Source organism: Dietzia aurantiaca (assembly GCF_021033825.1).
GTDB lineage: Bacteria > Actinomycetota > Actinomycetes > Mycobacteriales > Mycobacteriaceae > Dietzia > Dietzia aurantiaca.
In genome coordinates, this window is the sequence record NZ_JAIFXZ010000001.1 from 225,951 (window position 1) to 341,293 (window position 115,343).

At 69.8% G+C, this 115,343-nt stretch carries 108 protein-coding genes, 1 tRNA gene and 2 pseudogenes (2 of these 111 cut by a window edge); 40 read left to right on the forward strand and 71 right to left on the reverse strand.

Going from position 1 to position 115,343, the window contains the following annotated elements; all coding sequences use genetic code 11:
* A protein-coding gene (locus K3888_RS01160) for a flavin-containing monooxygenase (RefSeq protein ID WP_230928389.1) crosses the window boundary here: on the reverse strand, positions 1–1,178 show its 5' portion. It extends 661 nt beyond the left edge of the window; only the first 1,178 of its 1,839 coding nucleotides appear in the window; it begins with the start codon at positions 1,176–1,178; the stop codon falls past the left edge of the window.
* Positions 1,179–1,375: 197 nt separating this feature from the next.
* The gene (locus K3888_RS01165; protein WP_230928390.1) at positions 1,376–3,043 is read right to left on the reverse strand and encodes a class I adenylate-forming enzyme family protein; all 1,668 of its coding nucleotides are present in this window, start codon (positions 3,041–3,043) and stop codon (positions 1,376–1,378) included.
* Positions 3,044–3,145: 102 nt separating this feature from the next.
* On the opposite strand from K3888_RS01165, the gene K3888_RS01170 reads away from it, so the two are divergent.
* The 6 genes from K3888_RS01170 (at position 3,146) to K3888_RS01195 (ending at position 8,940) form a co-directional block, all read left to right on the forward strand.
* The gene (locus tag K3888_RS01170) at positions 3,146–3,997 is read left to right on the forward strand and encodes a TetR family transcriptional regulator (RefSeq protein WP_230928391.1); all 852 of its coding nucleotides are present in this window, start codon (positions 3,146–3,148) and stop codon (positions 3,995–3,997) included.
* A 208-nt stretch (positions 3,998–4,205) separates the two neighbouring features.
* Entirely contained in the window at positions 4,206–5,177 is a 972-nt protein-coding gene (locus K3888_RS01175; RefSeq protein ID WP_230928392.1) for a cyclase family protein, read from the forward strand.
* Entirely contained in the window at positions 5,174–6,826 is a 1,653-nt protein-coding gene (locus K3888_RS01180) for a class I adenylate-forming enzyme family protein (protein ID WP_372459510.1), read from the forward strand. The genes K3888_RS01175 and K3888_RS01180 overlap by 4 nt, the downstream gene beginning before the upstream one ends.
* A 79-nt stretch (positions 6,827–6,905) precedes the next feature.
* Positions 6,906–7,715: an SDR family oxidoreductase gene (locus K3888_RS01185; protein ID WP_230928393.1), complete on the forward strand. Its 810-nt coding sequence runs from the start codon at positions 6,906–6,908 to the stop codon at positions 7,713–7,715.
* Positions 7,716–7,805: 90 nt separating this feature from the next.
* Positions 7,806–8,651, forward strand: a complete 846-nt coding sequence (locus K3888_RS01190; protein WP_230928394.1) for an aspartate dehydrogenase domain-containing protein — start codon at positions 7,806–7,808, stop codon at positions 8,649–8,651.
* 31 nt (positions 8,652–8,682) lie between these two features.
* The gene (locus K3888_RS01195; RefSeq protein WP_230928395.1) at positions 8,683–8,940 is read left to right on the forward strand and encodes a hypothetical protein; all 258 of its coding nucleotides are present in this window, start codon (positions 8,683–8,685) and stop codon (positions 8,938–8,940) included.
* A 68-nt stretch (positions 8,941–9,008) separates the two neighbouring features.
* Here K3888_RS01195 and K3888_RS01200 read toward each other — a convergent pair whose 3' ends face one another.
* Positions 9,009–11,372 (reverse strand): arylsulfatase, encoded by a 2,364-nt coding sequence (locus tag K3888_RS01200; protein WP_372459511.1) that lies wholly within the window; start codon positions 11,370–11,372, stop codon positions 9,009–9,011.
* Positions 11,369–12,268 carry a TauD/TfdA dioxygenase family protein gene (locus K3888_RS01205; protein WP_230928396.1) on the reverse strand — a complete coding sequence of 300 codons (900 nt, stop codon included), beginning with the start codon at positions 12,266–12,268 and terminating at the stop codon, positions 11,369–11,371. The genes K3888_RS01200 and K3888_RS01205 overlap by 4 nt, the downstream gene beginning before the upstream one ends.
* Positions 12,269–12,352: 84 nt before the next feature.
* Here K3888_RS01205 and K3888_RS01210 point away from each other — a divergent pair, with 84 nt between their 5' ends.
* Together K3888_RS01210 and K3888_RS01215 are read left to right on the forward strand one after the other, a co-directional pair.
* On the forward strand, positions 12,353–12,952 hold the full coding sequence (locus K3888_RS01210) for a TetR/AcrR family transcriptional regulator (protein WP_230928397.1): 600 nt from the start codon (positions 12,353–12,355) through the stop codon (positions 12,950–12,952).
* Positions 12,949–13,980, forward strand: a complete 1,032-nt coding sequence (locus K3888_RS01215) for a formylglycine-generating enzyme family protein (RefSeq protein ID WP_230928398.1) — start codon at positions 12,949–12,951, stop codon at positions 13,978–13,980. The genes K3888_RS01210 and K3888_RS01215 overlap by 4 nt, the downstream gene beginning before the upstream one ends.
* On the opposite strand, the gene K3888_RS01220 is transcribed toward K3888_RS01215, so the two are convergent.
* From K3888_RS01220 to K3888_RS17790, 3 genes are read right to left on the reverse strand one after another with little or no spacing between them, the layout of a single operon-like run.
* A complete protein-coding gene (locus K3888_RS01220) occupies positions 13,936–14,673 on the reverse strand; it encodes a TetR/AcrR family transcriptional regulator (RefSeq protein WP_230928399.1) in 738 nt (245 codons plus the stop codon). The two genes, K3888_RS01215 and K3888_RS01220, sit on opposite strands and share 45 nt — an antisense overlap.
* Entirely contained in the window at positions 14,657–15,571 is a 915-nt protein-coding gene (locus K3888_RS01225) for an ABC transporter permease (protein ID WP_230928400.1), read from the reverse strand. The genes K3888_RS01220 and K3888_RS01225 overlap by 17 nt, the downstream gene beginning before the upstream one ends.
* Positions 15,564–16,682: an ABC transporter permease gene (locus tag K3888_RS17790; protein WP_230928401.1), complete on the reverse strand. Its 1,119-nt coding sequence runs from the start codon at positions 16,680–16,682 to the stop codon at positions 15,564–15,566. Before K3888_RS17790 ends, K3888_RS01225 begins: the two co-directional genes overlap by 8 nt.
* Before the next feature lie 196 nt (positions 16,683–16,878).
* On the opposite strand from K3888_RS17790, the gene K3888_RS01235 reads away from it, so the two are divergent.
* The 4 genes from K3888_RS01235 (at position 16,879) to K3888_RS01250 (ending at position 22,261) form a co-directional block, all read left to right on the forward strand.
* Positions 16,879–17,895 carry an ABC transporter ATP-binding protein gene (locus K3888_RS01235; protein ID WP_230928402.1) on the forward strand — a complete coding sequence of 339 codons (1,017 nt, stop codon included), beginning with the start codon at positions 16,879–16,881 and terminating at the stop codon, positions 17,893–17,895.
* Entirely contained in the window at positions 17,892–18,926 is a 1,035-nt protein-coding gene (locus tag K3888_RS01240; RefSeq protein ID WP_230928403.1) for an ABC transporter ATP-binding protein, read from the forward strand. Before K3888_RS01235 ends, K3888_RS01240 begins: the two co-directional genes overlap by 4 nt.
* On the forward strand, positions 18,927–20,531 hold the full coding sequence (locus tag K3888_RS01245; RefSeq protein ID WP_230928404.1) for an ABC transporter substrate-binding protein: 1,605 nt from the start codon (positions 18,927–18,929) through the stop codon (positions 20,529–20,531).
* A 128-nt stretch (positions 20,532–20,659) separates the two neighbouring features.
* A complete protein-coding gene (locus tag K3888_RS01250) occupies positions 20,660–22,261 on the forward strand; it encodes an ABC transporter substrate-binding protein (protein WP_230928405.1) in 1,602 nt (533 codons plus the stop codon).
* Positions 22,262–22,331: 70 nt separating this feature from the next.
* Here K3888_RS01250 and K3888_RS01255 read toward each other — a convergent pair whose 3' ends face one another.
* The 5 genes from K3888_RS01255 to K3888_RS01275 all read right to left on the reverse strand — a co-directional run bounded on the left by K3888_RS01255 (position 22,332) and on the right by K3888_RS01275 (position 27,343).
* Positions 22,332–23,702 carry an aldehyde dehydrogenase family protein gene (locus tag K3888_RS01255; protein ID WP_230928406.1) on the reverse strand — a complete coding sequence of 457 codons (1,371 nt, stop codon included), beginning with the start codon at positions 23,700–23,702 and terminating at the stop codon, positions 22,332–22,334.
* Between the two features lie 83 nt (positions 23,703–23,785).
* Entirely contained in the window at positions 23,786–25,210 is a 1,425-nt protein-coding gene (locus K3888_RS01260; protein WP_230928407.1) for an amidase, read from the reverse strand.
* 61 nt (positions 25,211–25,271) lie between these two features.
* A complete protein-coding gene (locus K3888_RS01265; RefSeq protein ID WP_230928408.1) occupies positions 25,272–26,075 on the reverse strand; it encodes an SDR family NAD(P)-dependent oxidoreductase in 804 nt (267 codons plus the stop codon).
* Positions 26,076–26,098: 23 nt separating this feature from the next.
* A complete protein-coding gene (locus K3888_RS01270) occupies positions 26,099–26,827 on the reverse strand; it encodes a sulfite exporter TauE/SafE family protein (protein ID WP_230928409.1) in 729 nt (242 codons plus the stop codon).
* Positions 26,828–26,866: 39 nt separating this feature from the next.
* Complete coding sequence (locus tag K3888_RS01275; protein WP_230928410.1) at positions 26,867–27,343, reverse strand: nuclear transport factor 2 family protein; 477 nt, start codon at positions 27,341–27,343, stop codon at positions 26,867–26,869.
* Between the two features lie 82 nt (positions 27,344–27,425).
* Between K3888_RS01275 and K3888_RS01280 the strand changes: the two genes are divergently transcribed.
* Together K3888_RS01280 and K3888_RS01285 are read left to right on the forward strand one after the other, a co-directional pair.
* A complete protein-coding gene (locus K3888_RS01280) occupies positions 27,426–28,043 on the forward strand; it encodes a TetR/AcrR family transcriptional regulator (RefSeq protein ID WP_230928411.1) in 618 nt (205 codons plus the stop codon).
* A 108-nt stretch (positions 28,044–28,151) separates the two neighbouring features.
* Entirely contained in the window at positions 28,152–28,940 is a 789-nt protein-coding gene (locus tag K3888_RS01285; protein ID WP_230928412.1) for an SDR family NAD(P)-dependent oxidoreductase, read from the forward strand.
* A 91-nt stretch (positions 28,941–29,031) separates the two neighbouring features.
* Here the strand turns inward: K3888_RS01285 and K3888_RS01290 are convergent, their stop codons facing one another.
* Positions 29,032–29,874 (reverse strand): ABC transporter ATP-binding protein, encoded by an 843-nt coding sequence (locus K3888_RS01290; protein ID WP_230928413.1) that lies wholly within the window; start codon positions 29,872–29,874, stop codon positions 29,032–29,034.
* The gene (locus K3888_RS01295; protein WP_230928414.1) at positions 29,874–30,809 is read right to left on the reverse strand and encodes an ABC transporter substrate-binding protein; all 936 of its coding nucleotides are present in this window, start codon (positions 30,807–30,809) and stop codon (positions 29,874–29,876) included. Before K3888_RS01295 ends, K3888_RS01290 begins: the two co-directional genes overlap by 1 nt.
* Positions 30,810–30,871: 62 nt before the next feature.
* Here K3888_RS01295 and K3888_RS01300 point away from each other — a divergent pair, with 62 nt between their 5' ends.
* The 3 genes from K3888_RS01300 to K3888_RS01310 all read left to right on the forward strand — a co-directional run bounded on the left by K3888_RS01300 (position 30,872) and on the right by K3888_RS01310 (position 33,647).
* Entirely contained in the window at positions 30,872–31,939 is a 1,068-nt protein-coding gene (locus K3888_RS01300) for a FecCD family ABC transporter permease (RefSeq protein WP_230928415.1), read from the forward strand.
* A complete protein-coding gene (locus K3888_RS01305) occupies positions 31,936–32,976 on the forward strand; it encodes a FecCD family ABC transporter permease (RefSeq protein WP_230928416.1) in 1,041 nt (346 codons plus the stop codon). Before K3888_RS01300 ends, K3888_RS01305 begins: the two co-directional genes overlap by 4 nt.
* Before the next feature lie 527 nt (positions 32,977–33,503).
* Entirely contained in the window at positions 33,504–33,647 is a 144-nt protein-coding gene (locus tag K3888_RS01310; RefSeq protein WP_230928417.1) for a hypothetical protein, read from the forward strand.
* 70 nt (positions 33,648–33,717) lie between these two features.
* Here the strand turns inward: K3888_RS01310 and K3888_RS01315 are convergent, their stop codons facing one another.
* Positions 33,718–35,463 (reverse strand): AMP-binding protein, encoded by a 1,746-nt coding sequence (locus K3888_RS01315; protein WP_230928418.1) that lies wholly within the window; start codon positions 35,461–35,463, stop codon positions 33,718–33,720.
* A 202-nt stretch (positions 35,464–35,665) separates the two neighbouring features.
* Between K3888_RS01315 and K3888_RS01320 the strand changes: the two genes are divergently transcribed.
* Entirely contained in the window at positions 35,666–36,298 is a 633-nt protein-coding gene (locus tag K3888_RS01320; protein WP_230928419.1) for a TetR/AcrR family transcriptional regulator, read from the forward strand.
* A 94-nt stretch (positions 36,299–36,392) separates the two neighbouring features.
* The gene (locus tag K3888_RS01325; RefSeq protein WP_230928420.1) at positions 36,393–36,599 is read left to right on the forward strand and encodes a hypothetical protein; all 207 of its coding nucleotides are present in this window, start codon (positions 36,393–36,395) and stop codon (positions 36,597–36,599) included.
* A gap of 236 nt (positions 36,600–36,835) precedes the next feature.
* On the opposite strand, the gene K3888_RS01330 is transcribed toward K3888_RS01325, so the two are convergent.
* The 4 genes from K3888_RS01330 to K3888_RS01345 form a co-directional block, all read right to left on the reverse strand.
* Positions 36,836–38,128 (reverse strand): amidohydrolase, encoded by a 1,293-nt coding sequence (locus K3888_RS01330; RefSeq protein ID WP_230928421.1) that lies wholly within the window; start codon positions 38,126–38,128, stop codon positions 36,836–36,838.
* Entirely contained in the window at positions 38,128–39,156 is a 1,029-nt protein-coding gene (gene ku / locus K3888_RS01335) for a non-homologous end joining protein Ku (protein WP_230928422.1), read from the reverse strand. The genes K3888_RS01330 and ku overlap by 1 nt, the downstream gene beginning before the upstream one ends.
* Positions 39,157–39,219: 63 nt before the next feature.
* The gene (locus K3888_RS01340; RefSeq protein ID WP_230928423.1) at positions 39,220–40,362 is read right to left on the reverse strand and encodes an RNA polymerase sigma factor; all 1,143 of its coding nucleotides are present in this window, start codon (positions 40,360–40,362) and stop codon (positions 39,220–39,222) included.
* Between the two features lie 4 nt (positions 40,363–40,366).
* Positions 40,367–40,777, reverse strand: coding sequence for a YciI family protein (locus K3888_RS01345; RefSeq protein WP_230928424.1), 411 nt, complete (start codon positions 40,775–40,777; stop codon positions 40,367–40,369).
* Between the two features lie 158 nt (positions 40,778–40,935).
* On the opposite strand from K3888_RS01345, the gene K3888_RS01350 reads away from it, so the two are divergent.
* Positions 40,936–41,829 (forward strand): DUF1295 domain-containing protein, encoded by an 894-nt coding sequence (locus tag K3888_RS01350; RefSeq protein WP_230928425.1) that lies wholly within the window; start codon positions 40,936–40,938, stop codon positions 41,827–41,829.
* 47 nt (positions 41,830–41,876) lie between these two features.
* Positions 41,877–44,528 (forward strand): ATP-dependent DNA ligase, encoded by a 2,652-nt coding sequence (locus tag K3888_RS01355; protein WP_230928426.1) that lies wholly within the window; start codon positions 41,877–41,879, stop codon positions 44,526–44,528.
* 79 nt (positions 44,529–44,607) lie between these two features.
* Here K3888_RS01355 and K3888_RS01360 read toward each other — a convergent pair whose 3' ends face one another.
* On the reverse strand, positions 44,608–45,747 hold the full coding sequence (locus K3888_RS01360; RefSeq protein ID WP_308281871.1) for a CaiB/BaiF CoA transferase family protein: 1,140 nt from the start codon (positions 45,745–45,747) through the stop codon (positions 44,608–44,610).
* The gene (locus K3888_RS01365) at positions 45,744–47,612 is read right to left on the reverse strand and encodes a flavin-containing monooxygenase (RefSeq protein WP_372459518.1); all 1,869 of its coding nucleotides are present in this window, start codon (positions 47,610–47,612) and stop codon (positions 45,744–45,746) included. Before K3888_RS01365 ends, K3888_RS01360 begins: the two co-directional genes overlap by 4 nt.
* Before the next feature lie 250 nt (positions 47,613–47,862).
* Between K3888_RS01365 and K3888_RS01370 the strand changes: the two genes are divergently transcribed.
* A complete protein-coding gene (locus K3888_RS01370) occupies positions 47,863–49,482 on the forward strand; it encodes a class I adenylate-forming enzyme family protein (protein WP_230928428.1) in 1,620 nt (539 codons plus the stop codon).
* A 4-nt stretch (positions 49,483–49,486) separates the two neighbouring features.
* The gene (locus K3888_RS01375) at positions 49,487–50,113 is read left to right on the forward strand and encodes a TetR/AcrR family transcriptional regulator (RefSeq protein ID WP_269074692.1); all 627 of its coding nucleotides are present in this window, start codon (positions 49,487–49,489) and stop codon (positions 50,111–50,113) included.
* Positions 50,114–50,216: 103 nt separating this feature from the next.
* On the opposite strand, the gene K3888_RS01380 is transcribed toward K3888_RS01375, so the two are convergent.
* From K3888_RS01380 to K3888_RS01425, 10 genes and pseudogenes are all read right to left on the reverse strand, one after another.
* A complete protein-coding gene (locus K3888_RS01380) occupies positions 50,217–51,386 on the reverse strand; it encodes an iron-containing alcohol dehydrogenase (protein WP_230928429.1) in 1,170 nt (389 codons plus the stop codon).
* A 319-nt stretch (positions 51,387–51,705) separates the two neighbouring features.
* Entirely contained in the window at positions 51,706–53,409 is a 1,704-nt protein-coding gene (locus K3888_RS01385) for a CotH kinase family protein (protein ID WP_230928430.1), read from the reverse strand.
* Positions 53,410–53,518: 109 nt separating this feature from the next.
* The gene (locus K3888_RS01390; RefSeq protein WP_230928431.1) at positions 53,519–54,196 is read right to left on the reverse strand and encodes a DUF4956 domain-containing protein; all 678 of its coding nucleotides are present in this window, start codon (positions 54,194–54,196) and stop codon (positions 53,519–53,521) included.
* Positions 54,193–54,954, reverse strand: a complete 762-nt coding sequence (locus tag K3888_RS01395) for a polyphosphate polymerase domain-containing protein (protein WP_230928432.1) — start codon at positions 54,952–54,954, stop codon at positions 54,193–54,195. Before K3888_RS01395 ends, K3888_RS01390 begins: the two co-directional genes overlap by 4 nt.
* Before the next feature lie 160 nt (positions 54,955–55,114).
* Positions 55,115–55,714 (reverse strand): annotated as a pseudogene (locus K3888_RS01400) (sensor histidine kinase); the annotation flags it as partial.
* Positions 55,715–56,072: 358 nt separating this feature from the next.
* Positions 56,073–56,213, reverse strand: a complete 141-nt coding sequence (locus tag K3888_RS01405; protein WP_230928433.1) for a hypothetical protein — start codon at positions 56,211–56,213, stop codon at positions 56,073–56,075.
* A gap of 35 nt (positions 56,214–56,248) precedes the next feature.
* A pseudogene (locus K3888_RS01410) lies at positions 56,249–56,982 on the reverse strand (response regulator transcription factor).
* Positions 56,983–57,094: 112 nt separating this feature from the next.
* A complete protein-coding gene (locus K3888_RS01415; RefSeq protein WP_230928434.1) occupies positions 57,095–57,529 on the reverse strand; it encodes a hypothetical protein in 435 nt (144 codons plus the stop codon).
* On the reverse strand, positions 57,522–59,054 hold the full coding sequence (locus K3888_RS01420; protein ID WP_230928435.1) for a sodium:solute symporter family transporter: 1,533 nt from the start codon (positions 59,052–59,054) through the stop codon (positions 57,522–57,524). Before K3888_RS01420 ends, K3888_RS01415 begins: the two co-directional genes overlap by 8 nt.
* Positions 59,055–59,117: 63 nt before the next feature.
* A complete protein-coding gene (locus K3888_RS01425; RefSeq protein ID WP_230928436.1) occupies positions 59,118–60,788 on the reverse strand; it encodes an AMP-binding protein in 1,671 nt (556 codons plus the stop codon).
* 67 nt (positions 60,789–60,855) lie between these two features.
* Here K3888_RS01425 and K3888_RS01430 point away from each other — a divergent pair, with 67 nt between their 5' ends.
* Together K3888_RS01430 and K3888_RS01435 are read left to right on the forward strand one after the other, a co-directional pair.
* Positions 60,856–61,635 (forward strand): enoyl-CoA hydratase/isomerase family protein, encoded by a 780-nt coding sequence (locus K3888_RS01430; protein ID WP_230928437.1) that lies wholly within the window; start codon positions 60,856–60,858, stop codon positions 61,633–61,635.
* Between the two features lie 2 nt (positions 61,636–61,637).
* Positions 61,638–63,389, forward strand: coding sequence for a helix-turn-helix domain-containing protein (locus K3888_RS01435; RefSeq protein ID WP_230928438.1), 1,752 nt, complete (start codon positions 61,638–61,640; stop codon positions 63,387–63,389).
* 17 nt (positions 63,390–63,406) lie between these two features.
* On the opposite strand, the gene K3888_RS01440 is transcribed toward K3888_RS01435, so the two are convergent.
* The 3 genes from K3888_RS01440 to K3888_RS01450 all read right to left on the reverse strand — a co-directional run bounded on the left by K3888_RS01440 (position 63,407) and on the right by K3888_RS01450 (position 65,414).
* Complete coding sequence (locus tag K3888_RS01440; RefSeq protein ID WP_230928439.1) at positions 63,407–63,985, reverse strand: dihydrofolate reductase family protein; 579 nt, start codon at positions 63,983–63,985, stop codon at positions 63,407–63,409.
* The gene (locus tag K3888_RS01445; protein WP_230928440.1) at positions 63,982–64,971 is read right to left on the reverse strand and encodes an SRPBCC family protein; all 990 of its coding nucleotides are present in this window, start codon (positions 64,969–64,971) and stop codon (positions 63,982–63,984) included. Before K3888_RS01445 ends, K3888_RS01440 begins: the two co-directional genes overlap by 4 nt.
* A gap of 95 nt (positions 64,972–65,066) precedes the next feature.
* Positions 65,067–65,414: an ArsR/SmtB family transcription factor gene (locus K3888_RS01450; RefSeq protein ID WP_230928441.1), complete on the reverse strand. Its 348-nt coding sequence runs from the start codon at positions 65,412–65,414 to the stop codon at positions 65,067–65,069.
* 240 nt (positions 65,415–65,654) lie between these two features.
* Here K3888_RS01450 and K3888_RS01455 point away from each other — a divergent pair, with 240 nt between their 5' ends.
* A complete protein-coding gene (locus K3888_RS01455) occupies positions 65,655–67,262 on the forward strand; it encodes an HNH endonuclease signature motif containing protein (RefSeq protein ID WP_230928442.1) in 1,608 nt (535 codons plus the stop codon).
* Between the two features lie 16 nt (positions 67,263–67,278).
* Here the strand turns inward: K3888_RS01455 and ccsB are convergent, their stop codons facing one another.
* Positions 67,279–68,283: a c-type cytochrome biogenesis protein CcsB gene (ccsB, locus tag K3888_RS01460; protein ID WP_230928443.1), complete on the reverse strand. Its 1,005-nt coding sequence runs from the start codon at positions 68,281–68,283 to the stop codon at positions 67,279–67,281.
* Positions 68,280–69,959 (reverse strand): cytochrome c biogenesis protein ResB, encoded by a 1,680-nt coding sequence (gene resB / locus K3888_RS01465; RefSeq protein WP_230928444.1) that lies wholly within the window; start codon positions 69,957–69,959, stop codon positions 68,280–68,282. Before resB ends, ccsB begins: the two co-directional genes overlap by 4 nt.
* Before the next feature lie 292 nt (positions 69,960–70,251).
* Here resB and K3888_RS01470 point away from each other — a divergent pair.
* A tRNA-Gly gene (locus K3888_RS01470) sits at positions 70,252–70,324 on the forward strand.
* 83 nt (positions 70,325–70,407) lie between these two features.
* Here K3888_RS01470 and K3888_RS01475 read toward each other — a convergent pair.
* From K3888_RS01475 to K3888_RS01530, 12 genes are all read right to left on the reverse strand, one after another.
* Positions 70,408–71,268: a cytochrome c biogenesis CcdA family protein gene (locus K3888_RS01475; protein WP_308281873.1), complete on the reverse strand. Its 861-nt coding sequence runs from the start codon at positions 71,266–71,268 to the stop codon at positions 70,408–70,410.
* Entirely contained in the window at positions 71,265–71,876 is a 612-nt protein-coding gene (locus K3888_RS01480) for a TlpA family protein disulfide reductase (RefSeq protein WP_230928445.1), read from the reverse strand. The genes K3888_RS01475 and K3888_RS01480 overlap by 4 nt, the downstream gene beginning before the upstream one ends.
* Positions 71,877–71,885: 9 nt before the next feature.
* A complete protein-coding gene (locus K3888_RS01485) occupies positions 71,886–72,794 on the reverse strand; it encodes a histidine phosphatase family protein (RefSeq protein ID WP_443652042.1) in 909 nt (302 codons plus the stop codon).
* Positions 72,791–74,140 (reverse strand): glutamate-1-semialdehyde 2,1-aminomutase, encoded by a 1,350-nt coding sequence (gene hemL / locus K3888_RS01490; RefSeq protein WP_372459513.1) that lies wholly within the window; start codon positions 74,138–74,140, stop codon positions 72,791–72,793. The genes K3888_RS01485 and hemL overlap by 4 nt, the downstream gene beginning before the upstream one ends.
* Before the next feature lie 57 nt (positions 74,141–74,197).
* Positions 74,198–76,048: an alpha/beta fold hydrolase gene (locus K3888_RS01495; RefSeq protein WP_230928446.1), complete on the reverse strand. Its 1,851-nt coding sequence runs from the start codon at positions 76,046–76,048 to the stop codon at positions 74,198–74,200.
* Between the two features lie 250 nt (positions 76,049–76,298).
* Complete coding sequence (locus K3888_RS01500) at positions 76,299–76,517, reverse strand: hypothetical protein (protein ID WP_230928447.1); 219 nt, start codon at positions 76,515–76,517, stop codon at positions 76,299–76,301.
* 20 nt (positions 76,518–76,537) lie between these two features.
* Positions 76,538–77,059 (reverse strand): transport-regulating membrane protein Mce1N, encoded by a 522-nt coding sequence (gene mce1N, locus K3888_RS01505; protein ID WP_230928448.1) that lies wholly within the window; start codon positions 77,057–77,059, stop codon positions 76,538–76,540.
* Positions 77,046–77,666 (reverse strand): hypothetical protein, encoded by a 621-nt coding sequence (locus K3888_RS01510; RefSeq protein WP_230928449.1) that lies wholly within the window; start codon positions 77,664–77,666, stop codon positions 77,046–77,048. Before K3888_RS01510 ends, mce1N begins: the two co-directional genes overlap by 14 nt.
* Positions 77,663–78,694 (reverse strand): porphobilinogen synthase, encoded by a 1,032-nt coding sequence (gene hemB / locus K3888_RS01515; protein WP_308281874.1) that lies wholly within the window; start codon positions 78,692–78,694, stop codon positions 77,663–77,665. Before hemB ends, K3888_RS01510 begins: the two co-directional genes overlap by 4 nt.
* A 124-nt stretch (positions 78,695–78,818) precedes the next feature.
* Positions 78,819–80,462, reverse strand: coding sequence for a bifunctional uroporphyrinogen-III C-methyltransferase/uroporphyrinogen-III synthase (locus K3888_RS01520; RefSeq protein ID WP_230928450.1), 1,644 nt, complete (start codon positions 80,460–80,462; stop codon positions 78,819–78,821).
* Between the two features lie 66 nt (positions 80,463–80,528).
* Entirely contained in the window at positions 80,529–81,590 is a 1,062-nt protein-coding gene (gene hemC, locus K3888_RS01525) for a hydroxymethylbilane synthase (RefSeq protein ID WP_230928451.1), read from the reverse strand.
* Positions 81,587–82,939, reverse strand: a complete 1,353-nt coding sequence (locus K3888_RS01530) for a glutamyl-tRNA reductase (protein ID WP_230928452.1) — start codon at positions 82,937–82,939, stop codon at positions 81,587–81,589. Before K3888_RS01530 ends, hemC begins: the two co-directional genes overlap by 4 nt.
* Positions 82,940–83,350: 411 nt before the next feature.
* Here K3888_RS01530 and K3888_RS01535 point away from each other — a divergent pair, with 411 nt between their 5' ends.
* Positions 83,351–83,764, forward strand: a complete 414-nt coding sequence (locus tag K3888_RS01535) for an HNH endonuclease (RefSeq protein WP_230928453.1) — start codon at positions 83,351–83,353, stop codon at positions 83,762–83,764.
* On the opposite strand, the gene K3888_RS01540 is transcribed toward K3888_RS01535, so the two are convergent.
* Positions 83,761–84,030, reverse strand: coding sequence for a glutaredoxin family protein (locus tag K3888_RS01540; RefSeq protein WP_230928454.1), 270 nt, complete (start codon positions 84,028–84,030; stop codon positions 83,761–83,763). The two genes, K3888_RS01535 and K3888_RS01540, sit on opposite strands and share 4 nt — an antisense overlap.
* Positions 84,031–84,221: 191 nt before the next feature.
* On the opposite strand from K3888_RS01540, the gene K3888_RS01545 reads away from it, so the two are divergent.
* On the forward strand, positions 84,222–85,202 hold the full coding sequence (locus K3888_RS01545; protein ID WP_230928668.1) for an HAD family hydrolase: 981 nt from the start codon (positions 84,222–84,224) through the stop codon (positions 85,200–85,202).
* A gap of 7 nt (positions 85,203–85,209) precedes the next feature.
* On the opposite strand, the gene K3888_RS01550 is transcribed toward K3888_RS01545, so the two are convergent.
* The 7 genes from K3888_RS01550 to K3888_RS01580 form a co-directional block, all read right to left on the reverse strand.
* Positions 85,210–86,343, reverse strand: coding sequence for a lysophospholipid acyltransferase family protein (locus K3888_RS01550; protein ID WP_230928455.1), 1,134 nt, complete (start codon positions 86,341–86,343; stop codon positions 85,210–85,212).
* Positions 86,340–87,488, reverse strand: coding sequence for an NAD-dependent epimerase/dehydratase family protein (locus K3888_RS01555; protein WP_230928456.1), 1,149 nt, complete (start codon positions 87,486–87,488; stop codon positions 86,340–86,342). Before K3888_RS01555 ends, K3888_RS01550 begins: the two co-directional genes overlap by 4 nt.
* A gap of 130 nt (positions 87,489–87,618) precedes the next feature.
* Positions 87,619–87,720 carry a 30S ribosomal protein bS22 gene (locus K3888_RS01560; RefSeq protein WP_003855542.1) on the reverse strand — a complete coding sequence of 34 codons (102 nt, stop codon included), beginning with the start codon at positions 87,718–87,720 and terminating at the stop codon, positions 87,619–87,621.
* A gap of 162 nt (positions 87,721–87,882) precedes the next feature.
* Complete coding sequence (locus K3888_RS01565) at positions 87,883–88,104, reverse strand: helix-turn-helix domain-containing protein (RefSeq protein ID WP_230928457.1); 222 nt, start codon at positions 88,102–88,104, stop codon at positions 87,883–87,885.
* A gap of 313 nt (positions 88,105–88,417) precedes the next feature.
* Positions 88,418–89,254, reverse strand: coding sequence for a pyrroline-5-carboxylate reductase (gene proC, locus K3888_RS01570; RefSeq protein ID WP_230928458.1), 837 nt, complete (start codon positions 89,252–89,254; stop codon positions 88,418–88,420).
* Positions 89,255–89,384: 130 nt separating this feature from the next.
* The gene (locus K3888_RS01575; protein ID WP_230928459.1) at positions 89,385–90,983 is read right to left on the reverse strand and encodes an Rv0497 family membrane protein; all 1,599 of its coding nucleotides are present in this window, start codon (positions 90,981–90,983) and stop codon (positions 89,385–89,387) included.
* A 2-nt stretch (positions 90,984–90,985) separates the two neighbouring features.
* The gene (locus tag K3888_RS01580) at positions 90,986–91,933 is read right to left on the reverse strand and encodes a Ppx/GppA family phosphatase (RefSeq protein ID WP_230928460.1); all 948 of its coding nucleotides are present in this window, start codon (positions 91,931–91,933) and stop codon (positions 90,986–90,988) included.
* Between the two features lie 33 nt (positions 91,934–91,966).
* On the opposite strand from K3888_RS01580, the gene K3888_RS01585 reads away from it, so the two are divergent.
* The gene (locus K3888_RS01585; protein WP_230928461.1) at positions 91,967–92,812 is read left to right on the forward strand and encodes a DUF3109 family protein; all 846 of its coding nucleotides are present in this window, start codon (positions 91,967–91,969) and stop codon (positions 92,810–92,812) included.
* Positions 92,813–92,847: 35 nt separating this feature from the next.
* Here the strand turns inward: K3888_RS01585 and K3888_RS01590 are convergent, their stop codons facing one another.
* The 3 genes from K3888_RS01590 to K3888_RS01600 all read right to left on the reverse strand — a co-directional run bounded on the left by K3888_RS01590 (position 92,848) and on the right by K3888_RS01600 (position 95,653).
* Positions 92,848–93,537: a response regulator gene (locus K3888_RS01590; RefSeq protein WP_230928462.1), complete on the reverse strand. Its 690-nt coding sequence runs from the start codon at positions 93,535–93,537 to the stop codon at positions 92,848–92,850.
* A complete protein-coding gene (locus K3888_RS01595) occupies positions 93,534–94,730 on the reverse strand; it encodes a sensor histidine kinase (RefSeq protein ID WP_230928463.1) in 1,197 nt (398 codons plus the stop codon). Before K3888_RS01595 ends, K3888_RS01590 begins: the two co-directional genes overlap by 4 nt.
* Before the next feature lie 176 nt (positions 94,731–94,906).
* A complete protein-coding gene (locus tag K3888_RS01600) occupies positions 94,907–95,653 on the reverse strand; it encodes a phosphoglyceromutase (protein WP_230928464.1) in 747 nt (248 codons plus the stop codon).
* A 41-nt stretch (positions 95,654–95,694) separates the two neighbouring features.
* Between K3888_RS01600 and K3888_RS01605 the strand changes: the two genes are divergently transcribed.
* Positions 95,695–97,401: a long-chain-fatty-acid--CoA ligase gene (locus K3888_RS01605; RefSeq protein WP_230928465.1), complete on the forward strand. Its 1,707-nt coding sequence runs from the start codon at positions 95,695–95,697 to the stop codon at positions 97,399–97,401.
* Positions 97,402–97,694: 293 nt separating this feature from the next.
* On the opposite strand, the gene K3888_RS01610 is transcribed toward K3888_RS01605, so the two are convergent.
* From K3888_RS01610 to K3888_RS01620, 3 genes are all read right to left on the reverse strand, one after another.
* Positions 97,695–98,333, reverse strand: a complete 639-nt coding sequence (locus K3888_RS01610) for a type III secretion system chaperone family protein (protein ID WP_269074653.1) — start codon at positions 98,331–98,333, stop codon at positions 97,695–97,697.
* Between the two features lie 50 nt (positions 98,334–98,383).
* Complete coding sequence (mshA, locus tag K3888_RS01615) at positions 98,384–99,694, reverse strand: D-inositol-3-phosphate glycosyltransferase (protein WP_230928466.1); 1,311 nt, start codon at positions 99,692–99,694, stop codon at positions 98,384–98,386.
* A gap of 118 nt (positions 99,695–99,812) precedes the next feature.
* Positions 99,813–100,664: an alpha/beta fold hydrolase gene (locus K3888_RS01620; protein ID WP_230928467.1), complete on the reverse strand. Its 852-nt coding sequence runs from the start codon at positions 100,662–100,664 to the stop codon at positions 99,813–99,815.
* 100 nt (positions 100,665–100,764) lie between these two features.
* Here K3888_RS01620 and K3888_RS01625 point away from each other — a divergent pair, with 100 nt between their 5' ends.
* The 3 genes from K3888_RS01625 to K3888_RS01635 all read left to right on the forward strand — a co-directional run bounded on the left by K3888_RS01625 (position 100,765) and on the right by K3888_RS01635 (position 102,809).
* Complete coding sequence (locus K3888_RS01625) at positions 100,765–101,220, forward strand: limonene-1,2-epoxide hydrolase family protein (protein WP_230928468.1); 456 nt, start codon at positions 100,765–100,767, stop codon at positions 101,218–101,220.
* A 79-nt stretch (positions 101,221–101,299) separates the two neighbouring features.
* Complete coding sequence (locus K3888_RS01630; RefSeq protein ID WP_230928469.1) at positions 101,300–102,076, forward strand: SDR family oxidoreductase; 777 nt, start codon at positions 101,300–101,302, stop codon at positions 102,074–102,076.
* Positions 102,077–102,272: 196 nt separating this feature from the next.
* Positions 102,273–102,809 (forward strand): ferritin, encoded by a 537-nt coding sequence (locus K3888_RS01635; protein ID WP_230928470.1) that lies wholly within the window; start codon positions 102,273–102,275, stop codon positions 102,807–102,809.
* A gap of 40 nt (positions 102,810–102,849) precedes the next feature.
* Here K3888_RS01635 and K3888_RS01640 read toward each other — a convergent pair whose 3' ends face one another.
* The 5 genes from K3888_RS01640 to K3888_RS01660 all read right to left on the reverse strand — a co-directional run bounded on the left by K3888_RS01640 (position 102,850) and on the right by K3888_RS01660 (position 108,996).
* Entirely contained in the window at positions 102,850–103,860 is a 1,011-nt protein-coding gene (locus K3888_RS01640; RefSeq protein ID WP_230928471.1) for an alpha/beta hydrolase family protein, read from the reverse strand.
* 65 nt (positions 103,861–103,925) lie between these two features.
* A complete protein-coding gene (locus K3888_RS01645; RefSeq protein ID WP_230928472.1) occupies positions 103,926–104,522 on the reverse strand; it encodes a dihydrofolate reductase family protein in 597 nt (198 codons plus the stop codon).
* Positions 104,523–104,559: 37 nt separating this feature from the next.
* The gene (locus K3888_RS01650) at positions 104,560–106,245 is read right to left on the reverse strand and encodes an ATP-binding cassette domain-containing protein (RefSeq protein WP_230928473.1); all 1,686 of its coding nucleotides are present in this window, start codon (positions 106,243–106,245) and stop codon (positions 104,560–104,562) included.
* A gap of 328 nt (positions 106,246–106,573) precedes the next feature.
* On the reverse strand, positions 106,574–107,758 hold the full coding sequence (yidC, locus tag K3888_RS01655; protein ID WP_230928474.1) for a membrane protein insertase YidC: 1,185 nt from the start codon (positions 107,756–107,758) through the stop codon (positions 106,574–106,576).
* Positions 107,759–107,907: 149 nt separating this feature from the next.
* On the reverse strand, positions 107,908–108,996 hold the full coding sequence (locus tag K3888_RS01660) for a UDP-N-acetylmuramate dehydrogenase (protein WP_230928670.1): 1,089 nt from the start codon (positions 108,994–108,996) through the stop codon (positions 107,908–107,910).
* A gap of 84 nt (positions 108,997–109,080) precedes the next feature.
* Between K3888_RS01660 and K3888_RS01665 the strand changes: the two genes are divergently transcribed.
* From K3888_RS01665 to K3888_RS01685, 5 genes are all read left to right on the forward strand, one after another.
* Positions 109,081–109,581 (forward strand): DUF2505 domain-containing protein, encoded by a 501-nt coding sequence (locus K3888_RS01665; protein WP_230928475.1) that lies wholly within the window; start codon positions 109,081–109,083, stop codon positions 109,579–109,581.
* A 70-nt stretch (positions 109,582–109,651) separates the two neighbouring features.
* Entirely contained in the window at positions 109,652–110,473 is an 822-nt protein-coding gene (locus K3888_RS01670; RefSeq protein ID WP_230928476.1) for an LmeA family phospholipid-binding protein, read from the forward strand.
* Between the two features lie 40 nt (positions 110,474–110,513).
* Positions 110,514–111,020, forward strand: a complete 507-nt coding sequence (locus tag K3888_RS01675; RefSeq protein WP_230928477.1) for a metallophosphoesterase family protein — start codon at positions 110,514–110,516, stop codon at positions 111,018–111,020.
* A 58-nt stretch (positions 111,021–111,078) separates the two neighbouring features.
* Entirely contained in the window at positions 111,079–112,029 is a 951-nt protein-coding gene (locus K3888_RS01680; RefSeq protein ID WP_230928478.1) for an NADP-dependent oxidoreductase, read from the forward strand.
* Positions 112,030–112,185: 156 nt separating this feature from the next.
* Positions 112,186–112,374: a hypothetical protein gene (locus K3888_RS01685; protein WP_230928479.1), complete on the forward strand. Its 189-nt coding sequence runs from the start codon at positions 112,186–112,188 to the stop codon at positions 112,372–112,374.
* Positions 112,375–112,390: 16 nt separating this feature from the next.
* Here the strand turns inward: K3888_RS01685 and deoC are convergent, their stop codons facing one another.
* Complete coding sequence (gene deoC, locus K3888_RS01690) at positions 112,391–113,125, reverse strand: deoxyribose-phosphate aldolase (protein WP_230928480.1); 735 nt, start codon at positions 113,123–113,125, stop codon at positions 112,391–112,393.
* 54 nt (positions 113,126–113,179) lie between these two features.
* On the opposite strand from deoC, the gene purU reads away from it, so the two are divergent.
* Positions 113,180–114,046 (forward strand): formyltetrahydrofolate deformylase, encoded by an 867-nt coding sequence (gene purU, locus K3888_RS01695; protein ID WP_230928481.1) that lies wholly within the window; start codon positions 113,180–113,182, stop codon positions 114,044–114,046.
* A 42-nt stretch (positions 114,047–114,088) separates the two neighbouring features.
* Here purU and K3888_RS01700 read toward each other — a convergent pair whose 3' ends face one another.
* The 3 genes from K3888_RS01700 to K3888_RS01710 all read right to left on the reverse strand — a co-directional run.
* Positions 114,089–114,802 (reverse strand): MerR family transcriptional regulator, encoded by a 714-nt coding sequence (locus K3888_RS01700; RefSeq protein WP_230928482.1) that lies wholly within the window; start codon positions 114,800–114,802, stop codon positions 114,089–114,091.
* Entirely contained in the window at positions 114,799–115,080 is a 282-nt protein-coding gene (locus K3888_RS01705) for a DUF2516 family protein (RefSeq protein ID WP_230928483.1), read from the reverse strand. The genes K3888_RS01700 and K3888_RS01705 overlap by 4 nt, the downstream gene beginning before the upstream one ends.
* Positions 115,081–115,197: 117 nt before the next feature.
* Positions 115,198–115,343 carry the 3' portion of a hypothetical protein gene (locus tag K3888_RS01710; protein ID WP_230928484.1) on the reverse strand. The gene runs 940 nt beyond the window's last position, so the window shows 146 of its 1,086 coding nt (coding positions 941–1,086); the start codon falls outside the window, past its right edge — the gene reads right to left on this strand; it ends in the stop codon at positions 115,198–115,200.

Genomic DNA, 115,343 nt, shown 5'->3' on the forward strand with positions numbered 1-115,343 from the left:
TTACACATGTAGCCGAACCACGGCTTGAGCCCCTCGGCGGTGGCGGGGTCGCTCACGATCTCGTCGACGCGCGCGTGCGCGTCCATGAGTAGTTGCATGTCGGCGACCTCGGCGATCGTCGCCTGGTCGGCCGCCGGAAGGTCACCGACAGGGGTGTCGACCAGGTGCTGCCCGCCGAGCGCCGGAAACAGGTGCGTCCAGCCGTCGTCGACGTGATTCCCCTCGACCTCGTGGCCGGAGATGATGCCGTTGAAGTTGTCGTGCCGCTCGTACTGCCAGCCCGGCCCGAGCGAGGCCTTCCACTCCGGGTCGGTCTTGCGGTTGTTACGCGGTTGCACGACGCTCGGGGTCCGCTGCACCACGACGAGCTCCTCGGCGTCCTGCGCGAGATACGGCACCACCTGGACGCCGGTGGCCCCGGTCCCCACCACGGCGACGCGCTTGTCCCGCAGGTTCTCCAGGTTCCCCGCCTGGGTGCCGCCGGTGTAGTCGTAGTCCCACCGGCTGGTGTGGAAGATCTTCCCCTGGAAGTCGCCGATGCCGGGCACCTTGGGCAGTTGGGGCTTGGTCAGCGCGCCGTTGCAGCGCATGAAGAACTTGGTGCGGAAGCGGTCACCGCGATCGGTGGTGACTTCCCATCGCTGCTGGACCTCATCCCACTCGGCATGAGTCGCGCGGGTCTGGAAGTAGGTACGGCTGTAGAGGTCGTAGTGCCGCCCGATGCGCTGGGCGTGTTCGAAGATCTCGGAGCCGTCGGCGTAGCGCTGGCTGGGGACGTAGCCGGTCTCCTCGAGCAGGGGCATGTAGATGTGTGACTCGATGTCGCACTGCACGCCCGGGTAGCGGTTCCAGTACCAGGTGCCGCCATAGTCGCCGCCGTACTCGACCATCCGGAAGTTCGTGATCCCGTTCTGCATGAGGTAGGCACCGGCGGTCAGCCCGCCGAAACCTCCGCCCAGGACCAGCACGTCGAGCTCCTCGGTGACCGGCTCGCGGGTGATCGGCTCACTGAACGGGTCGCGGTCGTCCACCTCGAGCACGTCGGACAATCCCTGGAACTGGGCCAACTGGTCATTCCGGAGCCGGGCCTGCTTGTCCTCTGCGAAGCGTTGGCGGAGATACTCGGGGTCGAAATCGATGTCGAGGGGGATGTTCGACTCGGGGAGGGTGAAGGCCATTCTCGCGTCCCTTTCCTGGGGTGCCGTCCACGCGTAAGGGGTTTGGACGGTTTGTCGAAAAAACTTGACGCGGCGTCAAGTTGTGACCAGGATTACATGAGTGACGTGACGGACGCAACAATTTCTCGGAAAGTCGGCGCACGGCGACGCCCGTGGTCGGCCGCGATCGGCGCTCCCAGCCGCAAGCTCTGGCGCGTTCAGCTCTCGCGCAGTCTGCGGCGCAGAATCTTCCCCGTGGCGGTCCGCGGCAACGCATCCACGATCTCCACCTCGCGCGGATACTTGTAGGCCGCCATCCGGGCACGGCAGTACTCAATCAACTCCGCGGCGGTGGCCACCTCCCCGTCGCGCAACGCGACATAGGCCCGCGCGGACTGCCCGCGGTACTCATCGGCGATATCCACCACGGCGACTTCTTCCACTGCGGGATGCGCCGAGAGCACCTGTTCAACTTCGTAGGGCCAGATCTTGTAGCCGGCGGCGTTGATCACGTCGCTGGAGCGGTCCACGACGTAGAGCCACCCGTCATCGTCGACAAACCCGATGTCCCCTGTCGCGAACATCCCCCTGCCGAGGGCGTCCGCGGTGGCGTCGGGTCGTCGCCAATATCCGGCCATCACCTGGGGTCCGGACGTCATGATCTCGCCGAACGCCCCCGGGGGCACCGGCAGCCCCGCCTCGTCCACCACCGCCACGGTCGTCCCCGGGACCGGGATCCCCACCGAGAGCACGCCCGTGTCGGGGTCGGTGGGCGCGCGCTGCCCGTAGGGAACGAGGTGCGACGGCGACGCGGTCTCGGTCTGGCCGTACGCGTTGTGGATGTAGCCGCCGAGCCGCTCGTCGAGCTCGTCCACCACGTCCGGGTCGATCGGCAGCCCGCCCGAGAATCTGATCCGCAGCGGCGCCAATCGCCCGGCGGTGATGGTCGGCTCCGCCGCGAGCGCCTTGTACGCGGTGATCGCAGCGATCCCGAACGCCGGACGCCGTTCCTCAATCGCATCCGCGATCACCGTCGGACCGAACCGGTGCGTGAGCACGATCGGCGAGCCGGTGACCATCGCCAGGATGACCGCCCCGACGAGCCCCGTCACATGAAACAGTGGCGACATCGCCAGGACCGGCTCCCCCGCGACGAGCCCCGACCAGTCGCGGTAGACCTCCCCGCTGACCAGCAGATTGCGGTGGGTGAGCATCGCGCCCTTCGGGGCTCCGGTGGTCCCGGACGTCGGCGCGATCACTGCCACGTCGTTCGGAGGGATCCGCACTGCGCCGAGCTGCCGGTCGGCGCGGCTGTCGGCCTCGCGCGCCGTCCGCGCCTGGACCACCCTGGCCAGATCGATCGTGTCGGCGGGATCGCGTCGCCTGCATCCGTCGAACATGCGCAGGTCATCGCGTGTCTGGAAGTCCAGGGGCGACACGGTGACCACGATCGGCACCCGCGCGGATCGCGTGCCGAGGACGTGTCGCGCCACCTCCTCGTAGACGTCATCGAGACAGAGGAGCGCAGTCGGGTCGAGGTCCTCCACGGCGAGCGCGAACTCCGACCTCTTGCTCATGGGACTGACCAGGGCGACCGTCCCCCGCGCTTTCCATGTCGCGAGAAGTCCGATGACGAATGCCGGATTGTTCTGCACGCACAGGGCGAGCCGGTCGCCGGCACTGAACCCGCGCGCGGCGAGGAGCGCGGCGACGGCATCCGAGGCCCTGTCCACGTCCTGCCACGACATGGTGGTGTCGAAGTAGTGGATCGCGGGCAGCTTCGGCCCCGCGGCCACCGCGGCCTGGAAGGCCGCCAGCACGGACTCGTGCGTCGTGCCGACCTGCGCGACCGGCGCCCTGCGGCTGTTCTCGTCCTCGGCGTTCATTCCTGCAGTGTGGCCCACTCCGTCACCCTCCCGGCCGATTCCCGGACAGCCGGTCACGGACAGTGCCTCTGCGGACGGCCACACTCTCGTACTGTGTTCAGCATGCCCGAACAGGCCACCCGTGCCGACACCGGAAGCGCGATCCGTGCCGCCCGCCTCGATGCCGGACTCACCCTGCGCAGACTGGCCACCGCGATCAACGTCAGCACCGGCACGATGAGCGCGATAGAGAACGGCAAGGTCGGCGTGACCGTCGATCGACTGCGCCACATCTCCGACGCTCTCGGTGTGCCCGCGGCCCGACTGGTCCGGCCTCGACGAGCCGCCGTGAACACAGCCACGCCACAACCGCCGGCGGAAGGCTCGGGCTGGCGATCGTTCGACGACATCAATCTGGATTCCGTGCTCGCGTCCGCGGTCGAGGTCTTTCGTGAGACCGGTTACCACGGGGCCACGATGCGGCTGATCGCCACCGGCGCCGACATCAGCGTCGCCGGCATCTATCACCACTATCCGAGCAAGAAGCACATATTGATCGAGTTGATCTCCCGGGCGCACGCCGACCTCGGGTGGCGTTTGAACGCGGCCGCTGCAGATGGCGCGGACGCAGCCGGGGGGTTCTCGAACATGGTGGAGGCGCTGGTGCTGTTCCGCGAAGAGCGCCGCGCACTGGCATTCGTGATGGTGACCGAGTCGTACCGAGCGGGCGTCCCGTTGGCCGGCGGCTCGGACCCGGACAACGGTGATATCCGCGCCACCCTCCTGGCGGCTGCCCTCCAGGCCGTCGAATCCGGGAGTTTCGGCAATACTGAACCCGAACTCGCAGTCGACGCAATTCTCACGATGTGCCTTGCCCCGCCCTCCTGGACGGGCGCCGATCAGGCCAGTGACCCGGCGGAGCTGGCACGCGACTACGCCCATCTCGCCCTGTCCATGATGCATCACCGCCGCTGACCTGGTGGTTCAGTCGAGCTGAACTTCATTTCCGCCGCGCCACCCCCGACCTCGAGGGCCTGCCCGCGCCGCCTATCGCGTTGGATCCGGTACTCCGGAAACACTTGACGGACCGCCTTTGCGGTGAGACGCTCATCACAATGAACTGACCGAGTGAGCGCTCGGACCGTTCAGCAGACATCTCATCCACACGAGAGGATCAGTCGATATGAGCCACGATCACGATGCCCCGGGCATGGGCGAGCTCCTGAAGGATTCACCGAAGAACTGGGGCAAGTGGGGTGACGACGACGAGGTCGGCGCTCTCAACTACCTCGGCTCCGACGAGGTGCTGCGCGGAGTGCAGTACGTGAAGTCCGGTCAGGTGTTCACGCTGCAGATCCCGATGGGCCATCCTCACGGCGACCCGGTGTTCCCGGGCCGGGAGGGCACCAGGCGCGTCAACGTCCTCGACGAGTCCTCGTGGGACGAGGGCAAGGAGGGCGCACCTGATTTCGCAGGCGGCCTGCACTACTCCGACGACAAGGCGGAGATCTTCCTGCAGGGTTCGACGCAGTACGACGCGCTGGGCCACGTCTGGTACGACGGCCAGATCTGGAACGGCTACGACGCGCGGACCACTGTCGGCGGCAACAAGAAGGCCTCGGTCCAGCCGATCGCCGAGCGTGGCGTCGCGGGCCGTGGAGTGCTCATCGACATGGCCCGCCACCGCGGCAAGAAGTGGCTCGACAAGGGCGAGACGTTCAGCCACACCGATCTCCTGGAGGCCGCCGAGGCCCAGGGTGTGACCATCGAGAAGCGCGACATCCTCCTCATCCGCACTGGTTTCATGACGTACTTCTACTCGGTGACGGGCGAGGAGTTCTACGAGAACTTCGTGGAGCCCGGCCTCACCTACTCGCCCGAGCTCGTGGACTGGTTCAACGAGATGGAGATCCCCAATCTCGTGACCGATACGATCGCCAATGAGGTCACCAAGGATCCGGTGTCCGGCGTGATGCTCCCTCTCCACTGCGCACTCATGCGCAACCTGGGCATCGTGCTCACCGAGATCTGTGACATGGACGCCCTCGCCGAGGCCTGCGCCGCGGACGGCCGGTGGGACTTCCTGTACACCGCCGCCCCGCTCAACATCGTCGAGGGCACGGGCGCGCCGGTGAACCCGGTGGTGCTGCGGTGACCAGCGCTTACGACGACAAGATCTGGCTGGACCGATACCCGGACCCGTCACGTCACTCGATCGAGACCGAGTTCGAGACCGCCCTGGAGATGTTCGCGGCCACAGCACAGCGCGTGGGCGACGGACCGCTCATCGAGTATTACGACAATGCCATCTCCGCCCGGGAGCTCGACGAACTGTCGGACGCCTTTGCCGCGGGCATTCTCGACGCCGGCTTCAACGCCGGGGAGCGCGTGGTGATCTACGCCCAGAACATCCCGCAGTTCGTGATCGCCCAGTTGGGGACATGGAAGGCCGGAGGCATCGCCGTCTCGGCCAACCCGATGTACCGGGCGCGCGAACTCACCGAGATCCTCCGGGACTCGGGGGCGACGGTCCTGTTGTCGATGCAGGATCTCTACCGGGATGTGGCAGCGCTGGTCCTGGACGCGACCGACGTCCGGACGGTCATCACCACGTCCGAGCTGGAGTACCAGTCCGCGAACCGGGGGCCACTGGCCGGTGTGACCAGGATCGACTGCCCTGACACCGTCGACATGGCCACGATGCTGGAGAAGTACCGGGGCCAGACCCCGCCCGCCCCCGAGCTGAACGCCGACTCGATCGCGTTCCTCACCTACACCTCGGGGACGACCGGTCCGCCCAAGGGCGCCATGACGACCCACCGGAACGTCGTGTTCAACGCCCAGACCTATCGGGACTGGGTCGGCCTCGACTCGTCCGACGTGGTGTTGGGTGTGGCCCCGCTGTTCCACATCACCGGCCTGGTCGGACACATCGCGGTAGCGCTGCTCACCGGCGCCCCGCTCGTACTCATGGGCCGGATGGATCCCACGGAGACCCTCCGGACCATCGAAGAGCACAAGGCAACGTTCACGGTCGGTTCGATCACCGTGTTCATCGCGCTGATGAACGCCCCGGACGTACGCCCGGAGTCGCTGGCCACGCTCACCAAGATCTACTCAGGCGGCGCACCCATCCCTCCGAGCACCATCCGGGCGTTCGAGGACAAGTTCGGTCACTACATCCACAACATCTACGGACTGACGGAGACCACCTCGCCGTCGCATGGCGTGCCGTTCGGGGTCCGCGCCCCGGTCGACGAGGCCACCGGGGCCACCTCCGTCGGCGTTCCGGTCTACAACACCGTCGTCCGCATCGTCGACGAGTCCGGCCAGGATGTCCCGCCCGGGGAGGTCGGGGAGCTCGTGACCGCCGGGCCGCAGGTGGTCGCGGGGTACTGGAACAAGCCCGAGGCGACGGCCGACGGACTTCCGGGTGGCGTACTCAAGACCGGCGACGTCGGGTACATGGACGCCGACGGCTGGTTCTATATCGTCGACCGCAAGAAGGATCAGATCAATGCCTCGGGCTACAAGGTCTGGCCGCGTGAGGTCGAGGACGTGCTCTACGAGCATCCGGCCGTCCGGGAGGCCGCGGTCGTGGGTGTTCCCGACGAGTATCGCGGCGAGACGGTGAAGGCGTTCGTCAGCGTTCGCCCTGGCACCACGGCCACACCGGAGGAATTGATCGAACACTGCAAGGCAAGGATGGCAGCGTACAAGTACCCGCGGGAGGTCGAGATCATGGACGACATCCCCAAGACCGCGACAGGCAAGTTGCTCCGTCGCGAGCTGCGCCGCAACTAGCCGAGCGAGACGGCCTCACAGGGCCGGGCCCCGACACCGGCGACGACCACAGTTCGCCTTCCCACCACAGGAGTCATTTATGAACAATCCCCCTGCCGGTTCACCCCGGATGGCGGATCCCCTGTGGCTGGAGGGGGCGGGTGTGGTCGTCACCGGCGCCGGCAGTGGCATCGGTCGGGCCCTTGCCCGTCGGCTGGCCGCGGCCGGGGCGCGCGTGGTGGTCAACGACCTCGACGCGGCCGCGTGTAAGGCCACCGCGCAGGAGATCGGCGCACTCGCGCTGCCCGGTGACGCGGCCTCCGCCGACGGCGTGGCCGCCCTGGTTTCCGGGGCCCGCGAGCGCTTGGGCCGCGTCGACGCGTACTTCGCCAACGCCGGTATCGAGACGGGGGCCGACGCAAGCCCGGCCGCGTGGGAGCGCTCGTTCGCGGTCAACGTGATGGCGCACGTTCACGCCGCCGACCAGCTGCTGCCGGACTGGCTCGAACGGGGCGCGGGACGGCTGGTGGTGACCGCCTCGGCCGCAGGCCTGCTCACCATGCTGGGCAGCGCGCCGTATTCGGTTTCCAAGCACGCGGCCGTCGCCTATGCCGAATGGCTGTCGGTGACCTACGGTGACCGCGGGCTGACCGTGCAGAGCCTGTGCCCGCAGGGCGTGCAGACACCGTTGCTCCCCGGGGGCACGGTGGGTGAGGTGGTGTTCGGCGACGACGTGCTCGCCCCGGAACAGGTGGCCGAGGACGTGATCGCCGCCTTGCACGGCGAGGAGTTCTACATCCTCCCCCACCCGGAGGTCGCGACGTTCTACGCCACGCGCGCCACCCAGCCGGAGCGTTGGCTCCGGGGGATGCGCCGTATGCAGGCGGAGCTCGACTCACGCACCGGCTAGGTCCGCCTTCTCGGCCCTCCCTGCCACACCCGGGCAGCCGCCGACGGCTTTCCGGGCCGGGCGACCCGGGACTGGGTACGGTTGCCGGGTATGACCCCTCCGTCGCCTTCCCCCGTCGCATCAGATCGGCCGCTGCACGTGGCCGTGATCGGTTCCGGCGCGATCGGCGGAGCCGTGGTCGAGGCGATCGAGAAGGGGCGGGTCCCCGACGCGCAGCTGGTCAGCGTACTGCGGTCGGACAGTACGGACGTTGAGTTCGACCGGGCGATCGCCGCGGCCGACGTGGTGGTGGAGGCCACCACGGTCGCCGCCGCGGAGGAGTACATCCCACGGGTCACGGCCGCCGGCAAGGACATCATCGTGTGCTCGTGCGGGGTCTTCGCCCGACACGGCAATCCCCGTGACCTGATCGGTGGTTCGGTCCGGCACGGCGCGGCTCGCGCGGGCCGGGTGCTCGTGCCCGCCGGCGCCGTCGGCGGGCTGGATGTACTGGCGGCCGCGGCCCGGGCCGGCACCGCCGATGCCCGCCTGCGCCACTACACCATCAAGAGCCCCGCGGCGCTGAGCGTGGAGGGCGGGCTGACCGAGCACCGCGAGGTGTTCCGCGGAAGCGCCCGCGAGGCGGCCCTGGAGTACCCGCGCACGTCCAACGCGTCCGTCGCTCTCGCGTTGGCGACGCTCGGGCTCGACCGCGTCGAGGTGATCGTGCTGGCGGACCCCCGCGTCGCCCGCACCCGCCACGTCGTGGAGTGGGAGTCCCCGATGGGCAGCTACGAGATGAGTTTCGAGAACTCCCTCGACCCCGACTCCGGCGGCCGCACCTCCGCGATCACCGCGTGGTCGGTCGCGGAACTGCTCATCGGTATCCACGACGGCGTCGGCCCGGGCGCGGTCGTGCTCGGTCGTCCGGTGGAAGGTGTGCCGATGGGCCCCTAGCGTGTGCACCCAGTCGATCGAGAGGTGCGATATGAGCAACGCCCGCCCGTCAGACTCCGGCCCCCACGAGCGCCCGGAGACCGGGAAGCCCGGCCCTGCCGGCGCGCCCGGCGAACCGCAGACCCCGGATCACATCGGCACCGAGCGCGTGTCCGAATCCGAGACGATGGAGCAGAGCCCGACTCCTCAGCCCGGCAAAACGGGTGCGTACGTGTGGATCGTGGTTGTTGTCGTCGTCGTCCTACTACTGGTGATAGGGCTGATCGGCTACGCCTTCGAGGTGTTCTGAACCGACCGCATAGAGGGCGGCCCAGCCACGCTGTCACGCGTGGCGGGGCCGCCCTCTGTTCGGATCCGTCAGTGCGTGGCCAGTTCGATCCGCTCCCTGCGCGCCCGCGGTAACTCGGTGCCGCTCTGCAGGTCCACACGCACGTGGTGCAGCACCGCGCCCCGCACCGGGAACGCACCGTCGTAGGCGTGGCTGACAGCGCTGCCGCGACTGCGACCGACGTCCAGTGTCTCATTCATGCTGAACATCGCCGGTGCGGTCACCGCGATGCGACCGGCACCCACCTGCTCGCCGTCGACGAACAGCATCAGGTCGGCGCCCGCGGCGATCCCGCCGTCGTAGGCGAACTCCAACTCCACCGTGTGCGCGCCCGGCGCCAACGGCGCGGTGCCCTCGGCCTTGCCGCGTGCGCGACCGAAGAAGTTGTACTCGAACACCGGCACGCCCTCGAGCAGGTACAGCGCCATCCCGCCGAAACGGCCGCCCAGACTGAGCAGAACTCCCTCACACGGGTCGCTCCCAGCGCTCTCGGGCACCACGTCCAGTGACGCCGACAGCAGGAAACCCCGGTTGAACAGCTTCGGCGCGGCCTTCTCGTTGAGTCCGTCCATGTGCGGGTACAGCGTGATCGACGAGCGGCCCGCCATGGGGTGCGGCGGCCGGTTCTCGGCGCCGGCCTGGCGACCGACCGTGGAATCATCGAGCGGCAGCACGTCATACCGGGCCGCCTCGGCGATGAACTTGGTCTTGAGCCGCTCGAGGATCTCCGGATGCTCGGCCGCCAGATCGCGGGACTGCGACCAGTCGACGCTCGTGTCGTACAGCTCCCACCTGCTCTCGGACAGCGGGGTCAGGTCGACGCCCCCGGTGGCCATGAGCCACGGCGCGCGTTGCGCGGTGACGGCGGTCCACCCGTGGTCGTAGATCCCGCGGTTGCCGAAGATCTCGAAGTACTGGGTGGTGTGCCGGTCAGGCGCGTCGGGCTCGGTGAAGGTGTACGCCATCCCCACGCCCTCCAGCGGCTTCTGCGCCACCCCGTCCACGGTGTGCGGCATGGGCAGGCCGGCCGCCTCGAGGATGGTGGGCGTGATGTCCACGCAGTGGTGCCACTGGTGGCGCAGGCGCCCGGGCTCGACGATCCGCCCCGGCCAGTGCGCGACCAGCCCGTTGCGGGTGCCACCGTAGTGCGAGGCGACCTGCTTGGCCCACTGGTACGGGGTGTTCAGCGCCAGCGCCCACGACGAGGGGAAGTGCGGATACGACTCCGGCCCGCCGAGCGAGTCCCAGTTCTCCAGGAGTTCCTCGGTCGTCGACGGGATCCCGTTGAGACCGGCCAGATAGTTGAACGCGCCCAGGCGACCGCCCTCGGTGGAGGCGCCGTTGTCCCCCACCATGTACAGGACCAGGGTGTTCTCCAGCGCTCCGGTGGCCTCGAGGTGGTCGATCATGCGCCCCACCTGGTCGTCGGTGTGCTCGAGGAACCCGGCGTACAGCTCCATGAGGCGGGCGGCCACACGGCGCTCATCGTGGTCCAGTTCGTCCCAGTGCGGCAGGCCGGGCGCCCACGGGCCCAGCTCGGTGTCCTCCGGCACCACGCCGAGGTCCTTCTGCCGGGCCAGTGTGCGCTCGCGCAGCGCGTCCCAGCCGTCGTCGAACTCACCGGAGTAGTGGTCCCGGTACGACTCGGGCACGTGCAGCGGTGCGTGGACGGCGCCGAACGGCAGGTAGCAGAACCACGGCTGGTCGGGGGCCACGGATCCCAGCTCGTCGGTCCACCGGATCGCGCGATCCACCAGGTCCTCGGTGAGGTGGTAACCCTCCTCCGGGGTGCGCGGCGGATCGACCTGTCGACGCCCGTCGTAGAGAACGGGCACGAAGTGGTCGGCTTCGGCGCCGAGAAATCCGTAGAAGGTGTCGAACCCCTCCTCGGTGGGCCAGCGGTCGAACGGCCCGGCGGCCGTGGTCTCCCACGGCGGGGTCTGGTGCATCTTGCCGAACGCGCCGGTGGCGTAGCCGTTGCCGCGCAGCACCCGGGCGACGGTGGCGGCCGAGTCAGGCCGGACCCCCGTGTAGCCGGGGGCGCGGGTGGCCATCTCGGAGATCACGCCCATGCCCACGCTGTGGTGGTTCCGGCCGGTGAGGGTGGCCGCGCGGGTCGGCGAGCACAGAGCCGTGGTGTGGAATCGCGTGTAGCCGGCGCCGTCCCGGGCCAGCCGCTCGATCGTGGACGTGCGGCACGGGCCGCCGAAGGCCGAGGAGGTGCCGAAGCCGACGTCATCGAGCATCACCAACAGGATGTTAGGCGCGCCGTCGGGGGCGTGGACCTGCTCCGCGCCGGGGAACGCGTCCTGCTGGTGGCGCCGGTCCATCTCGGCGGGGATCCGGCCGGCGAGGCGGCGGGCCGGGAGGACATGCCGGTCGAGATCGCTCATGCCGGCACGTCCCCTTCGATCGCGACCCGCTCCATGACGCGGCGGTTCGGGAAATAGTCACTACACGCGTAGTGCTGGGTGGCGCGGTTGTCCCAGAACGCCACCGTCCCCGGCCTCCATCTCAGTCGTACCTGGAAGTCGGGCATCTTGACCTGGTCGATCAGGCGCCGCAGCAGTTGCGCGCCCTCGTCGGGGTCGACGCCGTCGATCCGCGTCGTGAACAGACTGTTAACGAACAGCAGCTTGCGACCGGTCTCGGGATGGGTGCGCACCACGGGATGGTGCTGCGGCGGGTAGGTCTCCTGCATCGCGGCCAGCTTCTCGGGCGTCATGCCGAGCCCGAACGACGGCGTGAAGTCGTGGGTGGCGGTGAGACCGTCGATGCGCTCCTTGATGTCGGAGGGCAGGGCCTCGAAGGCGTTGCCCATGTCGGACCACAGGGTGTCGCCGCCGGCCTCGGGGACGTCGATGGCACGCAGGACCGACCCGAGCGGCGGGCGCTGCTGCCACGAGACGTCGACGTGCCAGATGTTCTCCATACCGGGGTTGTCCTGGCCGCGGTCGAACCGGACGACCTCGGGGAGCTCGCCCTGGTCGAGCAGTGGGTGGACCTCGAGCTCGCCCCAGTTCGCGGCGAAGTCGCGGTGCTGGCGGGCGGTCACGTGCTGCTGGTCGCGGAAGAACAGGACCTTGCGCTCGAGCAGCGCGCGCTTGAGCTCATCGATCTGCGCCGATGTGGGGTCGGCCAGGTCCACACCGGAGATCTCGGCCCCGATGTACGGGGTGACCGGCCGGACCCCCACGTGCTGGTAGGGAGCCGGGGCGGCGTCGTCGGCGCTCAGCCGCAGCCGTTTGGGGCCGAACTCGATCTGGTGCTCACCGATGGTGATCTGCAAGACGGTGTGTCCTTTCCGGGACTCGCGCAGGGCGTGGCGAGGGGGTATGACACAGACTGTAGACATTCGTCTACAGTCCTGTCCATGGATAGCCCGAAATCGGACCGACCCACCGGGCGCGCAGCCGTGCGACGCGCCGTACTGGGCACCGCCCGCAGGATCTTCGCCGCCCGGGGCCCCCGCGCACCACTGCGGGAGGTCGCCGACGCCGCCGAGGTCAACCTCGGCCTGATCCACCGACACGTCGGAAACAAGGATGACCTGCTCGCGGCGGTCCTCGACCAGGGGCTCCGGCACGGGTCCGCGCGACTGGACGGTTACGACGACGCCGGGGCGGCCATCCGGTCCATGCTGCTGGGCGCCACCGATAATCCCGACTTCAGCCGCCTGCTGGTGTGGCTCTCCCTCGACCCGGGCGCGGTGGGCCGCCCGGTCCTGGACGCCTCGACCCGCCCGGCGCAGGCGGTGGCGCGCATGACCGATCCCCCGCCGGTCGACACCCTCCACCTGGCACTGGCCCTGACCACCGTCTACGCGTGGCCGGTGCTGCGCGAGCAGATCCTGGACGTGCTGGAGTTCACGGAGGACGCGCGTGAGGACGTGGACGCGCGGATGGCCGACCTGGTGGCGCGCGTCGTGACAGGATCCGGTGCGGAGTCCACGACGGAGGGAGACGAAGTATGACGACGACGAGCTCGTGCTGCGCCCCGTCCGGCCCGCTCGGTCCGGAGAACGCGCAATCGCGACCTGAGAAGGGCCCGGATTCCGGAGCGGCGCCGGGGCCCGGGACCGTGGTTCCGGGGGCTGGTGCCGGGCGACCGCGTCGGCAGAAGGTGATTCCCGCGGGCTCGTTCCTGATGGGCGACCACCACGACGAGGGCTACCCCGACGACGGCGAGTTGCCGTTGCACGAGGTGCGGCTGCGTTCGTTCCGGATGGACGAGACAGCGGTGACCAACGCGCAGTTCGCGACGTTCTGCAAGGACACCGGTTATGTGACCGAGTCCGAGCAGGTCGGTGTGTCGGCGGTGTTCCACCTCGCCGTGGACGCCGCCCCCGCCGACGTACTGCACCAGCTCGACACCACGCCCTGGTGGGTGGCGGTGCGGGGTGCGGACTGGCGGCACCCGGGCGGGCCGCGGAGTTCCATCACCGACCTACAGAACCACCCGGTGGTGCACGTGTCGTGGAACGACGCGTCGGCCTACTGTCAGTGGGCGTGCGCCCGGCTCCCGACCGAGGCCGAGTGGGAGTACGCGGCGAGGGGCGGGCTGCCGGCCGCCCGATTCCCGTGGGGTGACGAGCTCACGCCCCGGGGGCGATGGAACCTCAACGTGTGGCAGGGCCGGTTCCCCGCGCACAACTCCCTGGACGACGGGTATCTCACGACCGCACCGGCCCGGACGTTCCGGCCGAACGCCTACGGCCTGCATCAGATGGTCGGCAACGTCTGGGAGTGGTGCGCGGACAGGTTCGATCCCGGGTGGTACGCCGTGTCCGGGGTCGACAACCCCCGCGGGCCCGGCCCTGAGGAGCTCTCGGAACTGGCCCCCGGCCGCGCTCCGGGCGGCGGGGACTGGCGGGTCATGCGGGGCGGGTCGTACCTCTGCCACGACTCCTACTGCTACCGCTACCGGGTCGCGGCGAGATCGTCCAACACGACCGACTCAGCCACCGCCAACCTCGGGTTCCGGTGTGTCCGCGACCTCTGATCTCGGCTCGCCCATACCGACCCCGGCCCGAAGTGCGGCCTCCACCATGTCGTAGAGATGTGCCAACACGCTGTCGAAATGCGAGTTGACCACCGTGTTGTTCGCGTCCCGACGATCCTCGTACACCGCCAGTGACCCGGTGAACATCTGCGTGGCCAGGTCGATGCGTTCGAAGGCCGTGCGCCGGGGCAGGTGCGACAGTACGTCGATCAACCGCACCACAACGTCGTCGGTCGTGGTGCGCAGATTCACCTCCGGCACGGCCGGACCCATGACGGGTCCGACCCGCTGGAGGAAACGCGCGTAGTGGGTGGCCTCCGGCTGCGCACGCAGCAGGTCGACCATCGGGCCGAACAACACGTGCACGAGCGAGGTCAGATCGGTGCCGAGCCCCTGCTCGTCGACCTCGGCCAGCCGACGCTTGCGCTCGACGTCCAGGGCCACGAGCCGCCGGCGCAATATCTGGGTGATCAATCCGTCCCGGCTGCCGAAGTGGTACTGGACGGCGGAATTGTTCCGGTGCCCCGCCATCGCCGCGACATCGCGCATCGAGACGTTGTCCAGTCCCCGCTCACCGATGAGCTTCTCGGCGACCTCGATCATGGCCGTCTTGGCGTCCTTGTTCTCGCCCTGGACGCCGGGCTCCACCGCATCCGGCATGTCACCGGCGACGACGTCAGATCTTGGCTGCACCGGGACTCCACTTCCGTCCTGCGGCCTCACCCAGCTGGTTGAAGCTCAGTACGGTGAGGAACAGGACGACGGCCGGGACGCCCACGAGGTAGGGGTACCGCTGGAAGTCGGCCTGGCCCGCGCTGATCATGTTGCCCCAGGTCGGCTCCGGCCTGGGGATACTCAGCCCGAGGTAGCTCAGCGACGCCTCGGCCACGATGAGCACCGCCACGAGCATGAAGCTGTAGGAGAAGATCGCCGGGAAGATGTTCGGCGCGACCTCGCGGAGCATGATCCGGATCTCGCCCGCACCGAGGGACCTCGCGGCGGTGACGAAGTCGCGCTTGGAGTAGGTCATGGCGTTGGCCCGCACGAGCCGCGCGAAGGACGGCACCACCATGATCCCGAGCGCGATCGTGACGTTCGGCAACGTGGGGTTGAGCACGGTGACGATCGCGATGAGCAGGATGAGGGAGGGGAACGCCAGCAGTGTGTCGGTGAAGATCGACACCACGCGGTCGGTCCAGCCGCCGCGGTAGCCGGCCACCAGACCGAGGGCTCCGCCGATCAGGGCGCCGATCACCACGCCGCCGATGCCCACCACCAGCGACACGCGGGCGCCGTAGAGCAGTCCGCCCAGGACGTCCAGCCCCTGGGAGTCCGTGCCGAGGGGGTGGCCGGATCCCAGGTCCGGCGGGAGCATCGAGGCGGTCGTCAGCGCCAGGGACGGATCTCGCGCCTCGGCGAGCGGCAGGAAGTCAACGATCAGGGCACCCAAGACGATGATGACGGTCCAACCCAGCGCCAGCCAGGTGCCGAGTCCGGAGACCCGGGGAAGTGTGCGGCGACGCCTGCCGGGTGTCACGGGGGCAACCGGGTCCACGGGCAGATCGGTGCGGGTCGAAGAGATGTCAGCCACGGCGGATCCTCGGGTCGATGAGTGCGTAGGTGATGTCCACGGCGGTGTTGACGAGGACGTAGAAGATGGCGATCACGATCACCCCGCCCAGAACGACCGGGAGATTGTCGTTCTGGACCGCGTCGACGATCATGCTGCCCATCCCGGGCAGGTTGAACAAGCGCTCGACCACCACGGTGCCACCGATGAGCCGACCGAGGCTGATGCCGGCGAGCGTGACGATGGATACCGTCGACGGGCGCAGCGCCTCGGAGACCAGGACGTGCCCGGTGGGCATGCCCTTCGCCCGGGCGGAGAGCACGAAGTCCTGCTGCAGAGTCGAAATCATGTCCGTGCGCAGGACGCGAGTGAAGATCGCGACCTCCATGAGCGCCAGCGTCAGTGCCGGCAGGGCGATGCTGCGGAGATTGTCCCCGAGCCCCTCGGCGATGGGCACGAACCCCTGGCGGGGGAACTCCGGCAGCAGCAGCGCGATCAGCGCGAGCACGCCGCCCACCACGAGCCCACCGATGAGGGCACGCCCCCACATCACGCCGGGCGCGCCACGACCACCACGTTTGCCAATCGGCGACAGCGCCACGGCCAGTCCGATGACCACCGCGGCCCCGAGGATGACCTGCTGCGCCAGCGAGTGGTTGAACACGAACAGGTAGATGAGCAGCAGGCCGGCCACGAAGCTCGGCACGGAGATGAACGCGAACGCGACGATCGAGGCGACCTGGTCGAAGATCCCGCCACGCCGGTAGGCGGACCAGACCGCGACCGGCACGGCGATCGCCAGCGACAGGATGATCGCGGTGAACGCGAGCTGCATCGTGACGGGCAGCGCGTTGCCGATCATCTCGCCCACGGACTGGTTGGGCGGGATGAGCGAGTTACCGAGATCGCCTTGCACGATGTCGCCAGCCCAGTTGCCGAAGCGGGTGGAGACCGGATCGTCGAGACCGAGTTCCTCTCGCGCCAGCTGGTACTGCTCTTCGGTCGCGCCGGGACCGACGGCGGACGCCGCCGAGTCTCCCGGCACCGCCTCCATCAGGAAGAACGCGCCGATCGCGGCGAGTATGACGACGACGGCCGCGTGCAGAGCGCGTTCGCCAATGAACCTGAGCACGTGGGGGGACCCTCCATTTGAGACACCGCATGAGGCGGTCGCTTAATTTTCTTGACGTGGACACACTAAGCCGTGATACTCATCACAGCAAGACGGATTAAGTAGATGACTTAGACCGGACCACGATCCTGAGGAGGCAGTCATCCCCGCAGCTTCATCGCGCCGGTCGGACACCCCGACCGGCGGCGCCGACCTGTTGTTGGAGGTCCGCGACCTACGCACTCACATCGACACCCCCGGGGGACGAATCACCCCGGTCGACGGCGTCGACATCTCACTGCGCCGCGGTGAGACCATCGGCATCGTCGGCGAGTCGGGCTCCGGCAAGTCGATGCTCGTCCGGTCGATCATGGGCATCGCCCCGACCACCGCGCGGATCGATCCCGCCTCGACGGTGCGGTTCGACGGCCGCGACGTCCTGTCCCTCACCCAGCGTGAGTCGCAGAAGTTCTGGGGCCGGGAGATCGCCATGGTCTTCCAGGACCCGCTGACCTCACTCAATCCGATCCGCACGATCGGCCGGCAGATCACCGACCCGCTGCGCCACCATCTGGGGCTGAGCCGGCGGGAGGCGACCGACCGCGCCGTCGAGCTGCTCGAGCGGGTGCGCATCCCCTCCCCTCGTGTACGCATGAACGAGTACCCGCACCAGCTCTCGGGCGGAATGCGTCAGCGCGTCGGTATCGCGATCGCGCTGTCCTGCTCCCCCAAACTTCTCATCGCCGACGAGCCCACGACCGCCCTGGACGTCACCGTGCAGCACGAGATCCTCGACCTGCTGCACGCCCTCCAGTCGGACGGGGACATGGCGATGATCCTGGTCAGCCACGACCTGGCGGTGGTCTCGCAACACACCGACCGGATCGGCGTGATGTACGCCGGCCATTTCCTCGAGGTGGGCGAGACCCGCGCCCTCCTGGACGAGCCCGCACACCCGTACACCGGGGCGCTGCTCAGCTCCATTCCGCGCCCCGACCTGCCGCCGCACACGCGGCTGACGGTGATCGAGGGCCGGCCCCCGAACCTCCGGGACATGCCGACCGGGTGTCGGTACGCCCCGCGGTGCACCCGGGTACAGGACGACTGCCTGCAGGTCGATCCCCCGCTCGAGGACCTGAGGACCCCGGGAGCCCCCGGCTCCGATGTACACCGGGTCGCCTGCTTCCACCCCACCATCCCCGCCCGGGCGAACATGAGTAGCGAGGCATCATGACCGGCATCCCCTCGAGCGTCGCGGACGAGTCGACCCCGGCCGGTGTCGGCCGGGCCGCGGACGTCAAGCTCGTCGTCGACGCCGTGACCGTCGAGTACCACACCCGCAAGGGCACGGTCCACGCCGTCTCGGACGTCTCCCTGGACGTCCCCCGCGGCTCGACACTCGCCCTGGTGGGCGAGTCCGGCTGCGGTAAGTCCAGCCTCGGACGCGCGATGCTCCAACTGCCCCGTCCCACCTCGGGCCGTGTGATGGTGGACGAGACCGACCTGTGCGATCTCTCGGGCGCCGCGCTCAAACACGCCCGGAAGATGATCCAGATGGTGTTCCAGGACCCCATTTCCTCGCTCAACCCGCGGCGCACGGTCCGGGACATCGTGGCCGAGGGACTGGAGATCCAGGGCGTGGGCAGCGGACGCGCCGAGATCCGTCAGCGGGTCGACGCGGCGCTGGAGGCCGTCGGGCTGGACCCCGCCCACGCCGGCGACCGCCGTCCCTCGGAGTTCTCGGGCGGCCAGTGCCAGCGCATCGCCCTGGCCCGCGCCCTAGTGCTCGAGCCCGAAGTGCTTGTGTGCGACGAGCCGGTCTCCGCGCTCGACGTGTCCGTGCAGGCGCAAATCCTGAACCTGCTCGAGGACATGAAGGAGCGTTACCGCCTGACGATGGTGTTCATCTCCCATGACCTGTCGGTGGTGCACAACATCGCCGACCAGGTGGCGGTGATGTATCTCGGCCAGGTGTGCGAGGTCGCCGACACGGAGGCGCTCTACGGCGCCCCTGCGCATCCGTACACGATGCTGCTCATCTCGTCCGCCCCCACGCTCGGTGGCACCCTCGCCGATTCCCTGGGCGAGGCGCCCATCGCGGCCACGAGCTCCGAGCTGCCGTCCCCGCTCAATCCCCCGTCCGGCTGCAGATTCCGGACCCGGTGCCCCCGGGCCACCGAGATCTGCGCGACCGAACGCCCACAACTGATCGACATCGCACCCGGCCACAAGGTCGCGTGTCACCACCCTCTCGAGGAGAACTGAATGAAGCGCACTACCGGCGCCTTCGCCGTGCTGGCCGCGGCGACGCTGACCCTGACCGCCTGCGGAGGGGGGCCTGACGACTCCTCGAGCGCCTCGGGCGGCGGGGGACTCACCCCGGCCGAGTCCGGCCGGTGCACCGAGGACCAGGTCGGCGGCACCATCACCATGGGTGAGTACGTCATGCTGCCCACCTTCATGCCCGGTCAGGGCCAGTACGGGATCCGCGGCGGCGCCGAGTCCGCCGCCATCTACGACCGTCTCATGCGTTGGAACCCGGAGGCCGAGGAGTTCGAGCCCAAGCTCGCCGAATCGCTGGAGTCCAACGACGACAACACGGTCTGGACCCTGAAGCTGCGCGAGGGCGTGAACTTCTCCAACGGCGATCCCGTCACCGCCGAGGACGTCGCGTTCACCATCGGCCTGCACCAGGACCCGGCCACCCGTTCGGTCGTGATGACCGACGCCATGCAGATCGAGGAGGCCGTGGCGGTCGACGAGCAGACTGTCGAGTTCACCCTGGCCGAGCCGTGGGCCGGCTTCCCGGTACTGCTGTCCGGTGCCGCCGGCGAGGTCATCCCCCAGGCGGCTTTCGAGGCGTCTACCCCGGAGGAGTGGGCGCGCAACCCGATCGGCGCCGGCGCGTTCGTCATGGACTCCTACACCCCTGATCAGAACGTCGTCCTGCAGCCCAACCCGGACTACTACGGCGGCCCGGTCTGCCCGACCCTGGAGTTCATCCGCATCCCCGGCTCCCAGGGCACCATCGACGCCTTCCAGACCGGTGAGCTGCAGGTCGGCGTGCTGCGTGGCGCCAAGTTCGTCACCGAGGCCCAGGACTCCGAGTTCCAGGGCTTCGAGGAGATCATCAGCTCCGGTTCCGTGATCAACATGAACTCCGGCAACGCCGGCTACGACGGTGTCCTCACCGACGAGCGTGCGCGCCGGGCCGTGGGTCACGCCATGGACCGCGACCTGTGGGACCAGCGTCTCGCCGGTGGCGCGGGCCAGCCGACCTCCGCACTCGTGGCCGAGTCCTCGCGGCTCTACGACAACCAGGAGGGCCCGAAGTACGACGCGGAGGAGGCAAAGCGTCTGGTGGACGAGGTCAAGGCCGAGAACCCCGACTGGGACGGCTCGCTCGAGCTGCTCATCTCCGACGGCCCGGAGAACGTCGAGGCAGGCGTCGTCGCCAAGGCGATGCTCGACGCCGCCGGATTCGACGTCAGCATCGTCAATGCCCCGGTCTCCCAGGTCACCGCGCGCCAGTTCACCGGTGACTACGAGATCGTGATCGGCGGCCTGGCGCCGTCCGATGCGGACCTGGCCTCGACGTTCGCCGCCGCGATGACTCCCGGCGGGGCGACCAACCTCACCGGGATCGACGATCCGGAGCTGACCGCCGCTCTCACCGAGTTCAAGGCCGCCGCGGACGTGGACTCGCAGAAGGAGGCCCTCAACCGGGTCCAGGAGGTCTACAACCGGGTCCAGCCCTTCGCCGTGATGGCGAACGCGGAGCAGTACGTGATCGTCGACGAGTCGGTCAAGGGCATCGTGCCCACGCTGTCCTCGGTCATGCTCTTCGACGGAGCCTACGTCGAGGAGTGATCCCCGTCGGCCCCTGAGCGGGCCGCGTATCACCAGTACCACCGCAGAACCGGGCCCCGGGTCATCCGCCCACCGGCGGGACGACCCGGGGCCCGCTCATATGCCTTCACCCCACCACAGGAGAATTCATGACCCGCGCAATCCGCGCTCTGTCCGTCCTCGCCACCGCGACGATCGCCCTGACCGCGTGCGGCGGGGGTGGACCGGAGTCCGACAGCTCGGCCTCGGGCGCCACCGCACCCGACCAGTCCGAGCGATGCACCGCCGACCACGTCGGCGGGACCATCACCATGGGTGAGTACGCGATGCTGCCGTCCTTCGCCCCCGGCCAGGGGCAGCATGGCGTGCGCGGCGGTTCCGAATCCGCCGCGGTCTACGACCGACTCATGCGCTGGAACCCGGAGGCCGAGGAGTTCCAGCCCAAGCTCGCCGAGTCGCTGGAGTCCAACGACGACAACACGGTCTGGACCCTCAAGCTGCGCGAGGGCGTGAACTTCTCCAACGGCGATCCCGTCACCGCCGAGGACGTCGCGTTCACCATCGGCCTGCACCAGGACCCGGCCACCCGTTCGACGGTGATGTCCGATGCCCTGCAGGTCGACGAGACCGTGGTGGTGGATCCGCTGACCGTCGAGTTCACCCTCACCGAACCGTGGGCCGGCTTCCCGATCCTGCTCGCCGGAACCGGCGGCGAGGTCATCCCCCAGAAGGCCTTTGAGGCAACAGACCCTCAGGACTGGGCGCGCAACCCCGTCGGCGCGGGGGCATTCACCATCGCCAGCTACACCCCCGACCAGGAAGTGGTGCTGGAGCCGAACCCGGACTACTACGGCGGCGTAGTCTGCCCGACTCTGAAGTTCATCCGCATCCCGGGTTCACAGGGCACATACGAGGCGTTCCAGACCGGCGAGGTCCAGGTCGGGTTCCTGCGGGGGGCCAAGACCGTGACCGATGCCCAGGACGCCGGTGACCGCGGCTTCGAGACCATTACGAGCTCCGGCTCGGTCGTCAACCTGAACACCGGGGCGGCCGGTTATGACGGAGTGCTCACCGACGAGCGGGCGCGCCGGGCCTTCGCCCACGCGCTCGACCGCGACCTGATCGACCAACGCCTCACCGGCGGTCTCGGTCAGCCGACCGACGCACTCATCGCGGAGTCCTCGCGCTTCTACGACGGTCAACAGGGGCCGGCGTACGACCTGGAGGCAGCCAAGGCCCTCGTCGACGAGGTCAAGGCAGAGCGTCCCGACTGGAACGGAGAGGTGACCCTGCTGATCGCCGACAGCCCGGAGAACATGGAGACCGGCGTGGCCCTCAAGGCGCTGCTGGACGCCGCGGGGTTCAACGTGACCCTGGAGAATGCGCCCGTCACCCAGGTCGTGGCGCGCCAGTTCACGAACGATTTCGAGGCAGTGGTGGGCGGGCTCGCGACCTCTGATGCCGATCTCGCCAGCACCTTCTACAGCGCGTTCGCGCCGGGTGGATCGACGAACCTCACCGGAATCGACGATCCGGAGCTGACCGCCGCCGTCACCGCGTTCAAGGCCGCTCCGGATCTGGACACCCAGAAGGAGGCGCTGAACCACCTCCAGGAGGTCTACAACCGGGTGGTGCCGCTCGCGGTGCTCGCCAACTCCGAGGAGTACGTCGTGGTGGGCGACACGGTTCGGGGCGTCTCACCGTCCCTGTACTCGACCATGCTCTTCGACGGCGCGTACGTCCAGGAGTGACCGGCTCCTGAAGCCGACACGGCCCCGGATCCCGCAAGGGTTCCGGGGCCGTGCTGTATCCCGGCGGCTGTCAGTGCACGCGCCGCAGCCTGGTGTTGACGAACTCGCCCATGCCCCACCGGCCGAGCTCCCGGCCGTAGCCGGAGGCCTTGACCCCGCCGAAGGGAAGTCCGGCGCGGGTGGTGCCGTGCTCGTTGACGTAGACCATTCCCGCATCGATCCGGTCGGCCACCCGTGCCGCCTCGTCGGGGTCGGTCCCCCACACGGATCCGGAGAGACCGAACCGGGTGTCGTTGGCGACCCGCAGCGCCTCGTCGAGGTCGGTGTAGCGGTAGATCATGGCGACGGGCCCGAACACCTCGTCGTGGTAGACGTCCATCTCGTCGGTGATGTCGGTGAGCACGGTCGGCTCCATGTAGGCGCCGGGCCGGTCGATCGGGTCGCCGCCGATCCGGAGCTTGGCGCCCTGTTCGACCGCGGTGCGCACCTGCTCGACCACGCCGTCGCGGGCGTCCTCGCTGGACAGCGGCCCCATCTCGGTGGCCTCGTCGTCGGCCTTACCCACGGTGATGCGGCCGTAGAGGTCGGTGAGGCCGGCGACGAACTCCTCGTAGATGCCGTCCGGGACGAACATGCGCTTGGGCGAGTTGCATGCCTGTCCGGAGTTGGACAGCCGAGCGCGGCCGACGGTGTCGACCAGCTCACCGACATCGTCCGTGTCCAGGACGACGAGCGGGTCCGAGCCGCCCAGCTCGAGCACGCTCTTGGTGAGGTTCTTGCCCGCGACCTCGGCCACCGCCGCGCCGGCCCCCTCGCTGCCGGTGAGCGAGACGCCGTGGACTCGCGGGTCGGCGATCATCTCTGCCACCTGATCAGAGGAGGCGTAGACGTTGACGTACGCGTCCGCGGGCAGACCCGCCTCGCGCTGGATGCGCTCGATGAGGGCGGAGCTCTTGGCACAGATCGAGGCGTGCTTGAGGATCACGGTGTTGCCGGCCATGAGGTTGGGGGCGGCGAACCTGGCGACCTGATAGTAGGGGTAGTTCCAGGGCATCACGCCGACCAGTGGCCCCACCGGCTCGACGGTCACGGTGTTCTCGCGGGCTCCGCTCACGTCCAGCGACTCCGGCTCCAGCAGCGCGGGCCCGTGCTCGGCGTACCAGTGGTAGATGGACGCGGCCAGCTTCACCTCACCGGCGGCCTGCGCGGTCGGCTTACCCATCTCCTCGGAGATCGCGGCGGCCAGCTCATCGACCCGGCCCGCGAACGCGTCGCCGATGGCCGCGAGGACCCGCGCCCGCTCGGCCGACGACCTGCGGCGCCACGAGTCGAATCCGTCGGCCACGCGGGAGATCACCGCGTCGATCTCGTGGTCTGCTAGGCCGTCGTATTCCGCAGCGGTCTGGCCGGTCGAGGGGTTGTGGGTCCGGTACGTGCTCATCCTGCGATCACATCCTGACGTGTCGGGGGCGTCTGGCCGCGACCGTACGCCCCCTCGACCCGCTGGCCCACCGATGCGTCAGCTCACCACCCCTGATATCCGGGCGCGATCCGGGTCCACGGCGCGGCAGCCTCGAGCTGCCCGGCCAGCCGCAGCAGCAGGTCCTCGCGCGCGTAGTCGGCGACGAACTGCACGCCCACCGGCATGCCTCGCTCGTCAGCACCTGCCGGCAGCGACAGGGCAGGCTGCCCGGAGATGTTGAAGATGCCGGTGCACACGGAGTACGCCGAGGACCGGGTCCACATCGACTCCGGATCCCTCACGTCGAGGAAGCCCAGCTCCGGGGTGGTTGAGGGCAGCGTGGGCAGCAGCAACACATCCACGCTGTCGGCTCCGAACAGCTCGGCCACGCTCCACCCGGTCCGCTGGGCGAACTGCAGCGCCCGGGCCACGCCGGGGGCGGTGTGGGTCATGGCGTTGTCGAGGATTGTCCGGGTCCACGGCTCGATGTCGTCGTCGTCGAGCTCCCTCCCCAGCTCCGCGAGGCGGTCCTCAATGGTCGCGCGCAGCTGGGCGCCCATGATCGTTCCCACCGCGGTCATCACCTCGATCACATCAACGCCCAGCTCGACCTCCCGCACCTGGTGACCCAGCGCCTCCAGGGTCGCGGCGGTGCGCTCCACGGCGGCGGTGCAGTCCGAATCGGTGGGAAAAGGCCCGGGCGCGACCCGCAGTACGCCCACGCGTAGCCGACCCGGATCGATGCCCACCTCCTCGACGAACGGGCGCGCCGGCGTGGGCGCCCCGTAGGCGTCGCCGGGCACGTGCCCGGCGACGACGTCCAGCAGCGCGGCACTGTCCCGGACGGTGGTGGTGACCGCGTGGTGGTAGGCCACCGGGGCGGCGAGCCCGATGGGATGCGGCCAGGTGGGGACACGGCCGCGGCTGGGCTTGAGTCCGACGAGTCCGCACATCGCGGCGGGGATGCGGATCGAGCCGCCGCCGTCGGTGGCGTGGGCCACGGGCACCATCCCCGAGGCGACCGCCGCCGCCGACCCGCCACTGGACCCGCCGGTGGAGTAACCGGTGTTCCAGGGGTTGCGGCACGGCCCGTGCAGCAAGGATTCGGTGGTGGTGGTCTTCCCCATCTCCGGCACGTTCGTGGTGCCCAGGACCACCATCCCGGCGGCCTTGTAGCGCTGGACGATCGTGCTGTCCACGCTGGCCACGACGTCGGCGAACAAGCGCGAACCGTCGGCGGCGGGCAGCCCGGCGACGTCGGTGCCGAGGGCCTTGATGACGATCGGCACGCCGCACATCGGTCCGTCGGGCAGCCCCGCGGCGACCTCGGCGCGAGCCTCGTCGAAGCGGGTGGCGACCATCGCGTTGAGCTCCGGGTCGTGGGCCTCGATACGGCCGATGGCCTGTTCCAGCACGTCGGCGGGATCGAGGTCGCCGGCGCGGATGTCGGCGGCGAGCGCCACCGCGTCGCGGGGGTCGGTGGTCATGGCGAGGGACTCCTTGGGGTGTGGGGTGTGTACTACGACGACGACAACGGCTGCGACCCGGTCAGCCCCACCGGGACTGGCCGCCGTCGAGCGGGATGGTCGCACCGGACAGATACGAGGCCTCCGCCGAGCAGAGCCAGGCCACGGGCCGGCCGATGTCCTCCAGCGGGTCGCCCACCCGGCCGGCGGGGATGCCGGCGACGAACTCGGCGGCCTCCTCCGGGTTGTTCTCCATCCACCAGTCGAGCCCGGGGCTGTGGGCGTGCGGGGCGATGTTGAGGGCTCGGATGCCGTCGGTGGCCCACTCGTAGGCGGCGGCGCGGGTCAGGGCTCGGACGGCTTCCTTCACCGCGGCGTAGATGCCGTAGTTGGCGGCGTCCCAGCGCACGGCCGCGGAGGTGACGAGATTGATGACGGTGCCGCCGCCGCGCTCGGCCATCACCGGGCGTGCCAGCTTCATCAGGGACAGGCTGACACGGGGTCCGCCCTCGAAGGCCTTGCGGAAGTCGTCGTCCGGGTAGTCCGACAGCGGCAACGGCATAGCCATGTTCGCGTTGTTGACGAGGATGTCGACACCGCCCAGACGCTCCACCGCCGTGGAGATGATGAGGTCGGGCGAGCCCTCCGCCACGATGTCGGCGGCCAGACATTCGGCGGTGCCGCCGGCGGCGCGGATCTCCTCGGCCACGGCCTCGAGCTTCTTCATGCGGCGGCCCACGAGCAGGACCGCGGCGCCGGACTCGGCGAGCCCGAGCGAGATTCCGCGGCCCACACCCTGGCCGCCGCCGGTGACGACCGCGACCTTGCCGGCCAGTCGGTTCGCACGGTCGGCGCGGGCGAGATCGTTGGGGAGTTGAGCTGACATTGTTCCTCCGTGGTGATGGTGGTTCATGAGGTGACGATGGTGACGATCCCGGCGAGTACCACGAGGGCGATCACGGCCGAGCGGAAAATATGGGTGGGCAGGCGCTGTGCGATGGCGATGCCGACCTGGTTGAAGACCAGCCCGGCCACGACGCAGGCGGCGAGCATCGGCAGGATCGCCGGGACGTCGACGTCCGTGCCCGCCCACAGCAGCGACAGGGAGACGATGCTGGTGATGACGAAGTAGCCGGCGAGGTCGGCGATAAAGCTCAGCGGCGGGAGCTTGGCCCGGCCGAGCAGCAACACGACGGGTGGGCCGTTGAGCGAGGTGGTGGTGGAGAAGTAGCCGCCGATGGCGCCGGTGACCGCGGTGAGCCACGCCGCCGGTGGCCTGGCGCCTTTCGAGGTGGGCAGCGCCATGGCCAGGCCACACACGATGGTGATCACACCGGCGGCCGGTTTGAGGTGCTGCTCGGGCAGCATACTCATGGTCTCCACGCCCAACCACGCCCCCGGCAGGCTGGCCCCGCCGAGCAGCGCGACCCGGCGCCAGTCGATGTGCTCGCGCAGCTGGTAGGTCACGCCGACGCGGGTGACCAGGGCCACGACGAGGTTGATCACCACGGTCTCCGTGAGCCCGACCCCGGCCATGAGCATGAACGGGGTGGCCATGAGCGACGTGCCGAAACCCGTCGCCCCGCCGATGACCGAGGCCACGGCCACGCACAGGACCGCGACCACGATCAGTTCCACGCCGATTCGCTCGTCCCGTCTACTCGCCCGCCCTCGCTGCTACTTGTCGTCGGCCGGGGCGAGGTGGTTGTCGTTGAGCTGGAAGCTGGGCACGTCCTTGAGGTTGATCATGGCCTCGTAGGTGCGCTTGTAGCCGGTCTTCGTGATCATCCAGTGACCGTCGATGAACGCGTACGCGTCGTCATAGAAGGCGCCGCCGAAGATGTACGTGTCGAAGGCCGGCACGATCACCCGGTCCTGCAGGTACCAGCGGCCGGTCGCGGTGTCGCCGTCGACCTCGATCTCCGGGTGGTGCGCCTGGTGCTCGGTGATCACGCCGTTTGTCATCTGCCCCTTGAGCCCCTCGACCACTTGGTCACGACCGGTGTAGGACAGGCGCTTGCCATAGGAGGCGGTCACCTCCGGCGCGAGGGTCTGGGCGAGCTCATCCCACAAGCGGAGGTCCACGCAGCGCAGGTAGCGGTACTTGAGCGACTTGATCGCGTCGATGTCGTCGCGGCGGTCACGGGAGGTCATCAGCAGGGGCCTTTCACACAGGAAACTGGCACGTGTTCTACGTACACCACTGCGACTGTAGTCAATTGTGTACAGTTTGGGAATGGAACGCGAGAAACCGACTCCCGAGCAGGCGCCCGCGCCCGAGGCCGCGGCCCGCCCGACCGGCCGGGATGAGATCCGGTCGGCCGTCCTGCGCGAGGCCCGCCGGCTGTTCTCCGAGCGTGGCCCGCAGGTACCGCTGCGCGACATCGCCGACGCCGCCGGAGTGAACCTCGGACTGATCCACCGTCACATCGGCCGGAAAGAAGCCCTGATCGCCGCAGTCATGCAGGATGCGGTCCGGTTCGGCGCAGCGCGCCTGGAGAACACCGACGACGCCGGCGAGGCCGTCCGGGGCATGCTTCTCGGCGCCTCGTCGCATCCCGAGATCAGCCGCCTGTTGGCCTGGCTGGCACTCGACCGCGACGCCGCCTTTCCGCCGATGGTCGACCCCTCCCTGCGCCCGGCCGCGGAGCTACGGCGCATGAACGACCCCCCGCCGGCGGGCGACGTCGAACTGCTGTTGGTGTTCACGGCCGTCTACGGGTGGCCCGTCCTGCGCGGAGCGCTTCTCGACGCGCTCGACATCCCCGAGTCCGAGCGCACCGGCATCGACGAACGCCTGGCCGACCTCCTGGCCCGGGTCGTCACCCGTGGGTCCGACGACGCGAGCGCCTGACATCCCGGGCGAGACGACCACATCTCCACTGATCCCGTGTGCGCCGCCACGTCACCCGGTAGAACTTGTTTCAGAAGCTACTCGTAAAGCATTGACTTAGAGGTGGGTATGGGAACTCTTGACAGCCGTGTGGCAGTGGTGACCGGAGCCGGGATGGGCATCGGTCGTGGGATCGCCGGGGCGCTGGCCCGAGAGGGCGCCTCGGTGATCGTGGCGGAGATCGACGAGACCACGGGCGCCGACACCGCGGCCTGGCTGCGGGACGAGTGGGGGATCGGGGCGGAGTTCGTCCGCACCGATGTGACCGACAAGGAGCAGGTCCTCGCGATGGTCGCCGCGGCATCGGACCGCTTCGGCCGACTGGACGTCCTGGTCAACAACGCGTGGAAGGGCTCCGGCTTCGCGCGGCTGGAGAACATGACCGACGAGAAGCTGCGTGGCGGTTTCGACATGGCCGTGATGGCCGCGTTCTGGGCGATGCAGGCGGCGTTGCCGGAGCTCGAGAAGCACGGCACCGGGCGCGTCATCAACCTGTGCTCGCTCAACGGCGTCAACGCGCACATGTACTCCGTGCAGTACAACGCCGCCAAGGAGGCACTGCGCACCCTGACCCGGACCGCGGCACGCGAGTGGGCGCCGCGGCAGATCTGCTGCAACGTGATCTGCCCCGGCGCCCAGAGCGAGGCGTACCGGCGGGTGGCCGAGGCGAACCCGGAGATGGCGGCGGGCATGGCAGCCGCGAACCCGATGGGTCGAGTCGGTGACCCGCTCGACGACATCGGGCCCGTGGCCGCATTCCTCGCGAGCGACGCGAGCCGTTACATGACGGGAAACACGCTTTTCGTCGACGGCGGCGGTCACATCAACGGCGTCCAGTGGGCGCCGAACGTCGACTGATCCGCGAGGGGCGTCGGGGTCCGTCTAGACAGATAGAGCTCCGGTACAGATCCCCGGCGCGGCCCTCGGTGCCGCGGGCAGGTGGCGACGCTCAGCATCTGCGGCGCCGGTCGAGCGGGACGACCATCGGCGTTCCCGTCACCACGTCGGGAGTGATAACGCAGGAGAGTCCGAACACGGACTCCACGAGCTCCGCGGTGAGCACGTCCACCGGAGCACCGGTGGCCACCACGTATCCGTTCTTCATGACCACCAGGTGTGAGGCGTAACGGGCGGCCTGGTTGAGGTCGTGGAGCACCGCGATCACGGCCCGGCCCGCGTCATGTTGATCACGCAACAGCTCCAGCACATCGTATTGATGCGCGATATCGAGGTAGGTGGTCGGCTCATCGAGCAGGAGGATCGGGGTCTCCTGCGCCAGTAACATCGAGATCCAGACGCGCTGCCGCTGGCCGCCGGAGAGGTGGTCGACCTCACGATCGGCCAACCCGGTCACGCCGGTCGCCGCCATCGCCTCGGCTACCACCACGTCGTCACGGCGGCTCCATTGGCGGAGTGGACCGTGATGCGGGTGCCGACCCCGGGAAACCAGGTCCGCGACCCGGATCCCCTCCGGTGTGACCGCGCCCTGCGGGAGCAGACCGATGCGCAACGCGACCTCCTTGGTGCGCAGCCGGTGAAGATCCCGGCCGTCGAGGAGAACTCGTCCCGCCCCGGGGGTGATCACCCGGGCCAGCGCTTTGAGCAGGGTCGACTTTCCGCATGCGTTCGGACCGACGATCACTGTGAACGCGTCGTCGGGGAGGGCCACGTTGAGATCGCTTGACACCACGCGACGCTCGTACGCGAGCTCCGCCCCCTCGACCACCAGTGCGGGCTGAAGGTCGAGGATGCCGGGGGCCGCGTCAGCGGAGCCGGGCTCGGCGTGCGGCATCAGCCGAGGGTCTCCTCGACGTCGTCGAGGACCATCCCCGCGCCCAGGACACCGATGCCGACCATCCACGTCTCGTCCTCGACCTCGAACACCCGATCCGCACGAACCGCGGGGAGGTCGCCCCACAGGCCGGTGACAGTGGCCATGGTGGTCACGGACGGATCGCCGCCCGGGTTGGTGAAGAAGATGGTCTCTCCCGTGATCTGCTCGTAGAGTTCCGGGGACAGCTCCGCCATGGAGTATTCGTTCCACTCCCGGTCACCCAGGTCGAAGCCCATCTGAGACAGGATCGAGCCGGAGAACGTCTGGGGTCCGTAGAGGCGGAAGTTGTCCGGACGGAAGCGAACGATCGACAGGCTCTTGCCCTCCGCGTCCACGTCCGCCCCCACGTCAGCGATGCGGGCATCGAGGTCGTCGATCAGGCTCGACATCTCCTCCTCCTCACCGACCGCCGCGGCCGTGATCTGCGCCTGCTCCTGCCAATCGGTGCCCGAGTTCTCGGAGAACACCGTGGGGGCGATACCGGAGAGTTCGTCGTAGATCGCCTCGTGACGGACCTTGGCGCCGATGATGAGGTCGGGGGCGAGGTTGGCGATCTTGTCGATGTCCGGCTCGGCGGTCAGACCGACCGTCTCGGCGTCGATATCGCCCAGGTACGGCGGTGACCCGGTACCGGCGGACGACTCGGTCACCCCGACCGGCATGTGCCCGAGCGCGACGAGGGCGTCGAGATGCGGGGAATCGAGCACGACGATCCGCTCGGGCGTGCCCTCGATGACCGTGTCGCCCATAGCGTGGGTGACGGTGTACGACTCGTCACTCAACGAACCCCCTTCGTCGGTGCCGCCCGAGCAGGCGGACAGGGCGAGAATCGAGACGATGGAGGCGGCAAGGAGCGCTGACTTTGCGCGACGTCGTCGCGGGAAGGTGGTCATGGGTCACGATCAAACCACAACGCAAGGTTAGCCTTACCTTTGGCCTGGATTAGAGTTCCACCGTGCACTCCACCCCAGCGAAGGCCGCCGCCGACGACCCCCTCGCGCCCGCGGGCCGACGATCCGGGCGGCAGCGCGCCGGCGCCGCCCTCGGTTTCTCCCTCGCTCTGGCGGCGCTGGCCGCGGCTGTCGTGGCGAGCCTGGCGATAGGCGCCCGCTCGATCCCACCTACCGAGGTGATCGAGGCCCTCCTCGGGCGCGGGTCCCAGGACGTGGTGGGCATCGTCGGAGAGCTTCGCGTCAGCCGCACTGTGATGGGCGTGACGTGCGGGGCCGCGCTCGGCGTCGCAGGTGCGCTCATGCAGGCCGTCACCCGCAACCCGATCGCCGACCCGGGCATCCTCGGCGTCAACGCGGGGGCGGCGCTAGGTGTCGTGCTGGGGGCGTCGGTCACCGGTGGCCTCGGGCTCGCCTCGACCGTCTGGTTCGCGCTGGTGGGCGCCGGTGTCGCCTCGGCGATCATCCTGCTGCTGTCGGCGTCGAGGATGGCCGCCGCGTCACCTGTACGGCTCACTCTCGCGGGCGTGGCCCTCGCCGCGGTCCTGTCCGGGTTCAGCCAGGCGCTGGTCGTGCTCGACGAGTCCGTTCTCGAGTCGTACCGCTTCTGGCAGGTAGGTTCGCTCACCGCTCGGCCGGTCGATCAGGTGACCGGCGTGATCCCGCTCATCATCGCGGGGGCGGCGATCTCGCTTCTCCTCCTCCGCGGGTTGGACGCTCTCGCGCTGGGTGACGACTCGGCCACATCGCTCGGGGTCAAGCCCGGTCGCGTGCGGATCTGGAGTCTCGTGGCCGTGGCGCTCCTCGCGGGAACGGCGACCGCGCTGGCCGGCCCGATCGGGTTCATCGGCCTGATCGTCCCCCACGTCGCCCGTGGGATCGTCGGCCCCGGACTGCGGCGAATCGTGCCACTGTCGATCGTCCTCGCGCCGGCACTTCTTCTGTTCTCCGATGTGCTGGGTCGCGTGATCGGGGGCGGAGCGGAGATCCCCGCCGGGGTCGTCACCGCGTTCATCGGTGCACCCCTGCTCATCGCTCTCCTCGTCACCAGACGACGGGTGGTTGTGGCATGAGCACGTCAGCCCTCCCCCGCGGTGAGCGCGTCCTGCGGGCACGCGACCTCTCGGTCCGGGTGCATGTCCGCACGGCCTGGTTCACCGCCGGCCTGTTCCTGCTGACCCTCGTCGTGATCGCCGCATCGCTGGTGATCGGCGAGTACGCGATCTCCGTCCCCGATGCCGTGGCGACCCTTTTCGGCAGCCCTCCCGACCGGACCACCGACTTCTTCGTCCACGAACGGCGACTCCCCCGCGCGGTCGTCGCGATGGCCGTGGGGGCCAGCCTGGCGGTCTCCGGAACCCTGTTCTGCGTCCTGACGCGCAATCCACTGGCCAGCCCCGACATCATCGGCGTCACGCAGGGCGCCTCGGCCGGCGGCGCCACGGTGATCCTTCTCCTCGGCGGGGGGATCGTCCAGGTATCGCTGGGCGCGTTCGCCGGCGCTGCCCTCACCGCCGGGTTCATGCTCACCCTGACCTGGTGGCGCGGCCTCAGCGGTGCGCGCCTGGTCTTGGTGGGCGTGGCGCTCGGCGCAATGTCGATGGCCTACGTGGCGTACCTGCTGTCCCTGGTGTTCGTCCCCGGCGCGGTCACGGCCCAGGTCTGGCTGACCGGTTCCCTGCAGGGCCGCGGATGGGCCGAACTCATTCCGGTCGTGTCCTGCCTGACCGTCGCAGCGGTCCTCATCTCCGGCCAGACCCGGAACCTGCGCCAGCTCGCCCTGGGGGACGAGGTCGCGACGGCACTGGGCGTGCGTTTGCGCAGCACCCGACTGGTCCTCATCGGCGCGGCCACACTCCTCGCCGGCGCGGCGGTCGCGACCGCCGGGCCGGTCTCGTTCGTCGCCCTCGTCGCCCCACATGTATCACGGCTGCTCACGCGGACCGATCACCTTCTTCCGGCCGCCCTGCTCGGTGGCCTCCTGCTGCTGATCAGTGATCTGGTGGCGCAGCATGCGTTCGCGATGCCGCTGCCGGTCGGCGTGGTGACCGTCGTCGTCGGCGGAGTCTTCTTCCTGCTTCTACTGTGGCGGGAAGGACGACGTGGCTGATCCGATTCGGCACCCCACCTGCGTGAGCCCGGGGTCCACGAACTCTCGGAACGGAGTGTGTGTCGGAGCGAGGACGTACATTGGAGTCACGTCTTGCCAGAAGGGATGACATGCACGAGCCGTACCGCTCACCCGCGCACGAGCCCGGTGCGCACGAACGGGCTTACCCCGCCGGGCAGACCGAGTCGTTCGAGACCCGGGCTTTCGACGTCCCCGCGGCCGAAACACGCCAATTCCCGCCTGCTCAGTCCCCGCTATCGTCGCCCGTGCCCAATCCGGCTCAGGGACGGGCACCGTCGCCGGCACCGCAGCCGTATCCACCCGGGCCGGAGCGCCCGGCGCGGCGCCCACCAACTGGGCACCAACCGCTCGCACACGAGGGCGGTCTGCCATACGGGAACCCGCCGGCTCCCGCGTATCCCCAGCCCCAACAGTTCGTCCCCCAGCACCTGGCGGTTCCGCACCAGTTCGGCGCCGGCCCGTACCCCCAACACGCCGGTCCGTATCCCCAGCACCCGTATCAGTACTTGTACCCGCCGCAGCCCTTCCAGCAGACGGTGGTCGTACACAACGGTCGCCGCGTCAACCATGTATTGCACCTGGTACTGACGCTGCTGAGCGCGGGGTTGTGGCTACCGGTCTGGATCATCCTGGCGATCGCCAACTCCTAGGCGCCCACCCGGCATTCGGCCATGCAGGCCCCGGGACTGCCCGGCCGTCTCGGGCAGTCCCGGGTGTGGATCAGGCCGGTGAGCGGCCGTAGCGGTCGTACTCGGCCAGCAGGGCGGCCTTCTCGTCGTCGTCCATCCGGTGGTACTCGTGGGTCTTGGTGTCACCGAGGTACACGGCGTCTCCCACCGTCCACGACTGGCGCCGCAGTCCCTTCTTGTCGATCTTGCGCGTTGCGGTAACGGGGATGTCCTCCACCACCCGCACGAACCGCGGCGCCCATTTGGTGCCCAGATCCGACTGCTCCGTGAGGAAACGACCGAAGGCTTCCGGGTCGAAAGTCGTACCCGGCGCCATCTCGACGGTGGCCATCACCTGGTCGCCGGTCCGCGGGTCCGGCACCGGGTAGACGGCGACCAGCACGACTCCGGGGAAACGCGCGAGGATCCGCTCAACAGGCGCGGCGGCGAAGTTCTCACTGTCCACGCGCATCCAATCACCCCCGCGGCCCGCGAAGTAGAAGAAGCCCTCGGCGTCCCGGTAACCCAGATCCCCCGTCCGGTAGGCGGAACCATCGATCCGCTCGGCAGTGGCCTGTGGGTTGCGGTAGTACCCTTCGAACATCCCCGCGCCAGTGCGGTTGACGATCTCGCCGGTCGCAGACTCCGGATTGAGCAGGCGGCCGGTGGAGTCGAACTCCGCCCGCGGGCATTCGCGCCCATCGGCATCGAGGATGCAGACATCCATGTAGTCCGCGGGCAGACCGAGCGCATTCCGCGGGGAATCCGGCGTCAGACTGATGACCACGGCACCCTCGGACGAGCCGTAGCTCTCGATCGGCCGGGTTCCGAACCGCCGCTCGAACTCGTCCCGATCATGCGGGGAGGCCTCGGTGCCGAACACCTGACGCAGACGGGTCTGCTGTTCTCGGGGAGACTCCGGAACGGCGAGGATGTACGCCAGTGAGCGGCCCACGTAGTTGAAGAACGTCGCGCCGAACGTGAGTATATCGGGCAGGAAACCAGACGCGGAGAACTTGCGACGCATGCTGAACGTGGCGCCGCTGAACACCGAAGGCCCCCAGCAGGAGAAAATGGCGTTGCCGTGGAAGAGCGGCATCGCGTTGTAGGTCACGTCGTCGGTGGTGAACCCGAGGTAGTTGATCGCCGAGAGCGCGGCCAGTCGCCCGGTGCTGCAGATGACGGCCTTGGGCGCGCCGGTCGATCCAGAGGTGAAAGTGAGGAGCACGGTCGTCGCGGGATCGTTCGCTTCCGGAACGTCCGGCAACTGCTCCCCCGTTGCGCCCTCAACGCGTTCCCGCCACTGCCGACTGTCGGCGAGGAAGACCCTGTCAGCATCCACGCCCGTGTCGAGACCGTCCAGCAGCACCGCCTGTTCGGAATCGGTGACGATGAGGTCACAGTCCACAGCGCGGATGTCCGTCGCGAGTTCGGTTCCCCGACGGGTGGGGTTGATACCGACGATCGTCGCGCCCGCCAGTGCGGCGGCCCCGATCATGAAGAGGTACTCGGGCACATTCTCCAACAGCACTCCGACGTGGAATGCCCGACCCTCGCGCCGAAGCCCGTGAAGCACGATCGCCCGCTTCTCGGCCTCACGTACAACCTCGCCCCAGGTGAAACGCTGATCCTCGAAGAGCAGCCCAGGTCGGGTATCTCCGCGGCGGCGACCGAGGATGTCAGCGAATGTGAGTCGCTGCTCGGCGACCTCGGCCGGAAGCAGCCGCTCGACCTCGACGATGGCCGCCCCTGTCGTTTCGGACGTGGGCGCGAAGTTCGCATGAGTCGTGCTCGCCATTCGTGTTTTCCTCATATCTTTCGCACTGGTCAGCGCCCTGCCGCACTGACATAACAACTGTTGTGTGAAGTCCTACGGAAGACGATGCTAGCTCACATGTGTCGAAAGTCACAAGCGCTCCGCGTGGATTATTGTGAACCGTTGACCGCCCGGCTCACCACACCGTTTCCCAGCCGGAGCAGAAGTGAGGACGACCGTGGACATGCCCCCTTCCAGCGTCGACGCGAACCGTCGCGAGATCGCCTCCGCGGCCTGCGAGCTGGTCGCCGACGGCGGACTGGACAGCGTCTCCATGCGCCGGATCGCCAAGCACCTGGGCGCCACCACGGGCTACATCTCGCACTACTACGCGGACAAAGAAGACCTGCTCGAGGCGGCACTCCGTGCGGCCCTCTCCGAACTCACCGCCGGTTCCGCTCCGCGGTCCACGACCCTGGAGGAGTGGATCGACAACGCGGTTCTGACGCTGCCGCACAACGTCGACACCCAGAGGTTCTGGCGGATACTGACCGCGTTCCAGTCCGCCAGTCTCAACAACGCGCGTCTGGCCCAGATCCTGCGCGACTACGTCGTGGAGCAGATCTCGGCGCTGACCGGCCACCTCGCCGTCATACTGGGCAGCACCCCGCCGGAGAACGAGGTCACCGCGCTGGCCCGCTCGTTGTTCGCGGTGGTCTCGGGGCTCGGCACCACCTCCACCATCACCCCGGACGCGTTCACGCCCGCCCAGCTGCGGACGATCGTGCGCTCCTCGGTGTACGGCCTGCTCGACGAGTTCGCCTCGCGACACCCCGGGATAGGCCCCACACCCGACGGGCCCACGCGCCCGGCCTGAGCCGGCCCCCTCGCACCGGTGCAGGTGGCGACACGGCGCCACCACTGCTAGTCAGGAGGTGTCCCAGTGTGGAACGACGCGAGGAGGCACGCAGATGGGTGTCGAGGACCACGATCCCGAGGAATACACGCCGGATCCCGATCCGGTCACGGCGCGGGAGGAGTATGAGCCCGCGCCTGTCGATGCCGGCTCCGTCGGCGAGGCCGACCCGGCCGACGTGGCAGAGCAGTCCGTCGAGGTGCCGGTGACCGAGCCAGGACCCGAGGAAGCCGACGACTACGACGACGAGGAGGCCGGCTGACACAAGCCGGCCAGTCGCCCGACGCCCGGATGGGCGAAATTAAAGGAATCGCCGGGGCCGCGGAGGGGGGACAACGCGGCTCCGGCGATTCTGACGCACGACGCGGGGTCGCGACCCGGGGGGCGGGTCTGCGGCATCCGCACATCGCTGCAGAGTCGGCGACAGCTGGCGGGGGGATATCAGCTTTCGCCACCGACTAACCCGAGGGTAGCCACACATCTGCGACTTCACAACTGTCAAGTCTGCTCGGAGCCCCCATTCGGGCGTACCGCCACGGCCGGAAGCTCGGCGCCCAGGTAGGCCAGCGCCGCCACCACCTGAGCGCGTGTGGCCGTGAGCAGCGTCGGCACCTCCAGCGGCGCGAAGCGCGGCGAGTGGTTGGCCGGGATCTCGCGACCCACCGCGCCCCGGGAGAGCGCGTCCCGGTAGCGGTCCGGGTCCACCGAGCCCACGGTCCAGTACGTGTACGGCACACCGAACGCGTCCGGGATCAGGGAGAAATCCTCCGACGGCGTGACCCGACCGGCCTCGTACACCGCTCGCGCGCCGAAGTGGTCGACGAAGGCCTCGGTGACCGTGTCCGTGACCGCGGGGTCGTTGCGGGTGAGCGGGTACTGGTCGTAGTAGAGGAAGTCCGGATCGGCCGGGGACCCGGCCGCCACACACTCCGCGCGGACGATTCGCTCGATCGCCGCGATCACCTGCTCGCGCACCGCCATGTCGTAGGTGCGGATGTTGAGCAGCAGCTCGGCCGAGTCCGGGATGATGTTGGCCTTGGCGCCCGCGGAGATCGAACCGACCGTCACGACCGCGAACGTCCCCGGTTCCACCTCACGCGAGACGATGGTCTGCAGGCGCAGGACGATCGACGACGCCACCACCACCGGGTCCACCGCCGTGTGCGGCATCGAACCGTGCGCGCCCCGGCCGTGGATCGTGATCTTCAGCGAATCGCCGGCCGACAGGACCGGGCCCGTCACGGTGCCGATCGTGCCGGCCGCGGTCGGCATGACGTGCTGACCCAGCGCCACATCCGGCCGCGGGACCCGTTCGAGCAGGCCGCCGTCGACCATCGCCCGGGCGCCGGCGGCCGTCTCCTCCCCCGGCTGGAACACCGCGATGTAAGTGCCCGACCACACGTCACGATGCTCGGCCAGGATGCGGGTAGCACCCAGCAACGCCGCCGCGTGCGCGTCGTGGCCGCACGCGTGCATCACGCCGGGAGCCTGGGGGGCGTACTCCAGACTGGTGTCCTCCTCGATCGGCAGTGCGTCGATGTCCGCGCGGGCCAGGACCGTGGGCCCCTCGCCGTTGCCGATGACCGCCACGACACCCGTCCCGGCGATGCGCTGCGGCTCGAGCCCCAGCGCGGTGAGCTCCCGCTCGATCCGGTCCGCCGTCGCATGCTCTGCCATGCTGAGCTCCGGATGCCGGTGGAAGTGGCGATAGAGCTCGCGGAGCCACGGGAGAAGGTCCGCCGCGCGGTCGGCCAGCTCGGCGGCCGGGTCGGGAACGGGCCGGCCGGTCATCAGGCCGACTTCTTTGCCGGGGCCTTCTTGGCGGTCGACTTCGACGCCGTCGATTTCTTGGCCGTGGATTTCTTTGCGGCTGACTTCTTCGCCGCAGGCTTCTTCGCGGCAGGCTTCGTCTCCGCAGACTTCGTGGCCGGGGCCTTCTTGGTGGACGACCTGGCACTCTTCTTGGCCGCTGCCTTTTTAGTGGAGCCGGAACCGTTGTCGTCGTCGGTCTTGTCGTCGTCGGACTCATCCACGTCCCCGCCGCGGTCCTTCACGCTCGCGCGCAGGGCGGCGAGGAGGTCGGCGACCTCGTCGTCTCCGTCGTCGTCGGAGCTCTCCCGCTCCTCCACCGTGAACGCCTCACCACCGGCGGCCTTGGCCTCGATGAGTTCCTTGAGCTGGTTCTGGTAGTCGTCCTCGTACTTCTCCGGCTCGAAATCCGCCGCCATGGTCTCGATGAGCGACGCCGCCATCTTGACCTCCTGCGGCCGCACCTTGGCCTCTTTGTCCAGCCCCTCGAGGATCGCCGGGCGGATCTCGTCCGGCCACAGCAGCGTCTGCAGCATCAATACGTCCTTATACACCCGTAGAGCACACAGGCGGGTCCGGTTGCGCAGCGTGAACGTGCAGATAGCCAGCCGATCAGTCGACTCGAGAGCCTCACGCATGAGGATGTACGCGCGATTCGAGCGCGATGCCGGCTCCAGGAAATAGGCGTTGTCGAAAGCCACCGGGTCCACCTGATCGGCGGGCACGAACTCGGTGACCTCGATCTCGTGGTTCTGCTCGACGGGCAGGCTGGCCAGGTCCTCCTTGGTGAGGATCACCATCTCGCCCTCGTCGGACTCGTACGCCTTGGCGATGTCGCCGTACTCGACCTCGTCGCCGTTGTCGTCACGCACCCGCTTGTAGCGGATCCGCACGCCGTCGTTCTTGTCGACCTGCCGCGCCCGCAGATCGTGGTCCTCCGTCGCCGCGTAGACCTTGACCGGCACGTTCACCAGGCCGAAGGAGACCTCGCCCTTCCAGATGGATCGCATGGGGGCAGTATGCGCCGGATCGGGGCCCGGGGCAGCCGGACGGGCATAGCGCGCTCGCGTCGGTCATGGCGCCCCCGTGCCTTCGCCCGCCTTCCGTGCGAGGTACCGCTGCTCGGGCAACGAGGTCGCCTCCGAGGCCGCTCGGCGGTAGAGCTCGCGCGACCGCGCGCGGTCCCCGGCCATTTCGTACAGATACGCCTGTGCCGCGGTGCGCCTGGGCAGCGTCTCCGGCACCTCGGCCAGAGCGGCCAGCCCGGCGTGCGCGCCGTCGGCGTGCCCCACCGCCACCGACCGGTTCAGCCGCGCGACTGGGGTCTCACGCAGGGCCAGCAGCTCGTCGTACCACTCGACGATCTGCACCCAGTCCGTCTCGGTGGTGGACGGGGCGTCGGCGTGCAATGCGGCGATCGCCGCCTGCGCCTGGTATTCTCCCAGCTGGTCGCGCGCGAGCGCCGCCTGCAGTATCGCGATGCCCTCGGCGATCGCGCCCTCATCCCACCGGCTCCGGTCCTGCTCGGCGAGGGGCACAAGCTCGCCGTGGTCGTCCGTCCGGGCCGCCCGGCGCGCGTGGTGCAGCACCATGAGCGCCAGCAGTCCCCGAACCTCGGGATGGTCGATCGACCTCGACAGCTGGCGCGCGAGTCGCAACGACTCGGCGGCCAGATCCACCTCCCCGGTGTACCCCTCGTTGAACACCAGGTAGAGAATCCGCAGCACGGTCGCCACGTCGCCGGGCCGGTCCAGACGTCGGCCGGCGAGGGTGCGCTTGGCGCGGCTGATGCGCTGCGCCATGGTCGCCTCCGGCACCAGGAACGCACGGGCGATCTGGCGAGTCGTCAGGCCGCCCACCGCGCGCAGTGTCAGCGCGATGGCCGAGGGCACGGGCAACGATGGGTGGGCGCACAGGAAGTACAGCCACAGGGTGTCATCCACCAAGGGCCCCGCCGCCTCACCCGCACGCTCGGCCTCGATCACCTCCTCGCGCCGCCGACGGGCGGCCTCCGACCGGGTCGCGTCGAGAAACCTGCGCCACGCCACCGTGATCAACCAGGCGCGGGGGTTGCGCGGCGGATCGACGGCCCAGGTGCGCAGCGCCTCGACCAGCGCTTCCTGCACGGCGTCCTCGGCCGTCGCGAAGTCCGCCCCGCGCCGGACGAGGACGCCGATCACCTGCGGGGTCAGCGCCCGCAGATCCGGATCATCCACAGGCTCAGCCCTCGACCTCCCCCATACCGGTGAGCAGTGGCCGCAACTCGAGCCACTCGCGGATCGGCTCGCCACCGGGCCCCGGGGCCGCGGACAACTCGCCCGCCAGCTCCACGGCACGCTCGTAGCCGGCCACGTCGATCACCATCCAGCCGGCGATCAGGTCCTTGGTCTCGGCGAAGGGACCGTCCGTCAGCGGCGGGCGCCCCTCGCCGTCGAACCGCACCCACGCCCCCGACTCCGACAGCGCGTTAGCGTCGACGTACTCGCCGGACTCCTCCAACCGGGCAGCGAAGTCGTTCATGTACTGGATGTGCGCGGCCACCTCCTCCGGCGTCCACTCGGCCATGGGTGGATAGGTGGGCTGCTCGGGGGCGGAACCCCGGTAGTGCTTGAGCATCAGGTACTTGGCCATGACGGTCCTCCTCGGGTCGTGTGACCCAGTGTGGTCGCTTCACCAGGGGGACGGAACCGCTATCGGGTTCTCGACACCGCCAGGCGCGGAGCCGCCGTGTCGCACCAGATTCCACCGTTTCGCCGGCCGGGGCGGGCGGCGCTCATTACCCTCCTCCCATGGGCCGAGGGGCGTCACTTCTACGGATCGGGGTCGCCTACGTCATCGCCGTCGCCGCGGGACTCGCCTGGCTGACGTGGGGGCCGGACACCGGCCGGCTGTGGCTGGACGGCTTGATCGCCGACCTGATCGCCACGCTGGTGGTCTTCGCGGCCAGCCGGATCTACGGGAACTCGAGTTTCTACGACGCCTACTGGTCGGTCATTCCGCCGCTGCTGACCTTCTACTGGTGGGTTGCCGCGGACGCAAAGGTGGACGACGCCCGCTGGTGGCTGATGATGGCCGTACTGCTGGCGTGGGCGGTGCGCCTGACCGCGAACTGGATCCGCACCTTCCCCGGCATGCACCACGAGGACTGGCGGTACCCGATGGTCCGGGCGAAGGCCGGCCGCTTCGAGTTCGCCGCCGATCTGCTCGGCATCCACGTCTTCCCGACCCTGCAGGTCTTCGCGGGTCTCATCCCGGTCTATGTGGTCGCCACAAGGGCCGGCGAGCCGCTCGGGTGGCTCGACGTCGTCGCCTTCGTCGTGGGCGTGGCCGCGCTGGCCCTGGAGACGATCGCCGATCTGCAGATGCATCGGTTCCTCGCCACCCGCACGCCGGGCCAGGTGATGGACGCCGGGGTGTGGTCGTGGTCCCGGCATCCCAATTACTTCGGCGAGTGCGGGATCTGGTTCTCGATGGCGTTGTTCGGCTTCGCGGCCCACCCCGGCGCGTGGTGGGTGTTCTCGGGCGTCGCCGCCATGGTGGCGATGTTCCTGGCGGTGAGTATCCCGATGATGGAGCAGCGAAGTCTCGAACGTCGTCCCGAGTACGCCCGGGTCGTGGAGCGGGTGTCTCGGTTCGTTCCGCGCCCGCCCAGGAAGATGCCGGCGGAGAGGACTCCTGTGTAGGACCGATGCCGGTCGCCGGCGTCGGACGCAGATGCGAGAGTGGGGCCATGGCTAGCAACGGGCAGAAGGAATCGGTGGAGGTCGACGGGCAGACCGTGCGCTTCACCCATCCCGACAAGGTGCTCTACGAGACCACCGGCACCACCAAAGCCGAGGTGCTGGAGTACTACTTGGCCATCGCGCCGCTGCTCATGACGTACGCCGGCCGCCGGCCGGTCACCCGCAAGCGCTGGCCCGATGGCACGGAGGACAAGTCGTTCTTCGAGAAGAATCTCCCCCAGCATGCGCCCGACTGGGTACCGCGGGTCGCCATCGAGCATTCCTCGCGCACCGTTCGCTACCCGGTGCTCGACTCCCCCGCGACGCTGGCGTGGTTCGCGCAGCAGGCCGCGCTCGAGCTGCACGTGCCGCAGTGGACCCTCGAGAACGACGAGCCGGGCCGGACGCGCCGGATCGTGATCGACCTCGATCCGGGCGAGGACGTGGATCTGGATACGACGGCGAAGGTGGCCCTGCGTGTCAGGGATCTCCTTTCCGAGGCGGGGCTCGACTCCTTCCCGGTGACGTCAGGGTCCAAGGGCATCCATCTCTACGCTCGCCTCGACAAGGCGGTCACCGCCGCCAGCGCCTCCAAGGTGGCCAAGCAGATCGCGCAATCACTGGCCAAGCAGACTCCCGACCTGGTCACCGCCACCATGAAGCGCTCCATCCGCGACGGCAAGGTGTTCGTCGACTGGAGCCAGAACAGCGGCGCCAAGACCACCGTCTCCCCCTACTCCCTGCGCGGGCGGGCCGAACCGTGGGTGGCGGCGCCCCGCTCGTGGGAGGAACTCGGCGACGGCGGCCTGACGCACCTGCACTGGGACGAGGTCCTGGGGCGGCTGGACTCCGACGGCGACCTCCTCGACGGGCTCGGGCGCTCAGGCTCAGGGGCTGCCAAGAAGAAACCCGCCACAAAGACGACGGCGAAAAAGGCCCCCGCCAAGAAGTCGGCGTCGTCATCCAACTCGGCATCGCGAGCCAAGAAATCGGGAAGCGGCAAGAAGAGCTCATCGTCGTCAGATGATGAGGACCCCGAGCCCGCCGCCACCAGCTCGACCGACGTCGAGGGCTGCGACGCCGGCCCCACCAGCGCCAACGCCGTGGTGACGAGTCTCGAGGAGTACCGCCGCAAGCGGGATCGCCGGAAGACGCCGGAGCCGTTCGAGGGTGAGGTCGAAACCGATCGCTCAGGAGGCGACGGACCGATCTTCGTTATCCAGGAGCACCACGCCCGCCGCCTGCACTTCGACCTGCGGCTCGAGCACCACGGCGTCATGGCCTCGTGGGCCGTGCCCAAGAACCTGCCGACCGAGCCCAAGGACCGGCGGCTCGCGGTGAACACCGAGGACCACCCGCTCGGCTACGAGACATTCGAGGGCACCATCCCCAAGGGCGAGTACGGCGCCGGGCACATGACCATCTGGGACCGCGGCACCTACGAGTGCGAGAAGTGGCGCGAGGACGAGATCATCGTGTGGCTCGACGGCAAGAAAGTCTCCGGCCGGTACGTCCTGGTGCGCACGAGCGCCGAGAAGAACCAATGGATCGTGCAGTACATGAAGGACCAGTCGCCGGACTCCTTCTACGGCGGCCGCGACAACCCCAAATCGCGGTACCCCGAGGGCGACAAGCGGGCACGCGGCTCCGGCAACTCCGATGGTTCCGACGGCAAGGCGCGCTCGCGTTCCACCGACCGATCCGACCGCGCCACGAGCCCCGACGTGCCGCCGCTCCCCATGATCCCCACGGCCGCCGAGGTCACTAGACTTCCCGACGACACGTGGGCGTTCGAGGGAAAGTGGGACGGCTACCGCGTGACCGTGGCGACGAACGGCGAGCAGACCCGCCTGGTCAGCCGCAACGGCAACTCCATGGACTGGCTCGCCGACGGCTTCCCCGGTCTCGCCGAGACTCTCGAGAAACGCGCGGTGATCGACGCGGAGTTGGTCATCCCCGACTCCAACGGCGTGCCCGACTTCGCCTCACTGGCCAAGCAGGCCGCCGCGGAGGGCAAGGACTCGTCACTGCCGCCGGTCGAACTGTTCGTCTTTGACGTGCTCGAGGTCGACGGCGTGGACCTGCAGTCGCAGCCGTGGGAGCGTCGCCGGGAGGTGCTGGACCTGCTCGCGCCGGCCATGCGCTCGGTCGACCGCGTGCACGTGCCCGAGGTGCTCGGAGGCCCCGGCGACCGCGCCCTGGCCGAAGCCGAGGAATACGGCTGGGAGGGCATCGTCGCCAAGCGCCGCGACTCGAAGTACGAGTCGGGTCGGCGGTCAAAGGCATGGCTCAAGCAGAAGCTGCTCACCACCACCGAGGCCGTGGTGGGCGGCTGGCGGCCCGGCAAGGGCGGCCGCGCCGGCTCGTTGGGCTCCCTGCTGTTGGGCCTGCCCGCCGAGACGGGGCTCGCCTACATCGGCCGCGTCGGCACCGGGTTCACCGACAAGCAGGCCCGCGCCCTGCTCGACGAGCTCGAACCGCTGCGGCGCAAAACCAGCCCCTTCGTCGAGCAACTGCCCACCGACGCCCGTCGCGACGCCATCTGGGTCCTGCCCAAGCTCGTCGTGGAGGTCCGCCATCAGGGCTTCACCGACGACGGCCACATGCGCCAACCCTCATGGCGCGACATCCGCCGCGACAAGCTACCCGGCGATCTGTAGTGGCCGCCGCGGGCTCCGGGGCGGGCGCGTAGCGAGCCGGCCGGGTGGCTAGCTGAGCTACGCCAGTGGCTCGTCGCCCTCAGACCCGCGGCACGCCGTCGGCGCTCCAGCGCGACATCACCGTGCGGACATCGGCGTCGACCCGCGGCGGCGCCGCGCCTTCGGACGAGGCGAGGCGCGGTGCCGCGGCGGGCATGGGGAACCCCTGGTCCTCCACGAAGCCCGCGCGCTCGGTGGCCTGCGGGTGCAGGGTCGCCTCGTGGAGCGTGAGCACCGGGGTGACACAGGCGTCGAGGTGCTTGAACAACGCGGCCCACTCGTCTCGGTCCCGACCCGCGAAGATGCCCGAGAAGACCTGGGCCAGGCCGGGCCAGTTCTCGGGGTTCCATCGATCGGCCAGGTCCGCCGGATCGAGACCCAGCCCGCCCAGGAAGCGCTCGTAGAACACGTCCTCCAACGCGCCGACCGCGACGAACCGACCGTCCGCACACTCGTACGCACGGTAGAACGGCGCCGACCCGTCAAGCAGATTGGTCCCCCGACGCGGTGACCACCGGCCGGCGTGCTCCCACGAACGCAGGAGGGAGGTCAGGGAACTCGCGCCGTCGGCCATCGCGGCGTCCACCACCTGGCCCCTGTCGGTGCGCTCGCGCTCATGGAGCGCGGCCAGCACACCCACCAGCAGGAACATCGACCCGCCGCCGAAGTTGCCTACGTAGTTCACCGGGGGAACAGGCGGACCGTTCGCCGGCCCCAGCGGCTCCAACGCACCCGCGAGCGCCAGGTAGTTCACGTCGTGCCCGGCGCGGCGCGCGAGCGGCCCCTCCTGGCCCCAGCCCGTCATCCGGCCGTAGACCAGGCGTGGATTCTCGGCGAGCAGGACATCCGGACCGAGGCCCAGCTTCTCCATGGCCCCCGGCCGGCTGCCCTCCAGCAGCACGTCGGCGTGACGCAGGAGGTCACGGACCGCGTCCAACTGGGCCCGATCGGTGAGATCCGCCTGCAGCTCGGCGCGCCCTCGCAGCATCCCGGCGTTGGGGTCGGTGACCCCGTCATCGTCCGCCCCGCGCGGCGGACGCACGATCCGCACCACGTCCGCGCCCATATCGGCGAGCATCATGCCAGCGTGCAGGAGCGGCCCGATCGCCTCCATCTCCACGACCCGGACGCCCGAGAGCGGGCCGCCGTGCGGGGTGGCGGCGGGGTTGGTGGCGCTCACCTCTGCTGCCCGGCCAGGGCGCGCGCCGGCTCCAGGTGGAAATCGTCAGGATCCACCCGGTAGGTCATCCTCCAGTAGTCGTTGATGCGCCACGGCAACACGGCCACGACTCGCCCGTCCGGATTGCGGTACCAGTTCTCCATGCCGGGATGCGTCCACACCATCTGCCCGTGCTGGCGGTCCACCGCCTCGTTGTAGGCATCGTTGACCTCGGCCCTGCATTCCAGCACCCCGAGGTCCCGGCTGCGCATGAGCTCGATCGCGTCCATGATGTACCGGATCTGGCACTCCAGGATGGTGATGAAGCTGCCGCCGTGGCCGATCGCCGTGTTGGGTCCGGTCATGATGAAGAAGTTCGGCAGGTCCGGGGCGGTGATGCCCAGGTAGGCGCGGGCGTCGTGCTCGCCCCACATCTCGGCCGTCGACTTACCCGACCGGCCGACGATGTCCATCGGATACAACACCCGCACGCTCTGGAACCCCGTGGCCATGACGATGACGTCCAGCTCGTGCTCCTGCCCCTCGGAATCCACCAGGCCGGTGGGGGTCACCGCATCGACGCCCAGCGGGACGAGCTCCACGTGCGGCCGGCGGAGCATCGCGAACCAGCCGTTGTCCAGCAGCATGCGCTTGCCGAACGGGGGGTATTGCGGCAGCGACGCCTCGATGAGATCGTCGCGATCGCCCAACTGCTCCCGCAGGTACCGCTCATAGAACCGGCGGTGACCGTGGTTGACGGCGTTGATCGACACGGTGGGCTCCTCCCACTCCGGGTCGATCTGTAGGGACGGGTACACCTTGTCGTTGAAGATCCACGACAGCCGCGCCCGGTACCACTCCCGGTACCCCGGGACGTGGTCCATCAACCAGTGGACATCCTCCTCGATGGTGGTGAAGTAGTCGTCGTTGGGCGCGATCCACTGGGGCGAGCGTTGGAAGACGGTCAACGAGCCGACCCGGTCCACGATCGCCGGACCGATCTGCATCGCGCTCGCGCCGGCGCCCACGATGCCCACGCGCTTGCCGCGCAGCGCGTCGGGATCGTCGAGCTCGGAAGGCCATTCAGCGGAGTGGAACAGGCGACCCCCGAAGTCGTCCATCCCCGGGATCGACGGCATCTTGGGGCGGTTCAACAGCCCGACTGCGCTGATTACCACCGGCGCGTCGAGAATCTCCGACTCGCCACCCGGCCCGCGTACCGTCACGTGCCAGACCTGACGGTCCTCGTCGAACTGCGCGCGCGTCACCTCGTGGTTGAAGCGCACATGCCGGCGGATGTCGTTCACCGACGCGAAGTCCTCGAGATAGGTCTGGACCTCGTCGCGCTTGCCGAAGTGGGTGGACCAGTTGTGTGGGAAGGAGGTGATCGAATACAGGTGACTCGGGGTGTCCACCCCGGCGCCCGGATAGCGGTTCTCCCACCACGAACCACCGACGTCGTCGTTCTTCTCCAGGATCACGTGCGGGATCCCGGCGTTGGTCAGCTCGACCGAGGCGAGCATCCCGGCGATGCCGGCGCCGATCACGACGGCGTGCAGACGGTCGTCCTGCCGCCCGGCCGGGACCTTCGGCCGCGGCCCGTGGACGATCTCGGCCATCATCGGACCGAAATCCGCAGGCACCTCCTCGCCGCAGGTGAAGTCGAGGATCTCACCGACCTCCGCGGCGGACAAGGTGCGTCGGGCAGGGCTGCCCGTCCCCCACCACTGCTCGACCGCATCGACCAGACCCTGCTGGACCTCCGCACGGATCTCTTCGGGCAGCCCGCCGGTCGCATTGTCGTCCATGCCCCGGCTGCGGGTTGGCTGGAAACGGTCGGCTTTCCACCGCTCGTCGCCGGTGAGTTCCAGCAGGACGGCGAGCATGGTCGGGATGTTGCCGCCACGCACTGCCGATCGAAGTCGGGACCGATACTGTTCGCTGATGCTGTTCATAACGAGCGAGACTAACAGCAGTTAGTCACGACGGCTAGACATCGCCGGAATCGCGATAGCTCCGCGCCAGAGACCCGCTTGACGGAGTTTTCTCCGACTGCCACTATGAGCCAAGTCATACTAACGATCGTCAGCCACTATCGCCGGGGATCGAGCTCTTCAGCAGAAAGGCGCCACCAGCATGAACCCGACGACCGAGGCATCACGGGCCGAGACATCAGGCGGCCGGACCCTGACGGCACACCAGTCGTCGCTCCTGGGCCGCGCCACCCTGGGTGACCAGCTCCGACGCCACGCCCAGAGCCGGGCGGCCAAGCCCGCCATCGTCGCCTACGCGAGCGACGGCCAGCGGACCGTGACCACCTACGGCGACCTCAACGCGGACGCCAACCGGGCAGCCCACATGCTGCTCGACCTGGGTGTCACCCGCGGAGACCGGGTGGCGGTCATGGCCCGCAACCGCGTCGAGTCGGTGACTGCCTACTACGGCGCACTCAAGGTCGGCGCCGCCTACTCCGGGATCAACGTGCTCTTCGGCGAGGCCGAGGTCCGCCAGCAGATCGAACACCTGAAGCCCGCCGCGATGGTCGTGGCTGCGGAATTCCTGCCGGTCCTCACCGCGGCGCTCGAGCCACTCACGTCCCGCCCGGAACTCATCGTGATCGACGGCGCCCCCGGCCACCGGGACTTCCGAGACCTCCTCGACGTCGCATCGGACTCCGAGCCCGACTGCGACGTGCACGAGCATGACCTCGCGATGATCGTCTACACCAGCGGAACGGAGGCCGCCCCCAAGGGCGTGATGCTGCCCCACCGCAACTACCTCATCTCCACCGCACCGGCCTACACCTGGGGCCTGCGCTGCCGGGACGACGACGTCTGGCTTTATGTCATGCCGTTCCACACCATCGCGGGGATCGGCTCCCTGACCTCGCTGCTCCTCCTGGGCGCGACGCTCGTCCTGCCGGCAAGCCTGGACCCCGCCGTTGCCCTGGACATGATCAGGACCGAACAGATCACCGTCCTGGCCCAAACCCCCACCTTCTTCCTCTCGCTCGCGGACCACCCCGACTTCGGCCCCGAGACCGTCGGCACCGTCGAGCGCTGCCTCACCTACGGCGGCCAGGTGCTGCCCCGGACCGTCGACGCGTGGCACCACGCCGCACCCCGGTCCATCTGGGGAACGTACTGGGGCCAGTCCGAACTGACCCAGCTGGGCTCAGTGGGCTGGTTCAAGCAGCTCGAGGACGTCCCCGACCAGGACCCGACCTGGATCGGCAAGCCCGTGGGGCACCTCGAGGTCAAGGTCGTCGACGCCGACGGGGCCGAGGCCGAGAGCGGCGAGCTCCTGTGCCGCACGCCGTCAGTGATGGCCGGGTACTTCAAGGAACCCGAGAAGACCGCCGCAGTTTTGGAGGGCGGGTGGGTCCACACCGGGGACATCGTCCGGCGCGACGCGGAGGGCAACCTGTTCTTCCTCGACCGCAACAAGGACATGATCAAGACCGGCGGATACAACGTCTCCTCCCAAGAGGTCGAGCGCGTGCTTCAGGAGCATCCCGACGTGGTGCGCTCCGCTGTTGTGGGACTGCCCGACGAGCGCTGGTCAGAGGCGGTCACCGGGTTCGTGATCGCCCGCCCGGGCAGCGGGATCACCGGCGGCGAACTTCGGGATCACTGCAAGAGTTCCCTCGCGGGCTATAAGGTCCCCAAGGAGATCACCATTGTGGACGAGCTCCCCGTGGACCCCCAGGGCAAGCTCCTCAAGAGGGAGCTGCGCCGCCAGTACGCGAAGGACTGAGACGCTGAACACCGACCACGCCCCCTCGATCTCGACGAGCCGCGACGGGGACTCCGCACCCGCCCCGGGCAGCCGACGCGACGCCATCCTCACCGCGGCCGCCCGGTACTTCGCCGCCGAGGGCTATCACTCCGCCGGCATGCGGGGCATCGCGGACTCCGTCGGCATCAAGGGGGCGAGTCTCTACAACCACTTCGGGTCCAAGGAGGAGATCCTCTACGCGATCGCGTTGACGATGACCCGCGTCCCGGTGGAGGAACACCTCGTCGTCCTCGACGAGCCCGGGTCGCCCGCGGAGCGGTTGACCAGGCTGATCGGCGTCCACCTGCGCCACCTGGCCGTCCACCGGGTCGAGCACCTGGTGAGCCTCCGGGAGCTCGCCGCACTGACGCCCGAGCATCGCGCCGTCGTGGTGGACTACCGCAAGTACTACCAGCGGCGTGTCCGCGACGTCGTCGCCGCGGGAGTCCGGGCCGGCGAATTCCACGTGGCCGACCCCCTGCGCGCGTCCGTCGCCGCCCTGGACCTGATGAACGGCGTGAGCTGGTGGCTCCGGGACGACCACGACGTCGACGGCCTGGTGGACACCTACATCGACTACATCGTCAGCGGGATCCTGCGCCACGGCTGACCGCTGCGCGGGTACGACGAGACCGGCCCCCGATCACCTGCCTCAGGTGATCGGGGGCCGTTCTCGTCAGTGGGCCGGTCTCGTCAGTGCGCCACTCCCGGCGTCAGAGCGCACGCCGCAACACGGGGACCAGGGCGTCCGCACCGGCGATCGGGTTGGGGTTCGTGCCGCACCAGATGTCCTTGAACGTGTACATCGCCAGATCGGGAAGATCCTCCTCGGACAACCCGACCTCCGTCAGCGTCTGCGGCATTCCGAGCTCGCGGATGAGCTCGGCGGCGAGCTCGTGGGCGGGCCGGTCCGGCTGCCCGAACGCCACGCTGATCAGAGCCTGCCTGTGCTCGTTGACGGGACGGTTGTGCTCCAGCGCGTGCGGGGCCATCACACAGGAGGTGTACCCGTGCGGCACCTTGAACGACCCGCCGAGCGCGTGGCCCACGGCGTGGCTGACGCCCATATCGAGGCCCGCCACGATGGCGACCATCGAGGACCACGCGCCCACCTGGCACATCAGCCGGGCGTCCATGTCCTCCGGGTTCTCCTTGACCCGCTTCAGCCCCTCCGAGAGCAGGCGGATGGCGTTCATCGCCATGCCGTCGTAGTAGCCGTTCGACTTCAGCGAGCCCAGCGTCTCGAAGGCGTGGTCGAGCGCGCGGACACCCGTCGAGAGCCACAGCCACTCCGGGGTGTGGCGCGTGAGGGCGGGATCGAGGATCACGGCCTTCGGGGTCATCGCCGGGTGGACGTAACCCTCCTTGACGTTGGACTTCTCGTCCGTCGACCCGGCCAGCGCGTTGAACTCGCCGCCCGCCAACGTGGTGGGGGCGATGACGACGGGGATGCTCGGCGGCGAGAACTCCGGCGCCGACACCGACGTGTCCTCGTTGACCTGCACATGGAAGGAGTCCATCGCGTCGGTGTCGCGCACGTCGTGCTCGAGCATCACCGCGAGAATCTTGGTGAGGTCCGTCGCCGAACCACCACCCACGCACAGGAGCATGTCGGGCCGAGCCTCGGCCGCCACTTTCGTTGCCGCGATCACGTCCTCCCGCGGAACATGCGGGCGGACGGCGTCGAACAGTCCGACGAACCGCGATCCGAGCGCATCGGTGATGCGCGTGATCTCATCCGTCTTGGAGTTGAGGGTTCCGCTGCACACGATGAAGACGCGCTGCGCACCGAGGAGGTCCGCCTCCTGGACCGCGGCCTCCGCCACCGGCGTCCCCGTGTGGACCCTCTCCATAGACGGCAGCGACACGAGTGATGACTGCATGAGATGACCAACTTTCTCATCGGGACCCAGGGCCCCCGACCCGATTCCGGCGGGCGCGGCCACCGTGGAGGGGGCCGCAGAGGGGCTGAGCCAAGGTATGTCGGCGGACAACCGCTCGACGGGAAACTAACAACGGTTACCCTACAGAACAGATGTGGCATACACCACAATTTTTCGCTGTGGATTCTCGACGCTCGCATCGCAAGCCCAGCGCCCAGCCCGACTCCAGCTCAGCAGCCTGAAACTTGATCAATCTGGCCGGTTCCCTATTGATCGACCACGCCCCTCCCGGGCCTGGGCAGGATGTGACAGCCGAAAACTAACAGTCGTACGTACTCGTACGGGGCGGGCGCGTAGCGAGCGCCCGCCCCGCGTGCGGCATCTTCAAGGCCTGCTTCTCCGCAAGCGCCGCCGTCCGCTGGTCGATCCAGGTGCGGAGCGTCGCCGCGTCTGCGTCGAGCGTGGCGCTGTCGACCTCGTCGCTCAGCGGGAACTGCTGCAGCACGCGGTCGAGCGTCTGTCCCGCCAGGCCGCTGCCGTAGACCTGGTAGTACAGCCGCCAGTAGGTCTGCTCGTATAGTTCGCTGAACGCGTCGGACTCGAGGAACCGCGTCTTGAGCGGGTGATCCATCGACGGGCCGCCGCGGCCGCCGCGCTCGCCGTCCGGGTTCTCGCCTGACTGGTTCTCGCCGGCCTGGCCGCCTGCGTTCCCGCCGCCGCCACCGGGCGGTCCGTCCATCGGCATGCCGGCCGGGGGCTCCATCCCGGCGGGAGGCTCCATTCCGTCCGGCGGTTCCACGCCCTCCGGCAGCTCCATCCCGGCAGGAGGCTCGGCGCCGGAGGGGCCACCCATACCACCGCGCCCGCCCATGGACACGGTGTCGTGCGGGCCGACAGTCGCATCCCCGCTCATCGCCAGGTTGAGATCCCAGGACACGACGGTGAACTTCTCGGCGGTGAGGTCGTACCAGAGGTAATAGTTCTGGCCGGGGCCGGACATGTCGTCGGAGTTCGACAGCAGATTCTGCGTGGCCACGTACTCGGCGAACGACTCCACGTCGATCCACTGGTCGAGTTCGGCGGCGAACTCCTCGTCGCTCGCCGAATCCACCCACCGCAGGAGGTCGATGATCGGCTGCATGGTGCCGTCGCCCTCGGCGTTGACCTGAGTGAACTGGTCGGAGTAGTCCGACTGGTCCTCGCCCACGTACTCGAACCGTGAGTTCGCGTCCGCCTTGTACAGGTAGCCGGGGCCGTCGAAAGCCGAGGACGTGTACCCGTCGTCGGGGTGCTCCAGCACGAGGCGCGTGGTGGTGTCGCCGTCGTTGACCGAGTACTCGCCGTACGCGTACCTCTGCGTAGCCTGCCCGGTGGCCTCGGTGAGTTCCAGCGCCACCGCCTCGTTGAGCACCGGCGTGCCCGGGCGCACCGACAGCTCGGTCATCCCCTGGTAGGCGCGGCCCTCGTAGTTCTTGTCGAAGCTGATGAGCAGGGGCAGCGACGCCGGATCGTCGGCCGAGATGCCCGAGCCCATCCCCTGACGCGCGAACCCAGCCGGCTGCTCGACCCCCGTCTGCGCCTGCTGTTCGCCCCCCTGCTGCTGCTCGAACCCCTCCGGCAGCACGGGTCGCTCGCCGGCCTGACGCGCGCCGTCCCTACCGCCCGGGCCGCGCCCCTCGCCGCCGCCGGGCCCGGTGCCCTCGCCGCGCAGCCCCTGCAGCGTCGAGTTGCCCTTGAGTCGCACGGCCACGTCCTTGACGAACTCGCCGTCGATCGTCAGGTCCGCGGTCACCCAGTCCTTGTCGCCGTTGCGCTCGAACGCGTCGATCATCCGTGCGTACTCCGCGTCGTCGATCTCCAGGTGCAGTTCGTGCGCCACCGTGTCGTCGAACAGGTCCTCCGTGCCCGTGATGTTCTGCGTGACCGCCGACGCGATCACGCTGGTGTCCCCGGTGATGTACGGCCGCACTCGCGTGTCACCGAAGACCACGACGACGACGAGGAACGCAGCCGCCGCACCCACCAGCAGCTTCCAGGTTGCCGCACAGACAGGGCCACGCGGTGCTGCAGCCGACGACGGGACGCGTTGGCGGGGACGCCGGAGTCGACGAGGTCGGTGGGGTCGTCGGCCATCACAGGTCGGTCTGGTCGTACCCGGTCAGGACGGTGACCCGCTGTCCGGAGTTGACCTGGTTGAGCGCGGCGATGAGGTCGGCCGAGCTGCTGCCCTTCTTGAGCTGCGCGGTGAAGCTCATCTCCACGAGCGCCCCGCCGCGGGCGGAGTCGGTGGAGACCAGCTCGAACTCGGAGCAGTGGGCGACCAGGGCGTCCTCGACGAGCGCGTGGTACTCCGGCCCGGGCGGGACCTGCACCTTGACCACCTGACGCTGGACGTCGAGCCTGAACCAGTTGAAGCGGGACATGAGAACGATCACCACGCAGATCGCCACGGCCGCGGCGGCGGCGAGCAGGTAGAAGCGGGTGCCTGCGGCCATGCCGACGGCCATCACCAGGAAGATGAACCCGACGTCGCGGGTCTCCTTGATGGCGTTGCGGAACCGCACCACCGACAACGCTCCCACGAGGGCGAACGCGCGGGCGATGTTGGAGCCCACCACCAGCATGATCAGCGCGATCACCATGCCCACGATCACCAGTGTCTGAACATACGACTGGCTGTAGGAGACGTTGCGGTGGGTGTAGCGGTAGACCCAGCCGATGAGCGAGGACAACACGAAGGACAGGGTCAGGGCCACCGCCACGTCGAAGGCGGTGAAGGTCCCGCTGAGGTCTTGTAGATCGAAGTTCATGATGCTTTCTGTTCGATGAGGTGGGCGCCGCCCAGGACGGACCGCGGAGCCAGCCCGACGGTTTCCACTGAGCGGCAGTACTTGGAGATGCGCGCCACGCTGAGGTCCAGTCGGGCGGCCAGGTCGGTGGCCCAAAACGGGACCCGCTCGTCGGCCTTGAGCTCGACGATCGCCAGCTTGGGCGGGATGATGAACCGGTTCTCGGCCCCGGACGCGAAATGCAGGTCTCGGTCGCGGCCGTGAACGCGGTGGTCGATGGTGACCCGCAGCCCGGCGTCCGCCCCGCGGCCGACTAAGGCCTCCCGCAGGTACCCGGTGGTCGCCACCGGCCGCAGGCCCAGGGCGGCGACGAGACCGGTCACCTCGGCCACGAACCCGCGATGCTCGTCCGGCACATCCGGCCGGTGCAGCTTGTCCAGCCACCTCCGCGCCTCACCGTAGAGCAGGCTGACCCGCCGCTTCTGGGTGACGCGGTTGACGCGCTGCTTGATCTCCACGTGCACGGTCGAGTCATCGGTGCACGCCGCGGGCTCGCCGTAGAGTCGCATCCGCAGCTTGCGCCGGAACCGCAGGCCCTCGATCTTCTCCCAGTAGAACCGCAGGTCGGCGGTGTTGTAGTAGAGCGAGGTCACCGGGTACCCGCCGTGCGGCGAGTGCGGGTCGGTGTCCATTCGGGCGGCCAGCTCCTCGCGGAGGGCTGGCACGTCCTTCTCATCGATCAGGTACTTGATCTCGTACCGGTTGAAGGCATGAGCCATGTTCGGCGACTCCTCTCCCGTCCTCCGCGCCGGCGGTGGATCCCGCCCGGCGCAGACGGACTCTGTCTGACTGTGAAGTCAGTACAGCGGGTGAACTGTCGGGAACGCTCCGGTGAAGCTGGCAGTTGCCTGGCAGCTTGTGTCGGTGGTCGCCGCCGTGTCAGTCCCGGGCGCGCGGCAGCCGCACCCGGAATGTCGCACCCCGCCCCCGGCTGGTGTCGTCCCCCACCGTCCCGTGGTGCGACTCGACGAGAGCCTGCACGATCGCCAGCCCGAGCCCGCTGCCGCCGGTCGTGCTGGTCCTTGAGGCGTCGGCTCGGTAGAACCGCTCGAACGCCCGCGCCGCCTCCTCTGCAGCCATCCCCGGCCCCGAGTCGGCCACCTCGAGCAGCGCGTCGCCCGCCTCGGTGCACACCCGCACGGTCACCCGGATGCCCGCCGGGGTGTGGCGCGGAGCGTTGTCCACGAGGTTTCCCAGCACCTGACACAGCCTCACCTCGTCGCCCAGAACCTCCGGCGTGCCGGGACCGTCGATGACCGCCAGCCCGATCGTCCTGTCGGGGGCCAGCACGCGGGCGTCGTGGACGGCGTCCGCCGCCAGCGACAGCACGCCCACCCGGTCCCGAGCGATCGGGCGTTGCTCATCCATCCGAGCGAGCGTGAGCAGGTCCTCGACCAGCACGCCCATTCGGCGGGCCTCGGACTCGATGCGCCGCATGAGACGGTCGGTGTCGTCGGCCGCGAAGTCGCGTGCCGCCTCCTCGGCTCGGGCCCCCGGATACCCACCTGCAGGCGTACGAGCCGCTGCACCACCGCGTGGTTCTCCGTCAGCGGGGTCGCCGCCGCCACCATCACTCCCTCGGGCCCATCGAACCACGCAGAGCCCGCCACGGTGCCGAACCGTCCTCCTCGAACGGCACGGTGGCCGGCCCCCCCGACTTCGAGTCTGTCGACCACGGGGGCGGAGTCCTCGTCGTTGTCTCCACCACCTCCGCGCCGCCGGCATCGCGGACCTGCACGTAGAAGCGGCTCGGCGGGCTTTGCGGGCCGGGCGTCCGCGCCGGCGGCCGCGGGTTCGCGGGCAGCGTGCCCGAAGGCCGGGCCCAGACGCGCTCGGCCTACTGCAGCGCGGAGTCGGTGCGGTCGAGCATCGATGCGTCGAGCGCCCGGGTCACCGCCACTCCCGACCCCACCAGCGCCAGCGCGGTGAGCGCCACCGCGAGCAGGACCAGGCTCACCCGCAGAGGAAGGCGCCGCACGGCGGGCACCCGCGCTACCGGCTGGTCGGCCTACATCAGCGCGGTTGGCGAAGGACGTACCCCACGCCCCGGATCGTGTTGATCAGTCGCGGCTCCTGGGTGTCGATTTTCTTACGCAGGTAGGAGACGTAGGACTCAACCACCCCGCCGTCGCCGTCGAAATTGTAATCCCACACGTGATCGAGGATCGCGCCTTGGTCAGCACCGTCCCCGCGTCGAGCATGAGGTAGCGCAGCAGTACGAACTCGGTAGGCGAGAGGGCCACCGGGTGGCCGGCCTTGTAGACCTCGTGGGTGTCCTCGTCCAGCTCCAGGTCGGCGTACGTCAGCCGCGCACTGCGCTCGGCCGCCGACAGCGTGCCGGTACGCCGCAGGATCGTGCGCAGCCTGGCCACCACCTCCTCGAGGCTGAACGGCTTGGTCACGTAGTCGTCGGCACCCAGTGTCATACCCGCGACCCGGTCCTCGACCGCGTCCCGGTCCGTGAGGAACAGCACCGGGGCGTCGCAACCGTCCGCCCGCAGTCGCTTCACCGCGTCGAACCAGTCCATGACCGGCATCATCACGTCGAGGATTACCGCATCGGGACGGAAGGTGCGGGCCCTGTCGATCGCTTCCGCACCCGTGCGGGCCGCCGCCACCTCGAACCCCTGGAACTTCAGGGAGACCGAGAGCAGCTCGACGATGTTCTCCTCATCGTCGACCACCAGCACCCGGGCCTCCGGGGCGGCGGCTCCGGCGGCATCTGGACCGGCAGCAGGGCGGGGCATCGGGGCGATGTTCACGGCTCTCAGTATTTCGGCTGTTCCCGCGAGTTCCCGGCGGATTCGCTGGGAGATTCCTGTGTGCCACAGGTCACGGGCGACTGGCGAGCATCACCGGTCAGTCGGTGACGTCGGCCAAGCGCTTCTCGTCGATGGTGCGATCGAACACGAACGCATAGAGCAGTCCGGCCACCACGGCGGTGTAGGGCCAGATGAAGTAGACGATCACGGCCATCGACATCGGGATGCCCCAGAGCGTGGTGTCGCTGTTGTAGGACAGGATCGACCACGCCACGAGTCCGGCCAGGACCGCGCAGTACCCGACGATCCCGATCGTGGACTGCCTCTCCCACGTGCCGTCGGAGCGCAACGAGCCCTTGAGCATCAGGACCACGGCGAACAGCGGCACGGTGAGGAACACCATCTGCCACACATCGACGAGCATGCCGACCAGTGCGAAGGCGCTGACCGCGGCGAAGGCGTGGATCAGCATGTCCGCGCGCTTGTGGTCGGGCTCGGGGGCCAGGGCGGCGTCGAAAACAGGCTCAGACATGGTCGTTCCTTTCGGTGGATGCGGCGGCGGCACGAGCAGCCGCGCCATCGGTCGACGTGGTCGCCCCGCCGTAGAGATGGGCCAGCGTCGCGTCGGGGTGGCGGTTGGAGGTCATGAGCGAGACCGCGTAGAACAGCAGGATCGACACGAGCAGTGAGAGCCCGCCGACCTGCATGTACGCGGGCATCGTGATGACCTCTCGTGCGGCCAGGGAACTGATCACGAGATTGCCGACGATCGCGAAGATCACGGTGACGGTCGCGGCGGTGGCCGTGGCGCGATGCCAGTAGATCGACATCACCACGGGCCCGACGATCGCCGCGGCGAAGGCGGCCCACCCCAACGCGCCGAGCAGAAACACCACCTGGGACAGGAACAGGGTGAGCAGCACGGACAGGACCACCAGGACCAGGCTCGAGATGCGGCTCCACAGCAGTTCTCGGACCACCTTGATGCCGAACGCGGTGGGCAGGTCACGCATCATCGAGGACGCGCCGATGGTGATGAAGCTCGATGCCGAAGACATGATCGCAGCGAGCAGCCCGGTCAGCGCGATGCCACCGACGATCGGATGGGTCACGTTGTCGAGGAACCAGATGGCGGTGTCGTCGATGTTCTCCAGCTCGGGCGCCTCGCCTGTCACCACCATGGAGCGGGTGGCCAGCCCAATGCCGACCGAGAACAGGGTGGTCACCGCGTAGGCGATGCCGGCGACCGCGGCGCCCCACTTGAGCTGGGTCATGTCGCGGAGCATGAGAAACTTGGTGAGCAACTGCGGCTGTCCCACCGCGCCGACGAAGATCAGGAGCCCGAAGGCGAAGATGTAGGTCGGCGACTTGACGCCGTCGATCGACAGGAGTTCGGCGCTGGCCGAGGAGATGGTGTCGAGCATGGGGACCCATCCGCCGGCCACCTGGACGGCGAAGAAGAACAGCCCCACGGACATGACCACCATCAGCACGCCCTGCACGAGGTCCGTCCACACGGCCGCGAGCATGCCACCCGCCATTGTGTACGCGGCCACGACGAGCGAGCCGATCCAGGCGCTCGTGGCCACGGAGGTGCCGAGCAGCAGCGAGATGATCACTCCGATCGAGGTGACCTGTGCCGTCATGTAGGCCACAGCCGCCACGAACACCGCGACGGACATGGTGGCGTGCGAGGTCTTGTCCTGGAAGCGCACGCGGATGAGGTCGGGCACCGAGTAGACGCTGTGCTTCTTACCGATCCAGTTGAGTCGGCTGCCCAGCAGGAACCAGGCCACGGCGAAGCCGAACGGCGCGAAGAGCCCCACGGCGATGAGGGCCTGGAAGCCCCACGCGTAGGTCTGGCCGGTGCCGCCGACCATGCCCCAGCCGGACTGGATGGAGGAGAAACTGGCGATGGCCATCACGAAGAAGCCGAGCGACTGCCCGGCCACCAGGAATTCCTTCGCCGACTTCATCTTGGTGTTGGCCCACGCGCCGATGGCGAACATCAGCACGAAGTAGGCCAGCACCACACTTATGACAACGGGATTGTTCATTGCAGATCCTTTGAGAAGAAGACAGTCTTTGAAAAGGAGTCAGTCTTCGGGAAAGTGGAGAGTTCAGCGCCCGTGATCCGAGCGCAGCTGCGCCCGGCGGATCTTGCCTGTGTTGGTGGTGGGCAGCTCGTCCAGGAAGACGACCTCCCGCGGGTATTGGTAGAAGGCCAGGCGCTCTTTGACGAAGGCCTGGATCTCGGCGGCCAACTCGTCGGAACCGGTGACACCGTCAGCGGCGACGATGTACGCGACGATCGCCTCTCCCCGTAGCTCGTCCGGCACGCCGATCACCGCGACCATCTCGACGGACGGGTGCCGCAGGATCTGGTCCTCGATCTCGCCGGGGCCCACTCGATAGCCGGCGGTCGAGATCAGGTCGTCGTTGCGGCCGGAGAACCAGTAGTTCCCGTGGTCGTCGACCGTCGCCAGGTCACCGGTGTGCAGCACGTCGTCGGCGGTCTTCTCCGCCGTCTTGTCGGGGGCGTTCCAGTAGCGCAGGAAGGCGTTGGGGCTGGGGAGTCGCACGCCGATCTCGCCCACCTCCCCGGGGCCGAGGGGCTGGCCGAACTCGTCGAGCAGCACCAGGTCGAATCCGGGCGTGGGGCGGCCCATGGAGCCGGGCGGGGTGTCGAATTGGGCGTGGCAGGTGCCCACGATGAGGTTGCATTCGGTCTGCCCGTAGATCTCGTTGACCCGCACACCGAGGGACTCGCGTGCCCATTCGGCCACGGCTTCGCCCAGTGCCTCGCCGCCGGAGAACGCGGCCCGTAGTCCGGTGCGGGAGTAGTCCACGTCGGAGGCACGCATCATCTTGAGAATGGTCGGAGGCAGGAACGAGCAGGTCACACCGTGTCGCCGGAGGATGTGCTCGACGGTCTCGGGGCTCGGTCGACGATCGGAGGCCACCACGGGGACGCCGCTGTAGAGGCTGGGCAGCAGCACGTCGAGGAGGCCGCCGGCCCAGGCCCAATCGGCGGGGGTCCAGAACACATCAGCGGTCGCGGCGGGCTGAGGGAAGCCGTCGAGCGCGCGCACCACACCGGGCATGTGACCCAGCACCACGCGATGACCGTGGAGGGCGCCCTTGGGCTGGCCGGTGGTCCCGGAGGTGTAGATGAGCAGCGCGGGGTCGTCGGGGCCGGTGTCGGGGACGACGACGGCGACGTCGGCCGAGTCCGTGACCGACAGCGGGAGCACGGTGAGCGCATCGTCACCCGGCACCGCGGGGAAATCCGGCTCGGCCCCTGTCACGAGGACGGTGCGCAGTTCGGGCAGCCCGGCGAGCTCGTCGGCGAGACGCTCGTAGCAGTCCGCGTCGAACACGGCGGCGACCGCGCCGGAGTCGCCCATGCGGAACAGGGCCGCCTCCGGGCCGAATTTCACCGACAGCGGTACCGCGATGGCGCCCATCAGATATGCGGCCATGTGGGCCACGGCGGTCTCGGCGGACTGTGCGCACATCACCGCGATGCGGTCGCCCTCACCGACCCCGCGGTCGCGAAGGAAGGTGATCAGCCGGCGGGCACGGGCGCCGAGTTCGCCGAAGGTCGTGATCTCCGGCGGGGCGTCGCCGCGGTCCACCACGATCGCGGGGGATTCCGGCGGATGCGCGCCAGTACACGCGGCACCGATGTTGAATCGCTCCGGGATCTCCCAGTGGAAGCCCTCGGGCTCGAGGGGCGGGCGCCAGGGAACCGCCTTACGATCTGTGACCTCACTCACGTCGTTCTGCATGCCCTGACCGTAGGGAGTGGCATGGTTCACATACAATGGAGATTCCCCCTACCTTCGGAGTCTCTCGATGTATGAATCCCTATCCCTGGATGTGACAGACGGTGTCGCCCTGATCACGCTCAACCGTCCGCCGGTCAACGCCCTGTCCCGCGCGATGCAGGAAGAACTTCGTGCGGTCGCGACGGAGGTCTCGGGTCGCGACGACGTCGAGTCTGTGGTCCTCACCGGTAGCGAGCGCGTCTTCGCGGCCGGCGCGGACATCAAGGAGATGCGCGACATGCCGTATGCACAGATGGTCTCCGAGGCCCGCGACCTGCAGTCGGCGTTCACCGCCGTGGCCGCGATCCCCCAGCCCACCGTCGCCGCGATCACCGGCGCGGCCCTGGGCGGCGGCATGGAGCTCGCCCTCTGCTGCGATCGCCGGATCGCCGAGTCCAAAGCCAAGCTCGGACAGCCTGAGATCCTGCTCGGCATCATCCCCGGCGCCGGCGGCACCCAGCGACTGGCCCGGCTCGTCGGCCCGGCCGTCGCCAAGGACCTGTGCCTGACCGGCCGCACCCTCACCGCCGCCGAGGCCCTCGAACTCCGCGCCGTCGAGGAGGTCGTCCCCGAGGGGCAGTCCATCGCCCGCGCCCTCGAGTGGGCCCGGCAGTTCGTGGGCGGCCCCCGCATCGCACTACGGGCGGTCAAGGAAGCCGTCGACCGCGGCATCGAGGTGGACCTGGACACCGGGCTGAGCATCGAGCGCGCCCTGTTCGCGGCCCTGTTCGCCACCGAGGACCGCCAGATCGGCATGCAGTCGTTCATCGACAACGGTCCCGGCAAGGCCGGGTTCACCGGCCGCTGACCGTGTCCGCCGACCTCACCCGCGGGCTCCGCGACGTCCTGGACGCGGCCGCCGAACTGGCCTCCGCCCAGGACGAGGACGCGGTCCTGCACATCGCCATCCGCAGGGCCCGGCAGCTCGTCGGGACCGATCTCGCCTACGTCATGCTGCTCGACCCCGAGCGAGGCGACACGTACATGCGGATGGCCGAGGGCGCCACCAGCCCCAGGTTCGACACCATCCGGCTCGGCATGGGACTCGGACTGGGCGGTCAGGTGGCCGAAGCCATGGCCCCGCGCTGGACCCGCAACTACCTGGCAGACGAGCAGTACACGCACGTCATCGACCCGATCATCATCGACGAGGGCGTTCTGGCGATCCTCGGCGTCCCCGTCCGTACTCACGGCCGCCTCACCGGGATGCTGTTCACCTCGGACCGCTCCGAACGGGACTTCGGGCAGGACGAGATCACCCTGCTCGCGCTGCTCGCCGACCAGATCTCCGCCGCACTCACCGCCGCCGAACGCGCATCAAGCCGCCGCCGGGAACTCGACGAGACCCGCGACGCCCTGGACGCCGAACGCGCCCGCACCGCGACCCTCGCCGCCACCGTCGAGACCCATCAGCGACTCACCGAGCTGGTAGTTGGCGGGGCCACCGTGCCCGAGATCGTGGACCTGCTCGTGGAGATCGAAGGCGGCACCGCAGTCGTGTACGACCTCGCCCACCGGGAGCTGGGCTCCGCCCGGTCCACCGAGGGTCCGCCGGTCGACCTGCTCCTGCAGGTCCTGCACGAGGTCACGACGGACCAGGAGCGACCGGCCGGACTCATCTCCCGGCATGTGGACGGCCACGTCGTCGTCGTCACCCCGATCGTCACCGGCCCCGACCACCTCGGCTACATCACGTTCGGCAGCCGCGGCGCCGCCCCGACGGCCGGCGTCGCACTGGTCCGGGTCGCGTCCGTGATCGCCCTGTTCCTCCTCGGCCACAAGGCGCGCGACGAGGCCGACAACCGCGTGCGCGGCGAGCTGCTCGCCGAGCTCCTCTCCCCCGGCGAGCACGACCTCGAGTCCATCAGCCGGCGCGCCGACCTGCTCGGGGTGGATGTGGATTCGGACCTCGTAGCGCTGGTCATCACCCCGTCAGAAGCCCGCATGACGCGCGCCCTGCAGACCGAATGTCGCGCACTCGCCCGCACCGCCGGCGGGCTGGTCACCACCTATGGCGACCGGGCCGTGATGCTCCTTCCCGGGTCAGACGCCGGCGCCACCTCCCGGGATGCGGCCGGCCGCCTGTCATCGCACCGAGCTACGGTCGGCGCATCAGGCCCCATCGCCGGCCTGCCCGGACTCGAGGGGGCCGACGGCGGAGGCGGAGTCGTCGACCACGTGGAACGAGCCCGGCGGGCCGCCCGGCTACTCATCGCACTGGACCGCGAGGGCGACGGCGCGGCGACCGAGGAGCTGGGACTGTACGGCCTGCTGTTCAGTGAGGTCGACCGCGAGTTCGTGGGCCGATTCATCGAGAGCCACCTGGGACCCGTTCGCGCCAGCGACCGCGCGCGCGGCACCGCCCTGCTCGAGACGTTGCAGGCGTGGTTCGCCGCCGAGGGTAGCCCGTCGGCCACCGCCGCGCGACTGTTCGTGCACGTCAACACCGTGTATCAACGGCTCGAGCGACTCGACGCCGTCCTGGGCCCGGGTTGGCGGCGGGGCGACCGCGCGCTCGAACTACGCCTCGCGTTGCGCATGTCCGAGCTCCGCGGGGCCTGAGCAGCTCCCGCCCGGACCTACGGCCGCACCACGTCGTAGATCATCTTCTGGATCCCGTTCCCGTAGGCCTCGTGCTCGACCAGTGCCAGCGACTGCGCGTCCCTGTCGGCCGCGCTGAACAGGCGCTTGCCGGCGCCGAGGAGCAGGGGGAAGACCAGCAGGTGGTAGCGGTCCACCAGCCCGGCATCGGCGAGCGCTTGCCCGAGCGTCCCGCTGCCCTGCACCAGGATCGGGCCGCCCTCGGTCTCCTTGAGAAGAGCCACCTCCTCCACCGACCGGAGGATGGCGATCGGCCCCCAGTCATCCACGAGATCCTCGTTGCGCAGCGACTCCGACACCACATACTTGGGCAGTTCGTTGTACCGGGCGAACTCGTCGGTCATCGTGGGCCAGATCGGCGCGAACGCCTCATAGCTCCGGCGGCCCAACAGCAGCGCCGCAGCCTCCTCCTGCTCGCGCCCCTTGAGTTCGTACGCGGCCGGGTCGAACGCCACGTTCTTATACGTCCAGCCCGAGTTCCGGTAGCCCTCTTCTCCACCCGGGGCCTCCATCACGCCGTCGAGCGAGACGAATGCCGTGATGATCAGGGCCCTCATGGGCGCCCCTCTGCCAGCACTGTTTCCTCCAGCCGCGCGTAGCTGATCTCCATGCCGTCGGTCATGCCGGTGCCCAGGATCGCGTCGCGCTGTTCGCGGCTGTCGTAGGTCACCACGAGCGAGATCAGCGTGCCGCCGTCGACGGGCGTGAGCGTCTGCTCGTTGCGGGTGGGCGGGCCGTCGACGCCCTCCATCGTCTCCAGGAACACCTCGCGATGCGGTGGATCGGTCTCCAGCAGTTCGCCGACCAGAGCGAACCCCTGGTCTTCCGTGCCGTCGGTCGGCGCGTACGCGTAGCGGTGCCGGTCCCCCGGCTTCGTGCTCGTGACACATTCGGTGAACTCCCAGCCGTCGGGTCCGTAGCACCACTGCCGCAGCAGTTCCGGATCGTGGTGGGCGGCCCACACCTGTTCCGGGGTCCCGCGCACAACCCGGCTGATCCGGACCTTGGTGTCGGACAGCAGTTGGGCGCTCGTGGCGCGGTCGACGGCGAAGCTCCGCAGGTCGGCGAGCACGTCGTCGATCTGCCCCATGGCGGAGGTCATGCCCTCCTCCATGCCCATCTCGAGGAGTTGCTCGAGTTCGGGCAGGCTGTTGAAGTGGGTGGTCGTGGTGAGGCGCGAGCCGCGGTCCGTCTCGGTGAACTCGAAGACCATGCGCATGGACGGCATGTCGGTGTTGGGCTCGCCGTCGTCGCGGGTGAAGCCGTCGAGGACCTCGAAAGAGCGTCCCTCCGCGACCGCCAGGAACTCCCAGTAGCCGCCGGAGCGGTCACCGTCGGGGCCGGTCATGTAGTACTCGGACAGGCCGCCGGGCGCGAGGTCGTGGCGGACGAACGTCGCGGGCCACGTGGGTGGCCCCCAGAACTTCTCGAGTTGGCGCGGGTCGGCGTAGGCGTCCCAGAGACGCCGGAGCGGAACGGTGAAATCAGCGACGACGACGAGGGTCAGCGCCTCCGGGTCCTTGGCTACTGAGGTGATGGGCATTGTGAGCCTCCAGGGATGAGATCTGCCTGCGTGGTGGGACGTGGCGGGCCAGTACCTTTCGCGGTCCTCCTTCCTCTGTTCTCGACCAGGGGCGTTCAATCTTCGGCCAGGAACGCATCGAGGCGGTCGATGCGGCCGCGCCACAGCTGTTCATAGCTGGTGAGCAGGCCCTGTGCGGTGCGGATGGTCTCGGGATTGCCGCGGATCCGGCGTTCTCGGCCGATGCGGTTGTTGCTGACCAATCCGGCCTCCTCGAGGACGTTGACGTGCTTTCGGACCGCCGCGAACGACATTTCGTACCGCTCGGCGAGTTCGGAGACGGATGCCTCCTCGACGAGCGTGCGCCGGACGATGTCGCGGCGCGTCGCATCAGCCAACGCTCGGAAGATCCGGTCGACGTCGGCATCGCTGAAGTCCGTCTCGCACGGTTGATATAGAACCATTTGGTATCACGTTAGGCCGACCACGCCCGCCCGTCAATAGCTGCCGCCGGGGAATTTTCCCGCCCGAGCCCCGGGGCCTGACCTGAACCGCCCTGAAAGGGCGGTTCAGGGCACCGCAGGTCAACGCGCCGGGGGCCGGCCCAGGTGCCGCCCCCGCCCCGAACCTGTCGCGTTCCGGCTCCGCCGGCCCGGCAATCATGTCGTCCAACAATGTCGTACCTCGAACATACAGTCGAACACATGACAACCACCATCCCGTTCACCACGCAGAATTCGGACCCCTCGACCGAGTCGCTCAACACTCAGTTCGCTCAGTCCACTCAGTTTGCGGAGAGATTCGAGCCGCCGCCAGGGTTCACAACGACCACAGCCCCCGCCACCGAGGTGCTCGTCCCGGACTCCTTCAGCCGATGGGACCCCGGACAGCAACGCGGATATCTCGCCCAACGAGCGATCAACGCCGCCGAGGGCGGCACCGTCGTCTACGCCTATGCCTGCGTTCGCAGGGCCACCGAGCACGACGAGCAGCGCGATCCGCTGGACACGGCCGCCACCATGGTGAGCGCGTCGATGGCCTTGTCGCGCCGCGGAGCATTCCGCCTCGTCACCACAGCGGTGGAACTGATCGAACGGCTCCCGCGAACCGCGGCTCTGTTGACGACCGGATGGATCGGGGTCCACGCAGCCCACGCCATCGCCGAGGAGACCGCACTGGTCGAGGACACACTGCTCCCTGAACTCGACCGGCGCATCTGCGAGGGCCTCGCACCGACCAGGCGACGGACCCACCCGCCCAGAATCGGACCTCTCCGCAAGATGCTCAGCAAGCATGTCGCGGCCTGCGACCCCATGGGTGCCGATGCGCGCGCACAGCAGACGCGACGTGATCAGAACGTGAGGATGACGCCCATATCGGGCGACCACGCCCGGATCACCGCGACCCTCACCGCAGTGGACGCGATCGAGATCGCCGACCGCATCGAGGCGCTGGTACGCACGGCCTCGGCGGACGATACCCGGACCAGCGGGCAACTCCGAGCCGCCGGCCTACTCGCCCTGAGTCGCGGCTGGACCTGCCTGCCGGAGCCCGACGGCGACCACCCCACCGATCCGGCCGCGCAAGATGCGGTTCGGCGGGTGATCATCCATTCCTATGACGACGGAGATCCCGACTTCCGCGGGCTGTTCCTGACGGGATACGGCCCGGTCTCCGGCCACACCGCCGCCGAGTTGCAGCGCATGGCCAGACGAAGGCTCGACGCGCTGGACACTCTCGCCGACCCGGACAGCGAGGCCGCGCGCCGGTACTCCCCCTCGGAGGCGCTGTCCCACTTCTGCCGGGGCCGCGACGGCACTTGTGTCTTTCCCGGATGCCAGACCCCGGCGGACAAGACTGACCTCGATCACATCATCCCGTTCGACCATGACGACCCCGGCCGTGGCGGTCACACGACAAGCGACGATCTCGGCTGTCTCTGCCGCACGCATCACCGCCTCAAGACCGAAGGCCTGTGGGCGTACTACCGGAACACCGAAGGGGTCTATGTGTGGATCCACGGGCCGAACCATCCCGACCGGGACCCCGGGACTCGGATCATGAGCATCCCCAACGGGCCGCTCGCGCAGTTCGCCGCACCGCGGCACCCCGAGCGCAGTTGCCTACAACAGGAGTCTGCGGAGGCCGGCCGGACCGGCGACGGCGTAGCCGGGTCACGACGTCGACCGCACAGACGACAGCGTCGACACACCGAACGGCGGTACCTGCGGGCGCAGGCCGAGCAGCGGCTCCGGCCGACAGGCGGGTCCGCTGAGCAGCCGCAGGCGCAGCAGCGGCGGTCGGCAGCCTAGGCCGCGTCGCCCGGTGTCAGTTCAGGCCCGCGTACGAGTGCAGACCGGAGACCACGATGTTGATGAAGAACAGGTTGAACACCAGCACCACGAACCCGGCGATGTTGATCCACGCCGCCTTCTTCGGACCCCAGCCGGAGGTGGCGCGAGCGTGCAGGTAGCCGGCGTACAACACCCACGAGATGAACGACACCGTCTCCTTGGGGTCCCAGCCCCAGAACCGGCCCCACGCGCTCTCGGCCCACACCGCGCCCAGCAGGATGCCCACGCCGAAGACGGGGAAGCCGATCACGGTGACGCGGTAGGCCAGCCGGTCGAGGGTCTCCGCCGCCGGCAGGGGGCGGGCCAGCCCGGCAGCCCAGCCGTTCTCCTGGCCCTGCGGCTGCCACACGCGGATGAGGTACATGATCGACACGACGCCCGGAACGAGCAGGATCCCCGCGCCCAGCGAGATGATCGACACATGGATCGGCAGCCAGTACGAGCGCAGCGCCGGCACCACGGGAGCGGCCTCGGAGTACAGGTGCGTCCCGCCGAAGAACATGAGCACCAGCACCGGGAGCAGCAGGTACGGCCACGCCGTCTGCATCGCAGGCTTGCGCAGGAACACCAGCCCGGCGCCCACCCCGAGAATCGACGTGCCGAGGATGAACTCGTACATGTTGCCGAGCGGGAACCGGTCGGTGGCGAGTCCTCGCAGGATCAACGACGCCACCGAGAAGACGAATCCTATGGTGATGAACAGCTGCGCGATCCGGGACCAGCGCCGGTTCCCGGCGGCAGCCCGCTCATCGTCGGCGATTCCGGTGGAGCTGAGCGATGTGGACTCGGTGAGCCCGGTGCCGCCGGCCGCCACGAGCTCCTTCTCCGAGACCTTGGCTACACGGAACCCCCCGTAGTAGACCAGCGATGCGATCAGCGCCAGTACGTAGATGCCGAACGCCGTCCGGAATGCCAGATCCGAGTACGTGGACAGGGTCTCGTTGACAGGCAGCCCCTGAGCGAGAATCAAGGTGTTCACCGGATGTCGTCCTTCCGCACGGTGTCGTCGGCATCGCCGCGACTGGTTGAAGTGTGTCCCGGCTCCGCCGCATCAGGCAAGCCGTCACCGGGCAACACGGGTGTGACAGTGGATTCAGCGACCAGCCGGTCCCGGAGTGCATCGAATTCCGAGCCCCAGCCCGATCGGTCCGTCCGGGCCAGGCCCCCCAGGTCGACGCGGGTGACGTTGTCGTCGTCGATACTCACCCGGGCCCAGATGCGCCGGCGACGCACCATCAGGCTCAACACCAGGCCGCCCATCATGACCGCGGCGAACACGCCCACCCAGATCTGCGTGGGGTCCTCGGAGACCTGGATGTTGATGAACTCCTCGGCGCCGTCGAACCGGACCTCGGTGCCGTCGGCGAGCGTCGTGGACTCGCCCGGCCGCAGGTTGACGCGCGCCTCGCGGTTGAGCAATCCCGACTCGATGAGGTCCGGCTCCAGCGAGAAGATCGACTGCGGGCGGCCGGTGTCCAGGCCGGCGTCGCCGCGGTAGACATCGATCGCCACCGCCGGGTCGTCCATGCGCGGGAAGCGGGAGCTGAGCAGGGTGCCGTCGAACTGCGCGGTCGGCGCGAACAGGCCCTGCACGGCGATCTGCTGCCCACGCCGCTCGACCAGGTCCGGGTACATGCCGGCCGGCGGATCGAAGCGCATGATCCCCGAGGACAGGAACGTCTGCAGCTCCGTCGGCTGCCAGTGCTGGGTGTCGGTGCGGGTCTCGCCGTTGGGGAACGTCACCGTGAACGTGGGCGCGAAACCGTGCCCCTGCAGGTAGACGCGGGTCGAGCCGATGCGCAGCGGGTGGTTGACCGCCATCTCGTAGTGCTCCCACGTGTCCGGGGAGGTGGTGGCCACGTCCTCGGTGAAGCGCACGTTCGAGGTGAACATCTCGGCCTGGCCGTTGGACAGGTAGTCGGCGCGGAAGTCCTCGATCTTGATGCAGAACTGCTCGAGGTCGGTGCCGTCGACGAGGAGGCCGGCGCGGAACGAGTCGTACGCGCTCGGCGTGGTGTTGCAGAACGCCGGAGACTCCTCGTTGGCGATGAGCACCCGCATGCCCTCGGCGTACACGAACTTGCCGGCCGCGAACATGATCAGCAGGGCGAGCAGGGCGAAGTGGAAGACGATGTTGCCGACCTCGCGCGTGTAACCGCGCTCGGAGGACAGCTCGATGGTGCCGGGGACGCGGCCGTCGCCGTCGTTGCGTCGCACCCGCCAGCCACGCAGCGCGCGCTGCACCTGACCCGCCGCCTCCTCTGGGGTGGCGGTGGTGCGGTACGCGGCGTGGTGCGGCAGCCGACCGAGGTTCCGGGGCGTGAGCGGTGGCGGCGTGCGCAGCTGCTTGACCAGGTCGATACAGCGGGGCGTCAGGCAGCCGACCAGCGAGACGAACAGCAGGACGTAGATGGAGGTGAACCACCAGCTGCCGAACACGTCGAACAGCTGCAGCTTGTCGTAGAGCTCGCCGATCCAGCCGTTCTCTTCGATGTACTCGACGACATTGCCCTCGTTGAGGCTGCGCTGCGGCAGGAGTGCGCCGGGGATGGCGGCCACCGCCAGCAGGAACAACAGGATGAGGGCCGTGCGCATCGCCGTGAGGGTGCGCCATGCGTTACGGAAGAAGGCTGTGACGGCGGCTGTTCTGGGCATGGGGTCCATCTGCGTGTCGCGGTGCGTCGAGGCTGCTACGGCTGGGTACGCCACGGCCGGTTCGACGCCGGTCGGTCTCAGGCTAGTCGGGCGAACCTGAGCGAAACCTGGCAGGGTACAGCCGGTGGCCCCGACTATGACGGGGGTCTCCCGAGGCGGGGATCGACGCGCGGCGAGGGGCTGGGATCGTTGCCCGGGAACCTCTTCGGGGCACCCCGACTGCGGGCCCTCCGGACAATGGACTAGTGTTCTTTCTCGCAAGGGCACGGGCGCTCACGGCCCGAGGTTCCATGCGGATGTGGCGCAGCTGGTAGCGCATCACCTTGCCAAGGTGAGGGTCGCGGGTTCGAATCCCGTCATCCGCTCAGCGTGTGATGTCCCGGATCGTCGTTCACAGACGATCCGGGACATCACTCATTTGTGGGCCTCGCAAGTTCGCGCACGCAGGCTAGATGGGCAGCGTGGTGTCCGAGATGGCGAAGTCGCGCAGCCAGTCGATGAACAGCGCCCATGCGCCGGTCAGCAGCAGCAGGCCCACGAAGATCAACATCACTCCTCCGAACACCTGGATGCCGCGGGTGTGCTTCTGCAGCCAGCCGACGGTGCGCATCGCCCAGGTGGAGCCGAATGCCACCACGACGAACGGCAGGCCGAGCCCGAGACAGTAGGCCACGATCAGGAGCACGCCGCGGGCGGCGTCGACTCCGGTCCCGGCGGCCACGGACAGTGCGGCGGCCAGGGTTGGTCCGAGGCACGGGGTCCATCCGAGCGCGAACACGGCGCCGAGCAACGGGGCGCCGAGCCACGTCGACAGCGACCTGGGCTGCATCCGGGTGTCACGTTGCAGCGTGGGGACCAGCCCGATGAAGACCAGTCCCATGAGGATGGTCACCACACCGCCGAGTCGCTGCAGCAGCTCCTGCTGCGGTGCGAGGTACTGCACGGTTCCCAGCACCATGGCGCTGAGCAGCACGAACACCACGGTGAAACCGGCCACGAACAACAACGACGCCCCCACGACGCGGGCTCGCGACGCCTGCCGGGTTCGGCGTTCCTCCGCGGTCAGCGTCGCGTTGGCCGCGCGCTGCCGTTCCGCGGCAGCCGCGGTGGCCGGCGGCCGCTCGGCGCCCACGACGCTGGCCAGGTACGCCAGGTAGCCGGGCACGAGTGGAACCACGCAGGGCGAGGCGAACGAGACGAGCCCGGCGAGCACGCAGGCTCCCAGCGCCAGCAGGATCGGCCCGCCGGCGACCGTCTGCTGGAACGTCTCCCCCACGCTCTGGGCGAGCAGGATCACGTCCGGACTCACGCCGGCTCGACCTCCTCGGCCAGGAGCCGCTCGATGGCACTGTTGAGCTTGTCGTCGGTGATCTCGACCAGGTACACGGCGGCCACGCGGTGCTGCTTGTCGAGCAGAATTGTGGTGGGCACGACCGAGGTGGGGAATCCGCGCAGCGCGGCGACGGCGGCGTTGCTGGGGTCCCAGATCGACGGGTAGGTGACGCCGTTGTCCGACACGAAATCGACGGGCTTCTGCCGGTTGGGGTCCCGCAGATTGATGCCGAACACCGTCGCGCCCCGGGGGCCGAACTCGTCCTGGATGCGCTGCAGGTCGTCGACCTCGGCCCGGCACGGCCCACACCACTGACCCCAGGTGTTGAGCACCACGACCTCCCCCGCGTGGTCCTGCTGCAGGTTGAGCGTGGTGTCCGGGTCGAGCAGGTCCGGACCGGCGATCTCCGCGACGGGCTTACGCTCGGCCGGCGGGTCGTAGAGGATCTCGAGCTTGCCGTCGGGGCTGACGAACTCGAAGGTCTCGGGACCGGCCACCACGGCGTCGTCCCCGGTGGCGCAGCCACTGGTGACCAGCACGCCTGTCAGCATCAACGCACCGAGAGCGGTTCGGGTCTTACGCATGGTTTCCGTTCAGGCTCCGGTCTGGGACGGGTCGGACGCACCCGCCGGCTCCGAGTAGACGATGTCGCGCAGTGTGGTGCCCTCGAACACCAGCGAGGTGATGGACGCAAGCGAACACTGCCGCTTGCGCGGATCGTGCCACAGTCGGCGGCCCTCGAGAAAACGACGGGTGGTGTAGACGGGCAGCTGGTGGCTGACCAGGACCGCCTCGTGTCCGCGCGCCACGTCGAGGGCGGAGTACACGGCCCCGATCATCCGGTGCGCGATCTGCAGGTACGGCTCGCCCCAGGACGGCTGCATCGGGTTCAGCAGGATCGGCCAGTACTGGGGGTCACGTAGCGCTCCGCCGCGCCCGCCGACCTTGTTGCCCTCGAACCGGTTGTCCGCCTCGATGATGTCCTCGTCGATCCCCACCGGGAGCCCGAGCCGCTCGGCGAGCGGGGCCGCGGTCTCCTGCGCGCGCTGCAGCGGCGAGGCGACGATCGAGACGATGTCGTGCCCGGAACCGAGCACCCGCCCCACGGTCTCCGCCTGGCTCCGGCCCAGCTCCGACAGCCTGAAGCCGGGCAGCCGCCCGTACAGGACCCCGTCGGGGTTATGTACCTCACCGTGGCGCACGAGGTGGACGATCGTCTGCGTCTCGGGACCACGGGCCGAGGCGTCACGTGAGGTCGACGACGACGAGCGCGGCTCACCCGGCGCGGCGATCGTCCCCGGCTCGGCGCCATAGGCCTCGGATCCCTCGGCCTCGGTCGACACGTGGGCGTCGCCGGCGTCGGCCGCGGCACCGGGCCCCGTCAGCGACGGCGGCGCGTCGGCGGGGGCCGGATGGTCGCCCCGCAGGGGGATCGGCAGTGAGGTGGGACCCGTCGCCGGGACTGCGAACCTCGCGCGCAGGCCTCGCTTGTTCCCGCTCATCGGGCGTTGTCCGGGGCGGTGGCGGCGGCTGCTGCCTCGGCGGCGACCGGCAGCGCGTCGGCGATGTGCTGGAAGTCGTCGTCGGTGAGCGCGGTGGAGACGAACCAGGTCTCGAACGCGCTCGGCGGCGCGTAGATCCCACGATCGAGGAGGGTGTTGAAGAACGGTGCGTAGCGGAACGACTCCGCGGCCTTGGCACCGGCGTAGTCGGTGACCTGACCGTCGGTGAAGAAGGTGCTGAGCATGGTGCCGGCACGCTGGATGGTGTGGGCCACGCCCGCCGCGTGCAGTGCATTGCTGATCAGCGCCTCGAGCCTGTCGGCGTTGGTCTGCAGCGTGTAGTAGCAGGAGTGGTCGGCCAGACGCAGCGAGGTGAGCCCGGCGGCCACTGCGACGGGGTTTCCGGACAGGGTCCCGGCCTGGTAGACGGGCCCCGCCGGGGCGAGGGCCGCCATGACGTCGGCGCGACCACCGAAGGCGGCCGCGGGCAGGCCTCCGGACATGACCTTGCCGAAGGTGGTCAGGTCGCCGGCCACGCCGTCGATCCCCCACCAGCCGCGGTCACCGGCGCGGAAGCCGGTCATGACCTCGTCCATGATGAGCAGCGCGCCGCCTGCCGAGCAGAGGCTGCGCAGTTCCTCGTTGAACCCGGGCAGTGGCGGGACCGTGCCCATGTTGCCGGCGGCGGCCTCGGTGATCACGCACGCGATCTGGTCGCCGTGGTTGGCGAACGCCAGGCGCACCGCGTCGACGTCGTTGTACGGCAGCACGATCGTGTCGTGGGCGCTGGCCCCGGTGACGCCGGGCGAGTCCGGCAGGGAGAACGTGGCCACCCCGGAGCCGGCGTCGGCGAGCAGGGCGTCGACGTGGCCGTGGTAGCAGCCGGAGAACTTGATGACCTTGGCCCGGCCGGTGAAGCCGCGGGCCAGGCGTACCGCGCTCATGGTGGCCTCGGTGCCCGAGTTGACCAGTCGCACCTCCTCCACGGACGTGCGGGCGATGATCTCGCGCGCCAGATCGACCTCACCCTCGGTGGGGGTGCCGAAGCTGAGGCCGCGGGAGGCCGCGGACCGGACGGCGTCGACGATCTCCGGGTGGGCGTGACCGTGGATCATCGGCCCCCAGGAGCACACGAGATCGATATAGCTGTTGCCGTCCACGTCCGTCATGCGAGAACCCCGCGCTTCACGCATGAAACGCGGGGTTCCGCCGACGGAGTTGAAGGCGCGGACCGGGGAGTTGACCCCACCGGGGATCAGCTCTCGGGCCTCCGCGAAGAGCTCGGCCGATCGCGTGGTGCCGGACAGGCCGGTCGGGGTCGGGAGGGCATCACTCGGGTTCGTCACCCCTCCAGTGTCTCAGAGACGCCCGACGAGCTCTCCCCCGCGGTGCGTGGCCTGCGGCTATGCCGGCGGCGCCGGCGGGGTGAACAGCGACTTGGCCGCCGCGTCGATCTGACCGGCCACGTCCTGCAGCGCCTTCTGCGCCTGCGCGTGCAGCTCCTGCGGGGTGGGCAGCGGGGCCGGAGCGGGGATCACCGGCGCGGGGGCCGCGTTCACCGGTGCGGGCTCGACGGATCCGGTGGCCGGCGCGATCGCGTCGCCGCGGTGCGTGCCGTACCAGTCGTCGGCGCCCTCGACCGGGGCCCCCATGCCCTCCTGGGCGGCGGAGGCGCGGTCGGCCGCGTCCCACTTGGGCAGCGGGTCCGGCGACGGCTTGCCCGGCACGTGGCCGGGGGTGGCCTGTCCGGTCTCGAGGAACTCCATGACGATCCGGTCCACGGCCTCGTTACCGGTCCGGAACACGGCGTGGTCGCCTCCCCCGACGGTCACCAGCGTGCCGCCCATGGCGTCGGCGACGCGATGGGCCCCGGCGATCGGGGTCACGGCGTCGTCCTCGGAGTGCAGGACGAGAGGCTTCACGTCCAGCTCGTCTCCGCTGGGGTCGATCGTGCGGGCGACGGGATCCCAGCCCACACAGTCGTCGCCGGCGGCCTCGACCGCGGCGCGCGTCGCGAGTCGGCTGCCTCCGGTGGCCTTGTCGATCTTGGCCGCCGTCACCCCCAGCTGGTCGGCCGGGGCGGCCGTCTCGTTGCAGGTGATGATGGCGTTCATCTCGATGTCGGTGCGGTAGACCGGCGAGCGGTTCTCCTGCGCCGCGAGCATGAGGCCGACGGTCTCGTAGTCGACCCGGGCGATCTGGCCACCGTCGTTGTAGTACTTCAGGATGTGGGCCAGCATCGGCCACGCCTGCTCGTTGTAGGTGGCGCCCACGGTGGCGTCGTAAAGACCGGTGGTGGCGTTGTTGGTCAGGCCCTGCAGCGCGGCGGCGCGGGCGAAGCCCTCGACGCGGGCGCGGCCCGGCGCGGTCGTGTTGACCACGTCGATAGCCGGCTGCTCGAGCACCGTTCCGCGCAGCTCGACCGGCAGGTCACGGGTCTCGGCCGGCGGGGGCGTCAGGTTGGCGGGGCCGCCCACCTCCTGGTCGGTCACCCACTTCCAGGAGTGGAACACCTTCAGGGGGGTGTCACCGAGCCCGTAGTACTCGTCCCGCTCGGCGATCCACCCGAAGATGTCGTTGACCCGCTTCTCCTGCGCGAACGCGCCCTGCTGCGCCTGCTCGGACCAGCGCCAGTCGGGGTGGGTGTTGGAGTCGAGCACCATCTTCCCGGTGTGCTCGGGGAACAGCGTCGCGTAGTCGGTGCCGATCGCGGTGCCGTAGGACACGCCCAGGTAGTCGATCTCGGCGAGCTCGAGCGCCTCGCGCACCGCATTGGTGTCGCGCGCGGCGTTCTCGGTGGTCATGGACTTCATGTACGCCGGGTCGGTGCCGAAGCACGCGTCGTGCAGCGGGTTGGCGGAGTTCGGGCCGACGTACTCGACCTCACAGACCATCGGGTTGGAGCCGAACATGCCGCGGGGCTGGACCGCCACCAGGTCGTGGTTCTCGTACAGACCGGCAGGCGCGGAGCCGTCCAGCGGCGGGTTCCAGAAGTTGAGCGCATAGTTTCCCGGCCCGCCCGGGTTGCCGAACACGGTGGACCTGGCCTGTCCCGTGGAGGCCTTGATCCGGGTCAGCGCGACCTTGGTCGTGGCGCCGGCCGGGTCGCCGTAGTCGACGGGCACCTCGACGGTCCCGCACTCCATCCCGGCGGGGAGGTACTCGGACTCCACGCCGAGCATCTCAGTACATTCCTGCCACTCCACCGGGGCGGCTGCTGCCACTCCCGATCCCAGCAGTGCGATCGCTCCCACGACCGCGGTGGTGCCAACGAAAGTGCTAGATGGCTGCACCGATCCCCAATTCCATGTGCTGTAGGTGTCTTCCCGAGAATCAGACGCCTCGACGCAGGCTTTCACCGTGGCCACACACGTCCGAACTTTCCCAACAGTAGCGTGTGGTGCGCACCACGTGGAATCGCCGGGCAAGCACTCAGCGAACCGTCATCCGATCGTTACCGTGACGCGTCGATCCGCCACGAAACCCCAGGCAGAAGTGGATATATCAGCCTCGGAGACGTGAGGTGACACTCAGGATAGACAGCGTCGCGAACACCATCGCCAGACCGGCTGACACGGTGGCGGCGAGCAGCAACCGGGTGTCGGTGACCGTGCGGACGACGGTGCCGTCCACGGGCGGGTCGATGGCGGGCGGAACGACCTCGATCGACCCCCGCGACAGCCACCACAGGAGCACGGCCAGGGCCGCCGCGACAGTCGCCACGACGGCGTGGCGCCGAGCCCTCACGCCGGGCCCGGCGACGCGTCGGCGGCCCCGATGGCGTCGACCAGAGCGGCACGCAGCGCGGCGGGACGGCGGCACCACGCGCGGACCTCGGCGCCGGTGTCCAGACGCAGTCCCACGGCGCCGCGGCGCCGCGGGACCTCGCGTAGCTCGCCGAGCGTGCGGGCGGTCTGCCAGGACGCCTCGGCAGGGCCCCCGCCGGCCGGGGGGAGGACCTGCTGCACGTGGGCCAGGTCGAGTTCCTCGGTGCCCTGGTAGTAGGCGGTGGGCGTGAGCCGGACGCGCCCGTGCACGCGCGTGGCGGCGATCATGACCCCGTGGCACAGCGCGGACGCGATCGCGCAGACGGTCAGCATCAGCCAATGCACCGGCGCATCGGTGAGCCACTCGAACAACCCCGCCGCGGTGCAGAACAGCGGGGCCGCCAGGATCCAGGCCCAGCTCCAGCCGTCCTCGGCGTACAGGACGGGCCCCTCGGGCTCGGCGCCCGGCCGGATCCGGGCCGGTTCACTTGCCGACACGGGGCCCCCTGTCGCCCTTGGTGTACGCGAGCGCCTCGGCGGTGTGCTGGCGCCAGACGGCGGTGGCGGCGCACAGCCCCGCGAGGATCTGGAGGGCGACGACGACGAAGCTCACGACCTCGTCACGCTCACCCGCGCCGGCCACGCCACCGAACACGCCGATCACGACGGACACCGCGTCAATCACGAGGAAGACCGCGATGAGGTTGAGCATGGTGCGGGCCCAGCCCTTGCCCGCCCGGAGCCGGAATGCCAGCCACACCGTCAGCGCGGCGGCCAGCAGCGCGAACACCGCACCGACGGCCAGCGCGAGCTGGAACAGCGAATCGACGGAGATGTCGGTCGCACCCGCGTTGTCGACGGCGTCGCGGAAGGCGCCCTGGGTGGCGACGGGCAGGTCCGTGAGTCGCGCGGTCGCAGCGTTGAGCAGCATGCCCGCCAACGCGAACACCGCCGCGGCCAGCCACAGTCCCCAGGCCGCGCGGATCTCCTCGGGGGGCGGGGACGGGGGCCGGTCGAGCTCGGCCTCCCCGCCGGCCCCGGCGACGGGGTCGGCCCCCACTGTGTCGTCGGGGGCCGGCGGCCGCCACGGTCCGCTGGAGGTCACCGCCGACCACGGCCTTCGGCCAGCAGCTTCGCGGCGAGCAGCGCCCAGTACGTCAACACGATGTCGGCACCGGCGCGACGGATGGACAGGAGCGATTCCATGACCGCCGGATCGTGGTCGATCCAGCCCCGCTCGGCCGCGGCCGAGATCATCGCGTACTCACCGGAGACCTGGTAGGCCGCGACCGGGACGTCGGAGATCTCCGCGGTCTGGCGGAGGACGTCGAGATACGACATGGCCGGCTTGACCATCACCATGTCGGCCCCCTCGTCGAGATCCAGCCGCACCTCTCGCAGGGACTCGCGCAGGTTGCCGGGATCCTGCTGGTACGTCTTGCGGTCACCCTGCAGGGACGAACCGACCGCCTCGCGGAACGGGCCGTAGAACGCGCTGGCGTACTTGGCGCTGTAGGCGAGCACCGCGACGTCCTGATGCCCCTGGCCGTCGAGAGCCGCGCGGATGGACGCGATCTGCCCGTCCATCATCCCGCTGGGCCCCACGACGTGGGCCCCGGCCGCCGCCTGGGCGACCGCCAACTCGTTGTAGGCGGTCAGCGTGGCGTCGTTGTCCACCACCACCTCGCCGCGGGGGCCGGTACCGAGCACGCCGCAATGCCCGTGGTCGGTGAACTCGTCGAGGCACGTGTCCGCCATCACCACGAGATCGTCACCGACCTCCTCGCGGACCGCCGCCAACGCCCGGTTGAGGATGCCGTCCGGGGCGACCCCACAGCTCCCGCGGGCGTCCTTGTCCTCGTCCCGCGGTACCCCGAAGAGCATGATCCCGCCGAGCCCGGCCTCGGCGGCGGCGAGGGCCTCGCGCCGGATCGAGTCGACGGTGTGCTGGACGACCCCGGGCAGCGACGTGATGTCGCGCGGCTCGTCGATCCCGTCGGCGACGAACACCGGCAACACCAGCTGCCGGGCCTCCAGCGTGGTCTCCCCCACGAGTCGACGCATCGCAGGAGTGCTCCGGAGGCGTCGCGGTCGGACTACGGGGGCGGCAGGGTTCTGCGGCAATTCGATCACGCGCTCCACTCTACGAAAGTCCACCACCCGACGGCGGCGCGCGACGGCGCCACCAGCTACTCGCCCACCGACGAGCGCGCCCCCGAGCTCGGGAGAACTCGGGGGCGCGTTGCCGCGGTCGCGGTCAGCGGCGACGCGCGCGACGACGCGGCGGCGGCAGCTCGCCGGCCGCGCGCAGGTGGTCGGCGTGCGAGGCCAGGGCGTCGACCAGCTCGAGCACCGAGGCATTCTCGGGCTGCACGTCCACGCGCAGTCCGAACTCGGCGGCGGTCTCGGCGGTCCGGGGCCCGATACACGCGATGAGCGTGCGGGCGTGCGGCTTACCGGCGATCCCCACGAGGTTACGCACGGTCGAGGAGCTGGTGAAGCAGACGGCGTCGAACCCGCCGGTCTTGATCATCTCGCGGATCTCGGCGGCCGGCGGAGCGGCGCGCACGGTCCGGTACGCGGTGACGTCCTCGATCTCCCAGCCGCGGTCGGTCAGACCCTCGGCGAGCGTCTCGGTGGCGATATCGGCGCGCGGGAGCAGGACCCGGTTGACCGGGTCGAGCACGTCGTCGTACGGCGGGAACACCTCGAGCATGCCCAGGCTGGACTGCTCGCCGGAGGGCAGCAGTTCCGGCTGGATGCCCAGCTCACGGACGCGGGCCGCGGTGCCCTCGCCGACGCAGGCGATCTTCACGCCGGAGAAGGCGCGGGCGTCCAGGCCGAACTCGACGAACTTCTCCCACACGGCACGCACGGCGTTCGCGGAGGTGAACACGACCCACTGATAGCGGCCGTCGACGAGCCCCTTGACGGCGCGCTCCATCTGGGCGGGGCTGCGCGGCGGCTCGACCGCGATGGTCGGCACCTCGACGGGCACGGCGCCGTGCTCGGAGATGCGGTCGCTCATCTCGGCGGACTGTGCCTTGGTGCGGGGCACGAGCACGTTCCAGCCGAACATGGCACGCGACTCCCACCACTGGTGGCGGTGCCGCTCGCCGGCCGACTTGCCGATGGTCACGACGAGGTCGCCCTCCATGTCCCGCCCGACGTCGGCCATGGTGGCCAGGGTGCCGTCGGCGGACTTCTGGGCGCAGAGCGAACCGGAGCAGGTGACGGTCACCGGCGTACCGGCGGCCAGGCCCTGCTCGGCCAGGTTGGAGGCGGCCTCGGCGAGGTGGCGCCCGGTGGTGCGCAGGACGATCGGTCCGGGAGAGCCGACGAGGGCCGCCCAGTCGACCTTGCCGCGACCGTCGGCGAACACGTAGCCGGAGCCGAGCGCGATGCCGGCGAACGCGGGCACGGCGGTGGCCTCGGCGACGCCGGGCACTACCTCAAACGGCACGACGGTGCGGCCGACGCCCGCGATCTCGGTGACGGTGGCGTCGGTGGTCATGGGGTCACCGGCGACCAGGCGGACGACGTCGCGCCCCTTCTTGGCCTCGGCGACGAGTTGCTTGGCGACGGCCGCGGGCTCGCCCAGCACGGGCCGGATGTCGGCAGCGGTGGGGGCGGGCAGGGCCTTGAGACGCTTGACCTCGGCCTTGTCCTCGGCGGCGACGGCCGCGTCCATCTCGGCCTGCCGCGCGTCGAGCATCTCCTGCGGCACCGGCACCTGTGTGGCGACCAGCGCGAGCACCTCGGCCGACACGTCGGCGTCGGCGAAGACCAGTGCGTTTCCGGCGAGGACCTCCTGGGCCCGGCAGGTGAGCATCCCCGCGTTGCCCGGACCTCCGCCGACAAAGCGGACGGTTCCGGGGCGGGTGTTGCGTGCTCGAGTCATTGTTCGTCTCTCCGTGGGATGGGTGTCGCGCGCTGGCTGCGCGCGAGTGGGGAGTTCGTGGGTGGGCTAGGAATCGCGGACGGTCGGTGGCGCCGTCGTGGACTCCCTGGGTACGAGTGGGTCGCGTTGTTCGGGCGACTCGTCGGACATGAGGTCTCGCGCGCCCCGGTCGAGCAGTTCGGCCGCGAGTGTGCGTCCGAGCTCCTCGGCGGCCGCGAGGGGGCCGTCGGGGTGCTCCGCGGGGACGGTGGTCCCGTGGGTGCGGAGAACGGTGGAACCGTCGTGGGCGGCGACGACCGCGTGGAGCGTGAGCTCGGCGTCGGCGGCGACCCGGTCGGCGGCGGGGTCCGTACCGGCGAAGGCGGAGTCCGCGGGACCGATCCCGGACAGTTCCGCCCGCGCGCCCACGGGCGCGGTGCACCCGGCCTCGAGGTCGGCGAGCAGGCGCCGTTCGGCCGCGATCCGCACCCGGGTCGGGAGATGGTCGACGACGACGAGGGCCGCGATCGCGTCCGGATCGTCAGCACGTGCTTCGACGGCCAGCGCTCCCTGGGCGGGGGCCGGCAACATCTCGTCGATGCCGAACCGATGGGTGGCGCGCTCGCCCACCCGGGTGCGGTCGAGTCCGGCGGCGGCCAGGACCACCGCGTCGAGGTCGCCGCTGGTGACGTAGCCCATCCGGGTGTCGATGTTGCCGCGCAGCGGGTGCAGGTCCAGGTCGGGCCGCAGGGCCGCGAGCTGGGAGCGCCGGCGCGGGGCGGAGGTGCCGACGCGGGCGCCCTCGGGGAGCGTGGCCATGGTGAGCCCGTCGCGGGCGATGAGCACGTCCGACGGGTCGACGCGGGGCGGTACGGCGATCGGCGCGAACCGCTCGTCGCGTGCGGTCGGCAGGTCCTTGTAGGAGTGGACGGCGATGTCGCAGTCCCCGCGCTCCAGCGCGGCCCGCAGTTCCAGGGTGAACACGCCGACGCCGATCCGCTCGACCGGCGCCATCACGACGTCGCCCTTGGTCTGCACGATGACCAGCTCGGCCCGGTACCCGGCCGCGATAAGCGCGTCGCGGACGTGCCCGGCCTGCGTGGTGGCCAGCGTGCTGCCGCGCGTTCCCACCTTCAGGATCCTGCTCATGACGCCTCCTCGTCCACGATGCTGTCCAGATCGAACAGTGTGCTTACCACTGCCGCGAAGTCCTCGCCGTCCGACCTGGCGGCGAGCTCTTTGACCTTCACCGTCGGCGGGTGCAGAAGTTTGTCGACCACCCGGCGGACGGTGTTGGCGACCTCGTCGCGCACCTTGTCGTCCATCTCCGGCAGGCGTGCCTCGAGGCGCCGCATCTCGGCCGCGACAACCTGGCCACCGCGTCCCCGCAGCTTGCCGATCAGCGGGCCGACCTCGGCCATGCGCTCGGCCTGGGTGTAGGCGGTCAGCTCGGCGTCGACGATGGTTCGGGCCGCGTCGGACTCGGCGGCGGCGCCCGAGGTGGCGGGGTCCTCCTTGAGGGCCTCGATGCCCAGGACCGTTACGCCGGGCAGTCCGGCGACCGCCGGGTCGACGTCCCGCGGCATCCCGAGGTCGCAGATGACCAGGTGGCCCAGCTCGCCGCGGCCGGCGAGCGCGGTGTGCACGTCGCCGAGCGTCACGACCGTGCCCACGGCCCCGGTGCAGGTGAAGAGGATGTCGGCCCTGGCCACCGCGCGGGCCAGTTCCTCGAGCGGGAACGCCGCGGCCGGGGTGCCCGCGTCGCGGGCGATCTCCGACAGTCGCTCGGCCCGCTCGGCGGTGCGGTTGGTGACGTCGATGTGGGAGATGCCGCCACGGCCCAGGTGTGCCACGGCGAGCCCGCCCATCGCGCCCGCACCGAGCACCACGGCCCGACGCCCGTCGAGGTGGCGGCCCGCGACGGGGCCGTCGGCGGCCGAGCCGGCCGGGTCGAGGCCGGTCGCGTCGAGGATCTCGGCGGCCCGGTCCAGCGCGACAGACACCACGGAGGCACCGGCCGAGTCGATCCCGGTCTCGGTGTGGACGCGCTTGCCCACGTGCAGGGCCTGCTGAGCTAGACGGTGCAGGGTCGTCCCGGCGGCGCCGATCTCGGATGCCGACTGGTAGGCGGTACGGATCTGGCCGATGATCTGCTGCTCGCCCACCACCATCGAGTCCAGGCCCGAGGCCACGGAGAACAGGTGCTCGGCGGCGGCCTCGGAGTACCGGATGTACAGGTGGCGGCTCAGCTCGTCGATCGCCATCCCGGAGTGCCGCGACAGCAGCGCCACCACGTCGTCGAGCGCCGGGTGGAACGCCTTGGCGGCCGAGTACACCTCGACCCGGTTGCAGGTGGTGACGATCATCGCCTCGTCGATGTGCTCACCGGCGATCAGTTCCTCGGTGAGCACGTCCCGGTCGACCTCGGAGACGGCGACGGCCTCGAGCAGCGAGACGGGCGCACTGTGATGGGAGACACCCACCAGGAGGATGCTCACAACCGACCCCCGGCCGACGGGGCGCGATGGGCCCATGCCAGAATGGATGCCAGCTCGTCAACTCGTGGCCTGACGGCCCGGGACGCGGCATCGGGACGGCCGCCACCGTGCGGGCCGGGGACCGAATGAACGGACAGGGCACCGCAGGACGAACTCGCGGAACGCTGCTCCACAGTCGGTCGTCTCCTGTCGATGTGCACGGCTGCGTACAGGCCGACCCCACGCCGGGACCGACCTGCCGGGACGGTCGCGGCGGTGAAGCCTGCGGACGACCCGTAACGCGATCCACCGTAACCCGCATGGCACCCCGGGACAAAACCGTCACCGGGGTCAATGCTATGCGTGGCGGACCCCGCGCGCCGTCCGTGAGCAGCGCGGACCGCCGGTCCGCTCCACGAAAGGACCTCCCCCGTGCCTCCCCGCCGCAGAAACTCCTCGTCGGCGTCGCCGTCGACCCGCGCCCGCTACGCCAGGCGCCGTCAGCGGCGGCTGTCCCGGGTGGACAACGACCTCACCGACCAGCAGTGGTTCGAGATCCTCGACGCCTGGGAAGGATGCGCGTACTGCGGGGAGACCGGGCCGGCGCTGCAGCGCGACTGCGTCCAGCCGATCTCCCGCGGCGGCCGCTACACCGTGGAGAACGTGGTCCCGGCCTGCGCGTCCTGCAACGCGAGCAAGCACAACAGCGAGGTCACCGGCTGGATGCGGCGCAAGAAGCTCGACGAGGGCGCGTTCCTGCTGCGCCACGCGACGTTCCTCCGGGCGCTCCGGGGCGCCGGGCAGCCGGGGGTCCCCGAAGTGCCGGGAGAGGCGGACGACGTCTAGTCCCAACCCGCGAACGGCTCGGTGTCGGCGAGCGTGGCGACGAGCTCGTCGTCGTCGACCTCCCAACAGGAGTGCTCGGCACCGTCCACCAACACCACCGGCAGTCGGTCGCCGTACTCGATCGCGAGCTCGCGATCGGCGACCCGGTCGACGTCGGTCACCTCCAGCCGCGCGCCCGCCCGCGCGCACAACGGGACCAGCTGATCGTGGACCCGCACGCAGCTCCCGCAGCCCTCGCGCGTCAACAACGTCACACCGTGCACCATGCCTAGATAGTGCCCGACCGCCACAGGGCTGCCTTAGGATGGGGCCCATCGCCCCCAGGAGGTCACGACAGGTGAACGACGACGCCGACACGACGCCCGCCGACGGCCTCGACCCGGAGTTCCCGGGCGCGGACGCGTCGGATCTCATCGACGAACAGGTGGAGTCGGACGGCCGGCCGGCCCTGTTCGGCATGCGGCTGCCCGGTCGCGCTGACGTCACGAGTGCCATCGGCCGCCTGGCCTACCGGCGTCGCAGCCACCGCATCCAGCGCATGGCGGGTAAGGCGTCGGCCGAGAACGCCGTCAAGATCGAGAAGGGTGTCGAGACCGGCACCCCGCTGGCCGACGCCCCGGTCCCGGAGGACGAGCACGCGGTCGAGCCGTTCGTCGCAGACCCGCAGGTGGCCGCGTTCTTCGACGTGGACAACACGCTGATCCAGGGCGCCTCGATCATCCTGCTGGCCCGCGGGCTGGCCAAGCACAAGTTCTTCACCGCCAAGGACATCATGGGACTGGCATGGTCGCAGGCCAAGTTCCGGATCTCCGGCGAGGAGAACGCCGACGATGTCGCGAGCGGACGCGACAAGGCACTGGCGTTCGTCGAGGGCCGCACCGTCGCCGAGCTGACCGCGCTGAGCGAGGAGGTCGTGGACACCTCGATGCTCGACCGCGTCTGGCCGGGCACGCGGGCGCTCGTGCAGATGCACCTCGACGCCGGCCAGCAGGTCTGGCTGGTCACCGCCACGCCGGTGATGCTGGCCCGCGTGATCGCCACCCGGCTGGGCCTGTCGGGCGCGCTGGGGACGGTCACCGAGGAGAAGGACGGCGTCTACACCGGCCGGCTCGTGGGCGACATCCTGCACGGGCCCGGTAAGGCACACGCGATCGCCACGCTCGCCGAGAAGGAGGGCTTCGACCTGTCGAAGTGCTACGCCTATTCGGACAGCTTCAACGACATGCCGATGCTGACCATGGTGGGCCACCCGGTGGCCATCAACCCGGATTCGAAGCTGCGGAAATACGCCTCGGAGAACGGCTGGAACGTCAAGGACTTCCGCACGGTGCGCCAGGCCGCCAAGAAGGCCGTGCCGGGTGTGCTGGCGGTCGGCGGGCTCGCCGGCGCCGGGGCGGCCATGCGGTCGAAGTACTCCTCCCGCCCCAGCGGCGCGTAGCGCGAGGTCAGCCGAAGAAGACGCTGCCGCGTCGCGCGAGGTTCCGGAACAGCGTGTTCTGGATGGTCTCGCGGACCTGGTCGGTGATCTCGAAGACCACCATCGGGTCATCGGCGGCGTCCGGCCCCAGGTGTGCGGTCTCGATGGGCTCGCCGAACTCCATCGTCCACTTGGTGGGCAACGGGATACCGCCGAGCCCGCCGAGGAGCGGGAACGTCGGGGTGATGGGCATGTACGGCAGTCCGAGCAGCCGCGCGAGCGCCGGGATCTCGCCGATCTTCGGGTAGATCTCCTCCGAGCCGACGACCGAGCACGGGATGATCGGCGCGCCGGCGGCCAGCGCGGTGGACACGAACCCGCCGCGGCCAAAGCGCTGCAGTCGGTAGCGGTCGGCGAACGGCTTACCGAGGCCCTTGAAACCCTCGGGCCACACGGCCACCACGTGACCGTCCTCGAGCAGCCGCTCGGCGTCGGCGTTGCAGGCCAGGGTGGCGCCCGCCCGGCGGGCCAGCGGCGCGGACACGGGCAGCGTCATGGCCAGGTCCGCGGCCAGCAGACGCAGGGCGCGACCACCGTGGTCGTGGACCGCGACGCTGGTCATCAGCCCGTCGAGCGGGAGCACGCCGGCATGGTTGGACACGATCAACCCCGCGCCCTCGGCCGGGATGTTGTCCGCCCCGATCACCTCGACGCGGAACCAGTGCTCGAAAAGCGGGCGCCACAGGGGAAGCCAGACGTTGGTGTAGAAGTGTTCGTCGAAGCCGAACTCGTCGACCTCATAGCCGCCGGTGATGCGGGTCGCCAGGACCTCCCCGGCGGAGTTGATGGCCTCGGCCATCCCGGACAGCGCGCTGACGTCGCCGGTCGCGAGCATCACGTCCACGCCGCGGGCGAGATCGCGGACCGGCGCGAGCATCTCGGCATCGATCGGCACGGCCTCCACGATCTGCCCGAGGGTGGCCCGCATCGAGCTGAGGAACCTGTCGACGATCCGCCCGATCTCGGTGGCGGCGGCGTCGCTGCTGGTGGTCGCGCCGAGAAAGCCCTCCCCGACCATCCGGTCACTCCGGGCGTCCCGGCGGCCCTCGCCCCAGCGGGGACCACCGAGTGGCTGGCTCAGGTCGAATTCCGGGCCCTTCACAACGCCTCCTCCATGCGGTCGGGCAGGGCCCCGATCGCCTCGAGCTCACCGATGGTGGTGTCCACGCCCGCGCGCAGCCGGTCGGCCACGGGCCCCGGTAGCAACTTCTCGAGCTTGGCGACCTTGCGCTCCAGCGAGGCACGGGTGACCAGGGGTTCCGTCCCGGAGTCGACCAGGTAGGCGTGCAGGGCCTCATCGGTGGTGTAGCTGGGCCGGAATCCGAACTCCGTGCGCATGCGGGTGGTGTCGACCACCCTGCCGAACCGCAGGTACCGCATCTGCGACGGGCCGATGTCCCTGAGCCCCCGGCTGAGCAGCATGCGGGCCGCGTATTTGAAGGTCTGCGGCGGCACCGGCAGCGGGATGTGGCCCGCCCGGCGGATCGCCCGGGCCAGCGTGAGCACGCCCTCGGCGGCGATGTTGTACGTGCCCGGCGCCGCCCCGAGGGTGGCGTGGAGCAGCGCGTCCAACGCGTCCTGCGGGTGCAGCAGTTGGACCCGCGGGTCGTAACCGGCAAGCACCGGCGCGACCGACGGCAGCAGCAGCTCCCCCAGCACGGTCGGCTCGGGCAGCCCGAGGATGGCGGGGATGCGCAGGATCGTCACGTCGATGTCCGGGCGCTTGCGAGACATGCCCCGCACATAGCCCTCCACGGACAGGTGGTCCAGCGGGATGCCGCCGCTCGGCTGGCGGCGCGCGGCCATGTCCTCGGTGAACATGGCCGGGTCCGAGCCCGAGGAGCCGTACACGGTGGTGGAGGAAATCAACACGAACCGCTTGACGGTCGAGGCCCTGCCACACGCCGCGATGACGTGCATCGAGCCCATGATGTTGGACTCCTTGACGGCCGCCCGGCCGCCCGGCGCGAAGTCGGTGTGGAACAGCCCGGCGTGCACCACGGTGTCGATCCCCGCCTCGCGCAGGATCCCCTGCAGACGCGGCGACTGGGGGTCGAGCCGGACGAACTCCGCGTCACGCATCCGCCTGCGGTGCTGGGGTGACGGCTTGACCGAGTCGATGGCCAGCACACGCTCGACGGACTCGTTCCGGAGCAGCATGCCCACCAGGTGCGCGCCGAGGTAGCGACTGCCGCCGACGACCGCGACAGCACGCGCCGGCGTGCGGCTGGAAGCTTCGGTGTTCACCCGACCGAGTCTAGCCGCGACGTACCGTGCGAACCGGCCCCGGCCGGAAATACACCGATGCCCGCCACCACTGGGGCGACGGGCATCTGCTACAGGCGTGAGTCCGGGCGCGGTCAGCGCGCCGCGGGACTCACTTACCGAGTTTGCGACGCTGCACGCGAGTCCGGCGGAGCATCTTGCGGTGCTTCTTCTTGGACATACGCTTGCGGCGCTTCTTGATCACAGAACCCATATCGGGGTCACCTACCTGTCGACTACTGGTCGTGGACCTTGGCTTGCGCTCCGGCGCCTGAAGCGGGCTTCTCGAGCCGGGACGGAACCAGTCCAGCCTACCTGCAGGCGGGTCCGCGACGAAAATGGGTCCGGGACGGAATGTGCCTCCGCCCCGGTCGGGTCAGCCTGCGGAGAAGTACGAGGTGTCGAGGTACTCGTGCACGGCCTTGGAGTGGACGCGGAACGAGCGCCCCACCCGGACGGCCGGCAACTCGCCGGAGTGCACGAGTCGGTAGACCGTCATCTTGGACACGCGCATCAGCGCGGCCACCTCGGCAACGGTGAGGAACTGAGAGCCCCCCGCCGGCTGCGAGCCGCCTTCGGTCTTGTCGGTAGTCGCCATCGTCACAACCCTTCGTGGCACGCGTCGCGCCGCAGGCTTCCCCTCCTGCGGTACGGACACGCACGTGCTGGAGATGAGCCTAGCGTGAAAGGTGTGATCAATGCGACGGGAGTGGGCGAATTACTTCAATGACACGCCGCCGAGACCTGAGGTCACCCGTTCTGAACTGGGGTTGTGCTAAAAGCGACGACCCGCCAGGTGGGGTTTCTCTCACCTGGCGGGTCGCGTCCCTCGCCGCTTCGCCCTCCCGGTAGCCGCCCGGGCCGTCTTCTTCGAGGCCGGCGGGTGCGTGCAGGTGGGCGTGAGCCTTGGGTCAGTCGATCTCGTCGTCGTCCTGGATCACGGCCCGCGCCATCTCGCGGGACCGCGACGCGGCGGCCTCGACCGCATCGGCCACCGCCGCGCGCAGGCCTCCCGACTCGAGGCGGCGGATCGCCGCCGCGGTGGTGCCACCCGGCGAGCTGACGTTGTAGCGGAGCTGTCCGGGGCCCTCGCCGCCGCCGGCGAGCATCGCGCCCGCGCCGAGCGCGGTGCCGGTGGCCAGGGTCGTGGCCACGTCGCGGGGCAGGCCCTGCTCCACTCCGGCGTCGATCAGCGCCTCGGCGAGGAGGAAAAAGTAGGCGGGGCCGGATCCGGACACTGCCGTCACCGCGTCCATCTGGGCCTCGGTGACGACGACGACGGCGCCGACGCTCTCCATGATCGACCGCACCTGCTCGAGATGCTCGTCGCGCGCGAAGCGGCCCTTGCAGATCGCCGAGACGCCCTGGCCCACGAGCATGGCCGTGTTGGGCATGACCCGCACGACCGGGGAGCCGGCGCTGAGTCTGGTCTCGAGCGATTCGGTCGAGACGCCCGCGGCGAGCGAGACCACGATCGACTCGTGGACGCTGTCGGAGATGGCGTCGCCGACCCGCTCGGTCACCGCAGGCACGTCCTGCGGCTTCACGGCGATCGCGATCACGTCGGCGCCCTCACACCCGATGTCGAGGGACGTGGGCAGGATGGAGTACTTCTTGGCCAACTCGTCGGCGCGGGCCTGGACGGCTTCGATCACCACGATGTCCGACCCCGGGGTCCCGGCCTCGCGGAGTCCCGCTATGAGGGCCTCTCCGATACGTCCGCCACCGACCACTGCGATTCTCGTCATGCCCATTACAGTGCCACACCGCCGCGGGCCGGCCCCGGCGTGCCGCCCCGCTGACGCGCGCGCCGAAATGAGCTCCGCCCGCATCCGGAAGCGGATGCGGGCGGAGTCGGTACGTGCTGGTGCGGAGCCGCTAGGTGACGAGCCTGAGCAGGAGCGGCCCGCAGGTCACGCCTATGCCCACGATCACCGCCAGGGCGATGCTGACCGTGTCATTCGACCGGCGCAGCACGCGCACCATGGCGACGAGCCCCACGATCACGATGATCGCCAGTGCGAACGCCACCCACGGCAGGTCGGTCCACAGCAACTGGAAGCCGATGAACAGCGCCGCGCCCGCGACCGCGGAGGCGAGCACCTGGGCGACGAGGATCATCCACTGCGACGCGGGCGACCGCTCGGTGTCCGCGTGATCGGCACGCGCGGTGTCCGGGTCGGCGTCGCGGTACCGGTCCGTCGTGGCCGGTGCGGAGTCCCGGTCACCGGAGACCGCGGCCGCGGTCATCCCGGCGACGCCGGCGCCGCCCGCGGCAGCGGCAGCGGCTCGGCCGAAGGAGCCCTCGCGGCCGTCCGTGTCAGTGCCCTCGGGGGCGGTTGAACCGGTCACCGCGCCAGCGTCCTTGACGCCTCGAGCGGGCGCGGTCGCGACGGGAGCCGCATCGCTGTTCGTGTCTGTGGCCTTGTCTGCGGTCTTGTCCGTGGTGGCCGCGGCTGCGGCGACCGCGCCGGCCGGGGCCTCGGGAGCACTGTGGGCTGTGGAGCCACTGCCGGTCGGCACGCCCCACGCCTGCTGCCGGGCCGGGGCGGAGTCCGCCCGACCGGCCGTGTCCCCCGCGGTGGAGTCCCCCGCGGTGGGGCCCTTGGCCTGCGGCTGCGTCGGCGCTTGCGTTTGCGTTTGCGTTTGAGGCTGCGTCTGCGCAGCGGCCGGCTGCCCGGGACCGGTCTGGGAACCTGCACCCGAGCCGGTCGCGGCGCCCGCGAGACCCGCGGCACCGGCAGCAGCGCCACCCGCTGCCGCGGCACCGGCCACACCGGCCCGGGACGGCCCGCGATCGTCACGCGCGTCAGGGGTCCAGGCGCCCGACGGGCGCGCGGCCGCGGCCGAGTCTTTCTCCTTGCGCTTACGGCCGAACAGACCGCGACGCTTCTCCTGCGGCTGCCCCTCGGGCGCCTCGTCCGCGGTCGCGGGAGCACCGGTCCCCGGGGCGGGCGGCTGCTGCGCGGGCACCTGCTGTGTGGGTGCCTGCTGCCGGGCCTCCGGCTGCTGGGCCGGGATCCTGGCGGTCTGGGCCGCCGAAGGCTGCTGCGCGGTCGGCGGCTGCTGTGTCGCCGACGGGCGCGCCTGCGACGCCGACGCGGGAGCCTGCCCCGACTTCGGGGTGGACGGCTGCGGGGTGGGCGGCGTCGTCGTCGTCCTACCCGCCGCCCCCGGCTGCGCGGTTCCCGCGCCCGCACCGGTCGGGTCGCCCGTCGCCCGGGGTTCGTCCGCCGACGGCGACGAACCGCCCTCGCCAGCATCCGCCTCGCGCGCATGACGCCGCGCCGCACGGCCACTGAGGACCGTGTCATCGGTGATGCGCGGAATCTCACCGGTGAGCTCGGAAACACTCACCCCACCCTCGTCAGCACGGCGGCGCCGACGCCCGGTGGGCGCGACCTCCTGCTGCTCCGCGCCCATGCGCTTGAGCAGCTCCGCCACGGTGATCTGCTGACCGTCAGAATCCTCGGCCATCGTCAGCTTCCCTTCCCGTCGCCGCCCACGTCCCGGTCGAGACGCTGAAGAATGAGCCCCTCACGTAGAGCCCACGGACAGATTTTCACACTTTCCAACCCCAATGCACGCATGGACGCCTCCGCGACCAATGCGCCGGCCACCACTTGATACGAACGATCAGCGCTGACGCCCTCCAACTCTGCCCTGTCCGCGGCGGTCATGCGAGAGATGAACGCGATCACCTGGCGCAGACCGGCCGCGGTGAGAATTCGCTCGACCCGCGGTCCCTCGGACGACGGCGCCGCGCCCGTCAGGCGTGCCAGCATCCGGAAGGTCTTGGAGGTGGCGCAGGCGACATCCGGATCGCCGGCGGCACGCAGCTCCTTGGCCGGGCCCTCCAGCTCCGCATCGATGTAGTCGCGCAGCTGGTTGATGCGCTTGCGCTCCGGCGGGTCCGTCTTGAACCAGTCGTGGGTCAGACGGCCGGCACCCAGCTGCAGGCTGAAGGCGTGTTCCGGCAGCTCGTCCTCCCCGCTGGTCAGCTCGAGCGAACCACCCCCGATGTCGAGGTTGAGGATCCGCCCGGCGCTCCAGCCGTACCATCGCCGTGCCGCCAGGAATGTCATGCGCGCCTCGTCCTCACCGGAGAGCACCCGCAGTTCGACGCCCGTCTCCTTGGCGACCTTGGCCAGCACCTCGTCCGAGTTCGCGGAATCGCGCACGGCGGAGGTCGCCAGCGCCATGACCTCTTTGCACTTGGTGGCCTTGGCGAGATCGGCGGCCTCGTTGACCGCGTCGATCAGGCGGGCGATGCCGGTCTTGGTGATGCTGTTGTCCTGATCCAGGTACTCGATGAGACGCAGGCGGGTCTTGGAGTCGTTCATGGGCGTGGGGTGGCCACCACGATGCGCATCGACGACGACGAAGTGAACCGTGTTACTCCCGACGTCCAGGACACCTAATCTCACACGCCCACCCTAAACGGTCTACGGTCGCTGGTTGTGACCGCCACCGAACCTTCCGCAACCCCGGGTATCCCTCGCCCCGAGGTCCCGTTGGACTTCCCTCGCGAGTGGTACAGCTTTCCCGACCCGACGAACGGCGAGCATCTCATCTCAGTGGACATGACGTGGCTGCTCTCGTCCTGGACGTGTGTCTTCGGCACCCCTGCCTGCCACGGCATCGACAGTTCCCAACCGGAGTCCGGGTGCTGCACGCACGGCGCGTTCCTCTCGGACGACGAGGACCGTGAGCGCCTCACCCGGAACGTCTCGCTCCTGGCGCCCGGCGAGTGGCAGCATCGCGACGCCGCGTTCGCGGCCGCCGCCGCCGAGGACTCCGAGAACGAGGTGTGGCTCGAGGAGGATGAACTGACGGGCGACGACGGCGAGATGGAGCCGGCGCTGCGGACCCGCAAACTGGGCGGGCGCTGCGTCTTCTTCAACGACCCCGGCTGGCCGGCCGGGTCGGGCTGCGCCCTGCACCACATGGCCGGGCGGACCGGGCGGAGTCTGCCGGAGTCCAAGCCGGACGTGTGCTGGCAGCTGCCGCTGCGCGTGACCCACGACTGGGAGGACCGCGCCGACGAGGTGGAGATCCTCCACACCCGTGTAGGCGAGTACGACCGCCGCGGTTGGGGTCCCGGCGGGTTGGACCTCGACTGGTACTGCACAGGCTCGCCCGAGGCGCACGTGGGCGCGGAGCCCGTCTACGTCTCGCTGCGCGACGAGCTGGTCGAGTTACTGGGCGAGGAGCCGTACGAGGTGCTGGCCGCGGCCTGTGCGCGGCGGCGACAGCTGGGCATCGTGGCCGCGCACCCGGCGACCGCCCGCGCGTGCGGGGCCTGACACCGGCTGCCGACCCGCCTCGCACGCGCAGCGGGTCAGGGCTCGAACTTGTAGCCCAACCCGCGGACGGTCACCAGGTGCACCGGCTTGCCCGGATCCTGCTCGACCTTCGAGCGCAGGCGCTTGACGTGCACGTCGAGGGTCTTGGTGTCGCCGACGTAGTCCGAACCCCACACACGGTCGATGAGCTGCCCGCGGGTGAGCACCCGGCCGGAGTTGCGCAGCAGGTACTCCAGCAGATCGAACTCCTTGAGGGGCAGCGTCACCGCCGCCCCGCGGACCGTCACCGTGTGCCGCTCGATGTCCATTCGCACCGGCCCCGACTCGAGGACACCGATCTCCTCGGGCTCGTCCGCCTCCTTGTCGGCCCCGCGGCGTAGGACCGCCCGGATACGCGCGATGAGCTCGCGGGCCGAATAGGGCTTGGTCACGTAGTCGTCGGCGCCCAGTTCGAGCCCCACGACCTTGTCGATCTCACTGTCCCGGGCGGTCACCATGATGACCGGCACGCTCGAGGTCACGCGAAGTCGCTTGCACACGTCGGTTCCCGACATCCCGGGGAGCATGAGGTCGAGCAGCACGATGTCGGCGCCCTCGGCCTCGAAGCTCTCCAACGCGGTCGGGCCGTCGCCGGCGATGGTGACGTCGAAGCCCTCCTTGCGGAGCAGGAAGGCCAGCGGGTCCGCCAGCGAGTCCTCGTCCTCCACGATCAGCACCCTGGTCACGGCACCTGGTCCTCTCCTTGATCGACGTGCTCTGTGGCGGGAGTTGTCCCGCCGGAATCCGGCTCCACATGGGCCGGGAGTTCGAGAGTGAAGGTGGACCCGGTTCCGGGTCGGCTCCACAGGGACACGGCGCCGTTGTGGTTCTGGGCGACGTGTTTGACGATCGCGAGCCCCAGACCGGTGCCGCCGGTCGCGCGGGAACGGGCCTTGTCGACGCGGAAGAAGCGCTCGAAGACGCGCGTCTGGTGCTCGGGGGCGATACCGATCCCGCGGTCGGTGACCCGCAGCATCACGGTGTCGCCGGAGATCCCCCGGGTGATCGACACCGGCGTGCGCTCGTGCGAGTAGTTGATGGCGTTGAAGATGAGGTTCGCCAACGCGGTGACCAGCAGGGTCCAGTCGCCCTTGATCTCCAGCCCGGACGGCGAGTCGGTGATGAGCTCGATCCCGGCCGTCTCCGCGGCGCCCGCCGCCCGCCGGAGCGCCTCGTCCACCACGTCGTCGACGTCCACCGGCTCCGGGTCGCGGATCCGCTCGGCACCCTGCAGACGGGAGAGCTCGATGAGCTCGGTGACCATCTTGCCCAACCGCTGCGCCTCGCTCACCACGCGACCACCGAAGTACTCGACCGAGTCCGGGTCGTCCTTGGACTCCAGGAGCGCCTCGGCGAGGACCGCCATCGCCCCCACCGGGGTCTTGAGCTCGTGGGAGACGTTGGCCACGAAGTCGCGCCGGGCGGCCTCCATGCGGCGGTGCTCCGAGTCGTCGTCCGCGAACACCACGACGAACTGCTCGCCGTGGCCCTGCAGGATCTCGCAGCGGCCGCTGACCGACGGGATTCGGCGACGGCCGGCCGCCATCTTCGCGGGCAGGTCGAACACCGATGTCCGGTCGTCGACGAACGTGGCGTGCGCCGCCGTCCAGACCGGCTCGATCAGCAACCGGTCCTCGACGATGCCCAATTCGTCGGCACGGCGGTTGAACAGCACCACGTCCTGGTGACGGTCCACCACGGCGAGCGCGTACGGCGCCTGCTGATAGACCGCCCGCAACACGTCGAGCCTGGTCGGCCCGGCCTGCTCCGCACGTCGCCGGTCGGCTCGCGCATTGATCAAGGGGATGACGAAGCCGCCCACGACGAAGCCGATGATCCCGGCGACGATCGCGAGGAAGATCCCCAGACTGACCTGCACGACCCAGATACTACGACCCGGGTATCCCGCCCGGAAAAGCAGAACCCCCCGTCCACCTGCGCGAAGTTCGCAGATAGACGGGGGTTTACGGCTCGTTCACCGGGCCTTCACCTCGCGCGTGGGCGGTGGCCCGATCGGCGTGTCGCCCGCGCGCAGGCAGGCCCGAGGAGGTGGGGCTACTTTCCACCCTGGCTGGCCACGGCGGCGGCGCCGGCAGCGGCGGCCTCCGGGTCGAGGTAGGTGCCGCCCGGGTTGGTGACCTTCCCGGCCTCGTCGAAGCGGTAGACCAGCGGGATGCCGGTCGGGATGTTCAGACCCGCGATGTCGTCATCGGAGATCTCGTCGAGGTGCTTGACCAGCGCGCGCAGCGAGTTGCCGTGCGCGGCCACCATGACCGTCTCGCCGGCCGCGATGCGCGGGGCGATCTCGGCGGTGTAGTACGGGATGAAGCGGTCCACCACGTCCTTGAGGCACTCCGTCAGGGGCACCTCGGGAAGATCGGCGTAGCGGACGTCGCCGGTCTGCGAATACTCGTTGCCCGGGTCGATGGCCGGCGGCGGCGTGTCATAGCTGCGGCGCCAGAGCATGAACTGGTCGTCGCCGAACTCTTCCTTGATCTCCGCCTTGTTGAGGCCCTGCAGCTTGCCGTAGTGGCGCTCGTTGAGCTTCCAGTGCCGCACCACCGGCACCCAATGGCGGTCGCATGCGTCCAGCGAGATGTTCGCCGTGGTGATCGCGCGGCGCAGCAGCGAGGTGTAGACGATGTCCGGGAGGATGCCCTCCTCCGCGAGGAGCTTGCCGCCGCGGACCGCCTCCTCGCGACCGAGGTCGGTGAGATCGACGTCGACCCACCCCGTGAACTGGTTGGACGCGTTCCACCGGGACTGACCGTGACGCAGGAGGACGAGTGTTCCGTAAGTCATAGGTCCATTATGGCCCGATGCTCACCGGCTACGGTGCAAGCATGACCGCAGACGCCGGAGACACCCCCGAAGCCACCGACCGGCCCTGGACGGTCCACTACACGCCGGGGACCACACACGACCTGGATTACGGCACCACCACCCTGTGCGACCAGTTCGACCAGGCCGTCAGCGCCCACTTCGAGCGGCCCGCCACCGAGTTCTTCGGCCGGGTGACCACCTACGGCGATCTCGGCAGCCGGGTCCGGCGCGCCGCCGAGGGCCTGCGACTCCTGGGCGTGGGCAAGGGTGACCGCGTGGCCGTCCTCCTGCCCAACTGCCCCCAGGGCATCGTGGTGTTCTACGCGGCTCTGCGGCTGGGCGCGATCGTCGTCGAGCACAACCCCCTTTACACGGCCGACGAACTCGAGGCCCCCTTCGCCGATCACGGTGCGAAGGTCGTCGTGGCGTGGAACGTCGTCACCGACGTCGTGCAGGACCTCGCGACCCGCCCGGACACCGCGATCGAGCACGTCCTCGCCGTCGACCTCCTCGACGCGTTCCCCACCGCCAAGCGCCTCGCCCTGCGGCATCTCCCGGTGCCCGCGCTACGCGCCTCCCGCGACAAGCTGTCCCGCCCCGACACGCACACCCCGCGCTGGGCGGCCCTGGAGACCGGCCCCGAACTGGATTTCTCCCACCCCTACCCCGCCAACGACGACGTGGCGCTGATCCTCTACACCTCCGGCACCACCGGGACTCCCAAGGGCGCGATGCTCACCCACGCCAACCTGGTCGCCAACTCGACCCAGGGCAAGGCCTGGGTGCCAGGGCTCGAGCCCGGCAAGGAGCGGTTCCTGGCCTCGCTGCCGATGTTCCACGCCTACGGGGTGACGATGTGCGTGGTGTTCGGCATCGCCCAGGGCGCCCGGCTCCAGCTCGTTCCGACGCCCGACATGGACCTGATCATGCCGATCTTCGCCAAGGAGCCGCCGACCTTCATCCCGGCCGTCCCACCGATCTATACCCGCATCCTCGAGGAGGCCGACAAGCGCGGCATCTCGCTCAAGGGCATCCGCAACTCCTTCTCCGGGGCCATGAGCCTGCGCGCCGACCTCATCGAACGGTGGGAGGCCGCCACCGACGGCCTCTTGGTGGAGGGGTACGGTATGACCGAGACCTCGCCCATCACGGTGGGGAATCCCATGTCGACGGCGAGGCGGGCCGGTTCGATCGGCGTCCCGTTCCCCGACACGGATATCCGGGTCGTCGACAAGGAGGACCCGTCGCGGGACGTGCTCTCCGGGGAGCCCGGTGAGCTGCTGGTCAAGGGGCCGCAGGTCTTCCCGGGGTACTGGAACAACGAGGAAGCGACCGCGGCGACGCTGCACGAGGGCTGGCTGCGTACCGGCGACGTCGTGGAGCAGGCCCCCGACGGCTTCCTGCGCGTGGTGGACCGGATCAAGGAGATGATCGTCACCGGCGGGTTCAACGTCTACCCCTCGGAGGTAGAGGCGGTTCTGCGGACGGCTCCCGGCATCGCCGACTGTGCGGTCGTCGGCCGGCACGGCGCCCACGGCGAGCAGGTCGTCGCGGCGGTGGTGCTCGAGCCGGGCGCCTCGCTCGATGTCGACGCGATCCGCGCCCACTGCAAATCCTCGCTCGCCGGGTACAAGGTGCCGCGCGAGTTCGTCGAACTCGACGAGCTGCCCGCCAACCCGATGGGCAAGGTGCTGCGCAAGAAGGTCGCCGAGGCCATCAACCCCTGACCCGACGCGTCCGCGGTCGGCTACCGCGAACTGTGCGACGCGAGGTGTGCGCGGCGGGGTGCGCGCCGCGAGGTGTGCGCGGCGGGGTGCGCGCCGCGAGGTGTGCGCGGCGGGGTGCGCGCCGCGAGGTGTGCACCCAGAATGCAGATTTCCCGGAGACGTATGCGCCCGGAATGCCGCATTCCGGGTGCGTAACCGGGCAATCCAGGTCCAGAGAGGGCGCGCAGGTCACCGGGCGGGCGGGCGGGGCGGTGCCGGGGGGCCGGGGTCGGTTCCGCCGGCGGAGCGGCGCGCTACTCGGGCTGGGGCAGGTCCTCGGTGAGGTGGCGGAACGCGTCCAGGTTGCGCAGCGACTCGCCCCGCGAGACGCGCCATTCCCATTCCCGGCGGATCGCGGTGTGGAAGCCGGTCTCGATGATGATGTTGAAGTCGTGGTCGGCGGCCTCCAGCACCTGCCCGAGCACGCGGTCGAGCTCCTCCTCCGTCACCGCGACCAGCGGCATCCGGCCGACCAGATAGATGTCGCCGTTGTTGTCCAGCGTGTACGCCACCTGGTACATCCGGCGATTGCGACGCAGCAGGTACTTGTAGACCTTCTCGAAGTCCTCGTCCGGCCGGCGGCACACGAACGCCTCGACGCGCACGCTCTCGCGGTTCACGGTGAGATGGCAGGCAGTCTTGAGGCGCTTCTCCCCCGGCAGCTGCACCACGAAGGTGTTGCCGTCGGCCAGCGTCGACTCGATGTCACGCTCCACCAGGAAGTCGCGGATCCGCTGCACGGTGGGGGCGTCTGCCTCGTCCGGGCGTCGGGCGGGCCCGGACGCGGCACCGGCAGAGGAGCCTGCACCGTCGAAGGCACCGGCACCGTCCCCAGCCGCAGCATCGTCCTCGCCGTCGTCGCCCATGCGCTTGCTCTCGGTGGGGTCGATCATCGTGGCTCCTTCGCGGGTTAGAACGGACTCAGGCGCGGGTTGGAACGAACTCAGGACGCCGTGGCCGCCGCGCGCCGCGCGCGGTACGAGGCCATCGTGCCCGCGTACGACGCCAGCAGCCCGTCGGCCGTGGAATCCCAGCTGAACTCGGCGGCGTGCACCGGGGCGTGGCGGGACATCTCCAGCCGCAACTCGTCGTCGTCGAGCAGTGATCCGAGGACCCGCGCCCACTCGCGCGGATCGTGCCCGTCCACGGTGAGCCCGGTCCGGCCGTTCGCGACGGCCGTCGGCAGCCCGCCCACGGCGGCGGCCACCACCGGCGTCCCGCACGCCTGCGCCTCCAGCGCGACCAGTCCGAACGACTCGGAGTACGACGGCACCGCCACGATGTCCGCGGCCCGGTACACGTCGACCAACTCCGACGGCGGGCGCGGCGCGAGGAAGCTCACGCGGTCGGCGACGCCCAGCTCCTCGGCCAGCTCCATGAGCGAACGCGGCCGCTCGAGCCCCGACCCGCTGGGCCCGCCCACCACGAGCAACCGCACGTCGCGGTGCGGCTCGGCCCGGACGATCTCGGCGAGCGCCCGCACCACCACGTCAGGAGCCTTGAGCGGCTGGATCCGGCCGACGAACGCGATCACCTCGGAGCGCTGCGCCACGCCGAGCGCGCGCCGGGCCTGCTCGGTGCCGCGGCGCGTGCCGGGCGTGTACTGCTCGAGGTCGGCGCCGGGGGGGACGATGTCGATGTCGGCCGGGTCCGCGTCGTAGTAGCCCACGAGCTCGTCGCGCTCCCCGGTGGTGTTGACGACCAGCCGGTGCGCGGCGTCCACGATCTGCTGCTCGCCGATGCGCCGCGACTCCGGCTCGGGGGTGTCTCCGCTGGTCAGGACTGCGTTCTTGACCTCGGCCAGCGTGTGGGCGGTGTGCACGAGCGGCACGCCCCAGTGCTCGGAGGCGACGAGCCCCGCCTGGCCGGACAGCCAGTAGTGGGAGTGGATGAGGTCGTAGTGGCCGGGCGCCTGACCGGCCTCGGCGCGCATCACACCCGCGACGAACGGGCACAGCTGAGTGGGCAGGTCCTCCTTGCGGAGGCCCTCGAACGGGCCGGCCACGATGTTGCGGACCAGCACGCCGTCGCCCGCCTCCTCGACCGGCGGCTGCGACGAGTGGGTGGCGCGGGTGAAGATCTCCACCTCGACGCCGCGGCGGGCCAGGCGCCGCGCGGTCTGCAGCACGTACACGTTGAGCCCGCCCGCGTCACCGGTGCCGGGCTGGGCGAGCGGCGAGGTGTGGAACGACAGCACCGCGACACGCTTGGGGAGCGGCGCGTCGGGGCCGGGGCGGAGGTCGGAAACGGTCACCAGTCCGATTGTGCCTCCGTGCGCGCCGGGGTGCACGCCGCGAGGGGGCGGGGATCGGGTGGGACGACGACGACAACGCCCGCCGCTCGCCCGCCCCCCACGGGTGGTGCGGGGGTGTCTACAGTTCGGCGGCGAAGGCGTCGAGCTCGGCGAGGAACTTCGGCTTCTCCTCGATGAAGGGCGCATGGGCGGACTCGGCGAAGCCCACGTAGCGGCCGCCGGGGATCATCTCGGCGTTGGCCTGACCGGCGGACGGCAGCACCACGCCGTCGTGCTCACCGTGGATCACCAGCGCGGGGATGCCCAGGCCGCGCAGTGTCTCGTCGTTGTCCACGCGACGGGTGAGCAGTTTCTGGCGGACGGCCGGCGGGGTGGCCAGCGAGAGTCCGCAGATCCGCTGGCCGCTCGCGCCGTCGCCGGATCGCATCATGGCGCTCCCGAAGCTCGCGAGCGCGGCCACGGCCCTGCCGGGGTTCTCGTCGAACGCGCCGTTCGACGTGACCTCGACCATGGCCGGGCCGATCGCGCCGCCGGCGGACCGGGACACCGAGGTGACGGCGCCGCAGAGCACGATGCCCGCGACCCTGCCCTCGCCGCGGGCGGCGAGGTAGTCCGAGACCACGATCCCGCCGTACGACCAGCCGAGCAGGATCGCGCCCGCCCCGTCGACGATGCCGGCGGCGTCCAGGACCGCCTCGACGTCATCGGCCCACTGCGCAGCCGAGTCGTAACCGGCGTCGGCGACGTCGGAGTGGCCGTGTCCGCGCAGGTCCAGCGCCACCACCCGGAACCGGGTAGCCAGGTCGGCCAGGAGGTCCGGGCCCCAGCAGGCGCTCGACTGCGCCCAGCCGTGGATCAGCACGAGCGGACGTGCGGCGGGGTCGCCGAGCACGCGGTAGGCGATCGTGGTGCCGTCCGACGAGACGGTCGAGGCGAGGGAATACGTGGCGGGAGAGGTCATGTCGGCCATCGTGCCAGTCCGATCGCTATCGCACGCCGGCTCATCGGAGACGTCCCCCGAACGCGGAGGACCCTCCCCCGGGGCCGCCCCGTGCGGTTACCGTGTGCCAATGGCAGCCACCACCACCGCGACAGACCCCGACGTCGTCGTCCGGATGTTCTTCGACGCCCTCGCCTCCGGCTCGACCGCCGCCGCGGCGGAGCTGGTCTCCGGCGACGTGTGGTGGGCGAACATCGGGCTGCCGACCGTGCGCGGCAAGCGCGCCGTCGTCGGCGCGATCGCCGCGATGCACCGCAGCGTGCGATTCGGGGTCCGGACCCACCATCTCGCGGTGTCGGCGCCCGCGGACCCCACCGATCCCCGCTCCCCGCACGTCGTTCTCACCGAGCGCACCGACTCGCTCGGGATCGGCCGGTTCCGCTGCGACTTCTGGGTGTGCGGGCGACTGGAGGTGCGCGACGGCCTGGTCTGCGGCTGGCAGGACTACTTCTCCACCGCCGACATCGCGCGCGGCGCGGTGCGCGGGCTGGTCGGGATGATCCCCGGCCGTCGCGTCGATCGATAACGCAGCAGTCCTCTCGCGGTCGGCCTGCGGCCGTTGAGCAGCCGGACGGCACGCGACGTCGTCACCTACGCTCGGATGCATGACCGATCACAATGCCGCCCGTGAGCGCCTCGCCGCCCTGCCCGCCGACACCCGCGTGGCGGTGGTGACCGGCGCCTCGTCGGGAATCGGCGAGGCCAGCGCCCGCGAACTCGCAGGTCAGGGCTTCCACGTGGTCGTTGGTGCGCGGCGCGCCGACCGGCTGGAGGCACTCGCCGCCGAGATCGGCGGCACCGCCCTGCCCCTCGACGTGACCGACGCGGACTCGTGCGCGGCGTTCTGCTCGGCCATCTCCCGCCTGCACGTGCTGGTCAACAACGCCGGCGGCGCCAAGGGCACCACCAGCGTCATGGACGCCGACGAGGACCAGTGGCGCTGGATGTGGGAGACCAACGTCCTCGGCACGCTGCGGATGGTCAAGGGACTCATGCCCACGCTCGTGGACACCGGCGACGGGCTGGTCATCACCATCACCTCCATCGCGGCGCTCGAGTCGTACGACAACGGCTCCGGCTACACCTCCGCCAAGCACGCGCAGGCCGTCCTGCACCGGACGCTTCGAGGCGAGCACCTCGGCCAGCCCGTGCGGTTCACCGAGATCGCGCCCGGCATGGTCGACACCGAGTTCTCGAGCGTGCGGTTCGACGGCGACGCGGACAAGGCCGCCGCCGTCTACCGCGGGCTGACCCCGATGATCGCCGAGGACATCGCGGAGATCGTGGGCTTTGTGGCCAGCCGACCGTCGCACGTGAACCTCGACCAGATCGTGGTGAAGCCGCGCGCCCAGCACTCCGCGATGCGGGCGCACCGCGGCTGAGCCGGGGCCGGATCACGACGCTCCGGCGGCGCTACAGAAGGTGAGGCTAGGCAACGTCAGGTTAGGCTTCACACTGGCAGGTTAGGCTAACTGACCTGGCACGATGCCGCGCGCGGTCCTATTGTGGGACCCCTCGGGAGAACCCCTCCCGGCGCGTCTCGACCCTTGTCGAGGCCGCCTCACGAAAGGCGCCACCATGACCCAGAGCAGCAGCACCTACGCCGAACTCCTCTCCGCCCAGGTCGGCCACGAGTTCGCCGCCAGCCAGCAGTACATCGCGATCGCCGTGTGGGCGGACGCGCAGGACCTGCCGCAGCTGGCCGCCCGCTTCTACCAGCACAGCCTGGGCGAGCGGAACCACGCCATGATGATGGTCCAGTACATGCTCGACCGGGACATCCCCACCGTGATCCCCGCCGTACCGGCGCCCCAGGCCGAATTCGACGGGCCCGTTGGCGCCCTGAGCCTCGCACTTGAGCAGGAGAAGCAGGTCACCCGCCAGATCGAGGCGCTGTTCCAGGCCGCGCGCGCCGAGGCCGATCCGCTGGGCGAGCAGTTCATGCTGTGGTTCCTGCGCGAGCAGGTCGAGGAGGTCGCCAACATGAACACGCTGGTGACCATCGCCGAGCGCGCGGACGACGACTGGTTCCGCATCGAGGAGTACCTCGCCCGCGAGACCGACGCCTCCACCAACACGGGCACCCCGCCCGCGGTCGCCGGCGGCGCGGTCTGAGCCCAACCGCCTGACAACGGCGGGCTGGCGGGACAGGCGGTCAGCGAGCCCAGTCGGCCAGCCTCTCGACGAGGATGCGGTTGCTCTCCTCGAGCGCAGCGGCGTTGGCCTCGGCCGATCCACCGGACAGCATCCCGTCGGCATGCGCGCCGGGCACGGAGAACACGTGCCCGGCGTTGTCGTATATGTGCATCTCCGTACTCTCCGGCCGGTCCTCGGCGATCCGCCGGGCAGCCGCGTCGGCGGGCCACACCCGGTCGTCGCCGCCGGTGAACACCAGCATCTCCCCCGGCAGTCGCGTGAGATCGATGCGGGCATCGGCGGACTGCGGCGCCTCGAGCGCCCCCTCGAACACCGGCCGCAGGTGGATCGGCGCGCCGAGGAGCGAGGCCAGCGCCAGCCTCAGAACCGGCCCGCGATCGGACGCGTCGGCGTAGGCGACGTACGGCACGTCCTGCCCGCCGACCGTCCACGACGACATCACGTTCCGCTGATCCATCCCCTGCATCACGTGGTCCATCGGCGCGAACAGAACCAGATTGTCGACCCGCGGCTCGTAGGTCGGCAGCAGCGCGGCGAGCTCGGCTCCCTTGGACGTCCCGACGATCGTGACGGGGTCGGCCGATTCGGCGTTGGCCTCGGCCCAGTCGATTGCCTGCGACGCCGTCTCCACGGGGACCCGGTCCAGCGTCTCCGGCTGGCCGGGCTGCCCGAAGTAGAACAGCGACAGCACCTCGTGCCCCGCGCGCGCCAGCAGTTCGGCGTGCTCGAAATCGGGCCCGCCCTCGGAGCCGCCCCAGGTCAGCACCACGCCCTCGTGTCGGATCGTCTCGGGTCGCAGGTGGAAGCCGCGCACCCGCCCGTCGGCGATCGGTGTGACCTCGATGCCCGGCAGCTCCGTGGGGTAGGCCGCCGCGTTCCGGGGTTCGGCGAAGGCGAGTGCGGGTTCGGGGTAGCGGAAGTGGTTGACGACGCGCGCCGCGACAACCGCGAGGACGATGACAAGGAGGAACACGAACGGCCACCTCAGCACGTTCCAGAGCTTGCGCATCGTGCTCCTCCCCGGGGTGGCCGTCTGTCGGCAGCCTATCCAGACGCGGGGCCCTGCCATCGCGATTACGCCGAGCGGACGTACTCCGCGTAGGTCACCCCGCTCTCGAACTCGCGGCTCATCCGCCGCGCGAGCGGCATCGCCGACGCGCCCGGCTCCGCGGCGGCCGCGCCGATGAGGGGGATGCCGTCCCCGAGCACGAGCGGGTTGATCTTGAGCCGGAGTTCGTCGATCTCGTCGATCAGCGTCGCCGCGAGTGCGCCGCCGCCGCACAGCCAGATGTCCAACCCCGACTGCTCCGCCTTGAGCCGGCGGACCACGGCGACCGGGTCCTCCGGCGTGATGGTCAGCCCCTCCTGTGTCGGCAGGTCGTCGGGACGGCTGGTGAACACGTACTGCCGCAGGTGCGGATAGCCGCTGGAAAGCCCCTCGTCCACGGCCACCTGGTGGGTGACCCGTCCCATCAGGACGGTGTCGAACACCCGCGGGGGCGTCTCGGCCAGGCCGAGTTGCTCGCGGAAGTGCCCGGGGACGGACTCGGGGTAGTTCTCGACGATCCAGGGCCCGTGGTCTCCCTCGAGCGGGAAGAAGTCGAAGGCGCCGTCGGGGTCGGCGATGTAGCCGTCGAGGGTCACGGCCACGTAGTAGATGAGCTTTCGCATGATGGTTCCTCTGGTCGGTTCTCGGATTGGTCGCGGATCAGGCGAGGGTGATCACGTCGTCCACCCCCACGCGGTCACAGAACCCGTCGTCGTGACTGACCAGCAGCAGGGCGCCCCGCCACCGCGCGAGCGCCTCGGCGAGCACCTCCACTCCTTCGAGGTCGAGGTTGTTGGTCGGCTCGTCGAGGATCAGCAGCTGCGGCACCGGCCGGGCGAACAGCTCCGATGCCAGTGCCGCGCGCAGCCGCTCGCCGCCGGACAGGTCGCCGAGCCGGCGGAACCCGGCGTCGCCGATGAACAGCATCCGCGCCGCGTGGGCGTGGGTCTCCTCCGCCGACGCCGAGGGGCGTACCGCGCGGATCGCGTCGACGACCGAGCAGTCAGGATGCTCGACACGCAGGTCCTGGGGCAGGAACGCCCACGGGGTGGCGATCGCCGGGGTGACGGCGGTGTCGTCGTCGTTCCCACGCACCGCGCTGCGCACCGCGGGGTCACCGGCGGGATCGTCGCGACGGCCCCCGATGAGGCGGCGCAGCAGCGTCGTCTTGCCGCTCCCGTTCGGGCCGGCGAGCCGCACCCGGGCCGGACCCGCGAGGTGGATACGGCCGGCGACGGGGTCCTCGACGTCCACCACCACCCGGCCCGCCGGGAGCTGAGGGTCGGGCAGCTCGACGCGCAGCAGCTCCTCGCGGCGGACCGCGGCATCGGCCTCGCGCATCCGCTCCTGAGCCTGCTCGACGCCGCGCTCGTGGGTGGCCCGGTACTTCGCAGCCGACTCCTGTGCCGCCCGCTTGCGCGCCCCCATGATGATCTTCGGCTCGCGCTTGGTGGCCTCCATCTTCCTGCCATATCGTTCGCGCCGGGCCAGCGCCACCTGCGCCTCGGCCTTGTCCCGCTTCTCGGACCGCAGGTCATTGCGCGCGCCGGTCAGTGCCTGCAGCGCCGCCGACTGCTCGGCGTCCACCACCTCGCGGTAGTGCGCGTAGTTCCCGCCGAACACGCGGGCCCGGCCCGAACGGAGTTCCACCGTGGTGTCGGCGCGGTCGAGGAGTTCGAGATCGTGGCTCACGACCAGCGCGATGCGGTCGCCGCCCGCCACGAATCGCTCCAGCGCGCCGAACAGCCTCCCGCGCGCCCGCGCATCCAGGTTGTTGGTGGGCTCGTCCAGCAGCAGCACCCGCGGATGCCCGAGGAGCCGACCGGCCACGGCCGCGAGCGTGCGCTCCCCGCCGGACAGCCGGCCCACGGGTCTGCCCAGATCCGTGGGCAGACCCAACTCGTCGAGCTGCGCGACCGTGCGTTCGGCAATGCTCCAGTCGTCGGCGAGGCGGGTGAAGTCGTCGTCGTCGCCCTCTCCCGCCTCGATCCGCGCCAGCGCCGCGAGCCGGCCGCCGACCCCCAGCTCATCGGCGAGGGTCCGCTCGGCTGGGGCGTCGGCCAGCAGCTGCGGCACATACGCGACGTCGGCGGGGTCGGCGGTGGCGGTCGGGTCGGTGGCGGCGCCCGTGGCAGTGGTGGCGGCGCAGGCCACGCCGTCGACCGCGATCGATCCCCGCGCGGGCGGCAGCACGCCGGCGATCAGCCGGAGGAGGGTGCTCTTGCCGGCGCCGTTGCGGCCGACGAGTGCGGTGAGTCCGGGCCCGATCGCGAGGTTCAGGCCGGAGAAGAGTGTGGTGTCGTCGGGAAACGCGAAAGCGACGTCCGACAGGACGAGGGAAGACATGTGTGCTCCAGGGAGGTGGCGGATGGGCCGGGTCTCACCTGTGGTTACGCACTGTCCTGTGTACTCCTCGTTAGCGCTTCTCGGCCCTGCGCCCCTCGTCCGGTGGGTCTCCCCTGCCCGGACGCCGTGCGCTGCCGACGTGCTGGCAGCACACTACCCCCGCCGCAACGTCCACACAAGACCCGGTAACCCGCCCGACCCCACCGGTGGTTGCAAGACATCACCCCCGAGCTGCAAGACAGAATGTGCGAGAGCCCGGCCGAAAACCTGCGAGATGTCAGGCATCTGGAGGTCGATGTCTTGCAACTGGGCTGCGGCGGGGCGGGGCCTACATGAACGCGCTGGGCGGCAGCCCTTCGCGGCTGGTCATGGGCAGTTCCTTCTCGAGCCGCTCCATGAAGAAGTGCGACTGCACGGCCGTCCAGACGTTGTTGGTGAGCCAGTACAGGCCGATCGCGATGGGGAAGTTGAAGAAGTACGCGCCCACGATCGGGAAGAACGGGAACAGGTACATCATGATCTTCATCGATTTGTTCATCGACTCGGTCATGGATTCGGCGATGGTCTGGAAATCCTGCGGCTTGTCGGCACCGGCGCCAGCGGCACCGGAACCTGCAGCGCCCGAACCCGCAGCGCCAGCCCTGGCGGGCGTGCCCGGGGTGCCGTCCGCACGATCGGCCGAACGCTCGTCCGCGTCCCCTTCGACGCCGCCTTCAACGCTGCCCTCGACGATCCCGTCGACGTGGTCCCCGGTGCCGGCGTCCGCGCGTTCGACCTTCTCGCCGTCGATCTCGATGACCTCACCGTCGACGAACGGGCCACCCGCGCGGTCCTCGGCCTCCACCTGCGCGACCGCCGCCTTCTCGGCCTCCTTGGCCGCCTTCTGCCGGCGGAAGGAGTTCCACATGTTGATGAACGTCGCGATACCGGCGAGCACGAACAGCGGCACGGCCAGCACGAGGATGTCCTCGCGCACGAGCCCCGGGTGCAGCGAATCCATGACCTCCTGCGGCATCCGGATGTAGGACGCCAGCGGAACACCGAAGATCTCGGCGTTGAGGAACGACGACACCTGGTCGGGGCCGAACGCCCCGTTCGTCATGGTCTGCGCCTCCTCGATGGAGACGTCCCGCGGCGAGAAGTTCAGCAGCACGTGGTACAGGCCGAGGAACACCGGGATCTGCACGAAGAGCGGCAGGCAGCCGGCCGCCGGATTGACGCCGGCGTCGGAGTACATGGCCTGCATCTCCTTGGCCTGCTCCTGCCGGTCCTCGGGAGACTTGCGGTCCTTGTACTTGAGCTGCATCTCCTTCATCTTGGGGCCGAGCTGCGCCATCTTGCGCATGGAGTACTGCTGCCGCCACATCGACCGCATGAGCAGCAGCCGCACGGTCACCACCAGCAGGATCACCGAGCCGACCCACGCGAGCCCGGAGTTCGGATCCACGACGAAACTCAGCACCCAGTGCCAGAACTTCATGACGAGCGACACCGGGTACGCGAACAGGTCCACGGGCGAATCTCCATAAGACGGGCGGCGCCGCGAAGGCGGGCGCGCGGGGCGGGTCAGACCGAGAGGTCACCGTCCAGCGTGCCAGGCGCGTACTACTTCGGGGGCGCGGGGGTCACGGCGGCACTCCCGCGATCCGCCCCCTACCCGGGTCAGATGCTGCAGCCCACCCAGACGGGCTCGGGATGCAGCTCCACGCCGAACGCCTCCCGGACGCCGTCGCGCACCTCGCGCGCCAGTGCGATCACGTCGTCGGCCGTGGCCGCCCCCCGGTTGGTCAGCGCGAGGGTGTGCTTGGTGGAGAGCCGAGCCGGGGACGACGACGAGGGATAGCCCTTGCCGAAACCGGCCCGCTCGATCAGCCAGCCCGCCGAGAGCTTGGTCCCCCCTGTCGCCGCGAACGCGGGCATCTGCCCGGCCGGCCCGTCCCCGAGCCTGCCCGCCACCCGGGATCGCACCGCGGGAAGATCCTCATCCCGTACCACCGGGTTGGTGAAGAAGGAGCCGGCGGACCAGGTGTCCTCGTCGTCGTCGTCGAGCACCATCCCCTTGCCACGCCGCAGTTCCAGCACGGTGCGCCGCACCAGGGCGGGGTCGGTCCGTTCCCCCGGCGCCACGCCGAGGCGGCCGGCGAGTTCGGCGTAGCGGATCGGCTCGCTGCGTCCGGCGCGGTCGAGGCGGAACTCGACCTCCAGCACCACAGCGCGATCCGAATTCTTGAGCACCGACGTCCGGTAGGCCAGGCCCAGCGCGTCGGGCGTGACCCACTCGTCGACCCCGGTCACGCGGTCGTACCAGCGGACCCGGTGCAGGACCTGTGCCACCTCGACCCCGTACGCACCGACGTTCTGCACCGGCGTGGCCCCCACCGAGCCCGGGATACCGGACAGGCACTCGAGGCCGCCGTACCCGCGCCCGACCGTGTCGGCGACGAGCTCGTCCCAGGTCAGGCCCGCGCCCGCGCGCACGATCAGCTCGTCGGCCTCGTCCAGGTACTCGACCTCGCGGTTGCGCACGGCCACCACGACCAGATCGAGGTCGCCGCCCGCCACCACGAGGTTCGAGCCGCCGCCCAGCACGAGCACCGGCCGGTCGGCCGCGTCCAGGGCACGCACCGACTCGACCACCCCCTCGGCCGTGGAGCACTCGAGCAGCGCCCGGGGGCGGCCTCCGATGCGCAGGGTGGTCAGTTCGGCCAGGGACGTCCGGGGCGCGGCGGCGACGCCGTCGACGTCGCACAGCGCGCGGACGACCGGGTCGGAGGAGTCGGCGGGGGGCAGGATCACACGCCCGAGGGTAGTCGCCTGCTTGTAGTGTCTGACCCCATGGCGACCCGCTTCTCACACTCCGTCCAGCTCGGCGGCCCCCTCGAGGCCGTCCACGCCTCCTATGCGGACGAGGCCTACTGGGCCGACCGGCTCCGCGCCGTGGGCACGGCCGGGGACACTCTCGACGACCTGGCGGTGAGCGGCGACACGATCACCGTCACCGTCACGCAGCACATCCCCGATTCGGACATCCCGGACCTGGCCCGCAAGGTGCTGCCGGGTGAGCTCAGCCTGGTGCGCACCACGCAGTTCAGTGGGTTCGACGGTGCACGCCTGGTCGGTACGTCGCGCGCCGAGGCCGCCGGCGGGCTCGGTGTGATCACCGGCAGCGGCGAGACCGTGGCCGAGGGGGACGCCGCGCTCGAATCACTGTCCGGCCAGGTCAAGGTGACCGTTCCGCTGCTGGGCGGCAAGCTGGAGAAGCTGGTCGTGCAGCATCTCGACAGGCTCTTCGCGGAGGAGTACGCGCACCTGAACGGCTGGCTCGCAGCCCGCTGAGCCGGATCCTGTACGCCCGCTGAAGAGGCGCTGATGCGCCTCACCAGGCAGATCGGAGACAATCGGTCCAATGCAGCCGCCGAACGACACCCAGCGACTCCCCGCCCACGACCGGCCCGGCGTCCAGCACGCCGACACGCAGCAGTTCCCCGCCGCCTCCTCCTCCAGCGGCGGCGGCCGGCGGCGCGGACCGATCATCGCCCTGATCGCCGGAATCGCGGTGGTCCTGGTCGTGGTGGGGCTCGTCGGCCTCGAGCTGGGCCTGCGTAACTCCATCAAGCAGCAGATGTCCGAGGAGGTCACCACCGCCCTCGGCTCTCCGGCCGAGGTCGAGCTGGGTGCCCGTCCGGTGCTGCTGTCCTATGTCAGCGGGACCCTCGGCTCGGTTCGCATCACCACCGACGGCTCCCCGGCCGCGGGCGCGGCGGGCCCCGCCCCCGCGATCGACATCCGGGCCGAGGGGGTCAGCTCCGAGGGCGACGTCACCCACGTCGACTCCCTGACCGGCACCGCGTTCGTCTCTGACGAGGCCATGACCGCGGCCGCAGCCGACGGGCAGGGCACCGGTGACTCCCTGCTCGGCGGGCTGATCCAGGTCCAGGACGTCACCTCCGACCCGGCCGCCGGCGCGCTCCGCGTGTCGATCAGCGGTCTGGCCGAGGCGGTGGTGACCCCTCGCCTGACCGGCGGCAACCTCGAGCTGGCGCCCGAGCAGGCGTCGATCTTCGGCTTCACCCTGCCCGCCGAACTGCTGGGCGGGACCATCTCGATGATGGACTCGGCCCTCGCCGATCTCCCCGAGGGTGTGGAGCTGACGGGCGTCCACGTGGTCGACGGCGGGATGACCGTCGATCTCGCCGGCACCGACGTGACGCTCGAGTCGACTCCCTGACCCGGCTCGGCGCTCCCGCCCGGCCCGGCACACTGGGGGCATGCGCCTGCTCATCACCGCCGACACGCACGTGCCCACCAGGGCCCGCGATCTCCCGGTGCGCGTGTGGGACGAGGTGGAGCGTGCGGACGTGGTGATCCACGCCGGCGACTGGATGGACCCGGGACTGCTCGACGCCCTGGAGCAACGGGCACCGCGGCTCATCGCGTGCTGGGGCAACAACGACGGCCCCGAGCTGCGCGAGCGACTACCCGAGGTGGCGCGCGCGACCCTCGACGGCGTGCGGTTGGCGGTGGTGCACGAGACCGGCGCGTCGGCGGGGCGGGAAAAGCGCACGGCCGCCGCTTTCCCGGACACCGACGTCCTGGTGTTCGGCCACTCGCACATCCCCTGGGACACCACCGCGACGAGGGCGTTCGGGGGGAGCGACCTGCGCTTGCTCAACCCGGGTTCGCCCACCGACCGGCGGCGTCAGCCGCGCTGCACATACATGACCGCCGTCATCTCCGGCGGGCAACTCGGCGAGGTCGAGTTGCACCGGTTGTGAATCCGCCCGGCCCGCCAGTGCCAGGCGTGCGGCCACGGGTTCTGCCACCCTGGGACGTATGACTGATCAAACCTCCATGCGTGCCGTGCAGCAGAAGTCCCTCGGGGAGCCGGACGTCCTCGCCGTCGTCGACCTCCCCCGGCCCACGCCACGCACCAACGAGGTACTCGTGCGCGTCGCCGCCGCGAGCGTCAACCCCACGGACTGGAAGCACCGCCGAAACGGCGGGTTCCTCGGTGAGCCCCCGTTCGTGCTGGGTTGGGACCTGTCCGGGGTCGTGGAGGAGGTGGGCATCGGGGTTTCCCGCTTCGCGCCGGGCGACAGGGTGTTCGGGATGCTCTCCTACCCGTTCGGGCACGGCGCCCACGCGGAATACGTGACGGCGCCCGCCGCCTGGTTCGCTCCCACGCCGGAGTCGCTCGATCACGTGCAGGCAGCCGCGCTCCCGCTGGTCTCGCTCACCGCGTGGCAGGCACTGGTCGAGAACGCGCGGATCCAGCCCGGCCAACGCGTGCTGGTCCATGCCGCGGCCGGCGGGGTCGGGCACGTGGCGGTGCAGATAGCCAAGGCCCGCGGCGCCTACGTGATCGGCACCGCCAGCGCCGCCAAGCATGATTTCCTGCGTGACCTCGGGGCGGACGAGGTGATCGACTACCGCGAGACGGCCTTCGCCGAGGCGGTCTCCGACGTGGACGCGGTGCTCGACACGATCGGTGGCGAGACCTCACTGGCGTCGCTGCGCACGCTGCGGCCGGGCGGGATCGTGGTCTCCATTCTGCCGGTGGGGTCGGACGATCTGTTCCGTGAGGCGGAGCAGCTGGGCGTGCGCGCGGTCCGCATGCTCGTCGACTCGTCCCGCCACGACCTGGTGTCGATCACCGAACTGGTCGAGCAGGGCACACTCCGGGCGACGATCGCGGAGGTGTTCCCGCTCGAGCAGGCCGCGGAAGCGCATCGGCGGGGCGAGACCAATCGCACCACGGGCAAGCTCGTCCTGACCATGGACTGACTCCCTCGGATTTGCTCGCCGGGCGGGATCGTCCTGACCTGCGGCGAGTAACACCCGCCGGCCGAGTGCCGATATCGGCAGTGTACGAAGCATTGTGAACCAGAGCACTCCCGGCGACGAGGCGGCTCTGGCCCACCGAGACCGAGGAGCCACCCGATGATCTTCCGCCCCGACGGCCCCATCAGCGGACCTGCATACGACGCGATCAACGCCGCCTTCGGTGCGTTCGCCGGCATGTTGGAATCGGTCGGCATCTCGTTCGAGCAGTCCGCCGTGCCGCTGAGCTTCCTGGCTATGCCCTTCGTGGCGGGCTCCAGCTACCTCCCCGCGGCGTTCGGGTCCTGAGCCGCGCCCGTGCATGTCAGTTCTCGAAACCGGCCAGGACGGCCCGGCTGCCGCTGAGACCGAGTCGCGTGGCACCCGCGGCGATCATGGCCCGGGCGGAGTCCGCTTCACGGATACCGCCCGAGGCCTTGATGCCGAGCTTGCCGCCCACGGCCCGGTGCATGGCTTCGATCGCCCGGACGCTCGCGCCACCCGCGGGGTGGAAACCCGTCGAGGTCTTGACGAAGTCGGCCCCGGCCCTGGCCACTGCGTGGCACAGCGCCTCGATCCGCTCGTCCCCCGCCTCCTCGCCGAGCGCCTTGTGAATGGCCGCCGTCTCGAGGATCACCTTGATGACCACCGGCGGCGGCACCGCGTCGCGCATGGTCACCACATCCGCCATCACCTCGTCGACGAGACCAGTGATCGCCGCGCCCACGTCGATCACCATGTCGACCTCGCGCGCCCCCTGGTCCACGGCCAGCCGGCCCTCCATGGCCTTGACCAGCGAGTGATGCTTGCCGGACGGGAACCCCGCGACCGTCGCCACGGTCAGCTCCCCGGCCCGCACCGGGAGCATGGCCGGGCTGACGCAGACCGCCTTGACGCCCAGCTCGCGCGCCTCGGCGACACAGGCCTGCACGTCCTCGCGAGAGGCATCGGGCGAGAGCAACGTGTGATCGATCATCGCGGCGACCCGAGCGCGTGTCAGGCCGTCCTGCGGCGGAGTGCGGGGGGTGCTGTGGGGGCTGCTGCGGGGGGCGTCGTCCATGTGGACCAGCCTAGCCGGGTGGTCCGACACGCCCTGCTGGCACAATGACCACTCATGTCACGTCGCTTCGTCCTCACCCTGGGCTGTCCTGACCGCATCGGCATCGTTGCCCGGATCGCCACGTTCCTCGCCGAACTGGGCGGCACGATCGTCGAAGCGGCGTACCACGCGGACGAGGACTCGGGCTGGTTCTTCACCCGGCAGTCGGTGGACGCCGACTCGATCGGGATGGAGCTGGACGAGCTGCGCCGGCGTTTCGCGCGGGTGGCCAGCGAGCTCGGCCCGGACACCGACTGGGAGATCGCCGACTCGGACGAGCCCAAGGACGTCGTGATCCTGGTCTCCAAGGACGGCCACTGCCTCCACGACCTGCTGGGGCGCGTCGAGAGCGGCGATTACCCGGCCCGCGTCCGCGCCGTGATCGGCAACCACGACAACCTGCGTGGCATGGCCGAGGCCCACGGCGTGCCGTTCCACCACGTCCCGTTCGCGGCCGACCCGTCCGAGCGGGGCCCCTCGTTCGACGAGGTCGCCCGGCTCGTCGACGACATCGACCCCCGGGCCATCGTTCTCGCACGCTTCATGCAGGTGCTGCCCGACGAGCTGTGCACCCGTTGGGCCGGCCGCGCGATCAACATCCATCACAGTTTCCTGCCGAGCTTCGTGGGGGCCCGCCCGTACCACCAGGCGCACACGCGCGGCGTGAAGCTGATCGGTGCGACCTGCCACTACGTCACCGCGGACCTCGACGAGGGCCCGATCATCGAGCAGGACGTCATCCGCGTCGATCACGCGGCGACGGTCAAAGACATGGTCCGCCAGGGTCGCGACGCCGAGAAGCTGGTCCTGGCCCGCGGCCTGCGCTGGCACCTGGAGGACCGCGTGCTGGTCCACGACGGCCGCACGGTGGTGTTCACCTAGTCGCGGCCGGGGCGGGCGACACAACGTCCGTGGTGAGTACAGCTAGCCCTTGGGGAAGCCGTAGCGCTCGGTGAGCAGTGTCTGCGCTGCCGACAGGAAGATCAGGCGGGCTGCCGCACCGGCGCCGGGCAGGATGCCGGTGACCCGCTTCTCGATGACCGATTGGTCCATCCCCGATTTCTGCAGGGTCTGGACCAGCACCTCGATGGCCTCCGCGGCCGTGCTCTGCCCCTCCATGAAGCATCGACCGATGCCGTCGAGGGCTTCCTCGTCGACCCCCAGCACGAGTAGGTCGCGGAAGAGCTTGTACATGTAGTCGTCGGCCAGGAAGTGGTCCGCAGACGTGGTCTCGCTGACCAGTCCGATCGCCGAGCCCTGGTCCAGGAGCTCTTCGCGAAGTTCGAAGCCGGCCACCGCCCCTACTCCTCCGCGCGGGAGGCGACGACGACGAGTGCCGGTGGTGCGCCGCTCGGCACGCACGCTCTCCACCTCGAGCAGTTCGGTGAGCGTGAAGCCGTGCCGCTGCGCGATGAGCAGCTCCTCGATGGTCGCAAAGGTGTATCCACGGTCGAGCAGCCGCAGGATGAGAGCGAGCCGGCGCTGGTGCTCGGGACCGTAGTAGCCGGTCCGGCCACGCCTCTCGGGCGGCGGGAGCAGGCCGCGTTCGTGGTAGACGCGGATGTTGCGGACCGTGGTGCCCGCCAGATCGGCGAGGTCCTCGATGCGGAGCTCACCCCCGCTCCCGGCGGGCGTCATCGCCGGCGCCCACCCACTGCCGGCCGCACATCGGCGAAGAACACCCCGACCGCGACCATCGCGATGAGGCTGAAGAATCCGAGGGGCCGGATCGCGAACAGGATCGCCGCCACCGCGCAGATGGCGATCCAGGCAGGCTTCGGCCACTTGCCCTCGATCGAATAGGCGGAGGCCGGCGGCAGCGCCGCGAGCAGCAGCCCGGCCAGGGCCCAGACGACCAACGCCGCCTTGATCCCCATCTGGACCATGCCCCAAGTACTTGAGAGATCGTCAATCACGGGACCATTCTAGAGGGCGGCCACGGGCGCGCCCCGGAGGCGATGACGCCGCCCCGGCCCGCTCGGGTGGAGCGGACCGGGGCGGCGGGTGGTGCGTGCGGGATCAGCCGCGCCGCATCACTTGTCGTCGTTCGCCTTGTCGGTCGACGCGGTCGGCTTCGCGGCGCCGGCACCGCTGCCGCCGGCGGCGGGCTTGTCGGCGGCCGGGGTCGACTTGGTGGCGGCCGGCTTGGCGGCGGTCGAGGTCGACTTGGTCGCAGCCG

Coding starts and splice junctions, on each gene's coding strand:
- K3888_RS01165 (WP_230928390.1), bottom strand. CDS start 3,043: ATGAACGCCGAGGACGAGAACAGCCGCAGGGCGCCGGTCGCGCAGGTC.
- K3888_RS01170 (WP_230928391.1), top strand. CDS start 3,146: ATGCCCGAACAGGCCACCCGTGCCGACACCGGAAGCGCGATCCGTGCC.
- K3888_RS01175 (WP_230928392.1), top strand. CDS start 4,206: ATGAGCCACGATCACGATGCCCCGGGCATGGGCGAGCTCCTGAAGGAT.
- K3888_RS01185 (WP_230928393.1), top strand. CDS start 6,906: ATGAACAATCCCCCTGCCGGTTCACCCCGGATGGCGGATCCCCTGTGG.
- K3888_RS01190 (WP_230928394.1), top strand. CDS start 7,806: ATGACCCCTCCGTCGCCTTCCCCCGTCGCATCAGATCGGCCGCTGCAC.
- K3888_RS01195 (WP_230928395.1), top strand. CDS start 8,683: ATGAGCAACGCCCGCCCGTCAGACTCCGGCCCCCACGAGCGCCCGGAG.
- K3888_RS01200 (WP_372459511.1), bottom strand. CDS start 11,372: ATGAGCGATCTCGACCGGCATGTCCTCCCGGCCCGCCGCCTCGCCGGC.
- K3888_RS01210 (WP_230928397.1), top strand. CDS start 12,353: ATGGATAGCCCGAAATCGGACCGACCCACCGGGCGCGCAGCCGTGCGA.
- K3888_RS01215 (WP_230928398.1), top strand. CDS start 12,949: ATGACGACGACGAGCTCGTGCTGCGCCCCGTCCGGCCCGCTCGGTCCG.
- K3888_RS01240 (WP_230928403.1), top strand. CDS start 17,892: ATGACCGGCATCCCCTCGAGCGTCGCGGACGAGTCGACCCCGGCCGGT.
- K3888_RS01245 (WP_230928404.1), top strand. CDS start 18,927: ATGAAGCGCACTACCGGCGCCTTCGCCGTGCTGGCCGCGGCGACGCTG.
- K3888_RS01250 (WP_230928405.1), top strand. CDS start 20,660: ATGACCCGCGCAATCCGCGCTCTGTCCGTCCTCGCCACCGCGACGATC.
- K3888_RS01255 (WP_230928406.1), bottom strand. CDS start 23,702: ATGAGCACGTACCGGACCCACAACCCCTCGACCGGCCAGACCGCTGCG.
- K3888_RS01260 (WP_230928407.1), bottom strand. CDS start 25,210: ATGACCACCGACCCCCGCGACGCGGTGGCGCTCGCCGCCGACATCCGC.
- K3888_RS01265 (WP_230928408.1), bottom strand. CDS start 26,075: ATGTCAGCTCAACTCCCCAACGATCTCGCCCGCGCCGACCGTGCGAAC.
- K3888_RS01275 (WP_230928410.1), bottom strand. CDS start 27,343: ATGACCTCCCGTGACCGCCGCGACGACATCGACGCGATCAAGTCGCTC.
- K3888_RS01280 (WP_230928411.1), top strand. CDS start 27,426: ATGGAACGCGAGAAACCGACTCCCGAGCAGGCGCCCGCGCCCGAGGCC.
- K3888_RS01285 (WP_230928412.1), top strand. CDS start 28,152: ATGGGAACTCTTGACAGCCGTGTGGCAGTGGTGACCGGAGCCGGGATG.
- K3888_RS01290 (WP_230928413.1), bottom strand. CDS start 29,874: ATGCCGCACGCCGAGCCCGGCTCCGCTGACGCGGCCCCCGGCATCCTC.
- K3888_RS01295 (WP_230928414.1), bottom strand. CDS start 30,809: ATGACCACCTTCCCGCGACGACGTCGCGCAAAGTCAGCGCTCCTTGCC.
- K3888_RS01305 (WP_230928416.1), top strand. CDS start 31,936: ATGAGCACGTCAGCCCTCCCCCGCGGTGAGCGCGTCCTGCGGGCACGC.
- K3888_RS01315 (WP_230928418.1), bottom strand. CDS start 35,463: ATGGCGAGCACGACTCATGCGAACTTCGCGCCCACGTCCGAAACGACA.
- K3888_RS01320 (WP_230928419.1), top strand. CDS start 35,666: ATGCCCCCTTCCAGCGTCGACGCGAACCGTCGCGAGATCGCCTCCGCG.
- K3888_RS01325 (WP_230928420.1), top strand. CDS start 36,393: ATGGGTGTCGAGGACCACGATCCCGAGGAATACACGCCGGATCCCGAT.
- K3888_RS01330 (WP_230928421.1), bottom strand. CDS start 38,128: ATGACCGGCCGGCCCGTTCCCGACCCGGCCGCCGAGCTGGCCGACCGC.
- ku (WP_230928422.1), bottom strand. CDS start 39,156: ATGCGATCCATCTGGAAGGGCGAGGTCTCCTTCGGCCTGGTGAACGTG.
- K3888_RS01345 (WP_230928424.1), bottom strand. CDS start 40,777: ATGGCCAAGTACCTGATGCTCAAGCACTACCGGGGTTCCGCCCCCGAG.
- K3888_RS01350 (WP_230928425.1), top strand. CDS start 40,936: ATGGGCCGAGGGGCGTCACTTCTACGGATCGGGGTCGCCTACGTCATC.
- K3888_RS01355 (WP_230928426.1), top strand. CDS start 41,877: ATGGCTAGCAACGGGCAGAAGGAATCGGTGGAGGTCGACGGGCAGACC.
- K3888_RS01365 (WP_372459518.1), bottom strand. CDS start 47,612: ATGCTCGCCGTCCTGCTGGAACTCACCGGCGACGAGCGGTGGAAAGCC.
- K3888_RS01370 (WP_230928428.1), top strand. CDS start 47,863: ATGAACCCGACGACCGAGGCATCACGGGCCGAGACATCAGGCGGCCGG.
- K3888_RS01380 (WP_230928429.1), bottom strand. CDS start 51,386: ATGCAGTCATCACTCGTGTCGCTGCCGTCTATGGAGAGGGTCCACACG.
- K3888_RS01390 (WP_230928431.1), bottom strand. CDS start 54,196: ATGAACTTCGATCTACAAGACCTCAGCGGGACCTTCACCGCCTTCGAC.
- K3888_RS01395 (WP_230928432.1), bottom strand. CDS start 54,954: ATGGCTCATGCCTTCAACCGGTACGAGATCAAGTACCTGATCGATGAG.
- K3888_RS01415 (WP_230928434.1), bottom strand. CDS start 57,529: ATGTCTGAGCCTGTTTTCGACGCCGCCCTGGCCCCCGAGCCCGACCAC.
- K3888_RS01420 (WP_230928435.1), bottom strand. CDS start 59,054: ATGAACAATCCCGTTGTCATAAGTGTGGTGCTGGCCTACTTCGTGCTG.
- K3888_RS01425 (WP_230928436.1), bottom strand. CDS start 60,788: ATGCAGAACGACGTGAGTGAGGTCACAGATCGTAAGGCGGTTCCCTGG.
- K3888_RS01430 (WP_230928437.1), top strand. CDS start 60,856: ATGTATGAATCCCTATCCCTGGATGTGACAGACGGTGTCGCCCTGATC.
- K3888_RS01440 (WP_230928439.1), bottom strand. CDS start 63,985: ATGAGGGCCCTGATCATCACGGCATTCGTCTCGCTCGACGGCGTGATG.
- K3888_RS01445 (WP_230928440.1), bottom strand. CDS start 64,971: ATGCCCATCACCTCAGTAGCCAAGGACCCGGAGGCGCTGACCCTCGTC.
- K3888_RS01450 (WP_230928441.1), bottom strand. CDS start 65,414: ATGGTTCTATATCAACCGTGCGAGACGGACTTCAGCGATGCCGACGTC.
- K3888_RS01455 (WP_230928442.1), top strand. CDS start 65,655: ATGACAACCACCATCCCGTTCACCACGCAGAATTCGGACCCCTCGACC.
- resB (WP_230928444.1), bottom strand. CDS start 69,959: ATGCCCAGAACAGCCGCCGTCACAGCCTTCTTCCGTAACGCATGGCGC.
- K3888_RS01480 (WP_230928445.1), bottom strand. CDS start 71,876: ATGCGTAAGACCCGAACCGCTCTCGGTGCGTTGATGCTGACAGGCGTG.
- K3888_RS01485 (WP_443652042.1), bottom strand. CDS start 72,794: ATGAGCGGGAACAAGCGAGGCCTGCGCGCGAGGTTCGCAGTCCCGGCG.
- K3888_RS01520 (WP_230928450.1), bottom strand. CDS start 80,462: ATGACTCGAGCACGCAACACCCGCCCCGGAACCGTCCGCTTTGTCGGC.
- hemC (WP_230928451.1), bottom strand. CDS start 81,590: ATGAGCAGGATCCTGAAGGTGGGAACGCGCGGCAGCACGCTGGCCACC.
- K3888_RS01540 (WP_230928454.1), bottom strand. CDS start 84,030: ATGGTGCACGGTGTGACGTTGTTGACGCGCGAGGGCTGCGGGAGCTGC.
- K3888_RS01545 (WP_230928668.1), top strand. CDS start 84,222: ATGCGGCTGCCCGGTCGCGCTGACGTCACGAGTGCCATCGGCCGCCTG.
- K3888_RS01560 (WP_003855542.1), bottom strand. CDS start 87,720: ATGGGTTCTGTGATCAAGAAGCGCCGCAAGCGTATGTCCAAGAAGAAG.
- K3888_RS01565 (WP_230928457.1), bottom strand. CDS start 88,104: ATGGCGACTACCGACAAGACCGAAGGCGGCTCGCAGCCGGCGGGGGGC.
- proC (WP_230928458.1), bottom strand. CDS start 89,254: ATGACGAGAATCGCAGTGGTCGGTGGCGGACGTATCGGAGAGGCCCTC.
- K3888_RS01575 (WP_230928459.1), bottom strand. CDS start 90,983: ATGGCCGAGGATTCTGACGGTCAGCAGATCACCGTGGCGGAGCTGCTC.
- K3888_RS01600 (WP_230928464.1), bottom strand. CDS start 95,653: ATGACTTACGGAACACTCGTCCTCCTGCGTCACGGTCAGTCCCGGTGG.
- K3888_RS01605 (WP_230928465.1), top strand. CDS start 95,695: ATGACCGCAGACGCCGGAGACACCCCCGAAGCCACCGACCGGCCCTGG.
- K3888_RS01610 (WP_269074653.1), bottom strand. CDS start 98,333: ATGATCGACCCCACCGAGAGCAAGCGCATGGGCGACGACGGCGAGGAC.
- K3888_RS01620 (WP_230928467.1), bottom strand. CDS start 100,664: ATGGCCGACATGACCTCTCCCGCCACGTATTCCCTCGCCTCGACCGTC.
- K3888_RS01625 (WP_230928468.1), top strand. CDS start 100,765: ATGGCAGCCACCACCACCGCGACAGACCCCGACGTCGTCGTCCGGATG.
- K3888_RS01630 (WP_230928469.1), top strand. CDS start 101,300: ATGACCGATCACAATGCCGCCCGTGAGCGCCTCGCCGCCCTGCCCGCC.
- K3888_RS01635 (WP_230928470.1), top strand. CDS start 102,273: ATGACCCAGAGCAGCAGCACCTACGCCGAACTCCTCTCCGCCCAGGTC.
- K3888_RS01640 (WP_230928471.1), bottom strand. CDS start 103,860: ATGCGCAAGCTCTGGAACGTGCTGAGGTGGCCGTTCGTGTTCCTCCTT.
- K3888_RS01645 (WP_230928472.1), bottom strand. CDS start 104,522: ATGCGAAAGCTCATCTACTACGTGGCCGTGACCCTCGACGGCTACATC.
- K3888_RS01650 (WP_230928473.1), bottom strand. CDS start 106,245: ATGTCTTCCCTCGTCCTGTCGGACGTCGCTTTCGCGTTTCCCGACGAC.
- K3888_RS01665 (WP_230928475.1), top strand. CDS start 109,081: ATGGCGACCCGCTTCTCACACTCCGTCCAGCTCGGCGGCCCCCTCGAG.
- K3888_RS01670 (WP_230928476.1), top strand. CDS start 109,652: ATGCAGCCGCCGAACGACACCCAGCGACTCCCCGCCCACGACCGGCCC.
- K3888_RS01675 (WP_230928477.1), top strand. CDS start 110,514: ATGCGCCTGCTCATCACCGCCGACACGCACGTGCCCACCAGGGCCCGC.
- K3888_RS01680 (WP_230928478.1), top strand. CDS start 111,079: ATGACTGATCAAACCTCCATGCGTGCCGTGCAGCAGAAGTCCCTCGGG.
- K3888_RS01685 (WP_230928479.1), top strand. CDS start 112,186: ATGATCTTCCGCCCCGACGGCCCCATCAGCGGACCTGCATACGACGCG.
- deoC (WP_230928480.1), bottom strand. CDS start 113,125: ATGGACGACGCCCCCCGCAGCAGCCCCCACAGCACCCCCCGCACTCCG.
- purU (WP_230928481.1), top strand. CDS start 113,180: ATGTCACGTCGCTTCGTCCTCACCCTGGGCTGTCCTGACCGCATCGGC.
- K3888_RS01700 (WP_230928482.1), bottom strand. CDS start 114,802: ATGACGCCCGCCGGGAGCGGGGGTGAGCTCCGCATCGAGGACCTCGCC.